The organism is Hymenobacter sp. M1-2, assembly GCF_057808495.1.
This window is the reverse complement of sequence record NZ_JBTYZO010000011.1, coordinates 1-115,343: the sequence shown is the minus strand read 5'-3', so window position 1 is coordinate 115,343 and position 115,343 is coordinate 1. Positions and strand designations below refer to the sequence as shown.

Below are 115,343 nucleotides of genomic sequence, written 5' to 3'. Positions count from 1 at the left end.
TCCGGATCGTTCATGAGGGTGAGGAAAACTTATCAGCAGCTGAGATACAACCACTGCTTTTGGCACCCATGTTGGGCACGCTAAAGGTCCGCCGCCCTGAGCATTTCAGCAAACAAAAAGAAAGCCTGACTGCCGCAGTGGCAATCAGGCTTTCTCAGCAAGTAGGTGTGGGCAATAAGCCGTATGGCTTAGAAAGGATCAGCTTTTACTTTCGTTTTCTTTTTCTTATCGCTCGCCTTGATTTTCACATCGGCATTAGCTGGAGCTAGATCAGCGCTCGACTGCGTTTCTACCGTGGTAGTAGTGGTAGCAGGAGCGGTAGTCGTGGTCGTTGCGGGCGATGTGGTAGTAGCGGGAGCCGGCGTAATAGCAGGCTGCGTGGTAGTGGTGCTCTGTTGCGGCGTAGTCGTCGTGGTAGTCGTATTGGTGGTTTGCGCGTTAGCAGCAGAGATGCCGGCTACGAGTACAGCGGCGAGAACAAATAGCTTTTTCATGAGCTGGGGTTAAGGTGAATACTAAAAGCTCGACTAATTAGCCTGCTTTCGAGTAGCCTCTAACGAAGCCATTCGGATAAAGTTGAGTTTTGCCCGAATTATGCACCTTATTTCAATAACTCATGCAACACCGTTTGCATGGAAAACACCCGATTACCAGCCTCTTGCACCACCAAAGAATTTGGCGAATCCAGCACCGCATCCGACACTTCCACATTGCGCCGCACGGGCAGGCAGTGCAGAAACTTGGCGTCGTTGGTCAGAGCCATGTGCTCAGGCGCGAGCATCCAGGTAGGGTCGTTTTGCAGCACTTGGCCGTAGCTGTGGTAGCTGCTCCAGTTCTTGGCCTGCACGAAGTCGGCACCTTCTAGCGCTTTACGCTGGTCATATTCGATACGGGCGCCTTTGGTGAATTTCTCGTCCAGTTCGTAGCTCGCGGGGTGCGTAATCACGAAGTCCACCCAGTCGATTTCGGAAAACCAATCGGCAAAGGAGTTGGGCACGCACTGTGGCAGAGGGCGCACGTGCGGGGCCCAGGTGAGCACCACTTTCACGCGCTGCTTCTGCTTGTGTTCGGCCACCGTGATAAGATCGGCAAATGACTGTAACGGGTGCAGCGTGGCGCTTTCCAGGCTGATAACGGGCACGGTAGCGTATTGCAGAATCTTGTTGAACACCACTTCCTCATAGTCCTCTGCCTTGTCCTTCAGCGTGGGAAAGGTGCGCACGCCCAGCACGTCGCAGTATTCACTCATCACGGCAATAGCTTCCTTAATGTGCTCCTGCGTCGAGCCGTCCATCACGGCGCCATCGGCCATTTCCAGCGTCCACGAATCGGCTCCGGCATTCAGCACCCACACCTGCGCGCCCAGGTTGTACGCCGCTTTAATGGAGCTAAGGCGCGTGCGCAGACTAGGGTTGAAGAAAATCAGCCCGATGGTTTTGTTCTTGCCGAGGTGCTGGTAGCCGAAGGGGTTCTGCTTGATCTCTAATGCCTTGCTCAGCAGGGCTTGGTAGTCGGGAACGTCGGCGAATGAGGTGAATTTCTTCATGGTGAAAAATCAGGCCGTAGGAACGGCACGGTAGAAACAAGAAACTGAACTTCTCGGCCAGCGCCCAACGTAGTAAAAAGCAACTCGGTATATTTGAATGACACCCAGTTTAGGTTACTTCTGCTATGACTTTCGCTGACCTTGATAATGTAGTGGTGCTGCATGGCCCGCTAACCCGGCTCACGGACGACGAGTTTTTCGACGTCTGCCAGCACAACCCTACCCTGCGCCTGGAGCGAAACGCCGACCACGAAATCATTTTTATGCCCCCTGCCGGAGCCGAGTCCAGCCGCAAGTCCGGCGAAGTATACGTACAGCTTTGGCTGTGGAACCGCCAGCATCAGCTTGGCTACGTGTTCGAGTCATCGGCGGGCTTCACGCTACCCGACGGCTCCATCCGCTCCCCCGACGCATCGTGGGTAGCCAAAACCGCTTATGAGGCCCTGACCGAAGCCCAACGGCTACGCTTCCCGCCGGTGTGTCCCACGCTCGTAGTCGAAGTTCGCTCTCCTTCTGATGGCCTCGGCCCGTTGCGCCGCAAAATGGAAATTTACCTAGAAAATGGCGTAGAAATCGGCTTTCTGCTCGACCCCGGCAACGAAACCGCCACCATTTACCGCCGTGACCAGCAGCCGGAGGAAATCAACGGCTTCGACCAGACGCTGAGCGCCGAGCCGGCCTTACCAGGTTTTGTCCTGGATTTGCGGCCGTTACGATAGGGCTGAAAACTCTTTCACTCAACAAGCCACTTTTTGAAGCCCCCAGTGCGCCAACACCGAGGGCTTCGCCGTTGTAAGAAGACAACGGTACGGGAAGGTTCATCTTTCAGAAGTTTGGATAGTCAACTCTATACCATCATATAACGGAAACAGATGATATCCGCAATGCTCAGTGAAAACGCCGACCTCACGAAACTCCGGGGCTTTGATGACAAACGCGTACCTGAATTCAACCTGTGAGTCATCTTCAAAATGAATCTTCACAGTTTCTTGCAACGGAAAGTCTTCCAGGCTCAGCGTATCATCATTGCCTCTTCCTTTTGAAATCAAGTACTGCTTTATTTTAAGCTTCCACCTTTCCGGCAGATCCTGGTTTCGCATATCCTTGATGTTGTGAATTGACTGACCTTTTCACTCGACGGGCAACGATGTACCAAGTTGAGCCTGCGCGCTACATGGCCTTGTATTCCTTCCAGCTCTTGATGCTCAAATCCTCCAGCTTCAGCGTGCAGAAGGCTTGGATGAAGGCTTTAGCCAGGCGGGCGTTGGTGATGAGCGGGATGTTGAAGTCTACTGCCGTGCGGCGGATTTTGTAATCGTTGTCCAGCTCGCCCTTGGTCAGGTTCTTGGGGATGTTGATGACCAGGTCGATTTTCCGCTCGCGCAGGTAGGTCAGGGCGTTGGGCTCCTGGAGCTCGTCGGGCCAGTAGACGAGGGCGCTGGGCACGTTGTGTTCGGCGAAGAAGCTGTGCGTGCCGTGCGTGGCGTAGAGGGTGTAGCCCTTCTGCACCAGCAGCCGCGCGGAGTCCAGCAGGGCCACTTTGGAGGTAAGTGGGCCGCTGGAAATCAGCACCGAGCGCTCCGGAATGCGGTAGCCCACCGACAGCAGCGCCTTCAGCAGCGCTTCCTCGGCCGTGTCGCCCAGGCAGCCCACTTCGCCGGTGCTCGTCATGTCGACGCGCAGCACCGGGTCGGCGCCTTGCAGGCGAGTGAAGGAGAACTGCGAAGCTTTCACGCCCACGAAGGGCAGGTCGTAGACCAGCTCGCTCGCGTCGCGCTCCACGGGGCGGCCCAGCAGCACCTTGGTGGCCTTCTTAATCAGGTTGTGGCCCGATACCTTGCTCACGAACGGGAAGCTGCGCGAGGCGCGCAGGTTGCACTCGATGACGCGGATTTCGCGGTTTTTCTCCAAGAATTGGATGTTGAACGGCCCGCTAATCTGGAAACGGCGGGCAATCTTCTCGGCAATGACCTTGAGCTTGCGCACCGTGCCCACGTACACGCGCTGCGGCGGGTAGTACATCGTCGCATCACCCGAGTGCACGCCGGCAAACTCCACGTGCTCCGAAATGGCGTACGACACGATTTCGCCCCGGTCGGCCACGGCGTCCAGCTCGATTTCCTTGGCATCCTGGATGAACTCCGACACCACCACCGGGTACTCGGCGCTGACGTCGACGGCCAGCTTCAGGTACTCCTGCAGTTCCTGCACGTTGGACACCACGTTCATCGCCGCGCCCGACAGCACGTACGAGGGGCGAATCAGCACCGGGAAGCCGACTTCCTTCACGAAGTCGTAGATGGCCTCCATGGTGGTCAGCTCGCTCCAGCGCGGTTGGGCAATGCCCAGCTCGTCCATGATGCTGCTGAACTTGTGGCGGTTTTCGGCCTCGTCGATGCGCGAGGCGGCGGTGCCCAGGATGGGCGCGCCGGCCTGCTCCAGGCGGGTGGCGATGTTGTTCGGAATCTGCCCGCCGGTGCTTAGAATCACGCCGTTGGGCTGCTCGAAGTCCAGGATGTCCATGACCCGCTCGTACGACAGCTCCTCGAAGTAGAGCCGGTCCGAGACGTCGTAGTCGGTGGAGACGGTTTCGGGGTTGTAGTTGATGATGATGGACTTGTAGCCTTCCTCGTTCACCGTCTGGGCCGCATTCACGCCGCACCAGTCAAACTCCACCGACGAGCCGATGCGGTACACGCCCGAGCCCAGCACCACCACCGACTTGTCGGTTTCGGGCTCCAGGTCGTTTTCGGTGCCGTGGTAGGTGAGGTAGAGGTAGTTGGTCTGGGCCGGGAACTCGGCCGCCAGCGTGTCGATTTGCTTGATGACGGGCAACACGCCCAGGGCCTTGCGGCGGGCGCGCACCAGCATTTCGTTGGCCTTCACCTCGGCCTGGCCCAGCAAGTGCACGGCCAGCTGCTGGTCCGAAAAGCCCGATTTTTTGGCTTGGCGCAGCAGGTCGGTTTCCAGCGCATCAAGGCCGCCTTGCTTCCGCTTTCCGCCGAGCTGCCGGCCCAGCAGGAAGATGCCGTAGAGGCGCTGCAAAAACCACCGGTCGATGCGCGTCAGCTCGTAGACGCGGTCCACGTCGTAGCCGGCTTCGAAGGCCTCGTTGATGGCGAAGATGCGCTCCTCGTTCGGCTCGCTCAGCAGCGTGTCGAGGCTGGCGTTGTCGAGCAGCGGCTCGGGTTTGTTGGCCACGAAGCCACGCCGGCCGGTGTCGAGCATGCGCAGGCCCTTTTGAATGGCTTCCTCGAAGGTTTTGCCGATGGCCATGACCTCGCCCACGCTCTTCATGGCCGAGCCAATTTGGCGCTGCACGCCCGCAAACTTGCCCAAATCCCAGCGCGGCAGCTTCACCACCAAGTAGTCCAGTGCCGGCTCGAAGAAGGCCGAAGTGGTCTGCGTGACGCTGTTTTTCAGCTCGGCCAGCGAGTAGCCCAAACTCAGCTTAGCGGCCACGAAGGCCAGCGGGTAGCCCGTGGCCTTGGAAGCCAGCGCCGAGGAGCGCGACAGGCGCGCGTTCACCTCAATCACACGATACTCCTCCGAGAACGGGTCGAGGGCGTACTGAATGTTGCACTCGCCCACGATGCCCAGGTGGCGGATGGTCTTGATGCCAATGCTGCGCAGCTTGTGGTACTCGCGGTTGCTCAGGGTCTGCGACGGGGCCACCACGATGCTCTCCCCGGTGTGGATGCCGATGGGGTCGAAGTTTTCCATGTTGCAGACGGTGATGCAGTTGTCGAACTGGTCGCGCACCACTTCGTACTCCACTTCCTTCCAGCCCTTCAGCGACTCTTCCACCAGAATTTGGTCGGAGGTGGAGAAGGCTTTCTGGGCCAGGGCGCGCAGCTCGTCCAGGTTGTTGGCGAAGCCGCTGCCCAGACCGCCCAGCGCAAAGGCAGCGCGCACGATGATGGGGAAGCCAATCCGCTCTCCGGCCGCCAGCGCGTCCGCGATGCTGGTCACGGCTTCGCTGCGGGCCGTGAGCACGCCAATCTGCAGGAGCTTGTCCTTGAAGATGTCGCGGTCCTCGGTGTCGATGATGCTCTGCACGGGCGTGCCGAGCACGCGCACGTTGTACTTCTCGAACACGCCGGCGCGGTACAGGGCCACGGCGCAGTTCAGGGCCGTCTGGCCGCCGAAGGCCACCAGAATGCCGTCGGGCTGCTCCTTCTTAATGACCTCCTCCACGAAGTAGGGCGTCACGGGCAGGAAGTACACGTCGTCGGCAATGTCGTCCGACGTTTGCACGGTGGCAATGTTGGGGTTGATGAGGACGGTGCGAATGCCTTCCTCCTTCAGCGCCTTCAGCGCCTGCGAACCGGAGTAATCGAACTCGCCGGCCTCGCCAATTTTAAGGGCGCCGGAACCGAGGATGAGGACTTTGTTGGGTTTGTTCATTCGTGTGGGCCCCTCCCCCGGCCCCTCCCCAAAAGGTGAGAGGTGCCAGACGATTTATGGGATTGTTTCTTACAGGTATGGAGAGGAACAACAGCAAACAGTGCTGCCGCATTTTCAAACTTTCAAGGTCAAATCTTATCCTGTAAACCAGGTGGCTCGTGCAACTCTAGTTCCCAGTCTTGGTAGGGAGGTTCGACCTCAAAAGTTGGGTCGCAGTAAGAACGGATGTACTCAGTTGCGCGCCTCTGTGCATACTGTGCATTCAACACTTTTCCATTCTCATCTATTTCGATGACATTGGCGAAGATGGCGTAAACCTGTTCTATCGCGCTGGGCTCTTCTCCATACAGTTCGAGGTAGTTTATTCCTTCGAGCATATAGTGAGAGCCACTTGCCATGAAATAAGCAAAGGTTCTTAGAGCACCACTAAACGAGTTGCTGAGTTTCATACTTGGTAGCTATTCAAATCGAAACTTCAACTGGCAAACAATGCCAAACTCACGAGCTTGATAGACAAGGTGAGCAGCTTTGCTAACATCCTCTTCAGCTACTGAAATCATGTAGCTTTCTTCATTGTAGACAAATGAATCAATTTGGTCTCCGGACTCATCTAGTTTAGTCTGCAACAAGTCTTTGTATAGCTTTACAAGATTTAGCCGAAAAAGAGCTGCTTTTGGTTGGTTTTCAACCAGCGTAACGAACGGCATAACGTTCTGGGAAGCTGATTTTTTTACGAGTGCTGTGCCTTATACTCCGCCACCGCCGTCAAAAACTCATCAAACAGGTACTCGGTATCCTCCGGGCCGCCAGCAGCTTCCGGGTGGAATTGCGTGGAGAAAAACGGTTTGGTCTTATGTCTGATGCCTTCGCAGGTGCCGTCGTTCAGGTTCTCGAACAGCATGGTCCACTCGGTGGGCAGCGTGGTGGTGTCCAGCGCGAAGCCGTGGTTTTGGCTCGTGATGTAGCAACGCTTAGTACCCGAAAGCAGCACGGGCTGGTTGTGGCTGCGGTGGCCGTATTTCAGCTTGAACGTGTCGCCGCCCGCAGCCAGGCCCATGAGTTGGTTGCCGAGGCAGATGCCAAAAATGGGCTTGTCCTGCTGCAGGGCGGTTTGGAGGTGGCTGATAGTGGCCTCGCACGTCTTAGGGTCGCCGGGGCCGTTGCTTAGGAACAAGCCGTCGTAGTCGAGCGTGTTGAAGTCGTAGTCCCAGGGCACGCGAATCAGCTCCACGTCGCGCTCCAGGAAGCAGCGGATGATGTTGGTTTTGGTGCCGCAGTCTACGAGTACGATTTTGTGTTGGCCGGTGCCGTAGTGCTGCACGCCGGGCTGGCTCACCTGCGCCACCAAGTTGTCTTGGTTGGGGTCGTGGAGCGGAACGTCTTTTTCCGCCACAATTTTGCCCAGCATGGCACCTTTCTCGCGCAGCTTCTTGGTAAGCAGCCGGGTATCGACGCCAAAGATGCCGGGAATATTGTACTCGGCCAGCCAGTCGCCGAGGCTCTTGGCGGCGTTCCAGTGGCTGTGTTCCTCGGAGTAATAATTGACTACGAGGCCGGCAATGTGAATCTTATCCGACTCGAAAATCTTCGAAATGGACTCGTACAGTTCCTCGCCCGGTACCCCGTAGTTGCCCACCATGGGGTAGGTGAGCACCAGAATCTGGCCCGCAAACGAGGGGTCAGTGAGGTTTTCGGGGTAGCCGGTCATGGCCGTGCTGAACACCACTTCGCCCGCCACAGAAGTGTAGGCGCCGAAGGAGGTGCCTTCGATTTCAGTACCGTCTTCGAGGATTAGTTTTACTTGCTTCATTGTCGTTCTGTCGTGAGCCTCACCCTCTAGTCCCTCTCTCGTAGAGTGGATCACTAGGTGTAGATCTTAGATTTTTCGAAAGCCAAAGCTATGACTAGAAGCTAGCTTTTTAAAGCTAGCTCTCCCTCTCTTTTGGATAGGGGGCTAGGGGGTGAGGTCTGATACAAAGCTTGCAAAAACTGGTCAACTTCAGCCTTGGTGATGTTGAGGGGCGGCAGCAGGCGTAGCACAGTGGGGTCGGAGGCATTGCCCACGAAAATGTGGTGCTCCGCGAGCAGCTTGTCGCGCACGTCTTTAATGGCGAAATCGTACTTGATGCCAACCATCAGACCCCGGCCTCGAATTTCTGCCGCGCCAGCATGAGCTTTTAGTTCTGCGCGCAGATAGTCGCCGAGTTGGCGGGCATTTTCCAGCAAGTTTTCCTGCTCAATGACTTCCAGCACTGCCAAGGCAGCGGCGCAGGCCAAGTGGTTGCCGCCGAACGTGGTACCTAGCAAACCGTACGAAGCTTTCAGCTCGGGCGCAATCAAGATGCCGCCAATGGGAAAGCCGTTGCCCATGCCTTTTGCCACCGAAATAATGTCGGGGCGAATGCCGGCGTGCTGGTGTGCGAAAAACTTACCACTGCGGCCGTAGCCGCTCTGCACTTCGTCGGCAATGAGCAGCACCTCATGCTGTTTGCACAGCGCGGCCAAGCCTTGCAGGAATTCATCGGAGGGCATGATGATGCCGCCCACGCCTTGAATTGGCTCAATGATAACCGCGCAGGTTGGCTGCTCCCGCATCACGCACTCCACTGCCGCTAAGTCATATTCCACGAAGGAAATAGCGTGGCTGGCGTTGAAAGGGGCCACAATTTTGGGGTTGTCGGTAGCGGCTACGGCGCCCGACGTACGGCCATGAAACGCGCCTTTGAAAGCAATGACGTGGCTTTTGCCGGTATGAAACGAGGCCAGCTTCAGTGCATTTTCGTTGGCTTCGGCGCCGGAGTTGCACAGAAACAGCGAGAAATCGGCGTAGCCAGAAACCTCACCGAGCTTGTGCGCCAGCTGCGCCTGAATCGGAATCTGCACTGAGTTGGAGTAGAAGCCAATGTTTTGCAACTGCTCCGTGAGGCGCCGCACGTAGTGCGGGTGGCTGTGGCCGATGGAAATTACGGCGTGGCCGCCGTAGAAATCGAGGTACTCCTGCCCCGCTTCATCCCACAGCGTCGCCCCAAGGGCTTTCACCGGCGTGATATCGACAAGCGGGTAAACGTTGAAAAGCTCCATGTTGTAGAAGTGAGAGCTGAGAAATTAGAAGTGAGATGGACTGAGTTGCCAGATAGGTCAGGTGTCCTGCGTAGTCCAGGCTTTCAACCCTCGGGTCTCCACGCACCTAGGCCATTACAAAAGCACCGATTTGAGGTGAAGTCCTGTCGTCTCCGGCAGACCGAAAAGCAAGTTCATGTTCTGCACGGCCTGGCCCGAAGCGCCTTTCACCAGATTATCAATGACGGACGTGACCAGCAAGTGCTTGCCCTGCTTCTGCACGTGCAGCAGGCATTTGTTGGTATTCACGACTTGCTTCAGATGCAATTCCCGGTCCGCTACCGTCACAAAAGGCGCGTCGGTGTAGTAGGTGCGGAATAGCGCTTGTGCTTCTTCGGCTGTCAATTCGCTTTGAGTGTACACGCTGGCGAAAATACCGCGTGAGAAATTGCCTCGATACGGAATAAAGTGAATGTCTATTGCCAGCTGGTGCTGTAGCTGCGCCAGGCTCTCCCCTATTTCGCCGAGGTGCTGGTGCGTGAACGGCTTGTAGATGGAGACGTTATTGGTGCGCCACGAGAAATGCGTAGTGTCCGACAAACTTTGCCCCGCTCCCGTCGAGCCCGTAATGGCCGATACGTGCACGTCATCCGTCAGCTTGCCCGCTTGCGCCAGTGGCAGCAAGGCCAGCTGGATAGCCGTAGCAAAGCACCCCGGATTAGCAATACTTTGCGCCTGCTGAATACGGCTCTTGTTGAGTTCTGGCAGGCCATACACGAACTCGCGGCCTCCGAACTCGGCGTCTGCTTCTAGACGGAAGTCGTTGCTTAGGTCGATGACGTGCGTGGTATCCGGCAAGGAATTTTTCTCTAGAAATGCCCGCGAATTGCCGTGTCCAAGACACAGAAACACCACATCCTCATCACCGGCTAGCTCCGATGCAAACACCAAGTCCGTCTCCCCCACCAAGTCATCGTGTACGCTACTCACGGCATTACCCGCATTCGACGAGCTGACGATGACATCGAACTCAGCATACGGATGGTGCAGCAAAATGCGAACCAGCTCCCCGGCCGTGTAACCGGCACCGCCCACAATGCCAACCTTAATTTTCATCGTTGAAGGAAGAGTGAATGCGGAGCTGATTGCTGAAGATTTTGATAAAGCCTTTCGCGTCGCGCGAGTCCCAGGCGTCGTTTTCCTCACCGTATGTAGCTACTTTGGAGCGCATCATGTCGTATTTCGACTCGATGCCTTGCAGCTCAAACTGGTAGGGCTTCAGCGTGACGAACACCGTGCCCGACACGCGCTGCTGCGACGACGTCAGGAAGGCTTCCATGTCGCGCATCACCGGGTCGAGATATTGCGCTTCGTGCAGCAGCGTGCCGTACCAGTTGGCGATGTAGTCTTTGTGCAGCAGCTGCCAGCGCGAGGATGTATGCTTCTCCAACAAATGGTGCGCTTTCAGCAGAATGAGCGGGGCCGGGGCCTCAAATCCCACGCGGCCTTTAATGCCCAAAATAGTGTCGCCGACGTGCGTGTCGCGGCCGATGGCGTACTGGCCGGCTAGCTCATTCAGGGCCTGAATCAGCTGCACGGGCGGCAGGGTTTCGCCGTTCAGCGCCATCGGCTCGCCCTGTTCAAAAGTGATGCTGATATTGGTTGGCTCAGTGGCGCTAAGCGGCGTAGGATACGCCGTTTCGGGCAGGGCTTGGTGCGAAGTCAGCGTTTCCACGCCGCCCACGCTGGTGCCCCAGATGCCCTTATTGATGGAGTATTTGGCCTTTTCCCAGCTCATCTCGAAGCCGTTGGCTTGCAAATACTCAATTTCCGCCTGGCGCGAGAGTTTCTGGTCGCGGATGGGCGTGATGATTTCGGTGTTCGGCGCGATAACCGAGAAAGCCACATCGAAGCGCACTTGGTCGTTGCCAGCGCCGGTGCTGCCGTGCGCGATGTAGTCGGCCTTATGCTCGCGGGCGTACTCAGCCAGCGCCAACGACTGAAACATCCGTTCCGCACTCACGCTCAGCGGGTAAGTGTCGTTCTTGAGAATGTTCCCGAAGATCAGGTAGCGCAGGCAATCCTGGTAAAACCGCTCGGTCACGTCGATGACTTCGTGCTTGGTCGAGCCCAACTCATAAGCGCGCTGCTCGATGGCTTGCAGCTCTTGCTCAGAAAAACCGCCCGAATTGACGATGACCGTGTGCACTTCCAAGCCCAGCGCGCGAGTCAGGTACACGACGCAATACGACGTATCCAAGCCGCCGCTGTAGGCTAAAACTACCTTTTTCATGTAAGGAAAATGGACGGGAAAAGTAAGGGATGAGACAAGAAAGAATAAGCACCCAGGCCGGCACTACGGCGCGGCCAGCGCCTTACTTCCGCTCACTCAGAATTTCGATGGTTTCTTGCGCCTGCTGGCTGAATTGGTCGTTGAGTTTATCGTAGACCATGCCCGTGCAGAGGCACATTTTGCGCTGGTTTTCCTGCAAAATGGGGTAGTTCTTGCAGGCCGCGCAGCCCTTCCAGAAATCGTCGGATTGCGTAAGTTCAGGGAAGGTCACGGGCCGGTAGCCTAGCTCGTTGTTGATTTTCATCACGGCCGCGCTGGTCGTGATACCGAAAATCTTGGCCGCCGGATACTTCGTGCGCGACAACTCAAACACGCGGTGCTTGATGGCCCGGCCCAAACCCTCCTTGCGCAGCTCGGTGTTCACAATAAGCCCCGAATTGACGACAAACTTGTTGTCTTCAAACGTCTCGATGTAGCAAAAGCCGGCCAACTGCTCGTCGATGAAAGCAATGATGGCATCGCCGCGCTCCATCTTCTTGATCAGATAGTTAGGGTCGCGCTTAGCAATGCCAACGCCCCGCTGACGGGCCGATTCGGCGTACCAATGGCACAGGGTTTCCACGTACTGCGCATCGGCAGTAGTGGCTACTCGTAAAAACATGGCTAGGAAAGTTAGCTGCCGGCTACCACGGCAACGGACGCTGAAAACAACACAACTCGGGCCAGAGAAGCGGCTTTTCCAAACAGCGAGGCACGACCAGCAGGCCAGCGGCCACCGTCAAATCCGGAAAAGCAAGGAGGAACAGCCCAATTAGGCCAGGATAGCGGGGCACTACAGCCAAGCCGCTACGAAGCGTACGCAGGTTCTACACTCGGGTTTGTCAGTTGTTCGTTAACTTTCTCTTATCTGTTAGCCCGCTCTGAGAGCGGGCACCGCCGGTTTCACCTTTGAAAACGCAGACGGAATATTGCAAGCCAGCTTAAGCTGGCATGGTTCGCACGACCATGTTGGGTCGAGGCAACAGCGCAATAGAAGAGAGACGAATCATGACGGGCACCAGTACTGCGAAGCAGTGGAGGTTGGTTACGCGGTTTAAATGAGCTAAGCCGCTAAATCGTTGCAAAACTAGATGTTTTTTTTCGGAAACTTTGTCCGCTCGGCAGTAAAAAATATTGCCGCCAGTATGGCTGCCCGTGCTGAGGCTGAAGTCCGCGGCAGCTAATTATTGCGGTTTTGGCGTCGCTGATGCCGTTTTCTCCTCTCCTGTTTCCGATGAGTGAATCCCTAAAAATATTCAAGATTGGCGGTGGTGTCCTTGATGATGAGCAGCAGCTTCGGCATTTTCTCGCGGAGCTGGCGCGGGTACCGGGCCGCAAAGTATTGGTGCACGGCGGCGGCAAGGGAGCCAGTCAGCTGCTCGCGGATTTAGGCATTGCACCCCGGATGATACAGGGCCGCCGCATCACCGACGCGGCCACGCTGGACGTGGTAACCATGTTCTACGCCGGCAAAACCAACAAGCAGCTCGTGGCGCTGCTCCAGCAAAACGGCGTGAATGCACTAGGTTTATCGGGCGCTGATGGCAACGTGATTCGGGCCGTGAAGCGGCCCGTGCGGGAAATAGACTACGGTTTCGTGGGTGACTTGCAGACCGACAGCGTGAATGCAGACCTACTGTACACGCTGCTCGAAGCCGGCCTCACGCCCGTGTGCTGTGCCATCACCCACGACGGCCAGGGCCAGCTTCTCAACACCAACGCCGACACCATTGCCAGTGCCCTAGCCCGCGCCTTAGCGACGCGCTACGCGGTGGAGCTGCATTTTTGCTTCGAGAAGGATGGCGTACTGGCCGATGTGCAAGACGAAACCTCGGTCATTACTCGCATCACGCCGGAGCTGTATCAGCAGCTGAAAGCTGAAGGAATAATTGCGGCCGGGATGCTGCCCAAGCTCGATAATGCCTTTGCCGCGCTGGAAGCCGGCGTAGAGCGCGTAGTGATTGAAAACGCTCTGAAAATCAATGAGCCGATAAAAACGATTCTATGCAGGTCCTAGAAGAGAAGCTGACCATGTTAGCTATTCACTTGCTGAAGCAGCTTATTCAGACCCCTTCCTATTCAGGGGAAGAGTCCAAAACAGCTATGCTCATCAAGCATTTCCTGCGCCAGCACGGCGCCGACGTACACCGCGACGCCAACAACGTGTGGGCCATATCCAAGCACTTCGACCCGGTCAAACCTACCATCCTGCTCAACTCCCACCACGACACCGTCAAGCCTGGCAGCACTTGGACCTACGACCCGTTCGGGGCCGTGTTGGAAGGTGATAAGCTGATTGGTTTGGGCAGCAACGATGCGGGGGCTTCGGCCGTGAGTTTGCTAGCCACGTTTCTGTACTTTCACGAGCAACAAAACCTACCCTACAACCTAATCTGCGCCATCACGGCTGAAGAAGAAATTTCGGGAGCCAATGGTATTCGGCGCTTATTGCCGCTCCTGCCCAAAATTGACTTAGGCATTGTGGGCGAGCCGACGCAGATGGACCTGGCTATTGCCGAAAAAGGCCTCGTGGTGCTCGATTGCGTGGCGCACGGCCGCACCGGCCACGCCGCCCGCGACGAAGGCGAAAACGCGCTCTACAAAGCAATGGCCGACATTCAGTGGTTTCAGCACTACCGTTTTCCGCTGGTTTCAGACTTGCTGGGGCCAGTAAAGATGACGGTGACGCAAGTGCAAGCTGGCTCCCAACACAACGTGGTACCGGACCGTTGCACGTTCGTAGTAGACGTGCGCACCAACGAGCTGTACTCTAATGCCGAAGTAGTAGAACTGGTGCGCCAGCACGTAACATCCGAAGTAACTCCGCGCTCCACGCACCTCAACTCTTCGCGCATCGCGCCGGAACACCCACTGGTGCAGCGCGGCGTGGCGTTGGGACGCCGCACCTTTGGCTCCGCCACCCTCTCCGATCAAGCCATGATGCCCTTTCCCACCGTGAAGGTCGGCCCTGGCAATTCGGCCCGCTCGCACACGCCCGACGAGTACATTTTGCTCAGTGAAATCCGCGCGGGTGTTCGGGGGCATGTGGCGCTATTGAATGGGCTGAAATTGTAGCGGGGTGCAAGCGGTAACAGTCTTGTAGCTTTCGATCTGCTACCGCCTGCGCCGCTTTCTAGGCTTCCGCCAGTTCTGCAATTTGAATCTTGTGCATCTGCATTAAGGCGCCCATTTTGCGCTGGGCACGAGCCGGCTCGGGGCTGTGCAGCAGCTCGCCCATGTTGGCCGGCACAATCTGCCACGATACGCCAAATGGGTCTTTCAGCCAGCCGCACTGGCCAGGCTGGCCGCCATTGGCCGTAAGCTGCTCCCACAACGAATCGATTTCGGCTTGATCGGTGCAGCTGACAACCAGCGAAATGCCATCCGAAAAGGAGAAGTGCGGTCCGCCATTCATGGCCACGTACGTTTGACCGGCCAACTCGAATTTCACCGTCAGCACACTGCCCAGCGCTGGGGAGCCTTCGGCGTAACGCATCACGTTGGTGATTCTGGAATCTTTGAAGATGCTGGTGTACAACTTAACCGCTTCTTCGGCTTGATCGTTGAAGGTCAGAAAGGTGGTGATCTTTTGCATGTTGTGAAAAAGTTAAGTGGGTTGGAAACATGACAAAAGTATAAGCTAGCCCGCCCCCAGGAGGCCGATAAAAGCGACAAAAAAGGAGGCCGATTGCAACAGTTTCACCGCCGATAAGAGGAAGGTTAGCCATCGAAATTTGCTTGGAATTCGGGCTCGCTTTTCAGTTAGAATGCGACCGAGAATTAACTGCTTTTTGCTCATTTAAAACGTGCATTTCACCCGCGCTTACTACAGCCTGCCGATGATAGGAACGGACGAGAACAATTCCTTATTTCGGGGGCGTTAAACAACAGCAGCGGAGCTTTTGCTGGGTGGCAGGCGTGGTACAACTCAGGCGGTGCCTACCTTTGCGGCCATGAAGATTTGGGACAAAGGCATTGCCGTCAATAAGAAGATTGAGCAGTTTACCGTGGGGCGCGACCGGGAGTTGGATATATACCTTGCGCGCTTCGACGTGCAGGCTTCGCAGGCCCAGGCTAACATGCTGGCGAAGGCAGGACTGCTTTCCGAAGCCGAAAACAAACAGCTGCAACAGGGCCTCACGGAACTGGCCGCGCAGCTGGAGGCGGGCACATTCGTCATCGACGAAAGTTTTGAGGATGTGCACTCCAAAATCGAATACTACCTAACCGAGAAGTTCGGCGACGCGGGCAAGAAAATCCACACTGCCCGCTCCCGCAACGACCAAGTGCTGACCGCCATTCAGTTGTTTCTGAAGGACTATACCAAACGCGCTGCCGCTCGCACGTTGGAGCTGGTAGAGGTGCTGCTGCAAAAAGCCGAGGCTCACCACGCCGACCTCATGCCGGGCTACACGCACTTTCAGGCGGCTATGCCCAGCTCTTTCGGACTCTGGTTTTCAGCCTACGCCGAGCATCTACTACTGGATCTAGCCTTGTTCGAAGCTGCGCACACTGTAGCCGATCAAAACCCGCTCGGCTCCGGCGCCGGCTTCGGCAGCTCCTTCCCCATCGACCGGCTCCAAACCACTCAGGAACTCGGGTTTGGCAGCCTAGCCGTGAGCAGCGTGGGCGCGCAGATGCTGCGCGGCAAAACCGAGAAAACAGTTGGCTTCGCTGTGGCTGGCATGGCCGCTACGCTGGCGAAAATGGCTTATGACCTGGTACTCTACAACTCGCAGGACCTGGCTTTCGTGGAGCTGCCGGCTGCTTTCACTACGGGCTCCAGCATCATGCCCCACAAGAAAAACCCCGACGTATTTGAGCTGATCCGGGCGCGCTGCAACGCCTTGCAGGCCCTGCCCAACACGCTCGCCCTGGCTACCAGCAACCTGCCCAGCGGCTACCACCGCGACTTCCAGATTCTAAAGGAGCTACTCTTCGAGCCACTGACTCAGTTCCTCGACATCCTCGACATCGTACTCTTCGCCCTCCCGCAGCTCCGCATCAAACCCGACTTGCTGAACCAGGCCAAATACGACGCCGTGTTTTCGGTCGAAAACATCAACCAGCTCATCCAAAGCGGCACGCCCTTCCGCGAAGCTTACAAGCAAGTGGGCCGCGCCGTAGACGACGGCAGCTACCAACCCCACCGCGAGTTCCAGACGACGCACTTAGGCAGCGTGCACAATCTGGGCCTGGAAGAAATTCGGGCGAAAGTGGCGCGGTTCAAAGCTGGAAGCCGATTAGTGCAGAATTAGCAGGATCCTGTTCTCAATTAAACTAACGTTTGCTATCGAGGTGGACAAAAAGCTTTAGTAGAATTAATAGTGGCGCAACCGCTGCAAGCGCCAGTGCCACCAACCGAAGAATTCCTAGCGCCTGGGAAAGCATCGTTTGTTGATTAGTTATGTTTTCAAACACGTAGATGGTACAAATCATGTAAGCAGCGTAACCAGCTACTGCCAGTATGAATAATTTAGTGAAGGATGGAAGCCATTTCATAGAAGAGATATTCAAAATGTAGGAGTACAATTATTGAATTGCAATGGTATACAAAAAGCCCCGGTACCACAATGGTACCGGGGCTTTCTATTTCAAGGTGCAGACTAAAGCTTACACGCCTCTCTACAAGTGAATCACCTCGCCGTAAGCAGCAGCAGCGGCCTCCATGACGGCTTCGCTCATGGTGGGGTGCGGGTGCACCGACTTGATGATTTCGTGGCCGGTGGTTTCGAGCTTGCGGGCTACTACCACTTCGGCAATCATTTCGGTTACGTTGGAGCCGATCATGTGGGCACCGAGCCACTCGCCGTATTTTTTGTCGAAGATGACTTTCACGAAGCCGTCTTTCACGCCGCCAGCCGAGGCTTTGCCCGAAGCGGTGAACGGAAATTTACCTACCAGAATGTCGTAGCCTTGCTTTTTGGCTTCCTCTTCGGTGAGGCCCACCGAGGCAATTTCCGGCGTGGCGTAGGTGCAGCCGGGAATGTTCTGGTAGTTGAGCGGCTCCGGGTGATGGCCGGCTATTTTCTCCACGCAAATAATGCCTTCGGCTGAAGCTACGTGGGCCAGCGCCGGGCCGGGCACAATATCGCCGATGGCGTAGATGCCGGGCACGTTGGTCTGGTAGAAGTCATCGACCACCACGCGGCCTTTCTCAACCTTGATACCCAGCTCTTCGATACCGATGTTTTCGAGGTTGGTTTGCACGCCTACGGCGCTCAGCACCACGTCGCACTCCATTTGCTGCTCGCCCTTGGCGGTTTTGATGGTCACGTTGCAGCCGGCGCCGCTGGTGTCGACGCTGGTTACTTCGGCGCTGGTCAGCACGTTGATGCCCATCTTCTTGAAGGATTTCTCCATCTGCCGCGAGATATCCTCGTCTTCCACGGGCACGATGCGCGGCAGGTATTCCACCACCGTTACTTCGGAGCCCATGGCGCGGTAGAAGTAGGCAAACTCCACCCCGATGGCGCCGGAACCTACCACGACGAGGCGTTTGGGCAGCTGCTCCAGGCTCATGGCCTTGCGGTACTCAATGATTTTTTTGCCGTCGATGGGCAGGTTGGGCAGTTGGCGGGCGCGGGCGCCGGTTGCCAATATGATGGACTTGGCTTCTACGGTTTCCTTGGAGCCATCGGCCTTGGTTACTTCCACCTTGCCGGGCGCCAGCAGCTTGCCGGTGCCTTCTACGACATCAATCTTATTTTTCTTGAACAGGAAATTGATGCCCTTGCTCATGCCATCGGCCACGCCGCGGCTGCGCTTAATTACGGCATCAAAATCGTACCCTACGCCATCAGCTTTGAGGCCGTAATCAGCGGCGTGGTTGAGGTATTCGAACACCTGGGCGCTTTTGAGCAGGGCTTTAGTCGGGATGCAGCCCCAGTTGAGGCAAATGCCACCGAGCGATTCCCGCTCGATAACGCCGACTTTCAGACCAAGCTGCGAAGCCCGAATGGCGGCCACGTAGCCGCCGGGGCCGCTGCCGACAACGACCAGGTCGTATTGCAATGCCATGTTGTTGTACTTGAGAGTGAGGGAAACCGCGCCGGGCGCGAACCCCAAGAACGGGGCCCGGCAAAGATAGGCAGGCCGCGCAACTCCCCAACGGCCGAAGGCGTGAGGCACAGTAGCGCGAAGCTCCAGCTTCGCGCATCGTTGAACGACAAGCGTTGCTTCGGCGTAGTTCCGGTCGTTCAACTTCAGCAACGATGCGCGAAGCTGGAGCTTCGCGCTACTGTGCCTACCTGCCGCCATATTGGATACTCGCTCCGCTCGTGCGCGGAACGAATTTCCGCGCTACTTACTTGCCTAGCAGCAATTTCAGGTAGAAGCTGGGGCGGCGCAACCGTTCACGCATATCCAGGTCCAGAAACATCATCGACAGCGTCTCGGCCAGCGTGGGGTTGTTGGCGGCGCGGTTGGCAATGAAGTTGAACAGAGCTGGGTAGTTGAGCAGCCGCTGCATGGCCCGGCTCAGGCGCAGCTCCTGCCCCAACCGGTTGTACACGGCGCCATCATAGCCGCGCAGGAAGGCGGGCGAGAAATCCTGGGCCGCCAGCGCCCGGCCCGCCCAGTCGGCCGCGTGCCGCCCCGACACCATGGCGTGGCTGATGCCTTCGCCGCTGAACGGGTCGATGAGGGAGGCGGCGTCGCCGAGCAGCAAATAGTTTTCGCCAGACAAGGAACGGCGCTTGGAGCCCAGCGGCAGCCCGAAACCGCGCACCGGTCCCAGCCGCTCAGCCTCGGCAAACCGGTCTTTTAGGGCGGGGTGCGTTTGCAGCATATCGGCGAGCCGCTCGCGCAGGTTCACTTTCTTCTTCGATACGGCTTCCGTGAGCATGCCCACGCCCACGTTGGCCTCGCCGTTGGGCAAGGGAAACACCCACAAATAGCCCGGTAGGAAATCCTTGATGAAGTGCAGCTCGATGAAATTGTCGGGGTGTAAACCCTGCACGCCGCGGTAGTACGCCCGCAGGCCCGCGCAGTGGTGCGCCGGTTCCAGGGCGTGCCCCCCAATCTGCCGCGCAAACCCCGACTGCGCCCCATTGGCCACGAGCAGCAGCCGCGCCCGCGCCACGGGCGTGCCGTCAGCGGCTTTGAGCAGCCAGCGGCCGTCGGGCTGCCGTTCGTGCTGCGCCACGTCAATGCCCTCTCGAAAGTCGATTTCGGGGCGGCGGCGCACTTCTTCGATGAGAAAGTTGTCGAAGGCCAGGCGCTTGCTGATGTGGCCGGCGGCGCGGTCGGTGGACGGGTTGTAGCCGGGCTTGAAGGGCACGGCCAGCTTGCGGCCGTTGGGAGCGTAGAAATCGATTCCCCAGCTAGGAATCTGTTCGGCCAAGGCTTCCAGCCGGGCCGGCAGGGCCGCGTCAATCCGCTTTAATTCAGCCAGTACTTTGCCACTGAGGGCATCGCCGCACACTTTGTCGCGCGGGAACGTGGCACGGTCGAGCAGCAGGCAATGCTGGCCGGCGTTGGCGAGGTGCAACGCCGCCGTAGCGCCGCCCGGCCCCGCCCCCAGAATGCAGATATCGGTGTGTATCATTTGAGCCGCAAGCTACGAGCTACAAGCCGCAAGCTGCCAGCCATCAGCCGCAGACCGTCAGTCATCACCCGCAACTGAACAGCCATCACCCGCAAGCAAACAGTCATCACCCGCAACCATACAATCATCACCCGCAGGCAGACAGACATCACCCGCAAGCAGACAGACATCACCCGCAAGCAAACAGACATCACCCGCAAGCAAACAGTTATCGCCCGCAAGCAAACAATCATCACCCGCAGGCCGTCAGTCATTAGCCGCAAGCTTTCACTGGCCAGAACTTACGGTTTGCAGCTAACCGTTATGCTTGTAGCTTGCGGCTCAAAGCTCAAAGCTCACAGCTCTCATCCCACCTATGACCAAACTGCTCGACGGAAAAGTAGCCCTCATCACGGGCGCCTCCAAAGGAATCGGCCGCGCCATCGCGGTGCATTTTGCCCAGCTGGGCGCTCAGGTGGCCTTCACCTACCTCTCCAGCGTAGAAAAAGGCCAGCAACTCGAAGAAGAACTAGCCGCTTACGGCACCAAAGTTAAAGGCTTCCGCTCCGACGCCTCCGTGTACATCGACGCTGAAAAGCTGGTGGAAGACGTAGTGGCCGAGTTTGGCAAGCTCGACATCCTCATCAACAACGCTGGCATTACGCAGGATGGGTTGCTGATGCGCATGAGCGAGCAGCAGTGGGACCAGGTGCTGGCCGTGAACCTGAAATCGGTGTTCAACCTCACCAAAGCCGCCACCAAACCCATGATGCGCGCCAAAGCCGGCAGCATCATCAACATGACCTCCGTGGTTGGCATCAAGGGCAACGCGGGGCAGAGCAATTACGCGGCTTCCAAATCGGGCATCATCGGTTTCACGAAGTCGGTGGCGCTGGAGCTGGGCTCACGCAATATTCGCTGCAACGCCATTGCCCCCGGCTTCATCGAAACCGAAATGACCGGCGAGCTGGACCAGAAAGTGGTAGACGAGTGGCGCAAAGCTATTCCGTTGCGTCGCGGCGGCTCACCCGAGGATGTAGCCAAAGCCACCGCCTTCCTTGCCTCCGACGACAGCAGCTACATCACCGGCCAAGTGCTGCAAGTGGATGGCGGCATGCTGACTTAGGTCCAGCCGCTCCGCTGTAGAGTGAATAGATATTCTTGACAAAGCAGAACTGGTTTTAGAGCCGGTTTTGCTTTGTCAAGTTTATTATTTAGCTAAGTCTGGGCTCAAATACTAAAACCACCTGCTTACAATCATATATTTACCACATATTATTCCTTCCACCTTTGCTCTTCCTTCTCACCTTTTTTTCTCATGACAAAACTATACACCCGATTATGCCACAGCCTAGTAGCACTGACGCTACTTGTTGCTACTTGGCACACCCCGGCCGCGGCTCAGCAGTCGCAGCCCCGCCACTGGAACCCCACGGATACGGACCCTGGTTACCAGATTCGAAAGGACGCTTATGCCCAGCAATTGGCACCGACACGTCCGGTAACGCGTCGAGCGCCTGGTCGGACTCCGCTGGCTCGGCCCGCATGCTTCGAACCCTTTGATACCACTGGGACAGGAGCATGGTCACAAGTTCCTATTCAGGACGACAACTCCATAGGGCCAATAGCGCTCAACTTTGACTTTTCATTGTTTGGAACTGTATATAGACAGGTTTATATCAATACAAATGGCAACATCACCTTCGGCGCACCGCTAGAGGATTACAGCCCCGAAGGCTTTCCTATCACAACGCCTATGATTGCCGCCTTCTGGGCTGATGTGGACACGCGCGGAACGGGACTCTCAATTCCTGGTAACCAAGAAAGTGGAAGCATCTGGTATAAAGTATTTCCCGACCGGCTGGTGGTGGTGTGGAACCGAGTGGGGTATTATAATAAGAAAGTTGATTTGAAAAATACTTTTCAGCTTGTTATAAAGGCCAACACGGCTCCTGGCTTCACTGGCAACGATGTGCTGATTTCCTACGACGACATGCAGTGGGGCACCGGTGATCCAGCTTCCGGCGCACCTGGCGGCTCAGGTGGGTTTGGGGGACCAGCAGCTACAGTAGGTGCCAACCGTGGCGGTACGACAGGAGACTATATTCAGACGGGTCGCTTCAATCTCAACAGTGACCAAGCCCCCAACAATCCTACCGTTGGTACTCCTGGCGGTGTTGATTGGCTGGATGGGAAATGCTTAGGCTATCAGGTAGGCATCAGGGATAATACTCCCCCTGCCGTGGCAGGTTTACCATCTGGCAATACCATTACTCTCAACCAAGGGGAAACGCGCACTATACCGCTGCAGTTTTCCGGACCGGAAGTAACCCAGACCGTTAACGTCACCACCAACCTCAACGGCCTCTGCAACGCTACCGCTCCCATTACTGGCAACAACGGTTCAAACCCTAACTTGACGTTTTCGGTCACCGGCGCCCCCTGCAATGCGGGCACTAATACCGTCACCTTTACCGCCGTTGACAACTTCTCTACTCCCGCAACTTCAGTCTTTACACTAACGGTTATTGTGAATCCGCCCGCCGCTGGTAATGGGCAGTGGACGGGAGCCGTGAGCACCGTATATACCAATCCGGCCAACTGGAGCACCAACGTCGTGCCTATTGCAACAGACAACGTGGTTATTCCGGCTGGGGTGCCCAACTTCCCGGTGCTGAGCACAACGGCGGCAGCTAACAATTTCACCGTGGCCAGCGGCGCTTCCATGACCGTAGCCCCGGGCGGCGCGCTTAGCCTTAACGGCAACCTGGTCAATAATGGCACCGTCAGCGGCGCGGGCACCGTGCTCACCACGGGCACTGCCGCCCAAAGCTTCGGCGGCAGCAATGGCAGCAGCATCGGCAACCTGACGGTGGGTGCCGCGGGCTTGCAACTCAACAGCCCCCTAGCAGTAGCGCAACTTCTCTCGCTCGACGGCAACCTGGGGTCCAACGGCAACCTGACCCTGCGCTCCGACGCGAGTGGCACGGCTATGGTCGTCAACAACGGCTCGGCCATCGTGACGGGTAATGCTACGGTGCAGCGCTACATCGATGGGAGCCTGAACGGCGGCCTGGGCTACCGCCACTTTGCCGCGCCAGTGAGCAACACCACGTTGGCGGATCTGGCTGCGGCGGGCTTCTCGCCCGTGGTTAATTCGGCGTACAACACGGCGGCCAACCCTAGCCCCAGCTCGGTTACTCCCTTCCCCAACATCTACTTTTACAACCAGAGCCTCGTGACGACTACCGGTAACGGCGCGGTAGCGGACTTCGACAAAGGCTGGGTGTCGCCGGCCAGCACCGGCGAAGCCATGACGCCCGGCCAGGGCTACACTGTCAACCTCACCGGCGGCCAGACCCTGGACTTCGTGGGCACGCTCGGCAACGGCGCCGTGTCGGCAACTGGTCTGGGGCGTAGCGGCCAAGCCCAGGCGGGCTGGCACCTGCTCGGCAACCCTTATCCGGCCCCCATCAACTGGACGCAAGCCGTGAGCGGCGCTACCGGCCTCGACAACGCCGTGTACGTGTTTAAGTCGAGCGGACAATACAGCGGCGCGTATGCCAGCTTCGTCAATGGCGCGGGCGTTAACGGGGGCACGAGCACCATTGCGGTGGCGCAGGGCTTCTTCGTGCGCACTACCACTGCTGGCACCACGGGCAGCCTCAACCTGAGCAATGCCGCCCGTCTCACCACGTACACGAATGCTCCGCTCCAGCGCACGACTGAGCTACGGCCGCAGCTGCTGCTGGAGTTGCAAGCCGCCAACGGTGCCGCCGAGCAGACGGCCATCTACTTCCAGCAAGGAGCCACGGCCGCCTTCGACCCGGCCTTCGATGCTTTCCGCCTCGGCAATGGCAGCCCGGTGCAGCTCGGTGCCCTAGCCGGCTCTGATGAGCTGTCTATCAATGGCTTGCCGGCGCTCGGGGCCACCACCGTGACCGTACCCCTCGTGGTGCGCGTGGCGCAGGCCGGCACCTACACCTTGCGCGCCGCCGAGCTGCTCAACCTTCCCACCGGCTGGACGGCCACCCTCCGCGACGCCCTCACCGGCGCTACCGTTGATTTGCAGCGTCAGCCGACGTATAGCTGCACTCTTGAGCCCTCGCAGGCACCCAACCGGTTCTCGGTACAACTCAGCCAGAACCGTGCGCTGGCTAATGCTTCGGCGCAGCTGAGCGCGCAGGTAAGCGTGTACCCGAACCCGGCAAGCCAGCAAGCGTGGCTGAGCCTGCCGCAGCTTAAGCAATCTGCCGAGGTGCTCGTACTGAATGCGCTGGGCCAACAGGTGCAGCGCCAGCAGATTCCAGCCGGCCGCAGCTCCGTGGCCGCGTTGCCCTTAGCTGGCTTGGCCAAAGGCGTCTACACGGTGCGCATCAGCCTGGCTGAAGGCGTCGTTACCAAACGCCTCGTGGTGGAATAAGCTCTTTTTCCTTCACTTTAAAAAGCCGCAGGTTCCGTTGGAATCTGTGGCTTTTTTGTTTGGTAGGACTGATGTAGTGCTATCTTACTGGCTCACAAAATTCCGTCATCTGGTTTCTCATATTTCATTCGCATGCATCGTCGAATCCTGCTGTTTCTATTGCCTCTTTTACTGTTGGCGTTTCTAGCGTATCCGCGCTTGAAGCGGCGCTTTGTTCGATATCAACAGGCGCGGGTAGCAGGTACTGCGGTTGCCGCTATAGCGCCGAGGCTACACGAGGGCGACCTTATCTTCCAGACTTCACAATCGGCGCAGAGCCGGGCCATTCAGTTGGCTACGAAGTCGCGGTACAGCCACTGCGGGATTCTGTTCCGGCGCGGCCAGGAGTGGCGGGTATTTGAGGCGGTACAGCCAGTGAGCGAAACTTCCCTGGTGGCCTGGGCCGCGCGAGGGAAAGATGGGCAGTTTGTGGTAAAGCGCCTGCGAGATGCGGAGACGGTGCTTACGGCAGCGGCGTTGCAGCGCCTGCGGGAGGCCGGTGCGCAATATGGGGGCAAGAATTATGACCTGTATTTCGGCTGGTCGGATGAGCGTATTTATTGCTCTGAGCTGCTTTGGAAGATGTACCGGCACGCGACGGGGCGCGAAATTGGGCAGTTGCAGACCTTGCGAGAGTTTGACCTGAGCCTCCCCGCCGTGCAGGCCAAGCTTAAGGAGCGCTACGGCAACCGTATCCCGTTGGACGAGAAGGTTATTTCACCAGCAAGGATGTTCGAAAGCGAGGAGTTGGTGACAGTGCGGTAATGATGGTGGAAAGGTTTCTGCCTGTAGCGCGAAGCTCCCGCTTTAGTTTCATGAGGCACTATTTCACAAACGCCCGCCGCTGCTTGAGTCGGGCGTATGGCTTGGCCTAGCTGTTATCGGCGAGCAATAACGCCGCCTCTTCTATTTCAAGCGGCCAACTTCCTAACTTCGCCCCCAACCTGCTCCTGCTTGGTGGCGGGCTTAGCGGAAGCAACTTCCCCGCTTACTTCTGAGTTCTTAGTGCTCCATTCTTAGTCTCTCCTTTGATTTCTGTCGCTGCTTCTCCCTGGTTGATTCTGCTGTGCCTGGTGGCGGGTGCGGGCTACGCGGCCCTGCTGTACTCAGCCAAAGCACCGTGGGGCCGGGGCCTAAATTACGGGTTGGCCGCCCTGCGCTTTCTGGTAGTCAGCCTGTTGTGCTTTCTACTCCTCTCTCCTTTCGTCAAAACCACCAGTACTACCACCGAAAAGCCCACTGTGGTACTGGCCGTTGATAACTCGCAGTCGGTGGGGCTGTTTACGCCTGCCTCGGTGCTGAGCCAGGCTACGACGGGGCTTCAACAGTTGGCGGCTACGTTGCGCGGCCGGGGCTTTACGGTGGAAACCCGCTCCCTTGGAGCCGCATCGGTCCGGCCGGATTCCGTGCGCTTCACGGCTGCGGGCACCGACCTCGACGGTCTGCTCACGGGCATCCGCGAAACTTACGACGGGCGCAATCTGGCCGGGGTAGTGCTGCTTTCCGACGGCATCGTGAACCAGGGCCAGTCGCCGACTTACTCCGAGTTCAACTTCCCGATTTACAGCGTGGCCGTGGGCGATACGCTGCCCAAGAAAGACCTGAGCCTGCCCGCGCTCAATTACAACCGCGTCGCGTTCAGTGGCAACCGCTTCCCGATAGAGGCCGATATCAGCTACGACGGTTTCGGGGGCGGCACGGCGGTAGTGCAGCTGCGCGAGCAGGGCCGCGTGCTGCAAACCCAGCGCGTACTGCTGCCCACGGGCCGGCGCCGCACCAAAGCCACGTTCACGGTGGTGGCGCCAGCGCCCGGCAAGCGCCGCTACGAAGTAGTGATTGAGCGACAGGCCGGCGAATTCACGGAACTCAACAACAGCAAGTTCGCCTACATCGACATCGTGAAGGGCAAGCTGCGCGTGCTGCTGGCCGGGGCCGCGCCTCACCCCGATCTAAAGGCACTGCGGGCCGCCATCCAGCAAAACGACAACTTCGACCTCGTCACCTACCTGCCCGGTATCAGCCCACTGAAAGCCGGCCAGGATTTCGACGTGGCCATTCTGCACCAGCTGCCGGCTCGCAATGGTGAAGGTACCGACGTGTTATCTCAAGTGCGCAGCCGCCGCATTCCAGCCTTGTACATCCTCGGCGCCCAGTCCGATTTCAACGCCTACAACGCCCTCGGCACCGGCCTCACCGTGACGCCACGCGGTGGGCAAACCGACGAGGTGACGCCGGTACTCAACCCTAGCTTTTCGCGGTTTTCCTTCGAGGAAGATGCGCTGCGCCGCTTTGCCGCCTACCCGCCCGCGCCCGTCCCGTTTGGCGACTTGCGCCTCGGCGGCGGGGCCGAAGCAGCCTTGTTTCAGCAAGTAGGCCGACTCAAAACGCAGAAGCCGCTGCTCGTATTCGGCGGCACACCACAACAGCGGCAAGCCACCCTGCTCACGGACGGCAGCTGGCAGTGGCGCCTGCAAGAAGCCGTGGAGCACGACGACCGGCCCGAAGCCTACGACCGGATGGTGAACCGCACCTTGCAGCTCCTCACCCAAAATGCCAACAAGAAGCGCCTCGACGTGTACCCCACGCAAGACGCCTTCAGCACCCAGGACGATGTAACCTTCGCCGCCGAAACCTATAACGCCATCTTCGAGCGTATCTACGGCCAGCAAATCACGCTCACGCTCACGGACGAGCAGCAGAAAACGCGCACTTTTACCTACACCAATTCTGAAGACGGCGCCTCGCTGCACCTTGGCGCGCTGCCCGGTGGCCTCTACCGCTACGCCGCCCGCGCCACCCTCAGCGGGCAGCCGCAACAGGACCGCGGCGAAGTGCTGGTGCTGGAACAGCAGCTCGAAGCTTTGCAGTCCCGCGCCGACCACAACCTGCTTTACCAGCTGGCTCGCCGCAGTGGCTCGCGGCTTTACTACCCGGCCCAGCTTCAGCAGCTTGCCCAGGATATTCTGAAGGCCGATTACAAGCCGGTAATTTACTCGCAGGAAGACCTGAAGGACCTCATCAACCTCAAGTGGTTGTTCTTCCTGATTCTAGCTCTCGTGACGGTGGAATGGGCCACGCGAAAGTATTCCGGCGGAGTATAAACATACGTGGCATGGGCTTCAGCCCGTAGCCCACCTGGCTGCCACATCAGCAACAGCAAGGGCTACGGGCTGAAGCCCATGCCACAGATTTCGTGTCGACGTGCGGTTAGCGCTAGAACAGTTCCGGAATTGGTGTTGAATTACTCCCAGCTTTTCCGCTACGTAGCCCTGGGCTTCAGCCCGGGGACGTTGGGCCGCTGTAGCGCGGAATGGATTGCCGCGCTACAGCGGCCATTCGCTACGGCACCAGTATAATCTTGCCGCGGGTGTGGCCAGCTTCGAGCTGCTGATGAGCCTGCCAAGCCTCAGTCAATGGCAGTACGGCGGCAATTTCGGCTTGCAGTTTTCCTTGGGCTGCTAGCTCCGTGAGATGCGCCAGATGCTCCGGCACGGCCCGCACTAGAATGCTAGCCGCTTTGATTTCGGGATGCGCGGCAATCAGCTCCGGCGTGACACCTCCCACGATGCTGACCAATGCCCCACCCGGCCGCAGCACCGCCACGGAGCGGCGCGCTACATCGGCGCCTAAGGGCTCGAGTACCACGTCTACATCTTGCGCCACTTCCTCGAATGCTTGCTGCGTGTAATCGATGAATTGCGCGGCGCCGAGGCCGCGCACGAATTCTTCATTGCGAGCCGAGCCCGTACCAATGACGTGCGCGCCGGCATGGCTGGCGAGTTGCACGGCCAGATGGCCCACACCGCCCGCCGCTGCGTGGATGAGCACGGTTTGGCCGGCTTGCAGATCAGCAAATTCAAATAGGGCTTGGTAAGCCGTGAGGGCTGCTAGCGGCAGGGCAGCGGCTTGCTCATGGCTGAGGTGGGCGGGCTTAGGCGCCAGTTCAGAAGCGGGAGCCAACACGTGCGAGGCATACGCATTACCTGGCGTCGGAAAATTCACCATTCCGAATACCTCCGTGCCGGGAGTCAGGCTTACGTCTTCGCCAGTGGCAACCACCGTACCCGATACATCCCACCCCAAAGTGAAGGGCAGGCTTTGAATACGTCCGGCTACGCCTTTGCCCGCACGGGTTTTGAAATCGACGGGGTTGGTGCCAATGGCCCGGATGGCGACTAGCACTTGGCCGGGGCCGGGCTGCGGCAGGGGCAACTGGGTGAATTGAAAGGCTTCGGCGCCGCCGTATTGCGTGATGTGCAGGGCATGCAGGAACTGGCTCATGCGTAAGAGTTGCTTGGGTTGAAGTTGAAAACGGTGCAAAGCAACACAGTACCAGCATACACGTCAAGTACGCACAGTTTTGGTATGTAGTATCAAAATAGGTACCTTTGGCACCGTATGAAAAAGCACGAAACCGTGATGTGTGCCACTGGCTGCACCGTAGACGCCGCTTTGGCCGTAATTGGCGGCCGCTGGAAAGGCGTTATTCTGTATCATTTATTGAGTGGGCATCGACGCTTTAATGAGCTGCGCCGCTTGCTGCCAGGCGTTACGCAGCGCATGCTCACGCTACAGTTGCGGGAGCTGGAAAACAGCGGCCTGCTGGCACGCAAGGTCTACGCTGAGGTGCCGCCCAAAGTGGAATACTCGCTCACGCCGCTCGGCCGCGAGCTAGAGCCGGTGCTGCTGGGCCTTAAAGCCTGGGGCCAAACTTACACCGAAGCCTACGCCACCACCCAAAGCGCAGCCTAAACAGATACCGCGTCTGAGCCGCGACGCTTGCACGGCAAGGCTCGCAACCGTTCAATGCCCGCCGCGGCGCCGCGCGTCGTGTTTTTACTCCGGGCTATTTTGGCCCCAACTTTCTCTATGCGCTACATTCTGCTCAACAAGCCCTACGAAGTCCTTACCCAATTCACCGACGAAGCGGGCCGCAAAACGCTCAAGGATTTCGTGGCCGTGCCCAACATCTACCCCGTCGGACGGCTCGATTATGACTCCGAAGGCCTCGTGCTCCTCACCGACGACAAGCAACTGCAGCACCGCCTCTCGGAGCCACGCTTCAAGGTGCCGAAAACGTACTGGGTGCAGGTGGAAGGCGTACCTACCAAAGAAGCCCTGGAGCAGCTGCGGCGCGGCGTGGACCTGAAAACCGGCTTCTCCTCCCCCGCCGACGTGGAGCTGCTCCCCGGCCCGCCGACCCTTTGGGAACGAAGCAAGCCGGTGCGTTTTCGCGCCAACATCCCCACTAGCTGGGTACAAATCCGGATTTCGCAGGGCATGAACCGGCAAGTGCGCAAGATGACGGCCGCTGTAGGCTTTCCTACTCTACGCTTGGTACGCGTGAGCATCGCCGACATGCAAGTAGGCCAACTCCAACCCGGCCAGTGGCGCGAGCTGACCAACGAAGAAGTGCAAGCGTTGCGCGAAGACATGGCCGCTCAAACGGCCGCAGCGGGTACGTTCAAGCCCGCCAGCAAAATATCGGAATACTGGCCCGGCGGCGTACGACCTAGCACTGGCAAAGATGCCGGCAAAGCCACCGGCAAAACGGGTACCGGCCCTACATCAGCCACCAAAAGCCGCGGCAAATCAGCTGGCAAACCCAGCCGCCCTGGCACTTCCGCCAAGACGAAAGGTAAACCCACAAACATCCGAGGCCAAGCCGGCCGCAAGTAGTTTCTAGTGCCAAGCGAAGACTAAGACTATAAGCTAGATATTAGCTCCCCTCCTTTTTTAAGGAGGGGTGGCCGCAGGCCGGGGTGGTAAAGCCGTTGCTGAGGTTGTTTACCAGAACGCACGCAGAGCATTCCGCGCATCAAGCGGCGACGAAGCATCTGGCTAGAGTGGTAATCAATTAGTATTGCAGCTTCGGCACGCGAGATGCTTCGGCTGCGCCTCTGCATGACGGGCAACGAGTATCAACCACCCCTGGCCTCTCCTTTCCAAGGAGGGGAACTAGCTTTCTGATCTTCTCTTAGCTAACTCATGCCACATGCCACTCTCATTCAAACGGCTGCTACTAGCATTACTCCTGCTATTCGTGGCAATGAATGTAGTAGCGGCTTTCCACGCCTGGCGCTTCACGCACTTCACCACTGAGGCGGGCCGCCACACCGGCAACCCCGAACAACTCACGGCGCCGCAGAAACTGTGGGTCCTGCTGACCGGCATCAAGAATCCCAAGCCGCGCAACACCGCCACACCGGACTTTCCCTACGCCACGCTGCACTTGCCCAGCCCCAATGGCCGGCTCGAAGCCTGGTACGGTGCCGTGCCGCACCCGCGCGGCACGGTGGCGCTGTTTCACGGCTACACCAGCAGCAAAAGCAAGCTCCTGACCGAAGCAACGTATTTCCGCCGCCTCGGCTACGCGGTGCTGCTCACCGATTTTGCTGGCAACGGTGGCTCCGCAGGCAGCGTGTGCACCGTGGGCCACCACGAAGCCGCCGATGTGGCCGCCGTAACGCGCTGGCTGCAACGGCGGCCTGGCGCAGTTATCCTCTACGCCAATTCGATGGGCGCCGTGGCTACGCTGCGGGCTGAAGCGGAACTAGGCGTGCGGCCCACGGCCAACATCCTCGAATGTCCCTACGGCAGCATGCTCCAAACGGCCCAGAGCCGCTTCCGCTCCATGCACGTGCCGCCCTTCCCGATAGCCAACCTGCTCGTATTCTGGGGCGGCGTGGCCAACGACTTCTCAGCTTTCGACCTTGACGCCACCCAGTACGCCACCCAAGTTCACACGCCGACGCTCCTACTCTGGGGCGCCGCCGACGCCCGCGTAACGCGCCCGGAAACCGACGCCATTTTCGCTAACCTAGCTGGCCCCAAGCAGCGTCAGGATTTCCCCAACTCCGGCCACGAACCCTACTGGCGCAAACACAAAAAGCTGTGGGAGAAGACTGTAGCAGGGTTTCTGGCAGCCAGACAGTAGCACCAAAACGCAGCAGCAAGCCAACATCCACGTGGTCATCGTGACTCGCCAGAACACTGCGGGACACTGCGCTACCCTCTGCGAAACACTGCGAGAAATCCCTGCCTGCCCAGCTGGCAGAAAATCCCGCGCCCCATTCTCCCGTAGAAGTCAGTCCGTCGCACAGAGAACCGTCGGCACTCCTCAAAATGACAATCTGTCACGAGAAAAGACCTTTTCGGTGGCTGGTACGCGTCTTGTAATCCCCCGGTGCGAGCAATTCGCAACAACCTGACACCTCAACTCCTAACGATACTCCTTCAGCAATGGGAAAAATAATTGGTATTGACCTCGGTACCACCAACTCGTGCGTAGCCGTAATGGAAGGCAACGAGCCGGTGGTGATTCCGAACAGCGAAGGCCGTCGGACGACTCCGTCCATCGTGGCTTTTCTCGACAACGGTAAAGGCGAGCGCAAAGTCGGTGATCCGGCCAAACGTCAAGCCATTACCAACCCCAAGAATACGCTCCAATCGATTAAGCGCTTCATGGGTCGCGGCTTCGGCGAAGTGACCGAAGAAGCCAAGCACATATCCTACGAGCTGGTTCGTGGCTCCAACAATACGGTGGCCGTGCAAATCGGCGACCGGCAGTATACGCCGCAGGAGATTTCGGCCATGGTGCTGCAAAAGATGAAGCAGACCGCCGAAGACTACCTCGGCCAGCCCGTGACGGAAGCCGTTATCACGGTGCCCGCTTACTTCAACGACGCCCAGCGCCAGGCTACCAAAGAAGCCGGTGCTATTGCCGGCCTCGACGTGAAGCGCATCATCAACGAGCCCACGGCGGCCGCGTTGGCCTACGGTCTCGATAAAAAGCATAAAGACCAGAAGATTGCCGTGTATGACCTAGGCGGCGGTACTTTCGATATCTCCATCCTCGAACTCGGTGATGGCGTGTTCGAAGTACTGAGCACCAACGGCGACACCCACCTCGGTGGTGACGACTTCGACCAGGTGATCATCAACTTCCTGGCCGACCAGTTCAGCAGCGAAAACGAAGGTCTTGACCTACGTAAAGACGCCATGGCTCTCCAGCGCCTGAAAGAGGCCGCCGAGAAAGCCAAAGTGGAGCTGTCCTCGTCGACGGAAACCGAAATCAACCTGCCCTACATCACCGCTACGGCTTCGGGTCCGAAGCACTTGGTGGTGAAGCTGAGTCGCGCCAAGTTCGAGCAGCTCGCCGATAGCCTCGTGCGCCGCTCGATGGACCCGTGCCGCCAGGCCCTGAAAGATGCTGGCTTGTCTACTTCCGACATCGATGAGGTCATCCTCGTGGGTGGCTCGACGCGCATTCCGCGCATCCAGGAAGAAGTGGAGAAGTTCTTCGGCAAGAAGCCTTCCAAGGGCGTGAACCCCGACGAAGTGGTAGCCGTGGGCGCCGCCATCCAGGGTGGGGTACTGACCGGCGAAGTGAAGGATGTGCTCCTGCTCGACGTGACGCCCCTTTCGCTCGGTATAGAGACAATGGGTGGCGTGATGACCAAGCTCATCGAGTCGAACACGACCATCCCGACCAAGAAGTCCGAGACCTTCTCGACGGCTTCCGACAACCAGCCTTCGGTGGAGATTCACGTACTGCAAGGCGAGCGTCCGCTGGCTTCGCAGAACCGTACCATCGGCCGCTTCCACCTCGACGCCATTCCGCCAGCGCCGCGCGGCGTACCGCAAATCGAAGTAACCTTCGACATCGACGCCAACGGTATCCTGCACGTGTCGGCTAAGGACAAAGGCACTGGCAAGGAGCAGAAAATCCGCATCGAAGCCAGCAGCGGCCTCACCGACGCCGACATTGAGCGGATGCGCAACGAAGCCGCCGCCAACGCCGACGCTGACAAAGCCGAGAAGGAGCGCATTGAGAAAGTCAACCAGGCTGATTCGATGATCTTCCAGACCGAGAAGCAGCTGAAAGAGTACGGCGACAAGCTGAGCGCCGGCAACAAGACGGCCGTAGAAGACGCCCTTGCCGACCTCAAGAAGGCCCACGAGAGCAAGGACCTCGGCCAGATTGACACCGCCATGACGGCCATCAACGCTGCTTGGCAGGCCGCTTCGCAGGAAATGTACGCCGCCACGCAAGGCGGGGCCGATGGCCAGCCCGGCGCCGACGGTGGCAACCCCTTCGGTGGGGCCCAGCCCGGCGGCAACGGCCAGCAAGGCGCCGCGCACGACAACGTGACCGACGTAGACTACGAAGAAGTAGGCAAGTAGTACTTGCTGCCTGCTAGCTGAAACAAAAAGGCCCAGAGCGCAATGCTCCGGGCCTTTTTGCTTGATAAAAAGTCAGCGAAAATCACCAATGTCTGCGTCCTCCAGATACGTTTTCTTCAGGACCAGACGCGTAACCTTCGTGGGTTTTCGAGCTGATGCATTTACCCGTTAGGTAGTTGGTACTTTCAGCAACGGCGTTGCCTGTAGGTCGGTGTGTGGTCAGGCGGAAGAGGTGATTGGCTGCTTTCCGGGTTCGTTTGGCAACATATGACGCTCCGTTAATGCCTCAGTCTGTGTACACCCGGGCCTACAATTGCAAGCCTGTGAAAACCACATTTTGCGGTGAGTAACACGCATCGAAACGTGGAATACGTATTTCCCCCCCCCAGTATTTTCCGGCAAAATACCGTTTAATTCACTTTAAATACTGTTAGTAATACGTTGTTTGCCTTTAGGCATCCTCAGACCTTTGGCCTACAAACAATTCGCATTTCAGCATATGAACCAGCAAACCACGCTGCTAAGTACCGAGCAATCGCGCCAGCGCGTCGTTAGGCTCGTTCTGAATCTTACTAAGAATACGCCGCTGACTCCGAAAGACGATGAACTGCTACTGCTCAACCAGTTCGTTCGGGGAGAGCTGACACTCGACGAGGTACTTACCCGCCTTGAGGCTCACAGCCAAGAATAGCCCAACTAAGCTAGTTGCTGGTTAACTCTTGGCGTGCTTGCCTCACTCACAAACTACGCTCCGCGCACTTTACGGTAATTGCAGCAGCCAGGCTTCGGCCTCCTTTTCTTCATCGAAGAGCCGGTACACCAAAGCCGACTCACGAGCCTCGTTCATGATCAGGTTCATGGCGAGGCGGGCAAATACATCGTGGGCAATGAGGACCGCGCCGTATATAGTCGCGTTTGGCATGGTGGGCTGACGCAGCCAATTCTCCTTGATCCAAATGCGCTCTTCTTCCGTGAAAGCCGTCATTATGCGCTGGTCGCCAAGCACCTTGTGCCAGCCTCGCCGCAGGAGCAATTGGCTGGCGTGCGTGAGGAAGGCTTGTAGCTCATTCATTTTGCGCTTTCCGGCCTTGTACTGCACCACAGCATAGCCGCCAGGATGCTCCAGCAAGCGGCCAACCGGATTTTCGAAGTATACCGGCAGGTGCCGTTGCATGGAGCGCGGTGTCATGAAAGCCAAGAATGGACGGTGGACCGTCGAGCGAGAGTTGTATCGAGAAGCAGCAAACCGAGCTCCCGATGCGAATTGCGGCAGCAATAATAACACGGCTACCCTTAGAAAAGATAGTGCCTTGGAAGCGGACTCCTAAAAAGTTGAAAAGCAGCATGGGGAGCTAAACAGTCGTGGCGAGAAGTTTTCTAGCTAGCGGGCCGCCCGGGCTTTATAACAAGCGCAACGCTAGGCTTCACCAAGCACAACAGCTACCTCGCTCGACAATAACAACTTGACTATCAAACCGTAAAGCAAGGCCAATCCTTCACTTTTGAAGTTTACTTTTCCACCGAAACACCTTGTTGTCATGGATACTTCTTACCGCACCGAAATACACCGCGAGGCCTATTATCCGCCGGCTGCCACCACGGCGCTGCCCGCCGTGCGGCGCATCTCCTGGGGCGCCGTATTCGCGGGCGCCGTGTTGTCCCTTGTTATTCAGCTAGCCTTGAGCCTGCTGGGCTTGGGCATTGGCCTGGGCACCATCGACCCGCTGCAAGAGCAGAACCCTTTCTCCGGTGTGGGGATTGGAGCTGCCATCTGGTGGATTGTTAGCATGCTGATTTCCTTATACCTCGGCGGCTCCGTGGCGGGCCGCTTGGCTGGCATGCCCCGCCGCACCGACGGGCTGCTGCACGGGTTGTTGACTTGGGGCCTGGTTACACTGCTTTCATTTTATTTACTGAGCGCGGCGCTAGGCCGCATCATTGGGGGCGTAACGGGCGTAGCCGGTCAGGCACTGTCAGGTGCGGGCAAAGGTATAGCCGCCGTGGCTCCTGAAGCGGCCGATGCCGTGAAAAGCGAGCTACAAGAACGTGGCATCGACCTCAGCGACTTGAAGCGTGAAGCCGCTACCTTGCTCCGCCAGACCGGCAAGCCGGAGCTGCAGCCCGAAAACCTGGAAAACCAGGTCCAAGGCGCGGCCCAGACTGCCAAAACAGAAGCTGGTCAGGCCGCCGCAAATCCCCAAGCCGCCGATGCCAACTTCGACGATGTAATAAACAAGCTCTTTAGCCGGGGCGAACAGACTCTAGATGCCGCCGACCGCGACGCTGCCGTGAACGTGGTGATGCAGCGTACGGGCAAGAGCCGCGCCGAAGCCGAGCAAATCGTTGCGAACTGGCAGCAAACCTACGAGCAGGCCCGCGTGAAGTGGCAGCAAACCAAGCAGCAGGTCAGTGCCCAGGCCCGCCAGTCGGGCGATGCAGCAGCTGAAGGTTTGTCGAAAGCGGCTCTGCTGGCTGCGTTGGGCTTGGGCCTAGGCGCTGCCGCTGCCGCCATCGGCGGCCGGCGCGCCGCTCCTCACGACACAGTCGTAGCTGGAACCGTAGCTGGCTAAGTGGCCGCTGCTACCGTTGCCGTTTTATCAGAAGGCCTCGCGTTGCGCGAGGCTTTCTTTTTTGCTTAAAGTATGCGCAAAAGATCAGAAGAACGTCGTGCAGAGCCATGTGGCGCAGCATGATTAGGTCAACCGATGCTTAATTTTGCCGGATGAAATTCCTCATCATCGGGGCCGGTATTGGCGGACTAGCTGCGGCGCACGCACTGCTGCGCTTGGGCCACGAAGTGCGGGTGTACGAAGCCGCGCCGGAACTGCGCGAAGTGGGAGCTGGCGTAGTGCTCGGCGCCAATGCCATGCGTGCTTTGCACCAGTTGGATCTGCACGATGCCGTGCACCCGCGGGGCACGCCCGTTACGCTGCTGCACCTGCGCGACCAACGGGGCCGACTCCTGCAAACGGCCGATACATCGGCTTTCACCACCCAGCTAGGCTTCGACAACCTGGGCGTGCACCGGGCCGCGCTGCAACAGGCGTTGCTGGAGCAGTTGCCAGCCGGCACCGTGCGGCTAGCTTGTGCTTTTGAGCGGTTCGAGGATGGCCCCGCGGGTATCATAACTCATTTCGCGAATGGCACTACAGTTAGCGCCGATGCCTTGCTTGGGGCCGACGGACTACGTTCCAGAGTGCGGCTTCAACTACTGCCGCAGGCGCTACCGCGCTACGCGGGTTACACTTGTTGGCGGGCCGTAGTAGATGCCGGCCCACTGGCGCTGCCGGCCGGGGAAAGCTGCGAAACCTGGGGCCTAGCGGGCCACCGCTTCGGCTACGTGCCGGTGGGCGGCGGCCGGGTGTACTGGTTTGCCTGCCTAAACAGTCCTGAGCCGCAAAACCCACGGTTCCGAGCCTACCGCGTGGCCGACCTACGCCGCGAATTCGCCGGTTTTCACGCGCCTATTCCCGAGTTGCTAGCTCTGACTTCCGACGACCAGCTGCTCTGGAACGACATCCTGGACCTGAAGCCGTTGCGACAGTTGGCTTACGGCCGCGTGCTGCTGCTCGGCGACGCCGGCCACGCCACCACCCCCAACATGGGCCAGGGCGCCGGCATGGCCGTGGAAGATGCCGCCGTGCTGGCGCAGTGCCTACCTACGGAACCAAACGTAACGGCCGCGTTCCAGCGGTTCAGCCAACGCCGGCTGCCCCGCACCACGCGCATTGTGCAAACTTCCTGGCAGCTAGGCCGCGTGGGGCAGTTCGAAAATCCGCTCCTGACAAAGCTTCGGGACGCGGCTATGCGCTTGCTGCCGGCCGCCGTGAGCCGGCAGCAGATGGCGTGGCTGTACGAGGCACTGTAGCGCGGAAATCCGTTCCGCGCACGAGCAAAGCGAGTATCCGATACCGCGCCAGTTGAGCAGAGTAGCGCGAAGCTCCGGCTTCGCGTATCGTTGCTGACGCTGAACGACTCGCGCAAGGCTGCAACGGCGTCGTTCAACGATGCGCGAAGCCGGAGCTTCGCGCTACGCCCCTCTCGCGTAGGAACTCGCTGTGCTCGTCCCGGAACGGATTTTCGCGCTACGTGGCCAGCTCTTTCTTGCGGGCGGGCTGGGTGGCTTCCAGCTTTTCTTCCTCCTCCTCTTCCTCGAAGCCTTCTTGGATTTTCTCACTAGCCTCGGCGTGGTCTTCGGCGTCGGCTTCTTCGGCGTTTTGCTCTTGCTCGGTTTTGTCCTGCGGCTCGTAGCTGAGCTTAATGTAGATGGGGAAATGGTCGGAGCCGACGTAGGGCAGGCGTTCCATGTCGTCTACTTTAAAATCGGAGGAAACGAACACGTGGTCGAGGGGCCAGCGTAGGAGCGAGTAGTCGGCGTGGAAGGTGGGCAGCAGGCCCCGGCCCACGCGGGGGTCGAGGAGGCTGCTGATGCGGCGAAACAGCTCCGAAGTGTGCGACCAGGCCACGTCGTTCATGTCGCCAAACACGATGGTAGGTTCCTGCTGCTGCTCTATTTCCCGGCCTACCAGCAGCAGCTCGGCGTCGCGGCGGGTGCTGGTTTTGGACTCGGCGGGCGCGGGCGGCTTGGGGTGCAAACCATAGAGACGCACCCAGGTGCGGCCGTCGCGGAGCTGAATCCGGGTGTGCAGCGAAGGCACATCGTCGTCCATCAGATACTTTATCTGGCAGCCATCGAGGGGCAGGCGCGAGAAGAACAACAGGCCATAGGTGTTGTCGAGCGGCTCGTAGCAGGTGTGCGGATGGGTGGCTTCCAGGGGCTTGAGCTGCTCCTGCCACCACTGGTCCGTCTCGACGGCCATAATCACGTCCGAGTCGGCTTCTTGTAGCACTTTCAGCGCTTCTTCACTTTGCTTGTTGAATTGCAGCACGTTCATCACGGTGAGACTCAGGTGCTGCTCCCCGGTTTTTATAGTACTATCGCCGACCTGCTTGCGGGCCAAGCGTGTGTAGGGCATGATGCGGAACCACTGATATAGCACTACCACCACCGCCGCCACCAACACGCCCCGGCCCCAGTAGCCAGGCAACACGTGCCAGCCCAGCAGTAGTCCGCCGCCAATGGCCAGCAACGCCACGGCCACAATCTGCAAACGCGGAAAGTCGAACACCCGTATCCACCAGGCAGTGGCGCGCAGCAGCGGCAGCAGCGTGGCAATGAGCGTTATTAGAGCCAGCAACAGCACCAGGCCGTGCAACAAGATCAGCCAAATAGGGAGAGAGGCAAAGTCGGGCACGGGCGAAGAGCTGAGAGGCGGGAAGAGGACTAGCAGAGCAGGTCGTACGTCCAAGGAGCCGCACGACAAAAACAGGATAAGCTTGGTTGCAATTGGCTTCTACGGCCTAGTGCGGCGGCGGTTGAGCTGCGAACATAGCATTTTTGCAACTTGCGCTTCGGAAAGGCTCGTACCTTTGCCCGCCGCCCACGCTTGCCTCATGGAGATACTACTTGCCACGTTTACCACGCTCTTTTCGGTCGTGAATCCTTTTGGGGCCATGCCCGTGTTCCTGACGCTCACGGAGGAAGATTCGCCAACGCAGCGAGCGGGCATAGCACTACGGGCGTGCATCTACATGATGGGCGTGCTCACGGTATCATTTTTCGCGGGGCAGTACGTGCTCAACTTCTTCGGTATCAATATTCACCATTTGCGCATCGCGGGCGGCATCCTGCTCATGCGCTCCGCCTTCGACCTACTCACGCCCGGCGGCAACCGCGCCAAGGTATCGGAAGCCACCCTGGAAGAAAGCCGCCACAAGGACGACATCAGCTTCACGCCGCTGGCCATGCCCATGCTGTCTGGCCCCGGCTCCATGGCCGTGTGCATTGGCCTCTTCACCCAGAAGCTAAGCTACACGAACATGGGCCTCATCTGCGTGGGCTTCGCATTGGTGGCGCTGGCGGCCTACCTCATTTTGATGTCTTCGTTGCGGCTCACGCGGTTTCTGGGGCGCCCCGGCATGGCCGCCTTAGCGCGCATCATGGGCTTTATCACGCTGGCCATCGGCGTGAATTTCATGGCTACGGCCATCAAGGCGCTGTTTCCCGGCCTGACTTCTTGAATGAAGAATTGCCATGCGTGCCGTTGCAATGAACAATTATCAATGAGTAATGAGCAATTGATAGCACGTCCCGGTCTGCCCGCTTTTTTCGCGGGCTGACCGGTCGAAGGGCGCGCCGTTCAGTCAATGAACAATTAATAATGAGCAATTGTGGTAACTGACCGGACGAAACACCATCAGCTCGCGGCGACCGGTCAGCTCGCTGAAAAAGCGAGCAGACCGGAGCGGCATCCATGAACAATCGGCAATGAACAGTTGCCGGGGTATGCCTTCATTCCTCATTCTTAGAGCAGATTCGGAAACCGTGTACAGCTTTGGCTAGCGTTTTACCCCCCCCAGCCCCTCCCCTCCGGGAGAGGGGTGCGTTCTGGCATCTGGCACCCCTCTCCCGGAGGGGAGGGGCTGGGGGTGGGGTAGACCTACACTGACTCCGAATCTGCGCTAATTCCTCATTCTTCATTTATTCTAGGCCTACCTTTGCCGCAGTTATGCTGAAGAACGACCTCCTCCTCCGGGCCGCCCGTGGCGAAGAAACTGAGCGCACGCCCGTGTGGCTCATGCGCCAGGCCGGCCGCATCCTACCCGAATACCGCGCCCTCCGCGCCCGCCTCAGCGGCTTCAAGGAGCTGGTAGAAACCCCCGATTTAGCCGCCGAAGTCACCATTCAGCCCATCGACGCGCTGGACGTGGACGCGGCCATCATTTTCTCCGACATCCTGGTGGTGCCCGAAGCCATGGGTCTCACCTACGAGATGGTAGAAGCCCGCGGCCCGCTGTTCCCCGAAACCATCAAAACCGCGCACGACGTGGCCCGGATGCGTGTCGCCGACCCGGAAGAACACCTCGGCTACGTGCTCGAAGCCATCCGCGTGACTAAGCGCGCCCTCAACGGGCGCGTGCCGCTTATTGGCTTCGCCGGCGCGCCCTGGACCATTCTGGCGTACATGGTGGAAGGCCACGGCTCCAAGACCTTCAGCAAGGCGCGCCGCCTGCTCTACGCCGAGCCGGAGCTGGCCCACGAGCTGCTGCGCAAAATCACGGCTACCACCATTGCCTACCTGAAGGCGCAAGTGCAGGCCGGCGCCAACCTCGTGCAGGTGTTCGACTCCTGGGCTGGAATTTTGCCGCCCGCGCACTACGCCGAGTTCAGCACGCGCTACATCGCCGAAATCTGCCAAGCCATTCCGGAAGTGCCCGTGACGGTGTTTGCCAAGGGCGCGTTCTGGGCCGTCGAAGACTTCGCCCAGCTCCCCTGTCGCACCATCGGCCTCGACTGGAACCAGGATGCCCGCACCGTCCGCGCCCTCGTCGGCGACAAAACCCTGCAAGGCAACCTCGACCCCTGCGCTCTTTACGGCACGCCCGAGCAGGTGCACGCCGCTACCATCGCCATGCTGGAGCAGTTCGGCCCGCACCGCCACATCGCCAACCTCGGCCACGGCGTCTACCCCGACACCAACCCGAGCAACGTAAAGGTCTTCGTGGAAACGGTGAAGGAGCACAGCGCCCGCAACAGGCAGTAGCTTGGGGCGCCTAGTTTAAGCTAGTAGCAGGAGGCCCTCACGCTTTTCCGCACGCATCAGCGGGTTGATTTTTAGAGCTAGCTTCACTCTGCTTGAGGAGGGGCTAGCTCTCTTGCTCTCCTCCGCAACCTGAGTCGGCCGCATGAGCGTCAGGTCCATAATCGGCGGGAGGATATAATTGTATTATACCGTACCCTCGCCAAATAAACGGCTTTTTCAGGCTACCAGAGGCGTTTTTAGTAGCGTAAGCAGCCTTTGCGAACCCGTCACCGGCCTTTGCGTCACCGCCAGGGGCATTTGCGGAGCTGACAGTTAGATTTTGTGAAGCGACACTAGGATTTTGCGGAGCAGCAAGAGCTTCTGCTCGACCGTAAGATGTCTTTGCGAGACCGTAAGTTGGCTTTGCTCGACTGCAAGATGTCTTTGCTTGACTGCAAGTAGGATTTGTTCTGGGTACAGAAGCCTTTGCGAAGCCGTTAGTTCGCGTTGCAGTAAACCTAACATTTAACTACAATCGTGCAGCAACGATATAGCAGCAGTTGCGTCGCGCCGTTCAACTACCTAGCCCCATCGGAGGGCACCTAACGATTAGTGTCGCCCCGATGGGGCTTTATTTCTTCAGGGCCGGCTACTTCTACCGATATGTCGCCGCTCTGCGGCTATTCGTGCTTACGCCTTATACGTGTCATCCGTTGGAATCTCCTTCACTCCTTCTCCCCTTCACCTCCAGAGTATTTCAACAACCAAGGTACGTGTGGGTCTTCTGGCCCGCTGGAAAGCCGGGCGGCCCTAGAATATGCTAGTAGAGCAGCCCATCAGCATATTTGCTATATCCTCCTAAGCACTAAGCATCAACAACGAGACACTAGGCCCCAATAACTAAGCACTAAGCACCAACAACTAAGCACTAAGCACTAAGCCCACTTCTTCGGCTTCGGCCAGCAGCTTTTGCTTCTCAATCGGTACTACGCCTACTTGTTCGCACACCAGGCCACCGCCGAGGTTGGCCAGCGCCGCCGTAACGGGAGCGGGCAAGCCTAGTGCCACGCACAGCGCCGCAATGCTGATTACCGTGTCGCCGGCGCCCGACACGTCGGAGATGGTGCGCAGGTGAGCGGGAATGTAGGTTTTGGTAAGGCTGCCATTTTCCACGAATACCCCGCGCTCCGAAAGCGTCACGAGCACGATTTCGGGAGTCAGCAAGCGGCGCAACTGGGCTACGGCGGCTTCAAACTGCGGCTGGTCGGCAGCGGTATCGCCAAATTCCAGTTTGAGCCCTTCGCGCAGCTCTTTCAGATTGGGTTTGAAGAGCGTGCTGTGCCGGTAAGCCAGAAAGTTCTTCTTCTTGGGGTCGACGACGGTGGGAATGTTGCGCTGCCGGGCCAGTCCAATAAAGTGCTGAATGCTGGCCTCGTTGAGTACGCCCTTGTCGTAGTCTTCGAAAATAACCACGTCGGCCCGATCCAGCAGCTGCTCGAAGCGGGCAATGAGGCCGGCGGTTTCCTTCTCATTCAAATCGGTTTCCACCTCCGAGTCGATGCGCAATAGCTGCTGGCCGTGCGCCAGCACGCGCTGCTTCACGGTAGTAGGCCGGTACGCGGAGCGCACGATGCCATCGGCGGTGAGGCCACCGGCGCGCAGCAGGTCCAGCAGCTGGTCGCCGCCTTGGTCCTCCCCGATTACAGCGCACAGCAGCGGCGTAGCACCCAGGGCCTGCACGTTGAGGGCCACGTTGGCGGCCCCACCGAGGCGCTGCTCGGTGCGGCTCACATTTACGATGGGTACCGGCGCTTCGGGTGAGAGGCGCGTGGCCTTGCCCCACACGTAAGCGTCCATCATCACGTCGCCCACGATAAGCACGGTGAGGCGGTTGAAAGCGGCAAATAACTCGGGCAATGAAGCAGGCGGTACGGCAGCAGTGGGCATTATGGCGGGTTCAGGGGAAGAAGCGGCAAATGTAGGAACTCCACCGCGCCCGAAAAACGCACTACCGAGCTTGGCTCAACGCGCAAACAAAACGAGTATCCAATATTGCGCCATGCAGGCCACAGTACCGGATACTCGTTTCGTTTACGTGCCGCCGCCAGAGCTTTGCCCTACACCAATTTGACTAAGCTGTTTTTGATGCGAATAAAAGCTTCGCGCAGCTTTTCATCGGCGGCGGCGGTACTGAAACGGATGCAGCTGGGCGCGCCAAATGCACTGCCATCCACGGCGGCCACGTGGGCATCGTTGAGCAGGAACAGCGCCAGGTCCGAGGCATTTTCGATGGTGTGGCCGTCGGGCGTGGTTTTGCCGAAGTAGCCACTCACATCAGGGAAAATGTAGAAGGCGCCGCTGGGTTTGGGCGTGCGGAAACCGGGAATATCTTGGCACAACTCCAGCACCAAGTCGCGGCGCCGACGGTAGGCTGCCACCATTTCGTCGGCGGAGCTGCGGCCACCTTGCAGCGCCGCCAGCGCCGCGCGCTGGGCAATGGAGCAGGTGCCCGACGTAACCTGACTCTGCATCTTTTCGCAGGCGGCGGCAATTTCCTGGTTGGCGGCCAGGTAGCCCACGCGCCAGCCCGTCATGGCGTAGCCTTTCGAGAAGCCGTTCACCGTAATCACCCGGTCTTTGATGGCCTCGAACTGCGCCAGGCTCACGTGCTCCCCCACGAAGTTGATGTACTCGTAAATCTCATCGGCCAGCACGTGAATTTGCGGGTGGCGGGTCACTACGTCGGCAATGGCGGCCAGTTCTTCCCGGGAAAATACCGCCCCCGTCGGGTTGCACGGCGACGAGTACATGATGAGCTTGGTGCGCGGCGTAATGGCGGCTTCCAGCTCGGCGGCCGTGGCTTTGAAGTCGTTTTCGAGCGTGCCGATCAGCGCGATGGTGCGGCCCTCGGCGAGTTTCACCATCTCCTCGTAGCTCACCCAGTAGGGCGCCAGCACAATCACCTCGTCGCCGGGGTTGATGAGGCTCAGCACGGCGTTGGCCAGGGCTTGTTTGGCGCCGGTGCTCACCACAATGTTTTCGGGCTTGTAATCCAGTTGGTTGTCGCGCTTGAGCTTGTCGCAAATAGCCCGGCGCAATTCAGGATAGCCGGGCACGGGCGTATAGAACGTGAAGCCTTCGTCAAGGGCTTTCTTGGCGGCGTCCTTGATGTATTGCGGCGTTTGAAAGTCCGGCTCCCCAAAGCTCAAACTGATAACATCGACGCCGCGCGCGCTCATCTCGCGCGCCTTTTTAGCCATAGCAATAGTCTGCGACTCCTGCATGGCATGGATACGGTCGGACAGAACGGAAGTAGTGAGCGTGAGGGCGTCGGACATGGATGATTGTCGTGGGTTGGGAGAGCAGTAAAAGTACGCTATGTGCCGCTAAAATCTGCGGCCCGGATGAGCGCACTGAGTGGCCGGTTTTGCGTGGCTGATGCTCCCGCGTGGGAACTCGCGCTACACGCGGAGTAGCGCGAAGCTCCGGCTTCGCGCATCGTTGCTGAGGTTGAACGACTGGAACCGCGTCGTAACAACGCCATCGTTCAACGATGCGCGAAGCTGGAGCTTCGCGCTACGGCCCAACCGTGTAGGAACTCGCCTGCGGCTCGTGTGCGGAACGGATTTCCGCGCTACTATCTAGATTACTCCCTACCAAGCCAGCGGAAACGGTGCAGCAGTATGCGCAGGTCGGTACCGGGTTCGTAGTCTTTGGCGTAGAGCAGCTCCAAGCGGCGGCGCGTGGCTTCGGTAAGAGGCGTGGTTGCCTGGGCCACATCGGCCGGCGAGAGAATGGCGCGGGCCAAATGCTGCGGCGCGGCGGCATAGCGCAGGCCGACCCAGGTGCGGGAGCCGCCCAGCACGCGCAGGCAGTTACGCAGCAAGCCACCTTTGTGCTGTTGCAGCCAGACCAAGAGCGGCGCGCTCAGCAACAAGCCCAAGCTGGTCAGAATATCGAGCAGGCGTTTGTTGCGCACCTGCTCGGGCCGAAATAGATTCAGGGTGATGTCGAGCGTGTAATAGTCGCCGGGCGAGTCTTTGGAGGAGCTGCCAATAATGTACTCGCTGTCCTGGGGCAGAATCTTGTAGGCTACGGGCGGCTCCGGGGGCAAGCTCACCATAAGACTGATAATCTGGCTCGCCGACAAATCCCGGCCGCAAAAAATCAACTCATCCAACGCGTAAATGCGGATAATTTCTTCGAGCTGCCGCACCTCGCCCAGCAAGTCGTCGGCGGTGGCCGTGAGCAGCGGCTCGGCCAGCACGGCGGTGGCGGGGCCTTTTTCCGTGGGCCACGCCGCGGCCCGGCCCGCGGCAGTGGTTCGGCCCTGCGGCGTAGTTTCCGGCTCCGGCGTGATGTAGCCGATAATGCGGGCCTGCACGGCGGCCAGTTCCAGCAAGTGGCGCACGCGCTGGCTCTCCCCGGCCGAGCCCACGATGGCCACGTTCTTCTGCCGCCGTTCCGAAAGGCGCAGGTCGCGGTAGCGCAAGAAGTGCGTCAGTAGCCGCCGCCCTACCAGCGCCATCACGGCCCACACGCCGCCCAGCACGATGAGGGCCTTGGAGAAGCGCCAGGCATCGAAGAAGTTGCTAATGGCCGAAATCAGCACCGTGCCCAGGAAAATGCCGCGCACAATACGGGCGGTTCTGGTGGGTTGGTCGTAAGCCCCACTCAGGTATGCGGAGCTCAGCCACACTGCAATGTATATCGGCACCGCCACCAGCATAAACTGCGGCGGGTACTCAGTGCGCACGAATTTGTGGTTGTGCTCCCAATAGGTTTTGAGGAAGTACATGCCGCCGTAAATCAGGCCGGCATCGAGTAGCACCGGCGCGGCCTGCCGGAGCAGGCGCTCGGCCACCGCAGTTCCGGCCCGCAGCCAGATAGCCGCGTTGATGAGCAACGAAAAAGTACCGGCCCGCCCCGGTGCGAAGTGCTTCTGCGCGAAAATCACCATGGCTCGGTAGAACACGAACACATAGTTAACGCTCGTGCGCTTGGTGCTTTCGCCTTTGTAATGGATGATGCGGGTGGCGGGCAGGTAGTAGTTTTTCCAGCCGCCCTGCGTGATGCGGTACGAGAGGTCGATGTCCTCGCCGTACATGAAGTAGTCTTCGTCGAGCAGACCTACTTGGTCGAGCGTGGCTTTGCGCATGAGCATAAACGCGCCGCTCAGCACCTCAATTTCGTGGGTTTGGTCTTTGTCGAGGAAGCCAAGGTGGTAGCGCCCGAATTTGCGCGACTTCGGAAAGAGCTTCGCCAGCCCGAAAATCTTGTAAAACGCCACCCACGGCGTAGGCAACCCGCGCTTGCTCTCGGGCAGAAACTTGCCCTGACCATCAAGCATCTTCACGCCCAGCCCGCCGGCGTTGGGGTGCTCGTCCATGAACTCGCAACAGATGCGGAAGGTGTCTTCCTCCACCACCGTGTCGGGGTTGAGCAGCAGCTGGTATTCGCCCGTAGCGAGGCGCAGGGCTTGGTTGTTGGCTTTGGAGAAACCAGGATTGTCCTTGTTTTCGATGAGAATGACTTCCGGAAACCGGGCCTTCACCATAGCCACCGAGCCGTCCACGGAGTTGTTGTCAATCACGAATACCTCCAGCGGCTGCCCCAGCTTCTCCCCCGCCCGCCGTACCGACAGCAGCGCCTGCTCCAGGAAGTAGCACACGTTGTAGTTGACGATAACGACGGAAAGCTTCACGGAAACGACGCGGGCGGGTGGATACAAAGCCGAAAGGTAACAATGATTACCCTCATGCCCTAGCTTGGAGCCGCGCCAGCCACTGGAAAGGGGCCGCCTCTTTCGGTAGCTCTGCCACTCTGGCCGATGAGCTGGCTCGGCGGGTTATTTGCCGGGTAATGGGCCGGCAATTTCGCCGCATTTAGCTAACTACCAATGGACTTATATTCTCAAATCGTCATTTCGGCCGTGGAAGCCGCCAAGCATTCCGTTGTAAAGATTGACGTCCGCAAAAAGAACAAGCAGCAGAAACTGGCCCCGGCTGGTTCCGGCTCCGGTTTTCTGTTTTCCACCGATGGTTACGTGTTCACCAACTCGCACGTGGTGCACGGCGCCGAAGACATTCGCCTCACGTTTGCCGATGGTACCGAGTACCCGGCTACACTGGTAGGCGAAGACCCGGACTCCGACCTAGCACTGCTCCACACGCCGGCCACGGGCCACCCCGCCGCCCGCCTCGGCAACTCCGCCGACCTACAAATCGGCCAGCTTGTCATTGCCATCGGCAACCCCTACGGTTTCCAGCACACCGTAACCAGCGGCGTGGTCAGCGCGTTGGGCCGCACGTTGCGCACGGAAACCGGCCGCCTCATCGACAACATTGTGCAGACGGATGCCGCCCTGAATCCTGGCAACAGCGGTGGTCCGCTCATCAACGCTGATGGGCAGGTGGTGGGCGTCAATACGGCGACTATCCGCGGGGCGCAGGGCTTGTGCTTCGCCATCGGCGTCAATACGGCCACGGCTATTCTGCCCGCTTTGCTGAGCGAAGGCCGGGTGCGCCGCGGCTACTTAGGCGTTAGCACCCAGCAGGTGGACCTGCACCCGCGCGTAGTCAACTTTCATCAGCTTGCTGCCCGCCAAGCCCTGTTTGTGGTGAGCGTGGAAGCCAATTCGCCCGCCGAAGCCGCCGGCCTGCGCGCGGGTGATTTTGTGGTGGCTTTTGCCGACCAACCCGTGGCTAGCTCCGATGACTTATTCCGGCTGCTCACGTGGGAGAAAATCGGGGCCTTCCAATACCTAACTGTGTTGCGGGGTCAGCAGAAGCTGGAGTTGCGCATCACGCCCATAGACAGCAGCGCGGGCCGGGTACTGGCTCGTCCGGTAGCGGCGTAGCAGCCGGTTGGAAAAGCAAAAAAGGCCACTCGTTCGGGTGGCCTTTTTTGTTACGACGGATGAGCAAGCGTAAGGCATCAACACTGGCTCTGGCGTGCTCAATCAAGGCTTTTTGGCATCAGCTCCGGTTTTCGCGCACCACTTCCAGAAACCCTTGCACCAGCGGCGCAATCGGGCCGGCCGGGTAGCAGGCGGCAATGTGCGTGTAGCCCACCGGCACCGACAGCGGCACGTACACCACTTGGCCTAGGCGCAGAATATCAAACGAAGCGGGAACTACCGATACGCCCAAACCTGCTTCTACTAGAGCCACGATGGTGGTCCACTCCAAGGCCTCCTGCACCACGCGCGGCGAGAAGCCAGCCGCCGCAAATAGTTGCTGCACCTGCCCGTAGAGGGAAGGCGCTACGTGCGGCGGAAACAGCACGAATGGCTCGGCATTAAGCTCCGTCAGGGATAGTGCGGCTTGGCCAGCCAGCGGATGCTCCCCCGGCAGCACGGCCACAAAGGCTTCGCGCACTACTTCCTCCGATGCCAGCCAAGGCAGGCGCGGGGGCTCACGCAGGAAGCCTACGCTGATGCTCCCGTTGCGCAATTCCTCCACCTGCGCTGCCGTCGACAGTTCCCGCAGGCGCAGTTCCACGTTGGGAAAGCGCGTACGATACGCGTGAATAACCTGCCGCACCGAAGTGAACAGCGTGGACGCCGCAAAGCCCACCGTGAGCAGCCCCGTGCGCCCCTGCCCCACCAGCCGCACCACTTCCGACAGCGTGCGGCTTTGCGCCAGTAGGCGTTGCGCTTCGGGCAGCAGCGCGTGGCCGGCGGCCGTGAGCTGCACGCGCCGGCTGGTGCGCTCAAACAGCTGGCACCCGAGCAATCCTTCCAAGCGCCGAATCTGCTGGCTGAGCGGGGGCTGTTCAATACCAAGTTGTTCGGCAGCCCGGCCAAAATGCAGGTGCTGGGCTACCGTTACGAAGTACCAGAGAAGCCGCAGCTCTAATTCGGGCCGGATGCTATTCATATGCAGTTTGTATCAATTCATGCTAAAAATACACTTGATGAATGAATAACGATGCTCTACTATTGCACTCACCAAAGCGAATTATAGGCACTAGCTGCCTGTAGCAGGTCTATTTGCTTGCCCATCGCCGCTCTACTCCTCAGTTTTTCCCTTGTTCCTCTCTCATCTCACCCTTCCGCACGTCCAGAAATACGAAAAATTTCGTATTTCTGGACGCGTGTCGAGCTGGCTTCCTCTACTCCTCTTACTCCGCAAAGACTCGCTACTCATGCCTCGACCTTCCATTCACTGGGTCTGTTTTCTACTCGGAATTGCTCAGCTCAGCGTAAGTAGCCAATGTGCGGTAGCACAAACGTCGCCGGCTCCGGTGACTCAGTCGGCGGCTACGCGGGGAAACGGGCGGCTTACGGGCTCCATTTTGAACGCCAGCACCAACCAGCCGGTGGAATTTGCCAATGTTGGGCTCCTGCAAGCGGGCAAGCTGATAAGTGGCGGCGCCTGCGACGAAAAGGGCCGGTTCGTTCTCGGCAACATTGCGCTGGGCACCTATCAGCTTAGCGTCAGCTTCGTGGGCTATGAAACGAAGGTGGTGGATGGGGTGCTGGTTTCGGCGGAAGCAACCACCGTGAATCTGCCGCCGGTACTGCTGGCCCCAACCGCGCAGAAACTAGGCGAAGTGCGGGTGATAGGTGAGCGGGAGCTGGTGGAAACCAAGGTGGACCGCATCGTCTACAACGCGGAGAAAGACTTGACCAACAGCGGAGGCACCGCCGTGGATGTGCTGCAAAAAACGCCGTTGCTGAGCGTGGATATTAATGGTACGCCGCAGCTCCGGGGTTCTTCCAACCTGCTGGTGCTCATCAACGGCAAGCCTTCTACGCTGCTGGCCAACAACATTGCCGAAGCACTTCGTCAGATTCCGTCTGATCAAATCAAGAGCGTGGAGGTATATACTTCCCCGCCAGCCAAGTACGATGCCGAGGGCTCGGCGGGCGTCGTTAATATCGTGCTTAAGGCCGAGCGGTTGCAGGGCGTGAACGGGTCGGCGCGGTCCTCGGCCAGCACGCGAGGCGGGGTGCTGGGCGGCAACGTGACGCGCCGCCGTGGCGCCCTGGGCTTGAGCACGGATCTGGGCAGCAACTGGTTTTACAACGTGGCTCGCGGCCAAACCACCCGCACGGATTTTCGGCCCGACGGCGCCCAGAGCACCCTTGACCAGGCCGGCGACTTCACCAATCTTGGTGGTGGCGCCTACGGGCAGGTGGGGCTGGAATACGAGGCCTCGCCCAAAGACGTGCTGAGCCTGAGTGCGCGGGCCAGCGGCGACCAGAACACCCGGGACCAAGAACAGGCAACCACTTTTCGCACCCCAGAGCTAGACGACATCTACCACCGCGACATCGTGACGAAAACTCGCAGTCAGAACCTCAACGTCAATTTTGGCTACACCAAGACGCTGCCCAAGCCCGGGCAGGAGCTGAGCGTGCTGGCCTTGTACGCCGTGCGTCGGGGCCGCGAAGCCTACGACCTGAGCCAGCAGCGGCCCGAACGGGCGCTGGACTACGCCGAAACCAGCTTCAACAACAACCGCAACCGCGAAGCCACGCTGCAACTCGATTATGTGCACCCGCTGGACAGTACGCACACCTTGGAAACCGGCCTGAAATCCATCCTGCGCCGGGCCGGCAGCGACTACCTCATCCGCGCCGACAGCCTCGATGGGCGCGGGTTCGTAACCGTGCCCTCGCGCTCCAACGAGTTTCGCTACGACCAGGACGTGTACGCGGGCTATGCCACCTACGGCTTTGGGCTGGGCCGTAAGCTGACTTTCAAGCTCGGGGGCCGCACCGAATACACACGCATCAACGGCGACTTTGTGACGGACAACGTGACCTTACGCCGCGACTACCTCAACGTGGTACCCAATCTGCTGGCGGCCTGGGACGCGGGCCAGGGCCGGAAGCTGCGCCTGAGTTACACGCGCCGCATTGCCCGGCCTAGCATCGGCTACCTCAATCCCTATATAAATACCAGCGACCGGCGCAATTTGGCTTCGGGCAACCCGCGCGTGAATGCCGAGCTGACGGATGCGTACGAGCTGGGCTACAACACCTTCCTCAACAAGAGCACCATCAATCTGTCGGCTTATTGGCGGCAGACCAACAACTCCATCGAGAATATCTCGCGGCTCGTCCCCAGCAACGAAGTCCTACCCACCGACGACACCACCCGCGTGCTCTACACCACTATTCAGAACCTGGCCCGCAGTGCCGCGTACGGGGGCAGCGTGTTTGGCTCGACCAAGCTCACGCCGAAATGGAGCGTGAACGGGACCGTAGATCTGTACTATCTGCGGGTGAGCAGTCCGGCGCTGGGTCTGCAAAACGGGGGCCTGCGCTACCTCATCAACCTGAACTCGGCCTGGCAATTTGCTAACGGCTGGAGCGCGCAGTTCGTGGGTAATTTCAACGGGCGGGGCGTGGAGCTGCAAGGTCGCTCGCCGGGTTACCGGCAGTACCAGCTGGGCGGACGCAAGGAGCTATTCGACAAAAAAGGCACCCTGACCGTGACGGTGGTAAACCCGTTTCAGCGCCAGCTCGTGTTTCGCGACAACCTACGCACGACGCGCTTCGAATACGCCAACTATTCCTACTTCCTCAATCGCACTGTGCGCGTCACCTTCACCTATCGTTTCGGCAAGGTGGATACCCGCCCCTCCCGGCCGCAACGCAGCATCCAGAACGATGACCAGAAGCAGTAACGGAGCCGTTGTGCAGATAAACAACTGAGGAGTCGTTTAACTTCTCTGGCCGAAGGTTGAGCAGAAGAGTTAGGAGCTTCGTAGAAGCCGTAGAGTAGATTATGACCCTAGTTTCAAATCCCGTTACGCCATGAACATCTTCCATGACACGCTGCTACGCTACGGCTTTCTTCCCCAGCGCGAAGGCTTCTACACCCGCACCGCTAACACCCCGCCCGGCGGCACGCTCTTCTGCCTCGTCAATGAAGATGACCGGCCGCGCAAGCTGCTACTCTGGCAAGCTCAACGGGTGCTTCTACGCGGCGACGTAGTAACGCTTGCGGCTCTAGAGCAGGTGCTGCAACGGGTGCTCGGTAAACTGCCTGCTTGATAGCAAGAGGTACCTGAGAAGACTAAGAGCGTGTTTGGGAGTTGGGTAGAGAAAAAAGAAACGAGCTAGTAAGTTGCGGCGGGAGTTTCTAGGTTCCGGTCCGCTTTTATGGTTGAGTGCACTCAACCACTTATTGACTCGCAGTAGTAAGTTACTGCCCCACTGCTGCCCCTGCAACGCAAGCGCCGCCTGTGTTTGCGCCAAGTTCTTGACGCTCTGCGCTACGTGTGCCGCACCGGCTGCGAGTGGCGCAGCCTGCCGGTCTGCTTTTTGCCTTGGTCGGCGGTGTACTACTATTTCGCTCGCTGGCAAACCAGCGGCCTGCTGCAAGGGCTCAACGAGGCGCGCAACCACGCCGACCGTCTGGCGCGTGGTCGGCTGGCAGCGGGGCCTCGACGCGCATAAGCGCGTAAACGGACGCAAACGCCAAGTGCTTTGCGACACCGGCGGGCGCATTTGGCGCGTACACGTCCACGCGGCCAACGACCACGATGGTCGTGCGGCGGCCCCGCTGCTGCCACCGCTCACGCGTTTGCGCCCAGCTTGGGCTAGCCGGCCAGCTACGCCCGGTCCTGACAGACAAGGTCTATTGCGGGCAATTTGAGCAACAGGTACAAGCCTTAGGCTCGCAGCATCGCGTGGCCAGCTGGCCGCCTGGCGCCACGCGCGAGTTCGTACCGATGGCCCAACGCTGGGTCGTGGAACGCACTTTCGGTTGGCTTAAGTGTGTTCGACGGCTGGCCGTTGATTATGGTAAGCAAAGACGGCCATACCATGTGTCATCCTAGCAGCGGAGTCTATCACTCTTTTGTCGAACGTACGAGTCCCGTGGGAGAGTCACTACCCGGTTGGCATCCATGGTCCGCTGGCCAAATAGCAGCCGGTAGCCAAAGCTGCTGTCGGCCAGCGCGCTCACGCCGCCATGGCCACCAAATTCGGCCGCGAGATTGAAGATGCGGGTGTTGGAAATAAGTCGAATTTCTAAACCCACGAAAAGGCTAAGGTTTGATAATCATACTTTCTGGTTTGATTCCCTTTACCAATGCCTCCTAACTCAGTCGGAACTTTGTCGTGGTAAAAAACAGACGCCCCCGTTGCCGTGACGGTAGCCAGATCTTTTTGCTGGCCCCAGGGACCTGATTTTTTTCGCCCATCCACGTCGACTCTGTTTAAATGGTCGAATCAAGTTCTTTCCCGCCTTTCTTATGAAATCCGAATCGAAAGTTGCTTTGGTTACCGGTGCCTCGTCGGGCATTGGGGAAGCTACCGCCCGGCAGTTGTTGCAAGCCGGCTATGTGGTGTACGGCGCGGCCCGCCGCCTCGACCGCATGGCCGCGTTGGGCCAAGCCGGGGTGCGTCTACTGGCCCTCGACTTAACCCAAGATGAATCGATGGTGGCCGCCCTTGACGCCATCCGGCAGGCCGAAGGCCGCCTTGACGTGCTAGTGAACAACGCGGGTTACGGCTCCTTCGGCGCGTTGGAAGACGTGCCGCTGGCCGAGGCGCGTTACCAGTTCGAGGTAAATGTATTCGGGCTGGCCCGGCTGACGCAGCTCGTGCTGCCGCTGATGCGGGCGCAGCACGCGGGGCGCATCATTAACGTGTCTTCCGTTGGCGGGCGCCTCGGCGAACCGCACGGCGCCTGGTACCACGCGACCAAGTTTGCGGTCGAGGGCCTCAGCGACTCGTTGCGCATGGAGCTGAAGCAGTTCGGCATCGACGTAGTGGTGATTCAGCCAGGCGCTATTAAGACGGAATGGACCCAAATAGCCCGGGAAAACTTGCTCAAGGTGTCGGGCCACACGGCCTACGCCGGCTCGGCCCAGCGCCACGCCCAAGCGCTGGGCAACGCCGACGCCCGCGCCGCAGAACCGGGGGTGGTTGCCAGCACTATCGTACAAGCCGCTACCGCCCCGCGGCCGCGCACCCGGTACGCCACGGGCGGCGGCGCCCAAATGGTGCTGCTGGTGCGCCGGCTGCTCTCTGACCGTCAGTTTGATAGGCTGCTGCTCAGCCAGTTAACCTAGCAACCAGAAAACGGAGGTAACGCCAAGATTGAAATTTCGGCAGAATACCCGCTGCCGTGCCGCGTTAGCGGTCATTAATCGAAATTCAAGGTGGCGAGCACCTGTCTGGAACAGGGATAGCTGCGCCGCCACTTTCACCATCACCTAACCAAGCGGCGCTGACCAGTCAGACCGCTATAACCAACAACTTATTATGAGCGACAAACGTGTCGCCCTCGTCACGGGGGCCAACCAAGGCATCGGCCTACAAATCGCAAAGGAACTAGTGGCGAATGGCTACACCGTGCTGGTGGGGTCGCGCAGCCTGGAGAAGGGAGAAGCAGCGGCCCAGCCCCTCGGCCCCGACGCCCACGCGCTGCAACTCGACGTCACGGCGCAGGCTTCCATTGCCGCCGCCGCCGAACGCATCCGCCAGGAGTTTGGCCGGCTCGATTTGCTGGTCAACAACGCGGCCATCGCCAGTACCAAGCCGGCAGGTACATCTTTAGAGGAATCCATCGAGGCAAATCGGGCGAGCGTGGCCTCATTGGAAGACGTACGCGCCGTATTTGAAACGAACGTGTTCGGCGTCATCGCCGTCACCCAGGCGATGCTGCCCTTGCTGCGGGAAGCGCCGGCCGCGCGCATTGTCAACGTGTCGAGCGGCATGGGTTCGCTCACGTTGAATGCGGACCCGGCCTTTCCCTACCGCCATGGTTTCGGCGTCGGGTACTCCGCCTCGAAAACAGCCCTCAACGCCGTGACGCTGGCCTTTGCCATTGAGCTTGAGCCGACCAACATCAAGGTCAACGCCGTGAGTCCCGGCTTCACCGCGACGGCACTCAACAACTTTGCCGGCACCGACACAATCGAGCAGGGGTCGCGGGCTCCTATCCGCGTCGCGCTGGACGAGAACGGCCCCACCGGCACCTTCTCGGGCCCGGATGGTCCGTTCCCGTGGTAGGCATCGGGGCTGGCGCTTATCTGGGGTGAGAGCATTCCTCCTTGCAACGGATTTAGGCACTAAGGGAAAGAGGGTGCGAGGCTTGGCCCCGCACCCTCTTTCCGTTGCGGCGCGTAATTCACTTTACTGGGCAGTATCCTCCGTCAAAATGTGCCTACCCCTCACTTAAGCCGTTTTTTCATTGTTGCTTACTTTCCATTCTCTACTCTTTTTCGTTTATGTCATCTTCCTCCATCTCCGCTCCAACCATCCTGCTGACCGGCGCTACCGGCAACGTCGGCGGTGAGGTAGCCAAGCAACTCGCCGCGCAGGGCGTGGCCTTTCGCGCCCTGGTGCGTAACCCAGAAGATAAGCCGGCTCAGGCTTTGCGGGCGCTGCCGGGCGCCGAGGTCGTAGCCGGCGACTTCAACGAGGCAGCCAGCCTAACCAAGGCACTAGCTGGCATCGAGCGGACATTTCTGCTCACCAACTCCACGGCCCAAGCGGAGGCCCAGCAGTTAAGCTTTGTGGCAGCGGCGCAGTCGGCCGGCGTGCGCCACCTCGTTAAACTGTCGCAGTGGGCCGCCGACGCCCATTCGGCGGTGCGGTTTCTGCGTTACCACGCGGCCGTGGAGCAGGCTATCCGGGCCACGGGCTTAACCTACACCTTCCTGCGGCCCAATCTGTTTATGCAGGGGCTGCTGGCTTTCCGAGAGGCCATCAAAACGCAGGGTAAAATCTTTGCCCCCATCGGGGAAGCCCGCATCAGTGCCGTGGACGTGCGCGATATTGCGGCCGCGGCCGTGGCGGCGCTTACTGAACCAGGCCATGAAAACAAAACCTACAACCTCACCGGCCCCGCGGCGTTGACGCACGCCGAGATGGCCGCTGGGTTGGCCGGCGCCCTGGGTCACCCGGTCATGTTCGTGGACGTGCCCCCGGCCGACCTGCGGCAGTACCTGCTGCAAGCCGGCATGGACCCCTGGCAGGTTGAAGGGCTTCTGGAAGACTACGCTCACTACCACCGCGGCGAAGCCTCCGAAGTGGCCTCTGGCGTACAGCACGCAACCGGCCTGCCGCCCCGCGATTTTGCCACGTTTGTCCGCGACTATGCCAACGCTTTCCGCTAAGGTTGAGGACGGAATTTTACTCGCCTTAGAGCTTACCACCCGCAGCAATTATGACGCCTGACGCAGTAAGTTGAACGACTCGGCCACCAGCAGGTTCCAACTAATGGCGAACACGGCGAAGTGGGGTGGCATGACGCACGCCTCGAGGCGGTCTTGCAGCCCCAGCAGGAGCACCTGGCAAGGGTTCGTGGTTGAGAAACAAAAAACACGTCAATGCGCCCATCGAGCACGAGGAGCGATAGTCGGGGTTTTAGGAATGCTCCACCAGGAGCCGGTAGGCAACCCACCCGCGGAACGTGAAGCCGGCGTAGAACAGGCTGACGTCAGTAAAGCCGACTTCCCGCAGCAGGGCCTCGTCCTGTTCTGGGGAAAGCACGGGCAGGCGGGCTCCAACGGCGGCACTTCCCCGCTCGGCCTGCGCCGGGTCGATGCCCGAGGACACGGAAAAGGCTGCGTAGCGCGCGAGCCATTACTCCCGCTCCCCCGCGTGCTGCGAGAAGCTGTGGTGAGCCACCACCAAGGGGGCCCCCGGTCGCAAGCGCCGCAGAATTTGCTGCAACGTGCGGCGGCGCTCTTCCATAGGTAAGAAGTGCAGGGTCAGCAAACAGGTGGCGGCATCGTAGGGCCCTTCCGGCGCGGTGTCCACGTACCCCTCGTGCAAGCGAACCCGGGGCAGTAGCGGCCCGAGCGTGGCTTCGGCCAGTTGCAGCATCTGGGCCGAGGGGTCCACGCCATCGAAGTGCCAGCCGGGCTGGAAGTCGGCGAACGATTTCACTTCTAACCCGCCGGCTCCTACCACGAGCACCCGCCCGGCCGGCGGGGTGCGTTCGGCGAGCAGGAGCGCACTCATGCGGTGCAAGTCGGCAAATCCAGGGATGATGCGGGGAGGGCCTTCGGCGTAGCGGGCGACGGCCTGCGGGTCGGAAAAAGGCAGCATGGTAAAGCAGGTAAAGGGGTTGGTAGAGAAAAAGGTAGTGACCACCCCGCAGCGGCACTGTCGGGTAGCAAGTAGCTAGTCTGCCGACCAAGCAGTTGAGGTGGAATGTTGCGGCAGCGGGCAGGCCGCAACAGGCGAATCTCCAGCCCCAGTTGGTAAGGCAAAGTACCAAGCTCTTCTGTCAGTTCTGCCTAAATCAAGTTCAGTTCGTCGGTTTCAAACAACCGGGAGCCGGGCGCCACGTAAGACGCCACGACCGTCCGAAGTGCAATTCGGCTAGCGTTAGCTGAAAATCCACCACGTACAGCCAGGGTCTGGCAATGGACTGGACGTCCTTACCTGAGTATTGGTTTAATACAGGTTTCCGTTTTTGGGTTGTACCGGCGCTGGCAATTCAGTTTCCCCTAGGTTTTGACGCAAATTAATTTCAATGGTGCGCGCCAACGCCGACATGGGTGTGTCGTTCGGCGTGTTGTCAAACGGATTTTCTATGTGATTACCCACGTATTCGAGGGCAGCAAATACGAAGCCGATGACGAGCGAAAACACCCCGGCCAGCCACCCCGGCCCAGCGCCGAAATGCGCGCCCATGCCGATGGGGAGCAGAAACAGAAATGCGCGCACGGCCCAGCAAGTGTACACGGTATATTGACGCGGAAACACGGTGTTTTTAATGCGCTCACAGCCGCCCTGCACATCGTATAGCTGCGCCAACTGGCCATCTAGCTGCATGTGCCGAAACCCATCAAGATAGCCCTGCGCATGAAGCTGCTGCAGGGCCAGCTGCTGCTGCATCAGTAGAGCATTAGGCACGTTCTGCTGGCCGCGCAGGCTCACGAAATCGGCTTCTGACAAGAAAGGTTGCAGGCTCTCCCAGGGCTCCTGCTGACGCAGGTGGTGCTTGAGAGCGTACACAAACGCCAGGTGGCGGTAGATGATTTGCTGCTGCAAACGGCTTAGCTCTTTCGGGTCGCCGGAATTCAACTCCGAAGTGGCCAGGGTCAACACCCGGGCGGCTAGGTTGCGGCTGTTGTTCACCAGCCGGCCCCAGAGCTGCCGGGCTTCCCACCACCGGTCGTAAGCGTTGTTATTTTTGAAGCCTAGCAGGATGGACAAGGCCGTGCCCAGAATGGCCAGCGGCACGGTGATGTTCACCTCTTCGGGTCCCACCCCGTAGTAAAGCGACAGCGCGGCCACGCCGCCGGCGACGAGAAAGCACATGTTCGGCCACGTGTGCCAGAGAATCAGGCGGGCATCTAATTTTTTGCTGACTATCATAACGAAGCGAGGGATGCGGCGGCGAGTAACCAGTGGCTAAGCGTCAGTGGCCCTGTCGAGTTAGGTTATCGTTGCCGAACAGGGCAAAGACGGCTCCCCAAGCCGGCCGGATAGGCGGGGAACCGGCGTAGTGCTCGGGGTGGTGGAGTGTACTGGTGGTGTTTTCGGTTGGTGGCATGAGCCGGGCCGCCAGGATTTATGAAATAGGTGGCGACTGCTACAAAGGTCTCTTATCTACTACGAGAACGACCAATACAATTCAAACCAAAAAGTATGATTATCAATCCTGGCATGCAAAGCACAAACAGATGTCTTTCTGATGAAATTAATCGTTGGACATCAAAAACAAATTCTTTTATCTCATCTTTAAGGTATCAGAAACGCCTAGCCAAAGAAGAAACTAAGAAAATAAATCTGGCCGATGGTTGGCGTTCGGGCTACAGTTCCGCCGGAGTCAAGCTAGGCTTACCCTTCGTGGAATGCCCATCCGCTACTAATTTTCCTTGACTCCTGCCTGCCGCTTATGCGGGTACGGGCTGCGGCGCACCGTTAGATTAAAGTTTGATTCTATTAACTTTCTGCATGAAAACAAACCTGCCAGCTGCGCCCCTCGAAATATACACGGCAGACTTGCCCTCGAAAGGATTCAAGGTTTATGAGATAGAGGGCTCCGCAAGCCCCGGGCCCGTACAAGGCCGTCGGGATTACTATAAGATAGCGCTGGTAACCGGGGAGTTAACCATTCACTCGGGGGAGCAAACCATCGAGGCCAGGGGCCCTTTCTTGTTTTTGGCCAATCCGCACGTACCCCATTCGGTGGTGGACCACTCGGCGGACGGAAAACGCTTTGCCTGTTTGTTTACCGAAGCCTTCATTGCGGGCCGGCAACGGACCGAATTGCTGCACGGTTCGCCCTTGTTTCGCGTCGACGCCATGCCCGTCATTCCCTTGACCAGCGAACAGGCCGGGTTCATGACGGGCCTGTTTCAGCAAATGCTGGCCGTGTACGGCGGGGATTACGCCCATAAAAATGAGCTGCTCAAAGCCTGCTTAGAACTCATCTTGCACGAGGCCCTGATCATTCAGCCAACTGCCGACGAAGGCAAGCCAAAAAATGCAGCCACGCGCCTCACCCACCTGTTTTTAGAATTATTGGAGCAACAATTTCCTATCGAAAGCACCGCCAAGCCGCTCCAGACCCGCACGGCCCAGGACTTTGCCGCGGGCCTTGCGGTGCACGTCAACTACCTGAACCGGGCGGTGAAGGAAGTGACCGGCAAGCCGACGAGTGTCCACATCGCCGAGCGCATTGCCGCCGAAGCCAAGGCCCTCCTACAACACACCGACTGGAGCGTGGCCGACATCGCCTATGGTCTGGGGTTCGACTACCCCACCTACTTCAATAACTTTTTCAAGCGGGTGACCGGCCGGATTCCGAAAGCCTTCCGAACCCACAAGGTTTGATAGTTGCACTTTTTGGTTTGATTCTCTTTACCGGTGCCCTTTAGTTAAGCGGGAACTTTGTCCTATCAAAAAGCGGACGAAAACGGCTACGATAGCCGGTCGGGGTTCCGCCTTTTCAATGACAAGTACCATGAAAACCGCCTTAATTACCGGCGCCAACAAAAGCATTGGCTTCGAAACCGCCCGCCAGCTCCTGCACCAGGGCTTCCACGTGTTCATCGGCAGCCGCAGCCTGGAAAACGGCCAGCAGGCCGTCGAAAAGCTGAAGGCCGAAGGGCTGACCGAGGCCGAAGCCGTACAGCTGGACGTTACCAGCGCTGAGTCGGTGCAGGCCGCCCGCGCCATCATTGGCCAGAAAACCGATGTACTGGACGTGCTCATTAACAACGCCGGCGTCAACGGCGGCATGCCGCAAACGGCTACCGGGGTCGCCATCTCCACGTTCGAAACCGTGTACGCCACCAACGTATTTGGGGTGGTACGCGTCACGCAAGCCTTCCTCGACTTGCTGCACATGTCCGAGCAGCCCCGCATCGTGAACGTCAGCTCGGGCATGGGCTCGCTCACTCTGCACACCGACCCCACCTGGAAGTACTACCCCAACAAGGGTGCCGTGTATCACACGTCCAAAGCGGCCTTGAATATGTACACCATCATCTTGGCTTACGAGCTGCGCGACACCAAGGTGAAGGTCAACGCTGTGGACCCCGGCTTTACGGCCACGGATTTCAACAATCACCGCGGCACCGGCACCGTGGAAGAAGCAGGAGCCCGGCTGGTGAAGTATGCCCTGATTGGCGAGGACGGCCCAACCGGCAAATTCTTTAGTGAGGAAAATAACCCCGAAACCGGCGAGATTCCCTGGTAAGCGGACCGTACCCAACCAAGCATGGCGTGTAATGCGAAGCGACAGCAGCCAGCTCATCAGTAGCTGGCTGCCAGCCGCGCGAGGACTAGCGTTTTGATGCGTATCACGTGAGCCCCGGTTCTACGTGCTTGTTCGGCTCCGCCGACGACAACGTGAGCGTAGGCCTAGGCTATGTTATCAATAAGACGGACATAAACAAAACGCCCGTGCTGTACTACGGCGGCCAGAAGCGCATTAGCCGGGATTGGTCGTTGGTTGCGGAGAACTTCGTGCTCATCCACGACGAGCCCGGTCTGCTGGGGTTGTTTGGCGTACGGCATGGAGCACGCCGCTTCAACCTCAGCCTGGGCGGAGCGTACGCCCTGCCCTTCCATGGCTCCGAGGAGGCCTTTGTGTTGGCGCCGGTTTATGTAGACGTTGCGTATCGCTTTGGCAAAGGCAGCCGGTAAGCCCGGCCCCGCTTCGGGCCGGCTGCCCACAGCCGATACCACGCCAACCGAGGTGACAGCAGGCACCCTTCAGCACCTTCTCTAGCAAGAGAATAGAATTACTGTTTATCAGTTAGCCCTGTTTTCTTTCCACTTGATAGGCGACGTTACCAGCGACCCTGCGGTCATCGTCTGCTCCAGTGCTCCTTGCTGCTACGGGGATACCAAGACGGTAAAGGTATACAACCGCCCGTGACTTTGTCCAGCTTGGCTACCTTCAGGTAGTGCAGAATAGTAAGCGAATAGCTCACTGTGGAGGGGCTTACCCTATCCGGTAGTGGCTACACCGATAGGAGGAGTTGAGAACCAAGTTTTGTAATCTATACAACTGGTAGTCCGCTGGTTGCTACGCTTCGAGGGACCTAATTCTGTACTTCTGGGGTGAGGTTCCTACACAGGTCCCGTGCACAGCCAGAATTATCATATAGCTTGGATACGAAGTAAAACAAAAAAGCCTCAAATCATACGATTTGAGGCTTTTTGAGGACGTTTGATATTCAAACTGTGGAGCTGCAGGGATTCGAACCCTGGTCCAGACAAGGAAGCCGTCAAGCTTTCTACGTGCGTATCTATGCTTGGATTTTCGTGAGAGCCCAGGCGCACATCAGGCCCTTGGTCTCCCCTTAGATGCAGTTGGTTTTCGCGCCGAAGTCACACCTCTTTCGACACTATCTTCTACTTACGACGCCCCGAACTCACCCGTGTAAAAGAAGACGGATGCGGGACGATGACATTACTTAGTACCTAGACTAAGCAGCCATGGCGTAGCTATACTCGCCGGTTGTTGTTTGGACGGCTTTTTGGCGGGAGATTCATCCAACTCCCGGCACGCTTACTTGCGACCTGCACAAGCTGTCAATTCCGGTCAGCCCCAGTTTAGAAAGAACGATGCCCGCTCCGAAGAGCGGGGTGCGAATGTACGCACATCGGGGAGAAAACGTTGTTTTCGGCCCAAAATGTTCCAGGGTTTTCTTTTTCACTTGAGCTAACAGTATGTCTTCTGAAAACTCCTTCAAATAAAGTCTTGAAAGTCTATTATCGCATAATAGTAAATTATTGATAGTGATTTACATACAACAAAAATATTAGAAATATGGCTTTGTATACAATGTCTGATTTAAAGCAGTTTCGGCTTGAAGGTGGGCAGCCGTGCGCCTAGTTTTGATTCAAGATAACAGCACTACTCCGCGGCAGGATGGTACGCTTCCTAGGCAGAAAAATCTGTCTAACCAGATAGCAAACCACTGCGGATTTGCTGCTCAGCTTGAGTCTTGCTGTTGAAGGACTCAATTCAACCCTTCTCACCTATAATCCTTCACCTGCTACTCATGGCTTCCATCTACGAATTGAAACCGCGCTTTCAGCAGCTGCTACGGCCGCTAACCGTGGCGCTTTATCGTGCGGGCATCACGGCTAATGGCGTGACAGTGGTGGCTTTGCTGGCATCAATCGGGTACGGGGGATGGTTGTTGTTGGCTCCCGGCAGCCGCTGGGCCTGGGGGTTGCTGCCCGCGTTTTTGCTGAGTCGGATGGCGCTCAACGCTATTGATGGCATGCTGGCCCGCGAGTACGGACAGCAAAGCAAGCTCGGCGCGGTGCTCAACGAAGGCAGCGATGTGGTGGCCGATGCGGCCCTGTACGCACCGTTTGCGCTGCTGCCGGGAGTGCACGCCGGGCTTGTGCTGCTGGTGGTGTTCATGGCCGGGCTTAGTGAGTTCATTGGAGTGGTGGGCCAGGTGATAGGCGGCGGGCGGCGCTACGATGGGCCGTGTGGCAAGAGCGACCGAGCGGTGGCTTTTGGGGCGGTGGCGCTGGTGTTGGGCCTGGGCCTGCGGGTGGAGCCTTACCTGGACTACGTGTTTGGAGCCTTGGCCCTGCTGCTGCTGCTTACCGTGTGGAATCGCGCCCGGCAGGCGCTCCGCGTTGCTTCTACCTTAACTGCTTAATTCCGTGCTCAGTCTCCTCTCCTACGCTTTCGGCGGCATTGCTACGCTGCTCGTAACGGCCTCCGTGACCACCGCTACCCTTATGCGGGTGCACCCGACGCACAACTACGTGGAGCTGAAGCTTCGCATTCAGACCTGGTGGTGGCTGGCGGCCATTTTGTTTCTGGCCCTGAGTTTCAACCGGACGGTGGGCGTGGTGGTGCTGGCCCTGGTGAGCTTTATGGCCTTCAAGGAGTTCATTTCCCTGATTCCGACACGACCCATCGACAACGCGGTGCTGCTGCTGGCTTACCTGGCCATTCCGGTGCAATATCTGTGGGTGAATATGGCGTGGTACGGTATGTTTATCATCTTCATCCCGGTGTACGTGTTCTTGCTTTTGCCGCTGCGCATGGTTATTGCCGGCGAAACCAAGGGCTTCCTGCGGGCAGTTGGTACGCTGCACTGGGGCTTAATGACAACGGTGTTCAGCATCAGCCACATGGCTTACTTACTGGCACTGCCAGCCCGGGCCGGGGCGCATGGCGAAGTGCGAGGTGAAATGCTCGTCTTCTTCCTGCTCGTGCTTACGCAAATCAACGACGTGGCGCAGTTCCTGTGGGGCAAGATGCTGGGACAGCACAAAGTAGCGCCCAAGGTGAGCCCCAATAAAACTGTGGAGGGCTTGCTAGGCGGCGTGGCCACCACTACTCTGCTGGCCTGGTTGCTCGGACCCTGGTTTACGCCCCTGAGTCCGCTGTACTCGGCGCTGGCCGGGCTGCTCATCAGTCTGTTCGGCTTCACCGGCGACGTGGTGATATCGGCCATCAAGCGCGACATCGGCGTGAAAGACTCCGGCAACATGCTACCCGGCCACGGCGGCATCCTCGACCGGCTCGACTCGCTCACCTACACGGCCCCCCTCTTCTTCCACTACCTCTACTACCTCTGTTATTAGAGGTGAGAGCTGAGTCCTGAGACTTGGGGACATGAAAGTCTGAAAATCCATAGTCCAAGCGTGGCCATCCTATGTAGCAGTTCTGGTCTAGAACTCACTCTGCTTAGGTGAACAGCTTATTACTAGTGTCTTACATCTCATGTCTCAAAGTCTCATCTCCCAGAGTCTCGCTTCCCAGAGCCTTGCCTCCCACGGTCTTATGTCCAGGATCTTCCTTCTACTCAAGGCTTCGTTGCGGCTGCTGTTTATGGTGGGCGTGGCGTATCCGGTGGTGCTGCTGTGGCTGGGCATTCATGTGCGGCACCGGGAGCGGCTGCCGTGGAAAGGGCCGGCCATTATTGCGGCCAACCACAACAGTCACCTCGATATTCTGACGCTACTCTCGCTGTTTCCGCTGCTCAGCATTCCGGGTATTCAGCCGGCTGCCGCTGCCGATTATTTCTTCAAAACGTGGTGGCTGAAGTGGTTTGCCCTGCACGTTATTGGCATCATTCCGGTGGTGCGGGGCTGTGCCCGCCACGGCGCCCAAGACCCGCTCACGGATTGCTACCGCGCCTTGGAAGACGGCAAGGTGCTGGTCATTTTCCCGGAAGGTACCCGCGGCCAGCCCGAGCAAATGGCCGAGCTGAAAGCCGGTATCTGGCACTTAGCGAAACGCTTTCCGCACGTGCCGGTGGTACCGGTATACATGCACGGTTTGGGCAAATCCATGCCCAAAGGCACGCTGATTCCGGTGCCGTTCTATGTGCAGGTGGCCGTAGGGAATGCCTTGCATTGGGCGGAAGACAAAGCTGCCTTCATGAACTCCCTCCGCGAACAGCTCAACAAACTCAAGCACAAAGTGCACATCCCGGCTGAGGACAAAGAATAGCCTCCCTCGCCCGCTCCGCCGAGCCAACAGCCTTACTCCCGCGCTTTTCATCACCGCCTTTACCGACGCCCTTCGGCCGTTCGGCTTCCCTCTTACACCTTTTTAACACCTTTCTCATGGTCGCTACTGCCCCCGTTGCCCGCACTATACCCGCTCCCCGCATTTGCGCCGAGCAGTACTTTTCTTCCTTCGATGCCACTTCGCTGTTCTACCGGCATTGGTCGGCCACGGAAGCCACGGCCGAGAAAAAAGCGGTGGTATTATTCCACCGCGGCCACGAGCACGGCGGGCGCATGGCGCACCTGGTAGACGAGCTGGCCCTGCCCGACTACGATTTCTTTGCCTGGGACGCCCGGGGCCTAGGCCGCTCACCCGGCGAACGGGGCTACGCCGATAATTTCGGTACGTTGGTGAAAGACGTGGACGCCTTCGTGCGGCACATTGCGGCGCAGCACGGTATTGCCACGGAAAATGTCGTGGTCATTGGGCAGAGCTTTGGGGCCGTGACGCTGGCCACGTGGGTGCACGACTATGCGCCCCGTCTGCGCGGCATGGTACTGGCTTCGCCGGCGTTTAAAATCAACCTGATTGTGCCCGGGGCCCGGCAAGGGCTGGCGCTGCTGCACGCAGTGCGGGGCAATTTCTTCGTCAATTCTTACGTGAAAGCCACGCAGCTCACGCACGACGAGGCCCGCATTGCTTCTTACAACAACGACCCACTCATCACGCGGCCTATTTCGGTGAATATCTTGCTGCAAGTGAACGAGGCCGCCGACCGTGTCATTACCGACGCCGCCGCCATTCATGTGCCCACGCAACTGCTCGTTTCCGGCGACGACCAAGTGGTGTACCAGGAGCCGCAGCAGCAATTTTTCGACCGCCTCAGCAGTCCCGTGAAGGAGTTGCACGTGCTCGAAGGCTTCTACCACGACACGCTCGGCGAGCGGGATCGGGCCAAGGCTGTAATGCTAGCTCGCGACTTTATCACGCGCGTATTCGCCACGCCGGCGGCCCGCCCCAACGTCCTCGAAGCCGACCAGCGCGGCTATACCAAAGCGGAGTTCGACCAGCTAAGCGCGGCCCCGAAATCAGCTTTGGCGCGCGGGTACTGGGCCATGAGCCGGTTCTGGATTAAGGTCGGCGGCAAGTTGTCGGCGGGCATCAAGAACAGCTTGGCCACTGGCTTCGACTCCGGCAGCGCCCTCGATTACGTGTATCGCAACCGCAAGCAGGGCCTCACGCCGGTGGGCAAGCTCGTAGATGGCATTTACCTGAACAGCATTGGCTGGCGTGGCATTCGGGTGCGCAAAATCCACCTGGAGAGGCTTATTGGGCAGGCTATCGACTTGTTGCGGACTTCGGGCCAGCCGGTGCGCATCGTGGACATTGCGGCGGGCCACGGGCGTTACATTCTGGAGGCCCTGGCGGAGCGGCCGGCCCAGGTGGAAAGCATCTTGCTGCGCGACTACAGCCCCGCCAATGTAGAGGCCGGCCGCCGTTTGATTGCGGAAAAAGGTATGGTTGACTTTGCCCAGTTCGAGCAGGGCAACGCCTTCGACCAAGCTTCCCTAGCCAGCTTACAGCCACGCCCCACGCTGGCGGTGGTATCGGGCTTGTACGAGCTATTTGCGGATAACAAGCTCATTGAGGCGTCTTTGGCGGGGCTGGCGAAGGCGGTGGCGCCGGGCGGCTACTTGCTCTACACCAACCAACCCTGGCACCCGCAGCTCGAAATGATTGCCCGTTCCCTGACCAGCCACCGCGAAGGCAATGCCTGGGTGATGCGCCGCCGCGTGCAGGCCGAAATGGATGAGCTGGTGGCCCAGGCTGGCTTCGAGAAACTGGATCAGCTGAGCGACCAATGGGGAATTTTCAGCGTGTCGCTGGCCCGGCGCAAATAGCGTTTTATATACTTTCCAGTTGATTGTCTGCGCCTTATCACTTGAGTATCTAACTGAAAAATAATTTTTGATTGGATACTCAACACTTCCTCCGCGCAGGGCCTGTGCTGACCGGAATCATCGTCAGGCGGCCGCTGCTGAGTTTCGCGCCTCTGTAACAAACTGTTTCATCCTTTTGCCCGCCAACTACTATGTCGTTTCTCGATATCAACCAACCAGTCACGAACCCGGAGCTAGCCGCCGCCCTCGACGCCCTGGCCCGTACCGACACTCCTGACACGCGTCAGCAAGTAGCGCTGCAACTCGGCCAAGCTACTTATTTGGTGGCCATCATAGATGATGCGCTACGCACCACGCCGGGTACAGCGCCGGGACAAGTGACCCTGCAAGCCGGCTCCCGCTTCGGCGCCTTGCTCTGCGAGGACGGGCAGGGCGGACACGAGTTGCCCATTTTCACCGACTGGGACGCTATTCGAAGTTGGACGGCGAGGCCAGTATCGGGCCTTGTACTGCCCGCCGCGGAGGCTTGGCAGTTTGCGCTGGCGGGCACCTATTCGGGGGTCGTCATCAATCCGGCCAACCAGGGTATACTGCTTTCGCGCGAGGTGCTGGAGCGAATGGCTAAGGCATGAGCTGCTTCGGCATCAGATGAGAGTCTAGCAAATTCTTTGGCTTTTATAAACCCTGAACCTTCCGTAATTACTATGTCGGCAACCCTCATTTCTGCACCGCCCGAACCGCGTCCCTGGCTACGGGCAGCGCTTTGGCTGGCATTTCTAGGGCCATTTTTCTTTGCATCCTACGGCTTCTCCAACTGGTGGACTGGGCAGCTAGCACACGTGGATTCCGTGGTATTTGCGTGGGAGAAGCACATTCCGTTCTGGGACTGGACCATCCTGCCGTACATGTCGCTGGACGCGTTTTATGCGGGGTCGTTGTTTCTGTGCGCCACGCGGGCCGAGCTAGACACGCACGCCAAACGGCTGTTTGGGGCCAGCTTGATTTCGGTGGTTGGGTTTCTGCTGTTTCCGCTGCAATTCAGCTTCGTGCGGCCGGCCACTACTGGCTTCAATGGGGCCTTGTTTGACGTGCTGATGGGTTTCGACAAGCCGTATAACCAAGCGCCTTCGCTGCACATTAGTCTGGTGCTGTTGGTGTGGCTGGTGTTTGCGCGCCACCTGCGCGGCGTGGCGCGGTGGGTGATGCACACTTGGTTTTCCCTGATTGCGCTGTCGGTTTTCACCACGTACCAGCACCATTTCGTTGATGGCGTAGCTGGGGCGGCCGTGGGGGTATTCTGCGTTTATCTGTTCCCCGATGCTCCGCTGATGTGGCGCCGCAAAGCTGGCTCGGCTGACGGTCTGCTTCGGCGCAAAATGGCGGGTGCTTATGGGCTGGGCGCGCTGCTGTGCTTTGGTCTGGCGGCGGTGTTGGGCGGGTGGGCTTGGCTGCTACTGTGGCCGGGCGCGGCGCTGCTGCTGGTTGGGCTGGCGTACGCGGGGCTAGGAACGAGCGTTTTTCAGAAGCACGATGGGCAACTGAGCTGGGCCGTGCGGATGCTGCTGGCGCCCTATCAAATCGGGGCTTGGTGGTCGTCAAGGTGGTTTACGCGGGGTGGCGCACCAAGCGTGATGGTAGCACCCGGCATCTGGCTGGGCCGTGCCCCCAGCCGTTGCGACTGGCGCCACCACCGGCCCGACGCGGTGCTGGAGGTAACGGCCGAATTTAGCCTCCATGTCGCGGCCCGAGCCTTGCCGCATCGCAGCGTACCGATGCTCGATTTGGTGGCGCCTTCGGTGGAACAGCTGGCGCAAGCTGTGGCGGCGCTCAACGAGTTGGAACCGTACGGGCCGGTGCTCGTGCATTGCGCTCTGGGGTACTCGCGAAGTGCCGTAACGGTGGCGGCCTGGCTGCTGCACCACGGCATGGCGGCCACTCCCGATGCAGCTATCGCGCAACTACGCGCGGTGCGTCCACAAGTGCTTTTCTCGGCCGCGCACCGGGCCGCACTAGCCGGGTACCAGCAGGCGTATCGGCCCGCAGAATCTCCTTTATTAGCTGCTGTAGTATGAACTCGGAGCAGACTACTGCGTTGCGCGTGTTGCTAGGTTTTTTGAAGGCCGGCGGGGCATTGGATGCTGGCTCGTCGGCATTGCTGCTTGGCACGTTTATACTGGCTTGGGGCCCACCTGCACCCGTCCTGATGGCTGGCCTTGTACTCGCGCTGGTGGCGGGGCTATGGGAGAAATACCTGGCGTGGCGCGTGGCGCTGGACGTGGAGTTTTTCACCTTGCTCTACGAACAACCAGAACAAGCAGAAGCCTTCGACACGGCTTTAACTGAGTTTCTCAACCGCAAGACGGTTCCAGCGCCGCGCACCATGTCCAGCCGTTGGTCCGGCGCGCGACGATTGGTACGGCTGCAAGCTATAGCAGTGGCTTTGCAAGCTGGATTGGTGCTGTTGGTGCTGGCTAACCAACTTTGGTAACGTGGGCTTTTGGTTTTTCAGAAACCGTTTCGACATACCAGCAGGTTATATCTTACCATAAAGCATCAATAGCCCAGGGTTTAAACCCTGGGCTACGGAGCGGCATTTCTTACTTTGCTACAGGCGCACTAACTCTACGCGGCGGTTTTTGGCTTTGCCTTCCTCGGTGTCGTTGTCGGCTAGGGGTTTGCTTTGGCCATAGCCCACGGCTTTGAGGCGGGTGTCGGGAATGGTTTGGGCGGTAAGGGCGGCTACCACGGCCCGGGCGCGGGCGTCGGAGAGTTCTTGGTTGTGCGTTGGGGAGCCGGCGTTATCGGTGTGGCCTTCCACGGCCAGGCGCAACTCGGGGTTGGTTTTGAGCAGCTTCGCCACCTCGTCTACCACCGGCCCCGACTCGGGCTTGATGCTGGCTTTGTCGGTGTCGAAGTTGATGTAGAGCGCCACGTGGCCCTTGGCGTCCAGCTCTTTTTTAAGCTGGGCGGCGGGCAGCACGGTCGCCTGCATGGGCAGGGATTTTTTCTCGACCACCGTCAGCCAATAATTCTGGGCAGTTGCTCCCCAGACGCGGTAGGGCTCCACCCAGATTTCCCGGTCGGGCAGGCGCACCATGTACACGCCCATTGTTTCGACGGCCACATCGTAGTTGCCCCGGTGACGGCCATCCTCGAACTTGAGACCCAGGTCTTTCATTCGCTGCCCTTTGCCTTCGTACACCGTCACCCCGCCCATGCCTTTCACCAGCGTCTCGTAGGTTTTCTGCACCTGAAAAAACGAGGCGCCATTGCCGAGCGCCTGCACCGTATAGAGGCGACCCTCCACGGGAATGAGCTTGACTCCATCGAAGAACTCGTACCGGTCGAAAGCCACATCTTTGAGGTACACGTTGGACGATTTACCGGGCGAGTTTTCGAGCGTCATCTTTTGGTAACCGTCGAGCAGGCTCACGAATGGAAAGGCACCCACCGCCACCGTCGAGACGGGCACGGCGCTTGGGTCGAAGCCGGCCGACTCGGCGGTGGCTTGCGTGACGGACTCTGCGGCGGCGGTCGGCGGCTGGGGCTGCGCGGCAGCCAGCGTTGAAGTGGCGGGCGTGGTTGTGGAAGCAGCCTGGTCGGTTTTTTTCTCTGAGGAACAGGCGGCCAGTAACAAAGCGGCAGCCAGAAAGACGGTAGCGGTGGATTTCATGAGAGCAGAAAACGAATGGTGAACGAGCAGTTACTTCTTGGCTTTCGCCGACGCGGCAGGTACCAGCAACGCGGCCCGCTGCCTGTTGGCCAGGTCAGTTTATTGATAAGGCCATTTCGTGACGATGGTAGCCGCCACCGGATGAATCTCACGGCCCAGCGCCACGGCCAGTTCCGCGTCGGAAGCAAACTCCTTCGGGTCTTGGTGCTTCAGCAGGAAAGTGTAGAATTTACCCACGACATCGGGGCCGCCTTCCGCCACGATGCGGCTGGCAAAAACGCCCACCTGGTTCTGGAACCAGGCATAGTTGGTAGGGTCGGCCAGCACGTTGTTGTGCTCGATTTGCTCCAGGGTGCGGTGCCGCAGCTGGCTGGCATCGACCTGGCCAATAACCAGTCCCACGTTGTTAGCCACGGGTAGGCTGGCACGGTCCTGCTCCTCCGTAAACGCCATCAGGCAAACGGTGGCAAACAATTCGCCTAGCCAGTTACGAGCTTGGCCGGTGGCCTGGTCGCGGTGAAAGGCGTGGCCCAGCTCGTGGATGGCCACCTGCCGCAGGTGAAGCGTGAAGTCCAGCTCGCCGGTGGCGGTGCGGTAGGGTTTCAGCAGCTTGGCATTTTCGGGCTTGGCGAAGATGGCCGCGAAGGGAGGAGCCGTCATAGCTTGGTTGGCAGCCACGTTGATGCCCGCCTGCACCACCAAATTGCCGGTGCGGTTGTGGGGCATGCCGGGCACGGGAATGTAGCTGTGCTCCTTCCACTGCTCCGCCGACACTACCATCAGCCCAATGCCCGGTTGCGTTTTGGTTTTTTTAGCCAGGAATTCGCGAGCTTTCTTGGTCTTTTCGGCTATGGCCTTGGCATCGGCTTCGTAGCCGGGGCTGTAGCGCACCTGAAACGGATAGCCGGGCAGGCGGCTCAGGCCGGCGTACTTGCTGGTATCTACCTGCCCTTGGATGGCAAACACCTTGTACCTAGGACCAGGCGGCACGTTGCCATTGGTAGGCTGGGCGGGCTGGCCCAAGGCGACAAAAGAACTCGGCAACAAGAGAAATAGTAGCTTTTTCATGACTGGGCAGCAGTGAATTCATTGAGTGGCTCCGGTGCACGCGCGTCAGTGGGACTCAGCTTTTCAAGGGCAGCTCTTTCGACTGCACTAGAGTCATCTGCCAGCGGCCATCACGCTTCACCCACACCGTCATCATTTGCAAACTGGGAGTGAGGGCCTTATTGGCTTTGTCTTTGCCCCCGAACTTCATCGTGGCCACCGTCACCACAGTGGTACCATAGTCGGACAACTCTACGGGGCCGGCCAAGGCCGTCGTGGAAAAAGGAAAGGCCCGGGAGCCGATGAAAGCCAGTTCTTTCTTCCGATTGGTTGGGCCATCGGGAGTGTAATGGCGGTATTCGGTGGCGTAATGAGGAGCCAGCACCAGGGTGTCGCGCTTTTCAATGCCCGCGGCTATTTTTTGCAGCAGCGCGGTGAATTCCGCTACCGTGCGGTGCTTCTCGTCGGCAGTAATTGTTTGGCCTACCGCCGACGAGGATAACGACGAGGATAACAAGAAGGCAACACAAACGAAAGTGAAAAAAGTCTTCATGAGCTTGGAGTTGAAAGTGGGAGAATACTTGACTGAAAGTTGATTTGGGGCGGACGCGACCCTGCCCGGCGGAGCGTGCAGGCGGCTATGTTGCCGCCGCTCATCTGCGGCTAAGGCACATCGGCCTTGCGCGTCACCGAGAACTTGCCATTGGCCAGGGCCACCGGCACGTCAGTATCGACGTTGTAGAACGTGCCGGAAAAGGTGCCCTCTATGCGGCCATTCACGGCATCGAACTTGGTGACGATGGTAGAGCCCGACGCCTGGGGCCCGCCTGGATGGAAGTGCAGGTAGGACCGCTGCTGGCCGTTGTGCCACACGCGCACCTGGCCCGAGTTGCGGGCCGCCAACACGGTGCTGGCCCAGGAATAAGTGCCCGTGGTTTTGCCTTCTATCCAGCTGCTCCAGTAGTTGCGGCCGGGGTTACTTAGGGTGTAAGTGCCCGCGGCCAGTAGCGTAGCCGCGCCGTTCACGCCGCTTTCGGGCACGGGAGCTTCGGCCAAGGTCACGTTTTCGGTGAAGGTCTGGTTGTTGAATCCGTCGCCGTTGAGCGTGTAGCTGACAGTACCGCTCAGCGGCGCGCCGTCTTTGTCGTCGTCATCATCGTTGCAGGAGGACAGCAGCAGAGCCGGGGCCAGCAGGCTAAGAAGCAAGGCGTTTTTCAGTGGATATTTCATAGCAAACGAAGTGTGGAGTGGAGTCAAGGCCGACGTGGAGCATGGTCTTGGGCGAGGCGTCGTCATCATCGTGGCAGGCGGCAAACCAGCCGCCGCGGCAGGAATATCTTAGAAGCTGTTGTTTGAGTTACTAAAGGCGGTCATGCTTGATCTGGCGTCCGCTTGTCGAAGCATGACCGGCCTAAATGAATTTTCAGCTAAGTCAAACAGGAGCTTCTTAGGGGCTAGCCGGGATCGTAGATTACGAGATTGAAAGACCTAGTCCGTCGGGTGAAAACAAGAGTAGGATTTCCCGAAACAGTACCCCCCGTAAGGCCCAGCATCTGCACATTTATACTTCCTTCATTTAGGCTCACCAACGGCATGAATCCTTCGTATGCGTCAAGGGGCTGCACCATAATTATGAGCCGACCAAGTGCGGCGCTGGTAGAGTAGTTAGCGACTTGGACTGTATAAATAGGGTTGTTTCCCGCGTTATTCTCATACCTAAGCTGCGCCGTAATATTCCCCGACGAATGCTGAACCGTGCCATTAGAGGCAATCTTGCCATATGCCACGGCCACCATGTTGTGCGTTCCGGTGGCCGGGGTGCGCACGGCTGTAGTTCGTGTCACGCCGTCTACATCAAGCAGCACGCCGGCGGCCGGGGAATTGGTGCCAATGCCAACCTGGCCGCCGTTATCGTTGAGGAGTACATCACTGTTGGCTTTGCCGCCGCGGATGTAGGTGTCTTCGGCGTCGCCATTGTTGAAGAAGGAGCCGCGGGTAGTGCCTTGGAGCTGCATCCGGCCTTCAAAAGCCGCATTCCCAATTACCTGAAGCCGGTGAACGGGTTCGGTGGTGCCGATGCCCACGTTGACGGCATCAGCGTTGGTGCCGCCCAGCACCAGGCTGTTGCTGCCGCCAACTTTGGCGTTGTAGCCGATGGCCGTGGCGTTGCGCAGATTAGGGCGGTTGGCGGCGGGTCCGGCGCCATAGCCCAGGGCCGTGTTGTAGTTGCCGGTGGTGTTCGTGCGGCCGGCGTTGGTGCCGAAGAAGCTGTTGTTGTTGCCGCTGCTGGTATTGCCGCCGGCGTTCCGTCCCACAAAGGAATTGGCATCGCCGAGGGTATTTGCCAAGCCCGCTTGTAAGCCCAGGAAAGTATTGCCGGTTCCTGTGGTAGTACCGGAGCCCGCTTCGTGGCCAGCGAAAGTGTTGCCGGTTCCTGTGCTCAGCACGCCCCCGGTTCCCTCTCCCACCAAAGTATTATCCGCTTTGCGGCGCAAAAAACTTGCCCCGCCCATACGAAGCGCATAAGCGCCCAAATCAAGATTTTGAGTAGCGGTGTGGTTGCCCAGGTTGTCGCTGCCGCTTTTGCCGCTGAGTAGGCGAAAACCGGTGCCGTCGTACACGGCGGAGGCAATTTGCTCCGGTTGTAGCTCGTCGCCGCTCAGCAGTTGGCCCGTATCGGTGGCGAGCTGCTGGCCCCCAAGGCCGTTCACGTCCAGAAACGCAGGGCCGGAGTTGCGGGCTGGTACTTTGAAATACACCACCATGCCCGGCTGCAAGCTCTGCGGCGCAGGCACCAGCGTCACGCGGTAGGTGTTGCCGGCTTGCGTGGCGGCGTGGTCATACACCAACGTGTTGCGTTGCAGCGCTTGCACGCTCACGGCATCGGAAGCGTCAGTGGGCAGGCCCAGGCCGGTTACGCGCCGGGCGTCGCGGGTGGTGCCAGTGAGTTGCAGCGGCTTGTCGAGCAGCACTTGGGCGGCGGCTGGGTGTACGCTTCTGAGCGTCAGTCCCAATGCAAGCAGCAGCGTCGGCATCTCAACGCAGCCGAGCAGCAAGACGGAAATTCGGAGCTTCATAGCAATGCAACAGACTGAAAGCGTGAACAATCGAACTGTTGCAAAGGAAGCCTACCGTATTCCGAGAGGCATTTCCAAGCGTTGCAAATACTTATGAAACTGTTGCACTAGGTTTTACAGGTGTTGCAAAAGCTTACAAGCATGTTGCACGAAGCGCATTTCGTGTGTTTGGTGGCTTATGCTTGTTTTCGTGGAGCGCATAAGCGAATTCCCTAGTGCAGCCCGACTCACTTCTCACGTCACTTCGGCTATACGCTGAGCTACTTGCGCAAATGGTAGATGGCGGTGGGCTAGAAACACAGCGCAGGCTTGGCTACACTACAATCTTCGGTTTAGCTCGCGTCTATCAAAACAGTTATGGCAGAACTCAACTGCATCAACAGCATGGTCTGGGCAGAAGCAGCCGGAAGAGCGGCAATCTTCAAGCACTAATGTTCGTCACTTACGAGCCCGCAGTTTCTTTATCATTTCTAACGCGTTGGTATTGGCCGAGTCCAGCGCGAATGACTTCTGGTAGTTCTGAATGGCTAAGGCCTGCTGCCCATCCGCCGCCAAGGCCTCGGCGTAGCTGTCGAAGACGTTGGAGGAGGTGGGGTACAGCAGAGTGCTCAGCTTGAATATGGACAGCGCCGGCTTGATTTGCTTGCTGCGGAGCAGCTTATAGCCCAAGGATACCAGCTCGGTTTCGGAATAATCGTAGGTTTCTGATTTCTGCCGAATCAAGGAGTCCAGCTGCGCCTTGGCATTGGCTAATCCTTTAGCCTTTAAGTTCTTTTCGAACCAAGCCGAGACCGGCAGACGGGCCGCTCGCTTGACGGCTTGGCTCAGTAGCTGATCTAGCTCTGGTTTGGCGAAATAGCGCCCTTTCAAGAACACACCGGCTATTTTTCGGGTGCTGCCAATGTCGGTCAGTGGGTTGGCATCGAGCAGTGATAAGCTGGCGTACCGGCCGGGGCCTACGGTGCCGTAATCGGCTTCTTTCTGCAGATAAACAGCAGGGTTTATCGTTGCGGTTTTCAGTGCCTGCGCGGGTGTGAGGCCGCCTTCCACCATCAGTTGCAGTTCGTCGTGCAGGCTGAAGCCGGGAAAGCAAAACGGATTGGGGTAATCGGTGCCGGCCAAGAGTTTAACGCCGGCCCGTTGCATATCGCCGAGCAGACTTTTTTGCAGCGCAAATACCTGTTTGCTGGCCGCGTAGTAGTCGGCGGTGTAGGTACTGGCGAAGGGGTCCGTAGCGGGGTCCCATCCTGCTTGCAGATACATCGGCACGTATTTCAGTCGCTGATCCTGCCGGAAGCTGGCCTGATCCAGATGCGAAAACGACCTCAGAACCGCTAGCGTCGGGCAAAGCCAAGTGTTGCTGGGCGCGAGCACCCGCAGCAGCGAATCGAACTTAGGGCGGCTGAACGAGTCCTTCAGCTGCCGCTGCCCCTTGGCACTCCAGTAGCTTTTCATGGACTTCGAGTCCGGCGTTTTGCTGGCGCACGCCTCTAGCAGGCCGTACAAGTGCTCGGTGCTCCGCTGCCCGGCCGCAATGGCCTCGTACAAACTCACGCTCTGCGGCACATGCCCCGCGAAAGGAATGCGCTGCTTGCGGGCCTCCGCGGCCACGGCGAGGTACGCGTCGTGCGGCAGCCCGCTGTACACTTTGATAAAGTCGACGCCCTCCGCCACCTGCCGCCGCACCACCCTGCGGGCCGTGGCCGTATCGCCGACGGCATCCGAACCGGGCCAGTAGGGCTTGGGCCCGTCCAGGATACTTCCTGACGTCACAATTTCGGGCCCTACTAGTTCACCGGCGGCTATTTTGCGGCGAATCTCTTTGACCTGGGCAGGTTTGCCGGCCATTTCCCGCACGCCTACTACGCCGTTGGCTAGCAGCAAGGGCGTGGCGTCTTTCTGATTCCAGTAGAAGTGCGCGTGCATGTCCCATAGGCCGGGAATCACGTATTTGCCCGCGCCGTCTACTCGTTGGGCGCGGCCGTTGGCCGCTGGCGCGGCGGCACTAACCCACACGATTCGCTGGCCTTTGATTCCCACGTACTGATGGGCCAGGACTTTCTCACCCGCCACGTCCACCACGTTCACATCGGCAACGCACAGGTCGTAATCGGCTAGCGGCTGGGCGTTCTGGGCAGGTTTTTGGGAGCATGACGGCAGCAGCCCGAACAACAGCGGCCAAAGGACGAGCAGCGGGAACGAAGTCAGCTTCATAACGGTAACTCGGGGTTGCTTCACAAGAAGATGCACCTGCGCCGGCACAATTAGTATCACTTAAGCCATTCCAGCAAAAAGGCGTAGGTATCGGCTTGCTTGGCGTTGGTCTGCTGGCGTGAGGCTCCCGCGCCGTGGCCGGCGCTGTAATCGACGCGCAGGAGCACAGGCTTGCCGCTAGTAGTGGCGGCTTGCAGGCCCGCCGCCATCTTGGCCGACTGCCAAGCATCCACCCGCCGGTCGTTGGTGCCGGTGGTCAACAGCACCGCTGGGTAGCGGGTATTGGGCCTGATGTGGTGAAAGGCGCTCATCTGCCGCAGGCCCCGGAAGCCCGCCGAGTCGGCGGTGGTGCCAAACTCCTGCATGTTGGGTACGCCGTTGGGCGTGGTTTCGAACCGTAGCGCATCGAGTACGCCCACGTTGATCACAACGGCCCCGAACAGATCGGGGCGCTCGGTCAGGGCCCGGCCCATCAGAATGCCGCCTCCGCTGGTGCCCTCCCCGGCCAAGCGCTGCGGAGTGGTGTATTTCTCCTTGATCAAGTACTCGGCACAGGCAATAAAATCCTTCCAGGTGTTGGGCTTGGTGAGTTTCTGCCCGGCCAGATGCCACTCCCGGCCGTTTTCGCCCCCGCCCCGCACGTGCGCCACGGCGTACACGCCCCCACGCTCAAACCACGCCAGGGTCCGCGGGTTGAAGCTCGGGTACCAAATGTCGCCGTACGCGCCGTAGCCGGTCAGCAGCGTTGGATTTTGGCCGTTGAGCACCAGCCCGCGCTTGTACACAATGGACAGCGGCACCTGCGTCCCGTCGTGGCTGGTCACGAGCACCTCCCGCGATTCGAGGCCAGCCGCGGCTTCCAGCGGATGCTTGGGGAAGAGGCCCGTGTCGGCGAATTGCTTGGTGGCGGGGTCGTAGCGGTAAACCAGCCCGTTGCCGGTCCAGGCAGTGGAGAGGATAAGTGCTCCGGGCAGCAAGTGGTTGGTACCGGCCACGAAACACGCCGGCGCATTGGGGGCCGCAATGCGCTCGGGTGCCGCCTTGCCCTGCCAGGCCACCCGCCAGGTTTCGTCGAGGCCACTGCGGATCTGCGACACGTAAAGCCCATCAGCGGCGGGGCTCATGCCGTCAATGAGGGCCGGGCCCGGCGCTATTACTATTTGTGCGGTGGCCAGATTGGGAATTTTCAAGCTGGTGCGTACGATCTTGAACCGGGGCGCCGCTTTGGAAGTCAGCAAGTACAGGTCGTCTTCGTGCACCACAAAATTGCGCACTTCGTCGGCGGGGCCGCAGATTTTCACCCACGGGGTACTGGGCTGGTCCACGGTGGCAAGGGGCGCGCGGTAGAGCGAGATTTGCTCGGAGTCGCCGTGCTTGATCATCGCAAGGGCAAACGGCGAAGGCGTGTGCGTGAGCGTCAGCACCATGGGCGTATCGGCCGCGTCGAGGGCCACGCGCGACGACGCCCCAGCCTGGAGCGCGAGTTTGTCGCGGGCCGGATCGGTGCCGAGCACGTGCAGAAACACCTGCTTGTTTTTTTGCAGATCGGTAGCGGGCGCGCCGGGCGGCAACGGCCGCATGCGGGTGTAGAAAAACGACTTGCCGTCGGGGCGCCATTCCGGGCGGGCATACTCCCAATCCATGCGGTCGATGGTTTCCGCCAGGTCCTTGCGCGTGGTCACGTCCAGGATGCGGAGCGTGGGTTTTTCCGAGCCGTTGGCCGCCACGGCGTAGGCCAGGCGGGTGTTGTCGGGCGAGGGCACGAAGTAGCTGATGCTGTACCGCTCGGTAGCCGTGTTCAACCGGTCGGGGTCAACAAGCAACGTCTCGGCCCCGCGCAGCCCCTGTCGTTGGTACAGCTTGGGCGTCTGCGCCCCGGGCGGCGTTTTCAGATACAGATACAGCTCGCCGGGCAACAGCTGAGCGGCGCGGGCCGGAGCCGGCGCGGCGGCGTCCAACTCATTCAACCGCGCTAGTAGTGCAGCCCGAAGGGGCAGTTTGGCCAGGGCGCTATCGGCGTAGGCGGCTTGCGCTTTCAGGTACTTGTCGAACTCTGGGCCGGGTTGCTCCATCCAGCGGTACGGGTCCACCACGGTGGTGCCGAAGTACCGGTCGGTGACGTTGCGCACCGTGGCTACGGGCGGCCGGCCGGGTTGGGGCAGCAGTTGCACCAGCAGCAAGATTCCAAGGCAAGCAGGTTTCAGTAAATGCATGGGCTGATGAAAGGAGGGCAGTTGCGAATATGTGGCAACGAACTCAGCCACAGGAACGCACTAAGCGGCGGCTCGTCGTGGCGGATGGTATACACTTCTTCTTCCGATGGAGGACAGGCGGCACGCCAACGCGAGAGGCAACATCTGGTTAATATACTGGCTGACAAAACCGTGAGCGGCATACTGAAAAGTCTGGCAGTAGCGACCTAACACCTGCCAGCGGCCGGACCAGCGCGCCTCGCCAACGGCCCAGCCAAACCAAGCATGGCTTCAGGGGGCGTACACAACGAAATTGAACCCGAGCCAACTGGGAAAAGCAATGGTTGGGGTTCCGGCACCGCCTACCACCTGGCTTTCTACCACTTCCACCGTGCGGATATTGATCCGGCCGGGAGTGCTCGATCCTAAGCGCATGGCGTAGCCTCCCTTCTCGCTTCGGCCGCCAATAGTAACCAGAACCACCAGCTCATCGGTATCGAGGCCGCTTAAATTGCTTGAAGTAAGGTTGATGAAATACGTATTTTCTCTGGGCGCCAGACCAGTTCTTCCCACGGTGAAATTGTTGGATGAATTGCGCACCGAGATACTGTTGTCGAAATCTCGCCACTCGATGGTGCCATAGGCTACCGGTATCATGTTGGCGGGGCCGGTGCTGGGAGTGGTAACGGCCGCAGTCCGCACCGCCCCACCCGTTACGCTTAGGGCCGGGCCGCTGCCGCTCTGCACAATCTCGACGGCCGGTACGGTGCTGGCCGAATTGGTCTGGGTGAAGTAGCCGGCGCGGCCAGTGGTACCGCTGGCCGTGCCCAGCACGCCCACGCCCAGGTTGCCAGTGGCTTTGCCCTGCACGCCGTTGCCCCCGGTGGCGACGCCGCGCACGCCGTCGCCTTCGGTGGTGGTGCCCAGCACGCCGGTGCCTGAGGTTTCGTGGAAGCCCCGTACGGCCGCGTTGTCGCCGATGCCGTTGCTGGTGCCGTACACGCCCGTGCCGAAGGCGCTGCTGCCGTACACGCCTTGCCCCGAGCCGGCGTGCGAGCCGCGCACCCCGGCGCCGTTGACGGTGGTACTCTGGTTGATACCGCGCATGCCCGCCGAGCCAGCTTCGGCGCCGGTGATGACGCCGCGCACGCCGGTGCCGCTGGTGCTGCTGCCCACCACACCATTGCCGTCGGTACTGGTGCCCAGTACGCCGGTGGTGGCGCCGCTGCCCTCGCCCCGCACCCCAGCCACGTTGCCCAGCGTGGCGCTGCTGCTGCCATACACGCCCGAACCGCTAGTGCTGCTGCCCACCACGCCGTTGCCGCTCCCCTGGCCGAACACGCCTACCCCGCTGCTGCCCGAGGCCACCCCACGCACGGCGAAGCCCGTGGTCGTTAGTCCCAGCACACCAATGGCCTGCGAGCCGTTGGCCTCACCCACCACACCAGCCACGTTCGCCACCGTACCCAGGCTTTGGCTGGTGCTGCCATAAATGCCGCTACCCGCCCCGGTATTGCTCACCCTAAAAGCTGTCTCGCTGCTGCTGGCCGTGCCCGAGTAGGGCAAGGTCAGGCTCCCACCTCCTCCACCTGTAGCAGCAGTGGTTTGCTTGGTGCCGTCGGGGAAGACGAGGCCGGTGGTGCCGGCCGTGCCCGTAATTTTAACGTTGCCGCCCACTTCCAACCGCTCACTCGGAGCCACGGTGGCCCCCAACCCAATCCCTACGTTGCCGGTGTAGCCACCGCTGCGGGTGCTGCTGCCGTTGAAGCGGAAGTCCTTGGCCTGGAACTGCAACAGGTCGTCGCCGTCGGTTTCGCCCACGCTCACAAAGTCGCCGTCGCCGAACTTGAGCAGCCGGTCGTTGGCGGCCGAAGTCCACTGAGACAACCCCAGGCGCAGGCCCCCGCCGTCTACGCGTAACCGGTCTGCCCCAGCGCTGGAGGCCGGCGCCGTGCCCAGGCCCGCGTTGCCAGCCGCGTTCAACCCCAGGCCCACGGTGCCGGGCGAGGCAGCGGTGCCGCCTACCAGCAGCTTGTCGGTCAGGTTCAGGTTCTGGGTGGCCGTGTGGTTGCCCAGGTTGTCGGCTCCGCCTCCGCCCGTCGGCTCGATGAAGACCCAGCCGCCCGCCCCGGCGTAGTACCAGAAGCCAGTTTGCGCGCCGCCGCTGGGCGTGCCGTCGGTCTGGTACACCATCAGGCCCTGCGGCGGACTGGCAATAGCCGTGCGCTGGGCGGCCGTCAGGCGCGGAATGAGCAAGCCTTTGTCGGCGGCCTGGATGTCGAGGGCCGCTTTGGTGTTGGGCGTAGGAGTGCCCACTCCTACCTGGGCAATGGCAGCTGGTGTGGCAAGCAAGCCGGCCAGTAGCAAACCCAGCCAGCAAGTAAAAGAATGAGCCATAGATCAACGAAAAAGAAATGGTAAGGCAGACACCCGCGGCGAGTTTTCTTGGGTAGTAGGTACTGGTTACTAGGTAGTTAGCAATAAGACAGCAAGACGCTGTTGGTCCTTTCACCACCAACTACTTACTACCTAGTACTTGCATTTTCCCGACAGGCAGCGCACTCCACGCAGGAAGCGGCAACGAAGCTTCGTACTAGAGGGGGTAGAATCATTCATTATCCTAGCGCAAGGCTTCGGCTTCCCCCTCTGCCAACCGGGTTTTTGAGGCAAACGGCTCCTTGGCTATTCATCCAGGCGGAGCCTCAACAACGAACGGCCGCCACCAGATAGCAACGGCTTACGCTACAGCTTCACTAGTTCTACGCGGCGGTTTTTGGCTTTGCCGGGTTCCGTGGCATTGTCGGCCAGGGGTTTGGTTTGGCCGAAGCCCGCGGCTTGCAGGCGGGCAGCATCAATACCCTGGGCCGTGAGGTTGGCTACCACGGTGCGGGCGCGGGCCTCCGACAGTTCCTGGTTGTGCTGGGGCGTGCCGGCGTTGTCGGTGTGGCCCTGCACGGCCAGCTTGAGGTCGGGATTTTGGGCCAGCAGACTGATGATTTGCGCGATGGTGGCCTGGGCGTCGGGCTTGAGCGTGGCCTGGTCGGTATCGAAGTTGAGGTAGAGGGCCACGTGGCCGGTGGCGTCGAGGGCTTTTTTCATTTCGGCGGCGGGCAGCACGGAAGCTTCCATAGGCAGCGCCTTCTTCTCCACTACGGTAAGCCAGTAGTTTTCGGGGTCGCTGCCGTAGGTTTTGTAAGCTTCCACCCAGATTTCCTTGTCGGGCATCCGAACCATATACACGCCCGATTTTTCGTAGGGCATCATATTGTAGCGGCCGCGGTGGCGCGGCTCTTCGTACTTGAGCTTCAGGTCTGTCATTTTCTCCCCCGAACCCTCGAACACCGTCACGCCGCCAAGATCATGAATCAACTTCTCGTAGGTTTTCTGGACTTGGAAAAACGAGGCGGTTTTGCCCATGGCACTGACGGTGCGCAGGCGGCCCTCCACAGGAATAATTTTCACGCCATCAAAAAATTCGTACTGGTCAAAATTGGCGTCCTTGTTATACTCACGAGCGGAGTTACCAGGTGCCGTTTTCTCGTCCATTTTCACGTAGCCATCCAGCAAGCTGAAATAAGGAAACGCGCCTATCTTCGGGCTAACTACCGGAACAGTGCTGGGGTCGAAACCGGTGGGCGCGGCGGGCTCAGCGGCAGGAGCAGCAGCGGGCTTTTCGGCGGGTGGCGTCGCGGCCACTGGGGTAGCCGCTACGGCGGGTGGCGCGGTGGCGGCGGCAGCTTCCTCGGGTTTTTTATCGGTCGAACAAGCGGTGGCGAGAAGCAGCGCGCCGAAAGCAGCGGCGCGCGAGAACGGGGAAAAGAGCATGACGAAAAAGGTTGGGAGAAGTAGTTTCAGGGTGGAGTAAGCTTTATTTCACCACGGCAGCCTGGGGCTGAAACGCCGGCACTCCCGTTTGCCAGAGCCCAAAGGCCATGAGGTCGGCAATGCTTTCAAACTGTTTGAGGCGGGAGTCGCCCATGCCGTGGCCGGCCTCGTAGTCGGTGAAGAAGAGCACGGGCTTGGAGCCGGCATTGCTGGCTTGCAGGCGGGCGGCAAACTTGGCCGGCTGCCAGGCAATCACGCGCGGGTCGTTGAAGCCGGCCGTCACGAGCGTGGCGGGATACTTCGTGCCGGGCTTCAGGTGCAAGTAGGCGTCCATTTCGATGAGGGCCTTGGCTTCGTCTTCTTTGGCCATCGTGCCGAACTCGGGCACGTTCACGGGGCCGTTGGGCGAGTTTTCCATGCGCACGGCGTTCAGGCAGCCCACTTCCGGCATGGCCACGGCAAACAGGTCGGGCCGCTCAGTCATCGCCCGCCCAATGAGGATGCCGCCCGCGCTGCCGCCGTTGATGGCGATTTTACCGGGGGCAGTGTAATTGTTTTTGGTCAGGTATTCGGCGCAGGCAATCAGGTCTTTCCACGTATTAGGCTTAGTCGTTTTCTGGCCGGCTTTGTGCCAGTCCTCGCCCAGCTCGCCCCCGCCGCGTACGTGTGGGCAGGCCAGAATGCCGCCCTGCTGGGTCCAGAGCAGGAAGGGCGGCATAAAGGTGGGCTCCATGCTGCGCGAATACGCCCCGTAGCCCACCATAAGTGTAGGCGCCGAACCGTCGCGCTTCAAGCCTTTCTTGTACACGATGGACAGCGGCACCAGTACCCCATCGTGCGAAGGCACCATGATTTCCTCCACTACCAAGTCGGCAAACTCCGGGTACTGCGCCTCCGACGAGAGCGGCTCAGGCGTGAACTGCCGGCTGGCGGGGGTATAGCGGTAGCGTTTGCGGTCGGCGGTCCAGCCGCCCATGGTGGCCCACAAGTCCGAGGATTGCGCGTTTTTGCTGGCCAGCTCGATGCGGCCGGCAGCTTGCGGCAGCTTCAGTTCCTGCACGGTTTTCGAGTTGCGCGGCACGAAATAGAGCTTGGCTTCTACGCCGTTTTTCATGCGCACGAAATACACGCCATCCTTGGTGGTTTTGAGTTGCTCGTCGTTGATGGATTCGTCGGCGCTTTCGGGCACCAGCACTTCGGCGGCGGCTACGCTGGGCTTGGCGGCGGGCATGCGCATCAGCTTCTGGCGCGGCGTGTTTTTCGACGTGACGAAGTAGATGTACTGCTCGTCCGTCACGAAGCTGGTCACTTCATCGGCGGGCTGAAACAGCGGCTGCCAGGGCACGTTGGGCTTGGTGAGGGCGGCGGCCGGGGCGTAGTACCCGTGCAGGTAGCGGTCTACGGAATACAGAAAACCGTAGGCCAGCTTGGTGTCGCGGTCGATGCCGGCGTAGGGATAGTCGCTGGGCTTGATGCCGAGCTTGGGGTAGAGTTGGCTGGAAAACACCGGCTGGTCCTGGGCGACGGGCGTACCCACGCGGTGCAAACGGCACTGCGTGTTTTGGCGGGCGGCCATGTCTTTCAGGTCGCCGTTGTTGTAGGGCAGGTAAGCCAGCGTTTGGTTGTCGGGCAGCCACTCGCCACCGCCGCGCGTGAGTTGGAGCTGGTCGGGGTAGAGCTTCTTGGTTTTCACGTCCATGAAGAGCGTGCGGCCTAGCTCGGCGCCTTTCTCGGTCAGCCCAAACGACACCTTGGAGCCGTCGTTGGTAACGGAAAAGCCATTGATGTTGAAAACCTTGCCTTTCTCGTAGTTCTCGGGGTCGAAGAGCAGCACTTCCTCGCCTTTGTAGCCATTGCGGTAGTAAAGCTTGGGCTGCTGGTCCTGCGGCCGGGACTTGAAGTAGAAGTAGCGGTCGTTATCGGCCACGCGCAGGTCGTTCACCCGCGCGGCTTTGCGCTGGTCGAACGCCAGCATCTTGTCGATTAGGCCCTGCCGCCCTGAAATGGCATCCAGGGTTTTACGGGCGTACTCGCTCTGCGCCTTCATCCAGGCCGCTACGGCCGGGTCTTGCAGGTTTTCCAGGTTGCGGTACGGGTCGTCCACCTTCACCCCAAAATAGGTATCGGTGGCGGGCACGGAGGGCGCGGCGGACGGAGTAGTTTGCGCCAAAGCAGTCGTGCAGACCGACAAGCCCAGCAGAAGCAAAACCATTTTCATAGGACAAAGCATGAAAGGGTGAAAGAAGGCAACCTGAAAAAACCAAAGTCAAGCAAGCCAAATTACCATCATTGTGCAACCACATGATAATGTGACCAGACGGCCGCCAGGCGGCCGCAACGGCAAAGGCATCTAGCTCTGAGCCACTTCCTTGACCAACATGACCAGCGTAGTGATGGTGAGGATGGTGAACATGAGTTTAAGGAGGAAAGCAGCAGTTTTCATGGCGTAGTTAGTAGTGCTTGGGGCTTGGGGCGTAGTACTTGGTAGTTGGTGCGTAGTGGGTCATTTCATATCAGGGAGCAATGGTTTTGTGGCACCCACTACCCTAATCCTTCATCCCTACTACCTTAATCCTCAATCCCCTACCACCAGCGGCAGCGTGCCTTTGGTGCCATCGGGGGCTTGGTAGCGCAGCCAGTAGGCGCCGCGGGGCAGGTCGGTGGCAAGCAGCAGCTGGCGGGTCTGGCGGGTGGGCCAGCTCAGCTGGCGCACCAGGCGGCCATCGGCGGCGTAGAGGGCCAGGCGCAGGCCTTCCGGCAGTTGGCCGGTGGCTTCCAAAGTCAGCACCGCCTGCGGCGACACTGGGTTGGGAAACGCCGACAAAGTGAACAGCGCCCCGCCATCGAGGCCCGACACCACGCGCACGGGCGAGAAAGATTCCGTGCCGTCCTCGTCGAGCTGGCGCAGGCGGTAGTAGCTCAGCCCCCGGAAATCGTTGGGGTCCTGGTAGGTGTACTCCGAGGTGGCGCTGGTAGTGCCGCGCCCGGCCACGAAGCCCACGCGCCGGAAGGTGGTTTGGCCTTCATCCTGCCGCTGCACCTCGAAGCCCGCGTTGTCTTTTTCGGAAGCCGTGGCCCAGCTCAGCCGCACCCGCGGCTGGCCGGCCGGCCGCTGCGCCTCAAACCGCACCAGCTCCACGGGCAGCGGGGCTTGCTGGTCGAGCACCACGTAGGGGCCCGCCGTGGTGAGGCCCGCCACAGTGCGCGTGTACGGTCCCGTACCCGTAGCTGGCCCAAACGCTTCGGCAGCAACATACGCGGTGCCATTCCACCGCCCCAGCGCCGACTGCGCCCGGTTGAAGCCACTTAGCTCGTTGGCAGCGGCCCATTCCACGTTCATCGTGAAGGGCGTGGCATCGGGCGGAGTCAGCTCCCAGTGCAGGCCCACCGCATCGGCGGCCAGCGGTGCGCCGGTGCTACCAGCGCTAAGGAAGCCAGCAGCTACGCGCAACTCATACAGATCGGGCGAGCCGGGCGCGCGGGTGAGCGTAACCGGGGTGTAGGCCGTAGCACTGGCGCCCACCGGAAACAGCTTGGCCGTGGGCCCTACCATCTGCTGCAACATTCCCACCCCGTCGGTGATGACGAAGCGGCCGGTAGCGGCATCAACGCCCGTAATGCTGCCGCCCACCGTGGAAGTGAGCGTATGCGCGCCCAGGCGCAGGGCACCACCCGTAAGCTGGAGCTGCCGCACCCGGAGTGGGGCCGTGAGCACGGCGCCTTGCGGGTTCAGAATTTCCAGCGCCGGCAGCACCGTCGAGACGCTTACCTCCTGCGCCGTGCCGCTGCCCGCCAGCTTCAACAGGCCCGTGCCACCGCTGAGCGTGCCGGTGCTCGTGAAGTCGCCGGTGAGCTGCACGGTGCCCTGGTTGTCGATGGTGCCGGCGTTCTGCACGTCGCCGGTTACGGCCACCGTGGCGCCGCTGCCCACCGTGAGCGAGCTGCCCGCCGGAATAGTGAGCTGCGCCTGAGCGGCGAGGGGCAGCAGGGCCAGCAGCAACGCCACGTGGCGGAAAAGATGTATGCGTAGCGTTTTCAAGGTCTGTCAAGTTTTAAAGTGGAAAGCTGACCCGGCCACTATCAGCCAGCGCGAGCTGGCTACCCTCGTCCGGCAGCTGTAAGCGCAGGTCACCGATTGGTCGTCAGTTGGTTTTCTTTTTCGCCGCGGCGATCGGTGCGGCCGGAGCTTGGTAGCCGATACCCCGCTCGGCGGGCTGGCCGAACAGCTCCGGGTGCAGGTATTTGCCTTGGTTTTCTGGCTCTTTTCGCTCGGCGTTTGGGATGCGGTGAGCCTCAGCCCAGGCATCCTGCCGGATGCCTGTTACCTGCCAGCTTACCCGCCCACCCGGCTGCCCGGCAATGCGGAACGTGTTGCTTCTAACTTCGGCCAGCACGTAAGGCGTGAAAGGCGCCCCAATGGGCGTGAGTTGGTAGCGAAAATCGCGGTTGAGGGCCTCGAAGTAGTCGGGCAACTGTATGGTGGCTTCGCCGCGGGCATCGAGCACCGCGTTGCCATTGTAGACGTTCAGCATGTCGGGGCTTTCCACGAAGCTGTGGTAGAGGTACTGCCCGGCCGGGTCGAGCGGGTGGTCGATCTTGAACGAGCCGCCCGGTTTAGACAAAGACCCGGTTACGGCCAGTCGCCCGCTAACCTGCCAGTCGTCAAGCAGCAGGCCACTGATGGCCGGCTCCCCGTTTCGAATGGCCGTACCTACGATAAATCCTTTCTGTAACAGATTGTCGCGATTCAGGCAGGCAATAGTTACGGAACCCCGAGGTCCGCCGCCGAGCGAACTCCGGCTAGCCGTAATTGTAGCCGACTGTCGGTCTGCCCCCGGCCGCCGAAAGCCTATTGAACCCGTCTCGTTATCATTTCCCGAAGCAGTTAATTGCAGCGTCTCGCCCTGGGCATTGCTTTGCAATTCCAGCGCGCTGGCCTCGCTGGCGGCATTGTTCAAATTGAAGTAGGCCGTAATGCCTTGGCCGCTATTCTGCACTTCCAGCGCGTTGGCTGGGCTATTTGGGTTGGCTTGGTTGAGCAGCGCCGCGCGGCCCTCGCTACTGTTCTGCACTTCCAACACATTGGCGGTGCTGGTGCTAAAGCCTTTGATAAAATACCCCGCTCGGCCAGTGCCGGAAGCCTCGCCCACCACGGCGTTGCCGGCGCCCGCTGCTTGCCCGTATACCCCGCTAAAGGCGGTGCCTGTGGCAACCCCTATCACGGCCGTCCCGTTGCTGCCCGTAGCTTCCCCGCGCACGCCATATCCGCCGGCGGTTTGCCCCAGCACCCCTGTACCGCCGCTGCCCGAAGCCAAGCCCCGGACGCCCGTGCCGCTGCCGGTTGTCTGACCTAGTACTCCCGTGCCGCCACCGGTGCTGCCCGCCGAGCCCAGCACGCCAATGCCCGTGTTGCTGCTGCTATACCCTTCAATTCCAGCTACGCTGGCGGGGCTGCCGCCGGCCGCTTCGGTGCGCCCGTACATGCCGCTGCCACTGGTCGAGACACCCCGCACGCCGTAGCCGGCCGTGCCCACGCCCTCCACCCCAAAGCCATTGCTGGCCGACGCCACCCCGCGCACGCCCCAGCCGTTTTGCGTGAGGCCGAGCACGCCCGTAGCGCTGTTGCCGGTGCTAGTGTTGGTGCCCACCACGGCCGCGTTGGTTGCCGAGTTGTTGCTGGCCGAGCCGAACACGGCCGCCGTGCTGCCCGAGCTTGCTTGTACGCCGTAGTTGCTGGTGCTGCTGGCCAGTACGCCCGCGCCGGTTGTGCTGCTGCCCCGCACCCCGGTGCCCCCCGCCGACTCGCCTAGCACGCCGTGGCCGGCGCCGGTGGCGCGGCCCCGCACGCCGGCCACGGCGGCGCCGCCGTCGGTGAAACCAACGACGCCGCTTTCTTGGGTGCTACGGGCATACACGCCGTAGTCGGCGTCGCTCAGGCCCACCACGGCGGCGTCCTCGATGTTGGGCACGCTACTGCCCTTCACGCCCACCACGCCCTGGCCCGGCCCCGTGCCGTTGACGCGGCCCACAACGCCCTGCCCGCTGGCCGATACCCCGCGCAAACCGCTGCCGCCGCCCGAATTCGTGATTTGAAACACGCTGCCGATGGCGCTGGCCGTGCCGGCGTAGGGCAACGTTAGGGAACCGCCCCCGCCGGGCGTGGGGTCAATTAGTACCCAGCCGCCGGTGCCGGCATAGTACCAAAAGCCGGTTTGCGCCCCGCCGCTGGCTGTGCCGTCGGTCTGGTACACCATCAGGCCTTGCGGCGGACTAACAATGGCCGTGCGCTGGGCTTCCGTCAGGCGCGGAATGAGCAAGCCTTTGTCGGCGGCCTGAATGTCGAGGGCGGCCTTGGCATTGGGCGTGGTGGTGCCCACCCCCATCTGGGCACGCGCGGCACCAGACAGCAACAGAAGTGGTATTGAGAGTCGAAGTAGTCGGTTCATAGCGGAAAGGGAGTAAGGAGTGGATCAAGTGGTAGGCGCGCTTAGGGTCGGTACAGTAGAAAGGAAAACTCACAAGGAGTCCCCTGAGGAAAGAAAACTAGTTCACCGGCATTGATAGTAACTACCGAATAAAAGTCGCCACCGAAGGCATGAGGGGTAGCCAGCACCGGATAGTTGCTGAGAAATGCGGCGCTCAGACCCGAAGCGGCGTTGAACCTTATGGTGTAGTAATTATTGTTGACCGAACACGTGAAGTTGCCCGAGCCTGATTTGATGGTGCCGTCAGCATTGATGCGCCCGTAGGCTACGGGCAGCATGTTGGCCGCGCCGGTTTTAGGTGTTTGCACCTCGCCCGTGCCCGTGATGCGCAGCAGCTCCGTGCCGTCGCCGTTTTTGCCGCCCGCGTAGAACACGTGCCGGGCGCTGGCGTCGATGACGTGGTAATTGAGCTGAAAGCCACTCACCCCCAGGCCGTAGTGGTTGCCGGCGTCGCCACCGTCGTAGAGCGTGATTTTCGATTCCGTAACGGTGGGCGTGATGCTCAGGCGCGAGTGGGGCGAGGCCGTGCCCAGGCCCACGCCCGAGCCGCCCGTCACGACCAGCGCCGCGGCGGCGCCGTTTTGGCTGATGCCCACGGCGGCGCTGGTGCTGGTGTTGGCCTGGGCCAGAATGGCCGTAGCGTTGTTGCTCCCGATGGCGCGCACGGCGGTGCCGCCGTTGGCGCTGGCCCGCGCATCCACCCCCACCCCGCTTGTGCCGCTGGCCTCGCCAAACACCGCCCGGCCGTTGGTGCCAAAGGCCAACCCGCGTACGCCCTGGCCGGTTTCGGTGCGGCCCATTACGCCAGTGCCGGCGGCGTTGGTATTGTCGCCGACGACGCCGGCATCGAGGGTATTGCTGGAGTTGCTCACGCCGCGCACGCCGATGGCGGACTCGGAGTCGCCTTCCACGCCAGGGCCTGAGTCGGATACGCCCCGCACGCCCGCTTTGGAGCTGGAACCGCCATAGACTCCAATGCCGGAGCCGGACTGTCCGCTCACCCCGTAGGAAGAGTTACTCAGCCCACCTAAAGCAGTGCCGCTGGTAGCTTTACCCAGCACGGCAATGCCCGCCGTGCTGATACCCAGCACGCCCACGGCCTGGTCGCTCCCGGTGTTGTTGTTGCGGCCCACCACGCCGGCCTTGGAGTCGTCGGCTACGTTGGTGCTGCCGATGATGCCAATTCCATTTAGGCTGATGCCGCGTATGCCTACGCCAGCACTACTGTTGGCCTGGATGGCGCTGTTGAGGGCATCGGTGTTGGTATTGGAAATCGTGAATAGGCCCGTGTTCACGCTGCCCGAGCCGGTGTAAGGCAGCGTGAGGCTGCCGCCCCCGCCGCCCGTGGCAGCCGTGGTTTGCTTGGTGCCGTCGGCGAAAATAAGTCCCGTGGTAGCGGCCGGGCCGGTGAGTTTGACGTTGCCGCTCACTTCCAGCCGTTCGCTAGGAGCCACGGTGGCCCCTAGCCCAATGCCTACGTTGCCGGCGTACCCGCCCCCGCCGGTGGTGCTGCCATTGAAGCGGAACTCCTTGGCCCGGAATTGCAGCAGGTCGTCGCCGTCGGTTTCGCCAATGCTCACGTACTCCTCGTCGCCGAACTTGAGGAGTCGGTCGTTGCTGGCCGCCGCCCAGGCGGCGCGGCCGACGCGCAGGTTGCCGCCATCGACGTGCAGGCGCTCAGTCGGCGCCAGCGCACCCAGCCCAATGCCTACCTGCCCGGCGCCCGTTACCCGCACCCCTTCCGTGCCGGGCGTAGCCGCCGTGCCGCCCACCAGCAGCTTATCGGTGAGGTTGAGATTTTGCGTGGCCGTGTGATTGCCCAGGTTGTCGCCGGGGCCGGCCGCACCGGTGTTGAGCTTGGTCCACTGAGGAGTGGTGCTGTTGCCGGCGTTGTAATAAAAGCCCTGCCCGCCCAGTAGCGCCGCGTTGGTATTGAACACCAACAACCCGAAAGCTGGAGTGGCCACAGCGCTGGCGTCAGTCAGGCTGGACAGGTTCACTTGGTTGATGAGCAAACCTAAGTTGGGCGCGCGCAGGTGCAGCGCCGCCGACGGGTTGGGCGTGGCGGTGCCAATGCCCACCGACTGGCCGTATGCCCCAGCCGAAGTCAGCAACAACAGCGCGCTCACGCAACGCGGGAGAAGAAATACCTTATTCATCGTGCAAGGTGATTAGGGCCTCTGGCGCCGGCGTGTCGCCGAGCTGGCCGGGCGCGGCGGTGCGGTTGTGGCTGGTAGCTGCCGCCGGCTGGTAGTCGATGCCCTGGCTTTCGGGCAGACCGAAGGCCGCTGGATGCAGGTACTTGCCACGGTTTTCAGGTTCTTTGGTTTGCTCAGTGGGGATGCGGTTTTCGTTGGCGAATTTGTCTTGCCGAATTCCGGTCACCTGCCAGCTTACCTCGGCGCCGGGTTGGCCGGCAATCCGAAATTTATTGCCGGTCACTTTTTGCTTGACAAACGGCGTAAAGGCCGCTCCAATGGGTGTAAGCTGGTAGCGGAAGTCGCGGTTGAGCGTTTCAAACCAATCGGGCAGCTGCACCGTAGCCTCGCCCTGGGCGTCAAGCGTCACATTGCCGTTGTAGACATTCATCATATCCGGGCTTTCCACGAAGGAGTGATAGAGGTATTTGTTGGCTGGGTCGAGTGGATGGTCGATTTTGAACGAGCCGGCACCTTTGGCCAACGTTCCAGTGACTTGCCAGGCGCCTCCCACTAATCGGTTCACGCCAGTGGGGCGAGAAAGCATCAGGATGCGCTGCATGGGGACGCCGTCGGCCGCCGCCACCTCTATAACCATCAAGTTGTTATCGGGCGAGGTGCTGCTGCTGATGCGCCCCATCAAGTCGCCGCCCTGCTGAAAATCGATGCTGCCGCCGTTGTTGAAGGTTGGACTGGTATCGAGGACGAGGTTGGTACCCTGGCCGGCGTTATAGATGCGCGCAACGGGCCTATTGAGGCTTTTACCCAGTACGTGCAGACCATAAGTATCCTGCCGCTCGGTGGTTACTTTGAGGGCGGTGCCACCGCCTGCATTCTCTATTTCCACGGCGTTTTCCGAGCTGCTAGCATTGTTTTGGTTGAACTGCCCGGCTTGGCCGAAACCGGTACTGACCACTCCTTTCACCGCCGTGGCCGTGCCGGTAGCCACGCCTAATACCGCGGAGCCAAAATTTCCCGAGGCCGTACCGCGTACCCCGTTACCGGTAAGCCCTCCCGCTTCCCCGCTCACCCCGGTCCCGTTGTCGGCAATTCCCAGCACGCCGGTGCCGATGCTGTTGGTGGTGGTGCCCTTCACCCCCGCCACGCCGCTACTAACGGGAGCGTTGGTGGTGCCATACACGCCCGAGCCGGTTTGGCTACCCCCAATCACACCGTAGGAGTCAGTAGCCGAGCCGCTCACGCCAAAGCCGCCACTGCCCGAGGCAATGCCCCGTACTCCGTAGCCGCCGGCCGTCAGGCCGATGACGCCGCTACCCGTGCTGCTGCCGCTTTTATCCTGGCCGAGCACGCCGGCCGCGTTGCCGCTGGCCCCGCTCGTAATCACGCCTTCCACCCCAATGCCGTTGGGCGCGGCGGCCTGCTTCACGCCCCGGATGGCCGCCTGGCCGGAGGTAGCCGTGTTCACGGCGCGCAAAGCGGGCCGGTCGCCGGTCGTGCTGATGTGCACGGCTGTCGAGTCGTTGGTGGGGGGAGTGTTGGTGAATTCGGCCACCCGGCCTCGCTCGTTGGAACGACTCTTGATTCCCCTCACCGCCACGCCCGTGGTGCTGCTGCCGGATAGTCCCGTGCCGCTGACGGAGCTGCCGGCCACGCCCACGCCATCGGGGGCGGCACCGAATACGCCGGTGCCACCCAGAGCGGTACCCTGTACGCCAATGCCCGAGATGCCGGCGATACTCGTGTTTCGCCCTACCACGGCCGCTACATCGTCGTTGGTGGCGGTGCCGCTCAGCGCGTTTCCGTCCTCGGCGGTGTTGGTGACGGCAAAGGCGGGGCCGAGGATGCTGGCCGTGCCGGCGTAGGGCAGCGTGAGGCTGCCGCCGCCGGGCGTAGGGTTGAGAAACACCCACTGGGCGGGTGCGCCGGCGTAGTACCAAAAGCCGGTTTGCGCCCCGCCGCTAGGCGTGCCGTCCGTCTGGTACACCATCAGGCCCTGCGGCGGACTGGCAATGGCCGTGCGCTGGGCGGCCGTCAGGCGCGGAATAAGCAAGCCCTTGTCGGCGGCCTGGATGTCGAGGGCCGCTTTGGCATTGGGCGTCGGCGTGCCTACTCCTACCTGGGCGCGGGTGGCAGCCGAAATCAGTAGCAACAGAAGCAGCAACAGGAATTGAAGCAGGCGGTTCATAGCGAAGGAGGCAAGTAGGCGTGGAGAATGGCACCCGAGCCATGGCAGGCTCTGGGTGCTTCTCCGTTAGAAGGTTAGTGCGAGATGCGCGGTACCACCGGCGCTAGGGCTTGCTCCCGGCTGTAGCGGCAGCTGGGGCTGGGCTAGCGGGCAGCTTCTGGGCCAGCAGCCACTGCCAGAAAGCGGGGTCAGGGTACACCCGGTCGGCAATGAAATGGCCTTCTTTGGGATACTCTGTATACTGGGCCGGATGGCCGGCCGCTTTCAGCGCCGCTGCCATCTGGCGAGACTCGGTTACGGGGACGTCCTGGGTATCTTGCGCCCCGTGGAATATCCAGACGGGCGTACTGCCCAGGGCTTTGGCGGTACTGGCGTAGTCGTAAAGCGGCTGGCTCTTGTAGGCCGTGAGCATGGGCGAGGCAAACCCCTTGTCGAACCAGTCCGGCACCCGCACCCCACCCGCCAGCGGCGCTACGGCCGCGAACCTGCCAGGATACTTGGCAGCCAGATACCACGAGCCGTAGCCGCCCAGGGAGTGGCCCGTGAGATAGAGCCGGGTGGGGTCGGCCTTGAATTCGGCCACCGTCTGGTCGAGGGCCTTCAGAGCCTGCTCGGCGCCTTCGCCAAACCATAGCTCAGGCATGGGCTCCTGCGGAAACACGGCCAGAAACTGCGTGAGAGCCGGCAGCTTGTTGTCGTAGAGCTGGATCACGCTACCCAGGCCTGAAAGCTGCTGCTCGTTGTCTTGGCCCCAGGCGCCCATGCCGTGTAAATAGAGTACCACCGGGTAGCTCTTGCCGGGCTTATAGTTGTAGGGCACGTACACCCGGTAGCCGTACGTCCTGGCGCCCACCGTCACGGTGCGTTTCAGAAAGCCAGTTTCGGGGCGGGCGGCGGGCTTGTTTTGCGCCTGGCTCAGAGGCCCCAGCAGCAGCAATAGTATCAGCAGAAGAGCAGAACGATTCATGACGGAGTTGGGCTTGGTGGATGAGGTGGAAAGCAACTGCCACGGCCGCACGGGGCTAGCCACACGGCCGTGGCTACTGAGCTTAGCGGAACTTCGTGATGCTAAAGCTGCCGTTGGTGACGGTTTGGGTGCCGCTGCCATTGCCATTGGGCGTGGCCCCGCCCGTGAACGAGAACGTGCCGCTGATTTTCTGAGCGGCTTTGTTGTATTCGGTCACCGTGACGGTACCGTTGCTGGCGTTAGGACCGTAGAGAGTACTGTAGGTGGCGCCCTGGGGAGTGGTGCCGTTCAGGGTGATGGAACCGACGGAGTAGTCGTCGACCGCCGAGGCTTTGCGCAGGTCGTACATGCCCGCGCCTTTCGCGTTGATGCCCAGAAGCGGTATCGACAAGGCGTTGTTGCGGTCTTTGGATGCCGCGACGATGAAGAGTTTGTCGCCTGGGTCTACGATGGCGCCCGCCGAGAAAGTGTCGGTGTAGGTGATGCCGTTATGTGTCCAGGTTACGGTGCCGTCGCCGGGAGTACTGCTGTTGTCATCGTCATCGCCGCCGCAGGCCGTGAGGGTCAGCAAGCCGCCGCAGAGCAGGGGCAGAAAGTAGCGCGAGAGGTTACGGAATGCTTTCATAGAAGAAGTAGGAAGAAGAGGGTTGGGAAACGGAGAAAGGAAAAATGGCTTGAACAGGCCAGTAGGTGCCGGCGCCCGGCACCAGCACCTTCATAAGACCACAGCAAGAATCTACTGCACCAGCAGCGCCCGGCGCAGCAGCGTTTCGCTGGTTTGTACCTCGGCCATGTAGCGGCCGGGGGCTAGCGTGGCGGGCAGCGTCAGCACGGCCGAGGCGGGTACGGCTTGCTGGTGCGCCAGGCGGCCGGTTACGTCGAGCAGGCGCAATGTGGCCGTGCCGCGAGCGGCGGCAGGCAGCGTCAGGTGCAGCGTGCGGTCAGTGGCCACGGGGTTGGGCCAGGCTTCCAGGGGCGTAGCGGCCCGCGCCGCGTTGGTAGCCAGAACAGCACCGCCAAGCCGGGTTACGAAGGCGGAAGCCTGGCCCACGTTGGCCAGAATTGGCAACGAGCCGAAAGAGGCGGACCCAGTGTAGCTGCCCGTAAGGTGCAGGATGCCCGTTTCGTCGATGGCCATACCAAGCGCCCGTTCGCTGCCGCTGCCCTTCGACTGAGCCACCCACGAAGCATTGCCGGTAGCGGGCAGCTTCACCACGAACACGTCGATGCCTACAGACATCACACTCGTCAGCGACCAGGTGACGGTACCAGTAAAATAGCCGCTCACGTAGATGCTGCCCTCCGCGTCGCGGGCGACGCCCGTGGCCCGGCCGAATCCCATGCTGCCGCCGCTGCCGCGGGCTCGGGTTACGTTGCCAGCCGAGGCATAGCGGGCCGTCATTGGGGCTGGGCTGGTACCGGTGTTGATGATGGTGTCGAAGTTGCCAACCACTACGGTTCCCTGGAATTCACCGGCGGTGACCACGCCATCGGCGTTGGCGGCAATGGCATAGTTGGCGTAGGAAGCGGCCCCGGTAGCTCCTTCCGATTTGGCCCACTCCGGGTCTAGGATCTGGTTGTACTTAATCACGTAACCGTCGCGCTCCTGGCAGCGGCGCGTAAGGGTGGAGCTGCCCGCTACGGGCATCGTGGCTCCCTCAAAATATCCGGTGACATATAGCGTAGTCCCAACGGTGGCAATGCCGCCCAGCGACTCTCTACCCGTGCCGCCTTCGCGCCCCATGCGCACATAAGCGCCGGTCGTGGCATTAAATTTCACTAGTATCTGGTCGAAGCCTCCGGCACTAACAAGCGTGCTGTTGGTGCCGGTCACAGTAGCCGTGCCTTGGAAGACGCCGCCTAGCCACACAAACCCTTGGGTATCGAGCGCCACGGCAGCGTCCGTGTCGTTGGCACCGCCCCCGGCGCGCACGCCCCACTGCGGCTGGCCCTGCGCGTTGAGTTTAGCCAGCAGCAGATCAAAGGTACCGCTGGCGGTTAAGGTGCTACTGCCCACCGTGATGCTCGTAGTGAAAGTGCCCGCCACAAACACGTTGCCGGTAGCATCGACGGCAATGCTATTAGCCGCGTCGTTGCCATTGCCCCCTAGTCGGGTGGCCCACAGCACAGCTCCAACCGGACTATACTTCACCACGAAAATGTCCGACGTGCCAGTAATATCGGCATTGTTGAGGGCGACGCTGCCAATGGTAATTCCGGCGGAGCTGAACTGGCCGGCCACGTAGGTGTTACCGGCCGCATCGGCGGCAATGGCGTTTCCGGCTTCAAGTCCAGGACCACTGATTCGGCTGAACCGGGTCCAGGCGGGAGTCTGGGCCTGAACGGCGGAAGAGGTAAGGTCAAATAGACTGGCCGCGCAGAGAAAAGAGTAAAGGAGCTTCATAGTTAGAGCTGTGAAAGAGAAGTGGGTGAGATGGAAGGGTGGCAGGCTACGCACGTGCCCTAGCAGGCTTAGCGTGAAGCTTACCTTTATGATTTGGGCCGTTACTTCTGAAAAAACACGGTCGTTCTTGGGCCTTCGGAGCAGCAAGTCAAGCACCATAAGGCTTACTCGCGGCGTTTGAAGCCGGAAGCCACTTGCAGACGGCCCCCGGCTGCTACCAGCCCCGCTGCTACCTCGGCACCAGGTTGGTGCGCACTTGCAGGCTGGTGATTTGGTTGGCGTTGATGGTAGGCGTGTTAGGCGGGAAAGTGAAGCCCCCCGCCGACAGGATAATGAGGGTGATGAGCCCATTGGGTACACCCGGCACGGGTTGGCCGTTGAGAGCGGCCTGCACCTGGGCCTGCGTGAAGCTGTACCCCGCCGAGAAGCTGGTCGGCGAGAGCGTGAAAATCTGCTGCGTTTGGGTCTGGCCGCCGAGCGTCAGGACAATCTGGCTGTCGTTGTTGGTCAACGACCAAGTGCCGTTCGTGACGGCGCCGCCGGCCTCGGTAACGACGAGTTTACCGTCGCTGTTGAATTTGTAAGAGTCGGCATTGGCTGCGGGCGTGTTTTGCGTGCCCTCAACGCCATTCACGACCAGCGAGGAGCTGCTTTCCCGCCACGTTACGGCCGTGAGCTGCGCGGTTTTGGAGGGTGCTTTGTCATCGTCGTCATCTTTGTCGCAGCTAACTGCGAAGAAGAGCAGGCCGGGCAGAAGGAGGAAGCGGAGAAATTTCATCGTAGTAAAAAGAGGGTGAAAAATGAGAAGTAAGCGAAGTGGGAGAAGGAGCCAGGACGTTAAGGCGCCAGCGTTATGCCATAGGCGATGCTATCAGTTGAGCCATCGGCAAGTGGGGTTGCAATGCCGTTCTTCCAGACTTTAGCCACACTCTTGCCCGCCGCATTCACTTCGAATCCAGCTGCGTACACGTCGGCACCTACCACCGCTACTGAGTAGACCCTCGCGGTGTAAGAGCCATCGGTTAGAACGATGGGCGTACCGTTTTTCCAAATTTTGGCCACGTACTTACCCGCCGCATTTTGCTCGTCGCCGCCCACGTACACGTCGGTCCCCACTACCGCGATACTATTGGCATCGGCGTCCTTTATGCCATCGGTAAGTGGAAACGCGGTGCCGTTTTTCCAGTACTTGGCCACGAAGCCGTTGCCCATGCCCCGCTCGTAGCCTGCCGCGTACACATCGTTGCTCACTACGGCCAGGGTCGTTAGGAAGGCGTTTTTTGAACCGTCACTGAGCAGTACCGCCGTACCATTTTTCCAGTATTTTGCCACCGCTATGTTGGTGGCATTCTGCTCGTACCCACCCACGTACACATCGTTGCCTGCCACGGCCAAGGAGAGGGCGGCAGCAGTTTTCAGGCCGTTGGAAAGGGCGACAGCCGCGCCGTTTTTCCAGTACTTCGCCACGTAGCCATTGCTACTCACTTGTTCGGTGCCCGCCGCGTACACGTCGCTGCCTGCCACGACCAAGGAACTTAACGAAGCGCCTTTCGAGCCGTCACTGAGCAGTACGGGCGCGCCGTTTTTCCAATATTTAGCGACGCTCACGCCACCAGTATTCATTTCCGAGCCGCTCACATACACGTCGGAGCCAGCCACGGCTATCCCACTGGCAAGGGCGGGACGTGAGCCATCGGTGAGCAAAGCAACGGCGCCATTTTTCCAAACTTTAGCCACATACTTGCCAGCCGCATTTTTCTCTATGCCGGAAACATATACATTGGAAGGCACTGGCGTGGCCGGGGTAGTATCGTCATCGTCTTTGCCGCAGCTGGCCGCTACGAAGAGCAGCAGGCCCGGCAGTAACAGGCGGGAAAATCTCATGATAAAGGAAGAAGTGGGAAGGTGGAAAAGGAAAATCCAGAGAGGTAAAGCGTTGTGATTCAAGGGCTGTTGATGCTCCATAAAGCCGCAGTGGCTTTGTTACCGCCGGAGCCGTTAGCGGGCTTTCAAGTGAGACTTGGCCGGCCTGCACGGCTTGGAGCTGCCGTGGCGTTCCGCCCAAGCACAGGAAGCATCAGAACAGGAGCACCCCCACCACGTCGAACGTGCCGCTGGTGACCTGCTTCGTGACGCCGGTGCTCGTGCCATTCGGCTGCGTGCCCATGGCCGTGAAGGTGAAGGTGCCTTGCAGGCGCTTGGCCGCCGCATCCCAGCTCGTCACCGTGGCCTGGCCTACCACGCTGTTGCCGGGCATATACTGGGTGTAGAAGAAAGGCCCGGCCGAGCCGTTTTCCGAGTAGGAGGCCTGACTGCTATTGGCTACCGCGTTAGCGTCGGCCTTGAACTGGTAGGTGCCCGCGCCATTGAACTTGACGAGCACCAGCGTGATATTGGCGTTGCTGGTGTTGGAGCGCAACACCATACGGGCCGGCGCATCAGCGGGGTCAGTGCTGGTTACGCGGGTGCAATTCACCTCGTTTGGGCCCGTAGCGGCGAAGGCAATAGTGCCCACCGTGGCCTTAATCTGGCTGGCCGCCGCCGCGGAGCCGCCGGGGTTGCTTGGCGTAGGATTGTCTTCGTCTTTCTTGCCGCAGCCAGCTAGCAGCAGAACACAAGAGGCGGTTAAAAGAACAAGTCGTTTCATGAGAACAGTGGTGTTGAAAAGGGCAGAGAACTTCTAGGCTGTATTCTTAGTGAATCAATCAATTGGCCACTGCTCCCGTGCTTCGAAAAGCAGCCAGGGAGCATGCCACAAAGGAATGGCGGCGAGGTGCTGAGGACGTTCGCAGAGGTTGCAAAGGCTTTCACGCAGGTAACATATGGTGAAAAACCACTAGTTTTTTGACTGAAAAAAAGAAGACCAGGCTTATTCTGTCTTGTTTCGGGTGGTTTGGCTTCCAGACAATGCAGCAAATCTATTGGAAGCCAAGCCGGGGAAAATGAGTAATATTACCTATATCATATCCTGGTTCGGCCCCGCTCAACCCTGGGCTTTTCTCTTTCTTTCAGTCCGTCTTCACCCTACCATGCGTCTAGGATTTAAAGCCGCCGCCCAGCTTGCCGGAGCGCTCGAAGTATTGCACGCCGATGTCGACCCTATTACCTTGTTCGGGCGGATGTCGCAGGCCACCGTTATGGCCATCAGCGCCGAAACCAGCTGCTTCGATGGCTTCAACCCCAGCGGGGGTCTCGGGCACCTGGGCTCCTATCCGCACGACACCTGGGCCGCTGCCGACTTTCCCATCTTGCAGACCTACCTGACGGAGCACCCGCTGTTTGCCGAAATTGTAGGTCGGCGCCGAGTGGAGCCGCTGCGCACCAGCGACTTTTGCCGCATGGAGCACTTCTTTCGCACCACGCTCTACAACCAGTTTTACCGGCCGTATTCGCTTACCCATCAACTCATCGTGGGAATGGCCGTGCCTGAGTATGGCTGGATTACCTGCGCCCTCAACCGCTCCCGCCGCGACTTCAGCAACGAGGAGCGAGACGTATTTGGCTTGCTCCGGCCGCATTTCGCGCTGGCTGTGCGCAATGCCCGCACCGTAGCGCAGCTGCGGCAGCCTCCCGCCGCGGCTCCGTTGGCAGCTACCGGCTTGGCGCGCATCAACCTGGCGGGCGGGCTGCTCTCGACCGACGCCGTGGCTGAGCGGCTGCTGCGGGTGCATTTCGGCGTGTCTTCGTTCGCAACGCGCTTGCTGCCTAGCCCGCTGCTCTGGTGGCTGCACCAGGCCCGCGCCACTCCCTACAGTATCCCCACCGACTTCACGCACCGCTCTGAGCACACTGAGCTGAACGTGCGCTTGGTGCCCGTCGCCGAAGCGGGCGAGTCCTTGCTGGTGCTGGAGGAGCGTAGCGTTTCCTCGGCCGCGGCCTTGCGCCGGCTGGGCCTCACGGCCCGCGAGGCCGAGGTGTTGTTTCAGCTCACGCTGGGCCTCTCCGACAAAGCCATCAGCCAAGCCTGCGGTATCGGCCTGCGCACCACGCAAAACCACCTCCAGAATATCTACGCCAAGCTCGGCGTCGATAACCGCACCGCCGCCGTATTGCGCGCCGTGGCCGGTAGCTGAACAAGCTACTCCGCCAGTCGCCGGGCTGGTATTCTCGGCCCAGTGGCGTTCAACCAACCCGGCCGTAACGAGTTGGCGGCTGAGCTGGTACGGGCCGCGCTGGCCCGTGCCAGCCGGAGCCACCAAGGCCGCAACCGGCCAAGTGCTTGCTTGGTTGGTTGGCCAGCCGGGGACTAGCGGCGCCGCCGGTGCGACAGTGGAAGAGAAGCAGCTTGAGACCATGCCCAAATCTGCTTCTTTCTTAAATACTGTTTATTCTAGCCTGGGTGAACAACAGATAAAATTGGTAAACGACAACCAGCCGGGTATACCAACGCCTATTCCCCTTTTACGAGGTGCTTACACCACTACCGTCAAGACGCTGCCAATATCGGCGCCCGCCTCGGCGCGCAACGTGCCGCCAAGCCGGCGTACAAATTCCTGCGTGAGCCGCAGGCCCAGACCCTGGGCCGGGTCTGCCGATGCGTAAGACGAGTTAGACTGTAGTTGAGTCAGGTACTCGGCGCTAATACCGGGGCCGGTGTCGTGCACGCGCAGGGTTACGGCGGCGCCCGGCCCGGCCTCGGCATCGAGGCGCACCCGCCCGCCGGGCGGGGTAAACTTCACCGCGTTTTGCAGCAGGTTGCGCAAGATGACGCGCAGGAAATTGGGGTCGGTGTGGCGGTGCAGGTTGGGCGGGCAGTTCACTTCCAGAGCGAGGCGCTTTTGCTGGGCCAGCGGTACGTAAAGGGCGTGCAGCTCCGCCAGCAGCGCGGGCAGCGCCACATCCTGGCCCACCAAATCGAGCCGGTCCAGCTGGTTTTTCGACCACACCAGCAGCTCGTCCATCGTGGCCAGCAAGTCGCGCGAGGTTTGGCGCAGCTGTACGGCCTGGGCGCGGCGGGCTTCTTCGTCGAGCAGGTCGGGCGCGTCAAACATCAGCTCCAGCATCTGAAACAGGCTGCTCACCGGCGCCCGCAGGTCGTGGCTGATGATGGAGAAAAGCTGGGCCTTGGTTTGGTTGGCTTCGGCCAGGCGCACGTTTTGACGAGCCAGCAAAGCCGCCGTGCGCTGGCGCTGGCGCAGCAAAAACCCGATGAACACCAGCACCAACAGCAGAACGCCTACCCCGGCCAACGCCAGGTAGGTGGTTTGGCGCTGCCGGGCGGCCTCGGCGGCCCGGCGCCGGGTTTCGCTCTCCAACAGCCGAATCTGGCGCTGCTTGTCCTTATTCTGGTAGCGGGCTTCCATGGCGGCCATGGCCCGCTGCCCCTCGCCGATGTGGGCCGAATCGAGCAGGGCGGCCGAGTAGCTGCGCAGGCGGTAGGCCTCGTCGTAGTGGCCGGTGCCAGCCTCCGCTTCCGCCAGCAGCCGCGTTATGGCCTCGTACCGGTCTTTGTTCTGCACCTTCTTGGCCAGGTCGTAGGACTGGCGCAGGTAGCGGCGGGCGGCAGCGTAGTTGTGGGCTCGCAGCTCCATATCACCCACAAAAAAGTAGAGGATGGACCGGCCGTCGAGGTCTTCGGTACGGTTGGCGAAGGCGAGGGCCTGCCGGCCGTGCTGCCGGGCCAGCACAAGGTGCCCCTGCTGGGCCAGCAGCGGCGCCAGCTCGGCGTGCAGGTAGGCGGTGGCACTAGGATCGGCAGCCGGGCCGAGCAGACTCAGACTTGCTTCGTAGTGCAGGCGCGCCGAGTCTATCCGGCCGGCTTCGGTATATACCTTCGCTATCAGGGAGTGTAGCTGCGGCAGGGTGCTGCGCATGGTGGGCATGCGTTGCGCCAGGCTCAAGCCTTCGAGCTTGTAGCGGAGCGCCTCCCGGCTGTGGCCTTCCAGGTAAAACACCTCCCCAACGTTGGAAAGCACGATGCTCATACCCGCCGTGTCCCGCGTTTGGCGCTCGTAAGCCAGCTGCGCCAGGTAATGAGTCATGCTGCGGGCATAGTCGCCCTCGTCCTGGTAATAGCCGGCCAACACGTTGTCGAGGCGCGAGCGGGCGTCCGTGAGGGGGCGAGTGCGCGGGTAGAGCGCCCGCAGCCGGCCCAGCACGTTCCGCACCGAATCGGGCTTGGCTTGGCTGTTGTAGGTGATGATGAGGTAGTTGCCGGTATTAATGACTTGCACCAGATCCCGCGCCCGCCGGCTGGCGCGCCAGCTGAGTTGCAGCAGGGCGGCGGCGCTGTCGAGGCGGGCGAGGTTGTAGTGGGTACGGCCGGCGTAGTAGGCGTGGCGGGCCAGCAGCGTGTCGTTGTGGGCGAGCTGAGCCAGACGGTAGGCCCGGCGGTAGAGCGGCAGCGCCGCCTCGTCGTATTCCCGTAGGGTGGCGCGTTTTTGGGCCTCCTGGTCGGCCGCCCGCGCCTGGGCCATTAGCTGAGCAGACTGAGCCGCAACTGGCGTAACAAGTCCACTCCCGCCTACCAGTAGCAACCCGCACACGAGGCACCAAGTGTTCCGCAACGCATACATCATAGAGCTTGAAGAGCAAAGAGTGAAGAGCGGCCAAGCCACCCGCGGGAAGCCCCAGACACACTTGTAAAGATGCGTCGTCGCCCGCACATATCAACCTTCAACCATATTATTATATAGCAGCCTGGGTTTGTCGGCCCAAGAGAATCAGCGAAGAGACGGTTTTGTCAAACAACCGCAATCGTCCTCAGACCCCAGAGCGAGTTTGAGGTTGCGGTAGGGGCCGTAGCGCGAAGCTCCAGCTTCGCGTATCGTTGCTGACATTGAACGACTGGAACCGCGCCAACGCTTGTCGTTCAACGATGCGCGAAGCTGGAGCTTCGCGCTACAGCTTACGCAGCCAGTACCCCAGCTCTAGTATGGCACGCAGGCTACTGAGGTGCCCGTCCGAGGGTGTTTTGCCTTGGTCAAAGGGTGTTTTCGATTAGTCGAATAGTGTTTTCAATTGGTCGAAGGGTGTTTTCGATTAGTCGAATGGTGTTTTCGATTGCTCGAATAGTGTTTCGGATTAGTCAAGGGGTGTTTTCGATTAGTCGAATGGTGTTTCGGATCAGTCAAGGGGTGTTTTCGGTTGGTCGAATGGTGTTTTGCCTCGGACAAGAGGTGTTTTCGAGCAGTCGAATGGTGTTTCGCCCTGCTCGAATGGTGTTTCCAGGTTGGCTTGAAGGCTACCGGGTTGCTCCTGTTACCGCAAGCTCGCATTAGCCTTAGCGTAGGGCCTGTACTATAGTAGGGCCGCCGCCACTTGTGGGCGGTAGGTGCGCCCCACGGGCAGCTCCAGCCCGTCTACCACCAACGACGCTCCCGCCAGCTGGCTTACTTTGGACACGGCCACGGCATAGGTGCGGTGGATGCGCAGGAAACGGGCGGGCGGCAGCTGCTCGCACAAGTTCCGCAGATTGGCCAGCGTGAGGTAGCGGCGCTGGGTGGTATGGATGCGGGTGTAGTTGTCGAGGGCCTCCAAATACACGATGTCCTCCACGGGCACCCGGCTCGTACGATGCCCCTCCCGGATGCTGATAAACTCCGCTCCTACGTGCATCTCATACAGCGCCGCCTTGTGGCGCAGCAGCTGGTGGTCGAGCAGGCGGGCGGCCACGCGGGCAAACCGCTCGTCGGTGAGCGGCTTCACGATGTAATCGAAGGCGGCGGCCTCAAAGCTTTCCAGCGCGTAGTCGAGGTGCGACGTGATAAATACCGTCAGCGGGGGCTCGGGGAGGCTTTTGAAGTACGCCAAGCCGTTGGTCTGGCCCAGCCCGATGTCGAGAAACAGCACGTCGGGCAACGATTCCAAGGCTTCGGTGAAAGCGGCTACGCTCTCAAAATGCCCCACGCACCGCAGCCCGGGATACTGGCGCAACGCCTTCACCACGGTGAGCCGCGAGAGCAGCTCATCGTCGAGTACGGCACAGGTAAGAGGCGGTGGCAACGGAGCCGCCCCGGGTAGCGAAGTTGCGGACATAGATTGCGAAGTTAGCACTTACGCGGGTTACGCATATATACTACGAACAACCATCTCACCCAGTTGAATGGCTCTTCTTGGTCTACCAAAGACGAAAGCAGGCCGTGGGCTGTGCCCCATCGAAACCAGAAGACATCCTAGCCAACAAGCCGCGGGGTCGCGCCCGTGTTTTTCGTGATTACGCCCCGGCCGATTGTCCGGCGGCTTTGTTTGGAAGGGTGGTAAATGCCTTCCAAACCCCGGCTTTTCAAGGTACCTTTGTGACTAGTCGTATGGAAAATTTCGTCGTTTCGGCCCGCAAGTACCGCCCGGCCACGTTCAGGAGCGTGGTGGGGCAGCAGCACGTTACTACCACGCTGCAAAACGCCATTGGCTCGCAGCACCTGGCCCAGGCCTTCCTGTTTTGCGGCCCGCGCGGCGTGGGCAAAACCACCTGTGCCCGGATTCTGGCCAAAACCATCAACTGCGAATTCATGGAAGAGCACGTGCGCAAGGGCCGCGCCGTGTCGGAGCTGGTGCAGCAGCAGCCGGGCATCGTGCCCGAAGCGCTGCTCAAGGCCCCGGACCCCGACAATACGCCCTTCGAGCTGGAAGCCTGCGGCAAATGTTCCTCGTGCCGGGCGTTCCAGGAAAATGCCTCTTTCAACGTGCACGAGCTGGACGCGGCGTCCAACAACTCGGTGGAGGACATCCGCAGCCTCGTGGAGCAGGTGCGCTATGCCCCGCAGCAAGGCCGCTTCAAGGTGTACATCATCGACGAAGTGCACATGCTCTCGAATGCGGCTTTCAACGCCTTTCTGAAGACGCTGGAAGAGCCGCCGAGCTACGCCATCTTCATCCTGGCCACCACTGAGCGGCACAAGATTATTCCCACCATTCTGTCGCGGTGCCAGATCTTCGACTTCAACCGGATTCGGGTCGATGATATCCGGGAGCATCTGCGCTACGTAGCCACCCAGGAGCACATCAAAGCCGAGGACGACGCCTTGCACCTGCTGGCCCAGAAAGCTGATGGCGGTCTGCGCGACGCCCTGTCGATGTTCGACCAGATGGTGACTTTCTCCGGCCACGACCTGACCTATAAGGACGTGGTGCAGAACCTGCACATCCTCGACTACGAGTATTATTTCCGCCTCGTGGACGCGCTGCTGGCCGAAAACCTGTCGGCTACGCTGCTGCTGCTCGATGAGGTAATGCAGAACGGTTTCGACCTGCACAACTTCGTGGTGGGCGCCGCCGAGCATATGCGCGGCCTACTCGTGAGCAAAGACCCCGTAACGGTGCAGCTGCTGGAAGTGTCCGACAACATTCGGGCGCGCTACGTGCAGCAGGCTCAGGCCGCGCCGCTGGCCTTCCTGCTCTCGGCTCTGAACCTGGTGAGCCAGTGCGACCGGGAATTCAAGCAGGCCAAAAACCAGCGTCTGCACGTGGAGCTGATGCTCATGAAGCTGGCCTACCTCAACGGCGCCGTGCAGTTTGCCCGCGACCTGAGCGCCGCCCCCGCCGCTTCGCCTTCCAACGGCGAGGCGAAAAAAAAAAGTAGTGTAGCCCCCAGTACTCCCGCTACCTCCCCCACTCCTGCTGCCAACGGCCTGCTCATCACCAACGGCACCGCCGAAACCCCAGCCCCCTACAACCCAACCAATACCAACGGCACCACCAACGAAAAACAAAAAACCAACTACGAAAAACCAATCCACGCCCCTGCCGACCCGGAGCCGGTGGTGCCCGTAGAAAGCGGCGTAGAGGAGCTGCACGCCACGCCCAGCATCGAGGATGAGGCCGCCACGCAAGTGCCCCTCACTAATAAGCTGCGCGATACCGTGCCGCACGTGGAAATTGGCAAGCCCAGCGTAGGCGGGCACGAGCCAGGCCAGCTGCCGCTCACGGCCGCCCCGCTCCCACCGCGCCCCGGCGTGCCCCTGCCTACCACCAAGCCGCTGGGCCTCAACGGCAAGCTGCCCGGCCTGGGCTCCCTCAACGCCCTGAAGACGCAGCTGGCCGAGCAAGCCGCCGCCAATAAAGCCGCCGTGGAGGTGGAACCCACTGGCCCGGTTACCGGCCTGCCGCCCATCAACGACGAGGTGCTGCAACGAGTGTGGGCCGAACTTAAGGAGGAGCGCAAAGCTACCAGCATGAGCGAGTACAGTGTGCTGAACCGCCCCGTGCAAGCCAACGAGCAGCACCTCATTCTGCTCCGCGTCGACAACCCGGTGCAGGAAGACCAGTTCAACGAGTTCCGGGCCGATTTCCTGGGCGAGCTGCGCCGCCGTACGGGCTACCCCCGCCTCAACGTGCAGGTGGAAGTAGCCGAGCGCCAGGACACCGGCCGCAAGCTCTACACCTCTTCCGACAAGATGGAGTACCTCATGGAAAAGTACCCCATGCTCACGGCCATGAAGCAGCGCCTAGGTTTGGATGCCGACTGATCACGGATGAGCACGGATTTTAGCGGATTTCACGGATTTTGTGGACGATTGAGCCAAACGGCAAACGGCTGGTCTTAGGACCAGCCGTTTGGTTTTTGACGTGTTAGACATAGACAGGATTCGCGCCGTCCACAAAATCCGTGAAATCCGCTAAAATCCGTGCTAATCCGTGATCATCTGGGATCCGTTCTATACGCATTTTTCCGCACTTCGCGGGCGGCGGGACATAGCGGCGCTTTTTATTCCCAGGGGGGCCGCCTATCTTTGGCTCCTTATTTCTCCCTGCTCCGCATCCCGCGCCGGTCCTTTTGCTGTGAAAAAACCCTTTCTGCTACTTATTCCGGCCCTGGCCGCACTCAGCCTTACGCAGTGCCAGACCAGCAAACCGGCCGCTTCGGCCACCACCCCGGCCCCAAGTACCGCCGCTAGCGCCGCCCCTCAGCAGAAGGAATACAAGTACCAAACCGTAGAAGGCGACCCGCTCAAAGCCCGCATCTACACCCTCGACAACGGCCTGACGGTTTACCTCTCCGACTACGACGACGCGCCGCGCATCCAAACCTACCTGGCCGTGCGCGCCGGCTCCAAGAACGACCCAAGCACCGCCACTGGCCTCGCCCATTACCTGGAGCACATGGTGTTCAAGGGCACATCCAAGCTCGGCACCCAGAACTGGGGAGCCGAAAAGGCGGAGCTGGCCAAGATTGAGGCGCTGTACGAAGTGTACCGCGGCCAGCGCAACGACCCCGCCGCCCGCAAGCGCACCTACCACCAAATCGACTCCATTTCCAGCGTGGCGGCCAAGTACGCCGTGGCCAACGAGTACGACAAGGTAATGGGCGCCATCGGGGCCAAGGGCTCCAACGCCTACACCTCCGTGGAGCAGACGGTGTACCAGGAAGATATTCCGAGCAACCAGCTCGAAAAGTGGGCCGCCATCCAGAGCGAGCGGCTAGGTGAACTGGTACCGCGCCTCTTTCATACCGAGCTGGAAGCCGTGTACGAGGAGAAAAACCGAGGCCTCGACAACGACTTCAACAAGGAGTACGAAGCCCTCAACCGCAGCCTCTACCAGAAGCACCCCTACGGCACCCAGACCACCATCGGGACCATCGAGCACCTGCAAAATCCGTCTATTACGGAGATTAAGCGGTATTTCGAGAAGTACTACGTGCCCAACAACGTGGCCCTCTGCCTCTCCGGCGACCTGGACTACGACCAAACCATCCGCGTCATCGACCAGTACTTTGGCAAGCTGCCCAGCAAGCCGGTACCGGCCTTCACCCCGCCCCAGGAAGCGCCCCTTACCGCGCCGCTCGTGACGGAAATCGTGGGTCCCGATGCTGAGAACGTGATGCTGGGTTTCCGCTTTCCCGGTACTACTTCGCGGGAGGCGCTGGTACTGCGCATGGTCGATAAAATCCTGAGCAACGGCCAGGCCGGCCTCATCGACTTGAACCTGAACCAGCAGCAGAAAGTGTTGCAGGCCGCTTCGTTCACCGACATCAACAACGACTACTCGGCGCACATTCTCTATGCCACGCCCCGCCAGGGCCAGAAGCTGGAGCAAGTGCGCGACCTGCTGCTCGGGCAGCTCGACAAGGTGAAGAAGGGCGACTTTCCCGACTGGCTCATTCCGGCCATCATCAACAACGAGCAGCTGCAACGTACCAAGAGCTACGAAAACAACGAGGCCCGCGCCGGCGCCTTCGTGGCGGCTTTCGTGGCCCGCGAAGACTGGAAGGACTACCTCAAGCAGTTCAACGACTTCGCCACCATCACCAAGGAAGAGGTGATGCGCGTGGCCGGCCAGTACTACGGCACCAACTACGCGGCCATCTACAAGCGCACCGGCAAAGACCCCAACGCGGTGAAGGTGGTGAAGCCGGCCATTACGCCGGTGCCCGTGAACCGCGACGTGGCTTCCGACTTCTACAAGCAAGTCACCAGCCTCAGCAGCCCGGAATTGCAGCCGGTATTCGTCGATTATAAGAAGGATATTCAGGAGGTGAAGCTGACCTCGGGCGTGCCGGTGTACTACACCCGCAACACCGAAAACAACCTCTTCAACCTGTTCTACGTGCTCGACCTGGGCACCAACAACGACCCCAAGCTCGGCCTGGCTGCCGACTATCTACAATACCTCGGCACCGACAAGTACACCGCCGAGCAGTTGCAACAGGAGTTCTACAAGCTCGGCTGCTCGTTCGCGGTGCAGAGCGGGCAAGACCGCACCACCGTCAGCCTCTCCGGCCTCGACAGCAACTTCGAGCCGGCGTTGCAGTTGTTTGAAAGCCTGCTGGCCGCGCCCAAGCCCGATGCCGCCGCCCTCAAGAACATGGTGGCCGGCGTGCTGAAGTCGCGGCAGGATGCTAAGCTCAATAAGCAGGTGATTCTGAGCCAGGCCATGGTCAACTTCGCCAAGTACGGCCCCAAGAACCCCTTCACCACGCAGCTGAGCGAGAAAGAGCTGAAGGCCTTGAAGCCGGAGCAGCTCACGGCCCTCATCAAGAAAATTCCCACCTACCAGCACCGGGTGCTGTATTACGGGCCGCGCGGGGTAATTGAAGATGAGCTTCCCGCAAAAGAGAAGGACCCAATGACGGGCAAGGAAACTAACGTAGTTAAGCAGCCCATTACGCGCAGTGGACCTAAAGACGGCATAATTACCGTTCTGAATCAACTCCACCGCAGCCCCGTCAAGCTCATTCCTGTCCCGGCGGCCAAGGATTTCGCCGAGCAACCCATCAACGCGCGCAAGGTCTATTGGGTGGATTATAACATGGTGCAGGCTGAAATCCTGTTCCTCTCCAAAGGCCCGGTCTACGACAAGTCCATTGTCCCGACCACCAGCCTCTACAACGAGTATTTCGGCGGCAGCATGGGCAGCATTGTGTTTCAGGAGTTGCGCGAGTCCAAGGCGCTGGCTTACTCCGCTTCTTCGCGCTTCGCCAATGCCGACAAGGCCGGCCGCAGCAGCTACAACCTCAGCTACATCGGTACGCAGAGCGACAAGCTGCCCGAGGCCATGGCCGGCATGAATGCCCTGCTCAACGACATGCCCGTGGCCGAAGCCAACCTGCAAATCGCCAAGAACGCCATCCGCAACAGCATCGCCACGGAGCGCATCACCAAGGCCGACATTCTCATCAGCTACGAGCGCGCCCGCCGCCTCGGCCTCGACTACGACCTGCGCCGCGACGTGTACGAGCAAACGCCCAACATGAGCTTCCAGGACCTCCAGAAATTCCAGCAGGCCCGCGTGAAAGGCCAAAACCAAACCATCCTAGTAATAGGCTCCAAAGACCGTCTCAACTTCAAGGAGCTAGCCAAGTACGGCCAGGTCCAGCAACTCACGCTGAAAGAGATTTTCGGCTATTGATACCTCACCCCCAACGATTGGCCTCACCCCCTAGCCCCCTCTCCTACAGAGAGGGGGGACTAGCTCTAAAAAAGTAGAGCTAGAAACTAAAACTAGAGCCCCTCTCCCCTTGGAGAGGGATTGGGGTGAGGCCCCAGGCGTGAGGTTCTCTCCACACAACACTCTAAAAACTTACAGCTCCAAAGTACCTTCAACAATGGCAGAACAGAAAATCACCATCAAAAACGGCAAGCTTAACGTGCCCGACCAACCCATCATTCCTTTCATTGAGGGCGACGGCACGGGTCCGGATATCTGGGCTGCTTCCGTGCGCGTATTCGATGCGGCCGTAGAGAAAGCCTATGGCGGCTCGCGTAAGCTGATGTGGAGAGAAGTATTGGCCGGGGAAAAAGCCTTCAAGCAGACCGGCAACTGGCTGCCCAACGAAACCCTCGATGCCTTCCGCGACCTCCTCGTCGGCATCAAAGGCCCCCTCACCACGCCCGTGGGCGGTGGTATCCGTAGCCTCAACGTGGCCCTGCGTCAGGAACTGGACCTCTACGCCTGCGTGCGTCCCGTGCGCTGGTTCGACGGCGTACCCTCGCCCGTGAAGCACCCCGAGCTGACCGACATGGTCATCTTCCGCGAAAACACCGAGGACATCTACGCCGGCATCGAGTACATGAACGGTACGCCGCAGGCCCAGAAGATGCTGGAATTCCTGCAAGACGAGATGGGCGTGAAGAAAATCCGCTTCCCCGAGTCGTCGTCGTTCGGCATTAAGCCGGTGTCGAAGGAAGGCACCGAGCGCCTGGTGCGCGCGGCCATCCTCTACGCCATCGAGCACAAGAAGCCTTCCGTGACCATCGTGCACAAGGGCAACATCATGAAGTTCACCGAGGGCGCCTTCAAAACCTGGGGCTACGAGCTGGCCGAAAAGGAATTCGGCGACAAGGTGTATACCTGGGCTCAGTACGATAAGGTGCTGGCCAAGCAGGGCCAGGAAGTGGCCGACGCGCAGCAGAAAGCGGCCCTCGACAGCGGCAAAATCCTGGTGAAGGACAGCATTGCCGATGCCTTCCTGCAACAGATTCTGCTCCGCCCCGCCGAGTACTCGGTGGTAGCCACCCTCAACCTCAACGGCGACTATATCTCCGACGCCTTGGCCGCCATTGTGGGCGGTATCGGCATCGCGCCGGGTGCCAACATCAACTACGTAACCGGCCACGCCATCTTCGAAGCCACCCACGGCACCGCGCCCAAGTACGCCGGCCTCGACAAAGTGAACCCCGGTTCCGTGATTCTCTCCGGTGCCCTCATGCTGGAGCACCTGGGCTGGCAGGAAGCCGCCGACCTCATCTACAAAGGCCTCGAAACCGCCATCAGCAACAAGCGCGTCACCTACGACTTTGAGCGCCAGATGGAAGGCGCCACCCTGCTGAAATGCAGCGAGTTCGGCGACGAGATTATCCAGGATATGTAGTAGCTTGGCAGTAGCCAGTCACTTCACGAAAACCCCGCGTTGGCTTCGGCTGGCGCGGGGTTTTTAAGTATTTTGAGATATGAGGGAGTTTTTACTTAGGAACAAAATCTACTTTGAAGTATTCTCATTGCTAGTAATAGGAATAGGCGGTAGTATAATCACATATTTTCAATACAAAGTCGCTAGGCAAGAATTATTTATTCACCAAAAAGAAAATATGCCTCTCATAAATCTTGAATTTGAAAAAATAATTAATGAAACGAATAATCATTTTGAGTCCGAATCATTAGGCATATATAATGAAGGAGGAAAAATAAGAAATGCTTCATATCAATGCGAAATGTATTTAAACGTCGTATATAAGTATAGTGATAGCGACCAAAATATTGACACAATTAGACTAGAAGATTATTTTGACCCATATACTGATAACCCTAAACCTCTCGATTCGTCGCCTAATAAAATAGCTGAGTTTTATGGCTATAATAATTTCAAAAGACTGAATGATTTTCTTTCCAACTCCTACGCGAAGGATAACGTTTTAAGCTCCAGACGAGAAGCAGTAATCTGGCTAGACTACACAGATATAATCAACGGAACACACAGTGATTGTTACATAATCGATAGCAAAGGAAATTATAGACTTATGGATGGAAATTTTGCCAAAAAAATATATAAAAAGGTTAAACACGTGAAAATCTCTGAACTTAATATAGAAGACTCGCTAGAAAATATCAACTAGTTCCTCAATATGGTCAGCCTTCAAACTACCATCTATGTTTGATTACTTTTCCATCTATGAAGTATTACAGCAAGTGTGCTCTGGAGGACTCGGTGTGGGGCGTTGGACTTCAGTATCTTGAATATGATGCCTCCTCAGGGGAACTGCTCCGTCAAGTCAACGACTATGGCAACATCCTGTTCTACAGTCGCCCAGATTCCGCTGTTCCCAGAGAAGAAGGGACCTGCCATCTATCAGAATCCGTATTGCACTTGGAGATGGAATACGAAGAGGACCGGGTATTTCCAAGTGTGTTCGAAGCGAAGTGGGCCAAAGCCACTGCTTTCTACGACAGCCGCCTCGACGTTAAAAAGCAAGCTGCTACGCAGTACGAGTTAACGCCCCAAGATGTAGAAGAACTTAAAGCAAAATTCCAGCTCATTCAGCAATAGCTTCCTCAAGCCCCAGCTGCGTCGACAGCCGGGGCTTCACTTTTTACAGGCTACTCCCTCACCTATTACCCAACAAAAACCCCACACCATCCGGCGTGGGGTTTTGCTTTTCAATCGCGCTAGCTGACCTTAGGCGGATAGGGTGGCGCGGTGGTTGGTTACTTCCGTGATGGCTAGTTCCAGCTCGGGCACCTGTACCTCCACTTGGCGCAGGTCCACGGCCATTCACCCATCCGGGCCAACTTCCGTATCTTCCCACCATGCAAACCCGCCAGCAACTCGAAGCCACACTCCGCGACTTGAAGCCACTAGTAGCGGCGCAGTTTCACGTGTAGCGGCTAGGATACTCCGGCTCCTTCGCCACCGGCCAGCCGGGCCTACGGCAAGCCCCGGAGGGGCGGCATATCGGTAGTAAAACACTGGCAATGAACAACCGAGCCCCATCGGGGCGAAACCAATCGTTGGACGGTTAGTGTCGCCCCGATGGGGCTTTAGTGGTTTTCTACCGGCTGGTTTCTACCGATATGCCGCCCCTCCGGGGCTCGCCGTAGGCCGCCCGGCGCAAGTCCTACTAGAATATATAGGGAGATACTTCACCATCGCACCTCGACAAGCTGGCACCGCCCAGGCATTTCGTCCACACCTATCATCTTTTTCGTGAGTTGCGTATGTTTGTGCATCCCTGGCAGATAGACGGTCTGCTAAGCACAAACGGCGGCCAAGGCCGAAGCCCTGACCGCCGCCATCCTACGGATGTCCGAGCAAGTGGCTCACCACTGCTCGGATTGCGCCTCCTAGAACTGCTTTCGTCAGTTCTAGCACGACGTGAAATCAATTGGCTTTGCCAACTGGTTTCTGTTTCGCACGTTTACCCATAACTGCTTGGTTGAGGGTGTGCTAACCACCCACTTCCTGAAGCCCCGGCAGAGCCACCTGCTGGGGCTTCGTCTTTTTACAGGCGACGCGTTGGCGGGGTGACTACCGTGCGAATGCGGTAAAAGTAACATCCCTTCTGCCAGAAGCCCCAACACCAAAACAGGGCACCCGCTTGCGTGGGTGCCCTGTTCTATTTCCAATACCGCCAAGCGGCTATTGCTCCGTCTGTTGCTCCTCGCGTTCGAGGCGCACGCGCTTTAGCAGCTTCTGCATGGTGTAATCTTCCAGCTTCGCCTTGTTTTCGCGGGCGTAGAGGGCTTTGCCGTCGGCGAAGAGGTCTGCCATTGGTTTGTAGAGGGCATTGAGCGTGGCCGTGCTGTCCTGGGTGAGGTCTTTTTGGGTGCTCAGTTGGCTGCCCTGGTCGGTGCGGTTCTGCACCAACGCGTCGTAGAGGTCCTGGAGCTGCTGCGTGTCGGTGGGCTGCTGGCCGCGCTGGGCCAGGGCGGCGCTGTTGGCCGCTATGTGTTGCAGCAGCGTTTTGAGGGCGGCTTCGAGGGCCGTGTCATCGTCGTTGTTGCGGGCTTGGCGGGCCTGCTCAATGCCGAACCGCTTGGCCGGCACCGTGAGCGGCGTGGCCCGGCGCACGCGGGCCGCCAGGAAATCGAGCTGCTTCGGGAGCTGCTGGTAAATAGCGGCTATGCGCTCCGTAAAGAGCATCCGCTTGCCAATCTGCGTGGCCGTCGCCTCCAAGGCATTGGCCGCGGCCAGCCGCTGTTCGAAGTCGGTTAGGAAGGCGGCGGTGTAGTCTTCGGGCAAGAGCTGCTGGAAGTCGGCCTGGTCGCGCACGTAGCTGGCACGCAGCAACCGGGCCAGTGGCACTAGGTTGTACGGACAATTAGCGCAGCCACAACAAGGCCGCAACGAAATGGACCA

At 59.8% G+C, this 115,343-nt stretch carries 92 protein-coding genes and 1 other RNA gene (1 of these 93 running past the window's edge); 42 read left to right on the top strand and 51 right to left on the bottom strand.

Going from position 1 to position 115,343, the window contains the following annotated elements:
* From ACYSMN_RS12385 to ACYSMN_RS12375, 3 genes are all read right to left on the bottom strand, one after another.
* Positions 1-14: the 5' portion of a sce7726 family protein gene (locus tag ACYSMN_RS12385; RefSeq protein WP_488924198.1), read on the bottom strand. Its footprint begins 625 nt before the window's first position; the window shows 14 of its 639 coding nt (coding positions 1-14); it begins with the start codon at positions 12-14; its stop codon lies off the left edge, out of view.
* 174 nt (positions 15-188) lie between these two features.
* A complete protein-coding gene (locus ACYSMN_RS12380) occupies positions 189-494 on the bottom strand; it encodes a hypothetical protein (RefSeq protein ID WP_488924197.1) in 306 nt (101 codons plus the stop codon).
* Positions 495-601: 107 nt separating this feature from the next.
* Positions 602-1,546, bottom strand: a complete 945-nt coding sequence (locus ACYSMN_RS12375; protein ID WP_488924196.1) for an N-acetylornithine carbamoyltransferase — start codon at positions 1,544-1,546, stop codon at positions 602-604.
* A 125-nt stretch (positions 1,547-1,671) separates the two neighbouring features.
* Here ACYSMN_RS12375 and ACYSMN_RS12370 point away from each other — a divergent pair, with 125 nt between their 5' ends.
* A complete protein-coding gene (locus tag ACYSMN_RS12370) occupies positions 1,672-2,265 on the top strand; it encodes a Uma2 family endonuclease (RefSeq protein WP_488924195.1) in 594 nt (197 codons plus the stop codon).
* 99 nt (positions 2,266-2,364) lie between these two features.
* Here the strand turns inward: ACYSMN_RS12370 and ACYSMN_RS12365 are convergent, their stop codons facing one another.
* The 9 genes from ACYSMN_RS12365 to ACYSMN_RS12325 all read right to left on the bottom strand — a co-directional run bounded on the left by ACYSMN_RS12365 (position 2,365) and on the right by ACYSMN_RS12325 (position 11,967).
* Positions 2,365-2,646, bottom strand: a complete 282-nt coding sequence (locus ACYSMN_RS12365; protein WP_488924194.1) for a hypothetical protein — start codon at positions 2,644-2,646, stop codon at positions 2,365-2,367.
* A 70-nt stretch (positions 2,647-2,716) separates the two neighbouring features.
* Entirely contained in the window at positions 2,717-5,953 is a 3,237-nt protein-coding gene (gene carB, locus ACYSMN_RS12360; protein WP_488924193.1) for a carbamoyl-phosphate synthase (glutamine-hydrolyzing) large subunit, read from the bottom strand.
* Between the two features lie 128 nt (positions 5,954-6,081).
* On the bottom strand, positions 6,082-6,402 hold the full coding sequence (locus ACYSMN_RS12355) for a DUF7677 family protein (protein ID WP_488924192.1): 321 nt from the start codon (positions 6,400-6,402) through the stop codon (positions 6,082-6,084).
* A gap of 9 nt (positions 6,403-6,411) precedes the next feature.
* Positions 6,412-6,660: a hypothetical protein gene (locus ACYSMN_RS12350; protein WP_488924191.1), complete on the bottom strand. Its 249-nt coding sequence runs from the start codon at positions 6,658-6,660 to the stop codon at positions 6,412-6,414.
* A gap of 23 nt (positions 6,661-6,683) precedes the next feature.
* Positions 6,684-7,763, bottom strand: a complete 1,080-nt coding sequence (carA, locus tag ACYSMN_RS12345; RefSeq protein ID WP_488924190.1) for a glutamine-hydrolyzing carbamoyl-phosphate synthase small subunit — start codon at positions 7,761-7,763, stop codon at positions 6,684-6,686.
* Positions 7,764-7,864: 101 nt separating this feature from the next.
* The gene (locus ACYSMN_RS12340) at positions 7,865-9,034 is read right to left on the bottom strand and encodes an aspartate aminotransferase family protein (protein WP_488924189.1); all 1,170 of its coding nucleotides are present in this window, start codon (positions 9,032-9,034) and stop codon (positions 7,865-7,867) included.
* 114 nt (positions 9,035-9,148) lie between these two features.
* Positions 9,149-10,129 (bottom strand): N-acetyl-gamma-glutamyl-phosphate reductase, encoded by a 981-nt coding sequence (argC, locus tag ACYSMN_RS12335; RefSeq protein WP_488924188.1) that lies wholly within the window; start codon positions 10,127-10,129, stop codon positions 9,149-9,151.
* Positions 10,119-11,306: an argininosuccinate synthase gene (argG, locus tag ACYSMN_RS12330; protein WP_488924187.1), complete on the bottom strand. Its 1,188-nt coding sequence runs from the start codon at positions 11,304-11,306 to the stop codon at positions 10,119-10,121. The genes argC and argG overlap by 11 nt, the downstream gene beginning before the upstream one ends.
* 82 nt (positions 11,307-11,388) lie before the next feature.
* A complete protein-coding gene (locus ACYSMN_RS12325) occupies positions 11,389-11,967 on the bottom strand; it encodes a GNAT family N-acetyltransferase (RefSeq protein ID WP_488924186.1) in 579 nt (192 codons plus the stop codon).
* A gap of 612 nt (positions 11,968-12,579) precedes the next feature.
* Here ACYSMN_RS12325 and argB point away from each other — a divergent pair.
* Positions 12,580-13,362, top strand: a complete 783-nt coding sequence (gene argB, locus ACYSMN_RS12320) for an acetylglutamate kinase (RefSeq protein ID WP_488924185.1) — start codon at positions 12,580-12,582, stop codon at positions 13,360-13,362.
* On the top strand, positions 13,350-14,420 hold the full coding sequence (locus tag ACYSMN_RS12315) for a M20 family metallo-hydrolase (RefSeq protein WP_488924184.1): 1,071 nt from the start codon (positions 13,350-13,352) through the stop codon (positions 14,418-14,420). Before argB ends, ACYSMN_RS12315 begins: the two co-directional genes overlap by 13 nt.
* A gap of 58 nt (positions 14,421-14,478) precedes the next feature.
* Here the strand turns inward: ACYSMN_RS12315 and ACYSMN_RS12310 are convergent, their stop codons facing one another.
* Complete coding sequence (locus ACYSMN_RS12310; RefSeq protein ID WP_488924183.1) at positions 14,479-14,940, bottom strand: VOC family protein; 462 nt, start codon at positions 14,938-14,940, stop codon at positions 14,479-14,481.
* Positions 14,941-15,298: 358 nt separating this feature from the next.
* Here ACYSMN_RS12310 and argH point away from each other — a divergent pair, with 358 nt between their 5' ends.
* The gene (gene argH, locus ACYSMN_RS12305; protein ID WP_488924182.1) at positions 15,299-16,603 is read left to right on the top strand and encodes an argininosuccinate lyase; all 1,305 of its coding nucleotides are present in this window, start codon (positions 15,299-15,301) and stop codon (positions 16,601-16,603) included.
* 367 nt (positions 16,604-16,970) lie between these two features.
* Here argH and lpdA read toward each other — a convergent pair whose 3' ends face one another.
* From lpdA to ACYSMN_RS12290, 3 genes are all read right to left on the bottom strand, one after another.
* Complete coding sequence (gene lpdA / locus ACYSMN_RS12300; protein ID WP_488924181.1) at positions 16,971-18,365, bottom strand: dihydrolipoyl dehydrogenase; 1,395 nt, start codon at positions 18,363-18,365, stop codon at positions 16,971-16,973.
* A 286-nt stretch (positions 18,366-18,651) separates the two neighbouring features.
* Positions 18,652-19,893, bottom strand: a complete 1,242-nt coding sequence (locus ACYSMN_RS12295) for an NAD(P)/FAD-dependent oxidoreductase (protein WP_488924180.1) — start codon at positions 19,891-19,893, stop codon at positions 18,652-18,654.
* A complete protein-coding gene (locus ACYSMN_RS12290; RefSeq protein ID WP_488924179.1) occupies positions 19,890-20,063 on the bottom strand; it encodes a hypothetical protein in 174 nt (57 codons plus the stop codon). Before ACYSMN_RS12290 ends, ACYSMN_RS12295 begins: the two co-directional genes overlap by 4 nt.
* A 185-nt stretch (positions 20,064-20,248) precedes the next feature.
* Between ACYSMN_RS12290 and fabG the strand changes: the two genes are divergently transcribed.
* The 4 genes from fabG (at position 20,249) to ACYSMN_RS12270 (ending at position 27,435) form a co-directional block, all read left to right on the top strand.
* Positions 20,249-20,998: a 3-oxoacyl-[acyl-carrier-protein] reductase gene (fabG, locus tag ACYSMN_RS12285; RefSeq protein WP_488924178.1), complete on the top strand. Its 750-nt coding sequence runs from the start codon at positions 20,249-20,251 to the stop codon at positions 20,996-20,998.
* A 192-nt stretch (positions 20,999-21,190) separates the two neighbouring features.
* Entirely contained in the window at positions 21,191-24,295 is a 3,105-nt protein-coding gene (locus ACYSMN_RS12280; RefSeq protein ID WP_488924177.1) for a DUF8693 domain-containing protein, read from the top strand.
* Between the two features lie 132 nt (positions 24,296-24,427).
* A complete protein-coding gene (locus ACYSMN_RS12275) occupies positions 24,428-25,099 on the top strand; it encodes a YiiX family permuted papain-like enzyme (protein ID WP_488924176.1) in 672 nt (223 codons plus the stop codon).
* A 263-nt stretch (positions 25,100-25,362) separates the two neighbouring features.
* A complete protein-coding gene (locus ACYSMN_RS12270; RefSeq protein ID WP_488924175.1) occupies positions 25,363-27,435 on the top strand; it encodes a VWA domain-containing protein in 2,073 nt (690 codons plus the stop codon).
* 238 nt (positions 27,436-27,673) lie between these two features.
* Here the strand turns inward: ACYSMN_RS12270 and ACYSMN_RS12265 are convergent, their stop codons facing one another.
* Positions 27,674-28,615 (bottom strand): NADP-dependent oxidoreductase, encoded by a 942-nt coding sequence (locus ACYSMN_RS12265; RefSeq protein ID WP_488924174.1) that lies wholly within the window; start codon positions 28,613-28,615, stop codon positions 27,674-27,676.
* 117 nt (positions 28,616-28,732) lie between these two features.
* On the opposite strand from ACYSMN_RS12265, the gene ACYSMN_RS12260 reads away from it, so the two are divergent.
* The 5 genes from ACYSMN_RS12260 to ACYSMN_RS12240 all read left to right on the top strand — a co-directional run bounded on the left by ACYSMN_RS12260 (position 28,733) and on the right by ACYSMN_RS12240 (position 34,211).
* Entirely contained in the window at positions 28,733-29,086 is a 354-nt protein-coding gene (locus ACYSMN_RS12260; RefSeq protein WP_488924173.1) for a winged helix-turn-helix transcriptional regulator, read from the top strand.
* Positions 29,087-29,203: 117 nt separating this feature from the next.
* The gene (locus tag ACYSMN_RS12255) at positions 29,204-30,013 is read left to right on the top strand and encodes a pseudouridine synthase (RefSeq protein ID WP_488924172.1); all 810 of its coding nucleotides are present in this window, start codon (positions 29,204-29,206) and stop codon (positions 30,011-30,013) included.
* A 316-nt stretch (positions 30,014-30,329) separates the two neighbouring features.
* Positions 30,330-31,271: an alpha/beta hydrolase gene (locus ACYSMN_RS12250; protein WP_488924171.1), complete on the top strand. Its 942-nt coding sequence runs from the start codon at positions 30,330-30,332 to the stop codon at positions 31,269-31,271.
* A gap of 305 nt (positions 31,272-31,576) precedes the next feature.
* Positions 31,577-33,520 (top strand): molecular chaperone DnaK, encoded by a 1,944-nt coding sequence (gene dnaK / locus ACYSMN_RS12245; RefSeq protein ID WP_488924170.1) that lies wholly within the window; start codon positions 31,577-31,579, stop codon positions 33,518-33,520.
* A gap of 499 nt (positions 33,521-34,019) precedes the next feature.
* Positions 34,020-34,211 (top strand): hypothetical protein, encoded by a 192-nt coding sequence (locus tag ACYSMN_RS12240; RefSeq protein ID WP_488924169.1) that lies wholly within the window; start codon positions 34,020-34,022, stop codon positions 34,209-34,211.
* Between the two features lie 69 nt (positions 34,212-34,280).
* Here ACYSMN_RS12240 and ACYSMN_RS12235 read toward each other — a convergent pair whose 3' ends face one another.
* A complete protein-coding gene (locus tag ACYSMN_RS12235) occupies positions 34,281-34,709 on the bottom strand; it encodes a hypothetical protein (RefSeq protein ID WP_488924168.1) in 429 nt (142 codons plus the stop codon).
* 349 nt (positions 34,710-35,058) lie between these two features.
* Here ACYSMN_RS12235 and ACYSMN_RS12230 point away from each other — a divergent pair, with 349 nt between their 5' ends.
* Both ACYSMN_RS12230 and ACYSMN_RS12225 read left to right on the top strand, forming a co-directional pair.
* Positions 35,059-36,090, top strand: a complete 1,032-nt coding sequence (locus tag ACYSMN_RS12230; protein ID WP_488924167.1) for a phage holin family protein — start codon at positions 35,059-35,061, stop codon at positions 36,088-36,090.
* A gap of 152 nt (positions 36,091-36,242) precedes the next feature.
* A complete protein-coding gene (locus ACYSMN_RS12225) occupies positions 36,243-37,388 on the top strand; it encodes an FAD-dependent monooxygenase (RefSeq protein WP_488924166.1) in 1,146 nt (381 codons plus the stop codon).
* Positions 37,389-37,605: 217 nt separating this feature from the next.
* Here ACYSMN_RS12225 and ACYSMN_RS12220 read toward each other — a convergent pair whose 3' ends face one another.
* Positions 37,606-38,775: an endonuclease/exonuclease/phosphatase family protein gene (locus ACYSMN_RS12220; RefSeq protein WP_488924165.1), complete on the bottom strand. Its 1,170-nt coding sequence runs from the start codon at positions 38,773-38,775 to the stop codon at positions 37,606-37,608.
* A gap of 199 nt (positions 38,776-38,974) precedes the next feature.
* On the opposite strand from ACYSMN_RS12220, the gene ACYSMN_RS12215 reads away from it, so the two are divergent.
* A complete protein-coding gene (locus ACYSMN_RS12215) occupies positions 38,975-39,601 on the top strand; it encodes a MarC family protein (protein WP_488924164.1) in 627 nt (208 codons plus the stop codon).
* 488 nt (positions 39,602-40,089) lie between these two features.
* Entirely contained in the window at positions 40,090-41,124 is a 1,035-nt protein-coding gene (gene hemE / locus ACYSMN_RS12210; protein WP_488924163.1) for a uroporphyrinogen decarboxylase, read from the top strand.
* 900 nt (positions 41,125-42,024) lie between these two features.
* Here the strand turns inward: hemE and ACYSMN_RS12205 are convergent.
* The 3 genes from ACYSMN_RS12205 to ACYSMN_RS12195 all read right to left on the bottom strand — a co-directional run bounded on the left by ACYSMN_RS12205 (position 42,025) and on the right by ACYSMN_RS12195 (position 46,834).
* Positions 42,025-43,050 carry a bifunctional heptose 7-phosphate kinase/heptose 1-phosphate adenyltransferase gene (locus ACYSMN_RS12205; RefSeq protein ID WP_488924162.1) on the bottom strand — a complete coding sequence of 342 codons (1,026 nt, stop codon included), beginning with the start codon at positions 43,048-43,050 and terminating at the stop codon, positions 42,025-42,027.
* A gap of 170 nt (positions 43,051-43,220) precedes the next feature.
* Positions 43,221-44,441 carry a pyridoxal phosphate-dependent aminotransferase gene (locus ACYSMN_RS12200; protein WP_488924161.1) on the bottom strand — a complete coding sequence of 407 codons (1,221 nt, stop codon included), beginning with the start codon at positions 44,439-44,441 and terminating at the stop codon, positions 43,221-43,223.
* A gap of 308 nt (positions 44,442-44,749) precedes the next feature.
* Entirely contained in the window at positions 44,750-46,834 is a 2,085-nt protein-coding gene (locus ACYSMN_RS12195; protein ID WP_488924160.1) for a glycosyltransferase family 2 protein, read from the bottom strand.
* Positions 46,835-47,002: 168 nt separating this feature from the next.
* Between ACYSMN_RS12195 and ACYSMN_RS12190 the strand changes: the two genes are divergently transcribed.
* Complete coding sequence (locus tag ACYSMN_RS12190; protein ID WP_488924159.1) at positions 47,003-47,962, top strand: S1C family serine protease; 960 nt, start codon at positions 47,003-47,005, stop codon at positions 47,960-47,962.
* 118 nt (positions 47,963-48,080) lie between these two features.
* Here the strand turns inward: ACYSMN_RS12190 and ACYSMN_RS12185 are convergent, their stop codons facing one another.
* Positions 48,081-48,983, bottom strand: coding sequence for a LysR family transcriptional regulator (locus ACYSMN_RS12185; RefSeq protein WP_488924158.1), 903 nt, complete (start codon positions 48,981-48,983; stop codon positions 48,081-48,083).
* 268 nt (positions 48,984-49,251) lie between these two features.
* Here ACYSMN_RS12185 and ACYSMN_RS12180 point away from each other — a divergent pair, with 268 nt between their 5' ends.
* From ACYSMN_RS12180 to ACYSMN_RS12145, 8 genes are all read left to right on the top strand, one after another.
* Positions 49,252-51,744, top strand: coding sequence for a TonB-dependent receptor (locus ACYSMN_RS12180; protein ID WP_488924157.1), 2,493 nt, complete (start codon positions 49,252-49,254; stop codon positions 51,742-51,744).
* Between the two features lie 130 nt (positions 51,745-51,874).
* On the top strand, positions 51,875-52,114 hold the full coding sequence (locus ACYSMN_RS12175) for a hypothetical protein (protein WP_488924156.1): 240 nt from the start codon (positions 51,875-51,877) through the stop codon (positions 52,112-52,114).
* A 162-nt stretch (positions 52,115-52,276) separates the two neighbouring features.
* Entirely contained in the window at positions 52,277-52,519 is a 243-nt protein-coding gene (locus ACYSMN_RS12170; RefSeq protein WP_488924260.1) for a transposase, read from the top strand.
* Positions 52,485-52,718 (top strand): transposase, encoded by a 234-nt coding sequence (locus ACYSMN_RS12165; protein ID WP_488924155.1) that lies wholly within the window; start codon positions 52,485-52,487, stop codon positions 52,716-52,718. The genes ACYSMN_RS12170 and ACYSMN_RS12165 overlap by 35 nt, the downstream gene beginning before the upstream one ends.
* A complete protein-coding gene (locus tag ACYSMN_RS12160) occupies positions 52,606-52,902 on the top strand; it encodes a transposase (protein WP_488924154.1) in 297 nt (98 codons plus the stop codon). The genes ACYSMN_RS12165 and ACYSMN_RS12160 overlap by 113 nt, the downstream gene beginning before the upstream one ends.
* A 417-nt stretch (positions 52,903-53,319) precedes the next feature.
* The gene (locus ACYSMN_RS12155) at positions 53,320-54,141 is read left to right on the top strand and encodes an oxidoreductase (protein ID WP_488924153.1); all 822 of its coding nucleotides are present in this window, start codon (positions 53,320-53,322) and stop codon (positions 54,139-54,141) included.
* 193 nt (positions 54,142-54,334) lie between these two features.
* Positions 54,335-55,084, top strand: coding sequence for an SDR family NAD(P)-dependent oxidoreductase (locus tag ACYSMN_RS12150; RefSeq protein ID WP_488924152.1), 750 nt, complete (start codon positions 54,335-54,337; stop codon positions 55,082-55,084).
* A 218-nt stretch (positions 55,085-55,302) separates the two neighbouring features.
* Positions 55,303-56,193 carry an SDR family oxidoreductase gene (locus tag ACYSMN_RS12145; RefSeq protein ID WP_488924151.1) on the top strand — a complete coding sequence of 297 codons (891 nt, stop codon included), beginning with the start codon at positions 55,303-55,305 and terminating at the stop codon, positions 56,191-56,193.
* Positions 56,194-56,443: 250 nt separating this feature from the next.
* Here ACYSMN_RS12145 and ACYSMN_RS12140 read toward each other — a convergent pair whose 3' ends face one another.
* The 4 genes from ACYSMN_RS12140 to ACYSMN_RS12125 form a co-directional block, all read right to left on the bottom strand.
* Positions 56,444-56,635, bottom strand: coding sequence for a hypothetical protein (locus ACYSMN_RS12140; protein ID WP_488924150.1), 192 nt, complete (start codon positions 56,633-56,635; stop codon positions 56,444-56,446).
* 27 nt (positions 56,636-56,662) lie between these two features.
* The gene (locus tag ACYSMN_RS12135) at positions 56,663-57,130 is read right to left on the bottom strand and encodes a class I SAM-dependent methyltransferase (RefSeq protein WP_488924149.1); all 468 of its coding nucleotides are present in this window, start codon (positions 57,128-57,130) and stop codon (positions 56,663-56,665) included.
* Between the two features lie 351 nt (positions 57,131-57,481).
* On the bottom strand, positions 57,482-58,408 hold the full coding sequence (locus ACYSMN_RS12130; RefSeq protein ID WP_488924148.1) for a bestrophin family protein: 927 nt from the start codon (positions 58,406-58,408) through the stop codon (positions 57,482-57,484).
* A gap of 43 nt (positions 58,409-58,451) precedes the next feature.
* Positions 58,452-58,586 (bottom strand): hypothetical protein, encoded by a 135-nt coding sequence (locus tag ACYSMN_RS12125; RefSeq protein WP_488924147.1) that lies wholly within the window; start codon positions 58,584-58,586, stop codon positions 58,452-58,454.
* Positions 58,587-58,990: 404 nt separating this feature from the next.
* Between ACYSMN_RS12125 and ACYSMN_RS12120 the strand changes: the two genes are divergently transcribed.
* The 3 genes from ACYSMN_RS12120 (at position 58,991) to ACYSMN_RS12110 (ending at position 61,189) form a co-directional block, all read left to right on the top strand.
* A complete protein-coding gene (locus ACYSMN_RS12120; RefSeq protein WP_488924146.1) occupies positions 58,991-59,872 on the top strand; it encodes a helix-turn-helix domain-containing protein in 882 nt (293 codons plus the stop codon).
* Positions 59,873-60,002: 130 nt separating this feature from the next.
* Positions 60,003-60,740 (top strand): SDR family oxidoreductase, encoded by a 738-nt coding sequence (locus ACYSMN_RS12115; protein ID WP_488924145.1) that lies wholly within the window; start codon positions 60,003-60,005, stop codon positions 60,738-60,740.
* Positions 60,741-60,847: 107 nt separating this feature from the next.
* Entirely contained in the window at positions 60,848-61,189 is a 342-nt protein-coding gene (locus ACYSMN_RS12110; protein ID WP_488924144.1) for a hypothetical protein, read from the top strand.
* Positions 61,190-61,730: 541 nt separating this feature from the next.
* Here the strand turns inward: ACYSMN_RS12110 and ssrA are convergent.
* Positions 61,731-62,101, bottom strand: a transfer-messenger RNA (tmRNA) gene (gene ssrA / locus ACYSMN_RS12105).
* Positions 62,102-62,556: 455 nt separating this feature from the next.
* Here ssrA and ACYSMN_RS12100 point away from each other — a divergent pair.
* The 7 genes from ACYSMN_RS12100 to ACYSMN_RS12070 all read left to right on the top strand — a co-directional run bounded on the left by ACYSMN_RS12100 (position 62,557) and on the right by ACYSMN_RS12070 (position 69,371).
* A complete protein-coding gene (locus ACYSMN_RS12100; RefSeq protein ID WP_488924143.1) occupies positions 62,557-63,174 on the top strand; it encodes a CDP-alcohol phosphatidyltransferase family protein in 618 nt (205 codons plus the stop codon).
* 4 nt (positions 63,175-63,178) lie between these two features.
* On the top strand, positions 63,179-64,111 hold the full coding sequence (locus ACYSMN_RS12095; protein ID WP_488924142.1) for a phosphatidate cytidylyltransferase: 933 nt from the start codon (positions 63,179-63,181) through the stop codon (positions 64,109-64,111).
* Positions 64,112-64,310: 199 nt separating this feature from the next.
* A complete protein-coding gene (locus tag ACYSMN_RS12090) occupies positions 64,311-64,982 on the top strand; it encodes a lysophospholipid acyltransferase family protein (RefSeq protein WP_488924141.1) in 672 nt (223 codons plus the stop codon).
* 116 nt (positions 64,983-65,098) lie between these two features.
* Positions 65,099-66,883: a bifunctional alpha/beta hydrolase/class I SAM-dependent methyltransferase gene (locus ACYSMN_RS12085; RefSeq protein ID WP_488924140.1), complete on the top strand. Its 1,785-nt coding sequence runs from the start codon at positions 65,099-65,101 to the stop codon at positions 66,881-66,883.
* Between the two features lie 191 nt (positions 66,884-67,074).
* Entirely contained in the window at positions 67,075-67,515 is a 441-nt protein-coding gene (locus ACYSMN_RS12080; RefSeq protein ID WP_488924139.1) for an SseB family protein, read from the top strand.
* A 72-nt stretch (positions 67,516-67,587) separates the two neighbouring features.
* Positions 67,588-68,955, top strand: a complete 1,368-nt coding sequence (locus ACYSMN_RS12075) for a phosphatase PAP2/dual specificity phosphatase family protein (protein WP_488924138.1) — start codon at positions 67,588-67,590, stop codon at positions 68,953-68,955.
* Positions 68,952-69,371 carry a hypothetical protein gene (locus tag ACYSMN_RS12070; RefSeq protein WP_488924137.1) on the top strand — a complete coding sequence of 140 codons (420 nt, stop codon included), beginning with the start codon at positions 68,952-68,954 and terminating at the stop codon, positions 69,369-69,371. The genes ACYSMN_RS12075 and ACYSMN_RS12070 overlap by 4 nt, the downstream gene beginning before the upstream one ends.
* 117 nt (positions 69,372-69,488) lie before the next feature.
* Here ACYSMN_RS12070 and ACYSMN_RS12065 read toward each other — a convergent pair whose 3' ends face one another.
* The 20 genes from ACYSMN_RS12065 to ACYSMN_RS11970 all read right to left on the bottom strand — a co-directional run bounded on the left by ACYSMN_RS12065 (position 69,489) and on the right by ACYSMN_RS11970 (position 99,758).
* On the bottom strand, positions 69,489-70,556 hold the full coding sequence (locus ACYSMN_RS12065; protein ID WP_488924136.1) for an OmpA family protein: 1,068 nt from the start codon (positions 70,554-70,556) through the stop codon (positions 69,489-69,491).
* A gap of 99 nt (positions 70,557-70,655) precedes the next feature.
* Positions 70,656-71,624: a hypothetical protein gene (locus tag ACYSMN_RS12060; RefSeq protein ID WP_488924135.1), complete on the bottom strand. Its 969-nt coding sequence runs from the start codon at positions 71,622-71,624 to the stop codon at positions 70,656-70,658.
* Positions 71,625-71,679: 55 nt separating this feature from the next.
* The gene (locus ACYSMN_RS12055; protein WP_488924134.1) at positions 71,680-72,156 is read right to left on the bottom strand and encodes a nuclear transport factor 2 family protein; all 477 of its coding nucleotides are present in this window, start codon (positions 72,154-72,156) and stop codon (positions 71,680-71,682) included.
* 110 nt (positions 72,157-72,266) lie between these two features.
* Positions 72,267-72,833 carry a hypothetical protein gene (locus ACYSMN_RS12050; protein WP_488924133.1) on the bottom strand — a complete coding sequence of 189 codons (567 nt, stop codon included), beginning with the start codon at positions 72,831-72,833 and terminating at the stop codon, positions 72,267-72,269.
* A 224-nt stretch (positions 72,834-73,057) separates the two neighbouring features.
* A complete protein-coding gene (locus ACYSMN_RS12045; protein ID WP_488924132.1) occupies positions 73,058-74,680 on the bottom strand; it encodes a hypothetical protein in 1,623 nt (540 codons plus the stop codon).
* Positions 74,681-75,118: 438 nt separating this feature from the next.
* On the bottom strand, positions 75,119-76,894 hold the full coding sequence (locus ACYSMN_RS12040) for an amidohydrolase family protein (protein WP_488924131.1): 1,776 nt from the start codon (positions 76,892-76,894) through the stop codon (positions 75,119-75,121).
* Positions 76,895-76,950: 56 nt separating this feature from the next.
* Positions 76,951-79,107 carry a prolyl oligopeptidase family serine peptidase gene (locus tag ACYSMN_RS12035; RefSeq protein WP_488924130.1) on the bottom strand — a complete coding sequence of 719 codons (2,157 nt, stop codon included), beginning with the start codon at positions 79,105-79,107 and terminating at the stop codon, positions 76,951-76,953.
* A 270-nt stretch (positions 79,108-79,377) separates the two neighbouring features.
* Positions 79,378-81,483: a beta strand repeat-containing protein gene (locus ACYSMN_RS12030; RefSeq protein WP_488924129.1), complete on the bottom strand. Its 2,106-nt coding sequence runs from the start codon at positions 81,481-81,483 to the stop codon at positions 79,378-79,380.
* A gap of 345 nt (positions 81,484-81,828) precedes the next feature.
* Entirely contained in the window at positions 81,829-82,911 is a 1,083-nt protein-coding gene (locus ACYSMN_RS12025) for an OmpA family protein (protein WP_488924128.1), read from the bottom strand.
* A gap of 43 nt (positions 82,912-82,954) precedes the next feature.
* Positions 82,955-85,129, bottom strand: coding sequence for a prolyl oligopeptidase family serine peptidase (locus ACYSMN_RS12020; protein ID WP_488924127.1), 2,175 nt, complete (start codon positions 85,127-85,129; stop codon positions 82,955-82,957).
* Positions 85,130-85,486: 357 nt separating this feature from the next.
* Positions 85,487-86,950, bottom strand: coding sequence for a fibronectin type III domain-containing protein (locus ACYSMN_RS12015; protein WP_488924126.1), 1,464 nt, complete (start codon positions 86,948-86,950; stop codon positions 85,487-85,489).
* A 103-nt stretch (positions 86,951-87,053) separates the two neighbouring features.
* On the bottom strand, positions 87,054-89,357 hold the full coding sequence (locus ACYSMN_RS12010) for an autotransporter outer membrane beta-barrel domain-containing protein (RefSeq protein ID WP_488924125.1): 2,304 nt from the start codon (positions 89,355-89,357) through the stop codon (positions 87,054-87,056).
* A 41-nt stretch (positions 89,358-89,398) separates the two neighbouring features.
* Complete coding sequence (locus tag ACYSMN_RS12005; RefSeq protein ID WP_488924124.1) at positions 89,399-91,555, bottom strand: hypothetical protein; 2,157 nt, start codon at positions 91,553-91,555, stop codon at positions 89,399-89,401.
* Positions 91,548-93,740: a beta strand repeat-containing protein gene (locus ACYSMN_RS12000; RefSeq protein ID WP_488924123.1), complete on the bottom strand. Its 2,193-nt coding sequence runs from the start codon at positions 93,738-93,740 to the stop codon at positions 91,548-91,550. The genes ACYSMN_RS12005 and ACYSMN_RS12000 overlap by 8 nt, the downstream gene beginning before the upstream one ends.
* 103 nt (positions 93,741-93,843) lie before the next feature.
* Complete coding sequence (locus ACYSMN_RS11995; RefSeq protein WP_488924122.1) at positions 93,844-94,707, bottom strand: carboxylesterase family protein; 864 nt, start codon at positions 94,705-94,707, stop codon at positions 93,844-93,846.
* 82 nt (positions 94,708-94,789) lie between these two features.
* Positions 94,790-95,332 (bottom strand): DUF6252 domain-containing protein, encoded by a 543-nt coding sequence (locus ACYSMN_RS11990; protein ID WP_488924121.1) that lies wholly within the window; start codon positions 95,330-95,332, stop codon positions 94,790-94,792.
* Between the two features lie 111 nt (positions 95,333-95,443).
* Positions 95,444-97,111 carry an SBBP repeat-containing protein gene (locus ACYSMN_RS11985; RefSeq protein ID WP_488924120.1) on the bottom strand — a complete coding sequence of 556 codons (1,668 nt, stop codon included), beginning with the start codon at positions 97,109-97,111 and terminating at the stop codon, positions 95,444-95,446.
* 229 nt (positions 97,112-97,340) lie between these two features.
* Positions 97,341-97,889 carry a lipocalin family protein gene (locus tag ACYSMN_RS11980; RefSeq protein ID WP_488924119.1) on the bottom strand — a complete coding sequence of 183 codons (549 nt, stop codon included), beginning with the start codon at positions 97,887-97,889 and terminating at the stop codon, positions 97,341-97,343.
* Positions 97,890-97,948: 59 nt separating this feature from the next.
* Positions 97,949-98,995: a hypothetical protein gene (locus ACYSMN_RS11975; protein WP_488924118.1), complete on the bottom strand. Its 1,047-nt coding sequence runs from the start codon at positions 98,993-98,995 to the stop codon at positions 97,949-97,951.
* Positions 98,996-99,188: 193 nt separating this feature from the next.
* Positions 99,189-99,758 (bottom strand): hypothetical protein, encoded by a 570-nt coding sequence (locus ACYSMN_RS11970; RefSeq protein ID WP_488924117.1) that lies wholly within the window; start codon positions 99,756-99,758, stop codon positions 99,189-99,191.
* Between the two features lie 382 nt (positions 99,759-100,140).
* Between ACYSMN_RS11970 and ACYSMN_RS11965 the strand changes: the two genes are divergently transcribed.
* Positions 100,141-101,184, top strand: coding sequence for a helix-turn-helix transcriptional regulator (locus tag ACYSMN_RS11965; RefSeq protein ID WP_488924116.1), 1,044 nt, complete (start codon positions 100,141-100,143; stop codon positions 101,182-101,184).
* A 339-nt stretch (positions 101,185-101,523) separates the two neighbouring features.
* Here ACYSMN_RS11965 and ACYSMN_RS11960 read toward each other — a convergent pair whose 3' ends face one another.
* The gene (locus ACYSMN_RS11960; protein WP_488924115.1) at positions 101,524-103,629 is read right to left on the bottom strand and encodes an ATP-binding protein; all 2,106 of its coding nucleotides are present in this window, start codon (positions 103,627-103,629) and stop codon (positions 101,524-101,526) included.
* A 721-nt stretch (positions 103,630-104,350) separates the two neighbouring features.
* A complete protein-coding gene (locus tag ACYSMN_RS11955; protein ID WP_488924114.1) occupies positions 104,351-105,088 on the bottom strand; it encodes a LytR/AlgR family response regulator transcription factor in 738 nt (245 codons plus the stop codon).
* A gap of 272 nt (positions 105,089-105,360) precedes the next feature.
* Between ACYSMN_RS11955 and dnaX the strand changes: the two genes are divergently transcribed.
* The 5 genes from dnaX to ACYSMN_RS11930 all read left to right on the top strand — a co-directional run bounded on the left by dnaX (position 105,361) and on the right by ACYSMN_RS11930 (position 113,534).
* Positions 105,361-107,517 (top strand): DNA polymerase III subunit gamma/tau, encoded by a 2,157-nt coding sequence (gene dnaX, locus ACYSMN_RS11950; protein ID WP_488924113.1) that lies wholly within the window; start codon positions 105,361-105,363, stop codon positions 107,515-107,517.
* A gap of 313 nt (positions 107,518-107,830) precedes the next feature.
* Positions 107,831-110,899: a M16 family metallopeptidase gene (locus tag ACYSMN_RS11945; RefSeq protein WP_488924112.1), complete on the top strand. Its 3,069-nt coding sequence runs from the start codon at positions 107,831-107,833 to the stop codon at positions 110,897-110,899.
* A 139-nt stretch (positions 110,900-111,038) separates the two neighbouring features.
* On the top strand, positions 111,039-112,361 hold the full coding sequence (gene icd, locus ACYSMN_RS11940; protein WP_488924111.1) for an NADP-dependent isocitrate dehydrogenase: 1,323 nt from the start codon (positions 111,039-111,041) through the stop codon (positions 112,359-112,361).
* Positions 112,362-112,440: 79 nt separating this feature from the next.
* The gene (locus tag ACYSMN_RS11935) at positions 112,441-113,103 is read left to right on the top strand and encodes a hypothetical protein (protein WP_488924110.1); all 663 of its coding nucleotides are present in this window, start codon (positions 112,441-112,443) and stop codon (positions 113,101-113,103) included.
* Positions 113,104-113,159: 56 nt separating this feature from the next.
* Positions 113,160-113,534, top strand: a complete 375-nt coding sequence (locus ACYSMN_RS11930; RefSeq protein ID WP_488924109.1) for a hypothetical protein — start codon at positions 113,160-113,162, stop codon at positions 113,532-113,534.
* Between the two features lie 1,089 nt (positions 113,535-114,623).
* Here ACYSMN_RS11930 and ACYSMN_RS11925 read toward each other — a convergent pair.
* The coding region (locus tag ACYSMN_RS11925) for a hypothetical protein (RefSeq protein WP_488924108.1) at positions 114,624-115,343 on the bottom strand (720 nt) is incomplete at its 5' end.

What these genes read in the sequence shown, in the direction of transcription:
- ACYSMN_RS12310 (WP_488924183.1), bottom strand. Translation starts at nt 14,940, where the DNA reads ATGCAAAAGATCACCACCTTTCTGACCTTCAACGATCAAGCCGAAGAA.
- ACYSMN_RS11955 (WP_488924114.1), bottom strand. Translation starts at nt 105,088, where the DNA reads ATGTCCGCAACTTCGCTACCCGGGGCGGCTCCGTTGCCACCGCCTCTT.
- ACYSMN_RS12355 (WP_488924192.1), bottom strand. Translation starts at nt 6,402, where the DNA reads ATGAAACTCAGCAACTCGTTTAGTGGTGCTCTAAGAACCTTTGCTTAT.
- ACYSMN_RS12185 (WP_488924158.1), bottom strand. Translation starts at nt 48,983, where the DNA reads ATGAATAGCATCCGGCCCGAATTAGAGCTGCGGCTTCTCTGGTACTTC.
- ACYSMN_RS12225 (WP_488924166.1), top strand. Translation starts at nt 36,243, where the DNA reads ATGAAATTCCTCATCATCGGGGCCGGTATTGGCGGACTAGCTGCGGCG.
- ACYSMN_RS12035 (WP_488924130.1), bottom strand. Translation starts at nt 79,107, where the DNA reads ATGCATTTACTGAAACCTGCTTGCCTTGGAATCTTGCTGCTGGTGCAA.
- ACYSMN_RS12090 (WP_488924141.1), top strand. Translation starts at nt 64,311, where the DNA reads ATGTCCAGGATCTTCCTTCTACTCAAGGCTTCGTTGCGGCTGCTGTTT.
- ACYSMN_RS12045 (WP_488924132.1), bottom strand. Translation starts at nt 74,680, where the DNA reads ATGAAGCTCCGAATTTCCGTCTTGCTGCTCGGCTGCGTTGAGATGCCG.
- ACYSMN_RS11935 (WP_488924110.1), top strand. Translation starts at nt 112,441, where the DNA reads ATGAGGGAGTTTTTACTTAGGAACAAAATCTACTTTGAAGTATTCTCA.
- ACYSMN_RS11970 (WP_488924117.1), bottom strand. Translation starts at nt 99,758, where the DNA reads ATGAAACGACTTGTTCTTTTAACCGCCTCTTGTGTTCTGCTGCTAGCT.
- carB (WP_488924193.1), bottom strand. Translation starts at nt 5,953, where the DNA reads ATGAACAAACCCAACAAAGTCCTCATCCTCGGTTCCGGCGCCCTTAAA.
- ACYSMN_RS11995 (WP_488924122.1), bottom strand. Translation starts at nt 94,707, where the DNA reads ATGAATCGTTCTGCTCTTCTGCTGATACTATTGCTGCTGCTGGGGCCT.
- ACYSMN_RS12250 (WP_488924171.1), top strand. Translation starts at nt 30,330, where the DNA reads ATGCCACTCTCATTCAAACGGCTGCTACTAGCATTACTCCTGCTATTC.
- ACYSMN_RS12135 (WP_488924149.1), bottom strand. Translation starts at nt 57,130, where the DNA reads ATGCTGCCTTTTTCCGACCCGCAGGCCGTCGCCCGCTACGCCGAAGGC.
- ACYSMN_RS11990 (WP_488924121.1), bottom strand. Translation starts at nt 95,332, where the DNA reads ATGAAAGCATTCCGTAACCTCTCGCGCTACTTTCTGCCCCTGCTCTGC.
- ACYSMN_RS11960 (WP_488924115.1), bottom strand. Translation starts at nt 103,629, where the DNA reads ATGATGTATGCGTTGCGGAACACTTGGTGCCTCGTGTGCGGGTTGCTA.
- ACYSMN_RS12120 (WP_488924146.1), top strand. Translation starts at nt 58,991, where the DNA reads ATGAAAACAAACCTGCCAGCTGCGCCCCTCGAAATATACACGGCAGAC.
- ACYSMN_RS12160 (WP_488924154.1), top strand. Translation starts at nt 52,606, where the DNA reads ATGGTCGTGCGGCGGCCCCGCTGCTGCCACCGCTCACGCGTTTGCGCC.
- ACYSMN_RS12155 (WP_488924153.1), top strand. Translation starts at nt 53,320, where the DNA reads ATGAAATCCGAATCGAAAGTTGCTTTGGTTACCGGTGCCTCGTCGGGC.
- ACYSMN_RS12315 (WP_488924184.1), top strand. Translation starts at nt 13,350, where the DNA reads ATGCAGGTCCTAGAAGAGAAGCTGACCATGTTAGCTATTCACTTGCTG.
- ACYSMN_RS12075 (WP_488924138.1), top strand. Translation starts at nt 67,588, where the DNA reads ATGTCGGCAACCCTCATTTCTGCACCGCCCGAACCGCGTCCCTGGCTA.
- ACYSMN_RS11930 (WP_488924109.1), top strand. Translation starts at nt 113,160, where the DNA reads ATGAAGTATTACAGCAAGTGTGCTCTGGAGGACTCGGTGTGGGGCGTT.
- argB (WP_488924185.1), top strand. Translation starts at nt 12,580, where the DNA reads ATGAGTGAATCCCTAAAAATATTCAAGATTGGCGGTGGTGTCCTTGAT.
- ACYSMN_RS12080 (WP_488924139.1), top strand. Translation starts at nt 67,075, where the DNA reads ATGTCGTTTCTCGATATCAACCAACCAGTCACGAACCCGGAGCTAGCC.
- ACYSMN_RS12365 (WP_488924194.1), bottom strand. Translation starts at nt 2,646, where the DNA reads ATGCGAAACCAGGATCTGCCGGAAAGGTGGAAGCTTAAAATAAAGCAG.
- lpdA (WP_488924181.1), bottom strand. Translation starts at nt 18,365, where the DNA reads ATGGCATTGCAATACGACCTGGTCGTTGTCGGCAGCGGCCCCGGCGGC.
- ACYSMN_RS12070 (WP_488924137.1), top strand. Translation starts at nt 68,952, where the DNA reads ATGAACTCGGAGCAGACTACTGCGTTGCGCGTGTTGCTAGGTTTTTTG.
- ACYSMN_RS12150 (WP_488924152.1), top strand. Translation starts at nt 54,335, where the DNA reads ATGAGCGACAAACGTGTCGCCCTCGTCACGGGGGCCAACCAAGGCATC.
- ACYSMN_RS12145 (WP_488924151.1), top strand. Translation starts at nt 55,303, where the DNA reads ATGTCATCTTCCTCCATCTCCGCTCCAACCATCCTGCTGACCGGCGCT.
- ACYSMN_RS12235 (WP_488924168.1), bottom strand. Translation starts at nt 34,709, where the DNA reads ATGACACCGCGCTCCATGCAACGGCACCTGCCGGTATACTTCGAAAAT.
- ACYSMN_RS12205 (WP_488924162.1), bottom strand. Translation starts at nt 43,050, where the DNA reads ATGCCCACTGCTGCCGTACCGCCTGCTTCATTGCCCGAGTTATTTGCC.
- ACYSMN_RS12380 (WP_488924197.1), bottom strand. Translation starts at nt 494, where the DNA reads ATGAAAAAGCTATTTGTTCTCGCCGCTGTACTCGTAGCCGGCATCTCT.
- dnaX (WP_488924113.1), top strand. Translation starts at nt 105,361, where the DNA reads ATGGAAAATTTCGTCGTTTCGGCCCGCAAGTACCGCCCGGCCACGTTC.
- hemE (WP_488924163.1), top strand. Translation starts at nt 40,090, where the DNA reads ATGCTGAAGAACGACCTCCTCCTCCGGGCCGCCCGTGGCGAAGAAACT.
- ACYSMN_RS12295 (WP_488924180.1), bottom strand. Translation starts at nt 19,893, where the DNA reads ATGATACACACCGATATCTGCATTCTGGGGGCGGGGCCGGGCGGCGCT.
- argG (WP_488924187.1), bottom strand. Translation starts at nt 11,306, where the DNA reads ATGAAAAAGGTAGTTTTAGCCTACAGCGGCGGCTTGGATACGTCGTAT.
- ACYSMN_RS12125 (WP_488924147.1), bottom strand. Translation starts at nt 58,586, where the DNA reads ATGCCACCAACCGAAAACACCACCAGTACACTCCACCACCCCGAGCAC.
- fabG (WP_488924178.1), top strand. Translation starts at nt 20,249, where the DNA reads ATGACCAAACTGCTCGACGGAAAAGTAGCCCTCATCACGGGCGCCTCC.
- ACYSMN_RS12030 (WP_488924129.1), bottom strand. Translation starts at nt 81,483, where the DNA reads ATGGCTCATTCTTTTACTTGCTGGCTGGGTTTGCTACTGGCCGGCTTG.
- ACYSMN_RS12290 (WP_488924179.1), bottom strand. Translation starts at nt 20,063, where the DNA reads ATGTCTGTCTGCTTGCGGGTGATGTCTGTCTGCCTGCGGGTGATGATT.
- ACYSMN_RS12175 (WP_488924156.1), top strand. Translation starts at nt 51,875, where the DNA reads ATGAACATCTTCCATGACACGCTGCTACGCTACGGCTTTCTTCCCCAG.
- ACYSMN_RS12265 (WP_488924174.1), bottom strand. Translation starts at nt 28,615, where the DNA reads ATGAGCCAGTTCCTGCATGCCCTGCACATCACGCAATACGGCGGCGCC.
- ACYSMN_RS12060 (WP_488924135.1), bottom strand. Translation starts at nt 71,624, where the DNA reads ATGAAAAAGCTACTATTTCTCTTGTTGCCGAGTTCTTTTGTCGCCTTG.
- dnaK (WP_488924170.1), top strand. Translation starts at nt 31,577, where the DNA reads ATGGGAAAAATAATTGGTATTGACCTCGGTACCACCAACTCGTGCGTA.
- ACYSMN_RS12000 (WP_488924123.1), bottom strand. Translation starts at nt 93,740, where the DNA reads ATGAACCGCCTGCTTCAATTCCTGTTGCTGCTTCTGTTGCTACTGATT.
- ACYSMN_RS12190 (WP_488924159.1), top strand. Translation starts at nt 47,003, where the DNA reads ATGGACTTATATTCTCAAATCGTCATTTCGGCCGTGGAAGCCGCCAAG.
- ACYSMN_RS12340 (WP_488924189.1), bottom strand. Translation starts at nt 9,034, where the DNA reads ATGGAGCTTTTCAACGTTTACCCGCTTGTCGATATCACGCCGGTGAAA.
- argC (WP_488924188.1), bottom strand. Translation starts at nt 10,129, where the DNA reads ATGAAAATTAAGGTTGGCATTGTGGGCGGTGCCGGTTACACGGCCGGG.
- ACYSMN_RS12020 (WP_488924127.1), bottom strand. Translation starts at nt 85,129, where the DNA reads ATGAAAATGGTTTTGCTTCTGCTGGGCTTGTCGGTCTGCACGACTGCT.
- argH (WP_488924182.1), top strand. Translation starts at nt 15,299, where the DNA reads ATGAAGATTTGGGACAAAGGCATTGCCGTCAATAAGAAGATTGAGCAG.
- ACYSMN_RS12130 (WP_488924148.1), bottom strand. Translation starts at nt 58,408, where the DNA reads ATGATAGTCAGCAAAAAATTAGATGCCCGCCTGATTCTCTGGCACACG.
- ACYSMN_RS12260 (WP_488924173.1), top strand. Translation starts at nt 28,733, where the DNA reads ATGAAAAAGCACGAAACCGTGATGTGTGCCACTGGCTGCACCGTAGAC.
- ACYSMN_RS11975 (WP_488924118.1), bottom strand. Translation starts at nt 98,995, where the DNA reads ATGAGATTTTCCCGCCTGTTACTGCCGGGCCTGCTGCTCTTCGTAGCG.
- ACYSMN_RS12325 (WP_488924186.1), bottom strand. Translation starts at nt 11,967, where the DNA reads ATGTTTTTACGAGTAGCCACTACTGCCGATGCGCAGTACGTGGAAACC.
- ACYSMN_RS12005 (WP_488924124.1), bottom strand. Translation starts at nt 91,555, where the DNA reads ATGAATAAGGTATTTCTTCTCCCGCGTTGCGTGAGCGCGCTGTTGTTG.
- ACYSMN_RS12085 (WP_488924140.1), top strand. Translation starts at nt 65,099, where the DNA reads ATGGTCGCTACTGCCCCCGTTGCCCGCACTATACCCGCTCCCCGCATT.
- ACYSMN_RS12230 (WP_488924167.1), top strand. Translation starts at nt 35,059, where the DNA reads ATGGATACTTCTTACCGCACCGAAATACACCGCGAGGCCTATTATCCG.
- ACYSMN_RS12280 (WP_488924177.1), top strand. Translation starts at nt 21,191, where the DNA reads ATGACAAAACTATACACCCGATTATGCCACAGCCTAGTAGCACTGACG.
- ACYSMN_RS12255 (WP_488924172.1), top strand. Translation starts at nt 29,204, where the DNA reads ATGCGCTACATTCTGCTCAACAAGCCCTACGAAGTCCTTACCCAATTC.
- ACYSMN_RS12200 (WP_488924161.1), bottom strand. Translation starts at nt 44,441, where the DNA reads ATGTCCGACGCCCTCACGCTCACTACTTCCGTTCTGTCCGACCGTATC.
- ACYSMN_RS12350 (WP_488924191.1), bottom strand. Translation starts at nt 6,660, where the DNA reads ATGCCGTTCGTTACGCTGGTTGAAAACCAACCAAAAGCAGCTCTTTTT.
- ACYSMN_RS12240 (WP_488924169.1), top strand. Translation starts at nt 34,020, where the DNA reads ATGAACCAGCAAACCACGCTGCTAAGTACCGAGCAATCGCGCCAGCGC.
- ACYSMN_RS12370 (WP_488924195.1), top strand. Translation starts at nt 1,672, where the DNA reads ATGACTTTCGCTGACCTTGATAATGTAGTGGTGCTGCATGGCCCGCTA.
- ACYSMN_RS12050 (WP_488924133.1), bottom strand. Translation starts at nt 72,833, where the DNA reads ATGAAATATCCACTGAAAAACGCCTTGCTTCTTAGCCTGCTGGCCCCG.
- ACYSMN_RS12180 (WP_488924157.1), top strand. Translation starts at nt 49,252, where the DNA reads ATGCCTCGACCTTCCATTCACTGGGTCTGTTTTCTACTCGGAATTGCT.
- ACYSMN_RS12115 (WP_488924145.1), top strand. Translation starts at nt 60,003, where the DNA reads ATGAAAACCGCCTTAATTACCGGCGCCAACAAAAGCATTGGCTTCGAA.
- ACYSMN_RS12025 (WP_488924128.1), bottom strand. Translation starts at nt 82,911, where the DNA reads ATGCTCTTTTCCCCGTTCTCGCGCGCCGCTGCTTTCGGCGCGCTGCTT.
- ACYSMN_RS11985 (WP_488924120.1), bottom strand. Translation starts at nt 97,111, where the DNA reads ATGAAGCTCCTTTACTCTTTTCTCTGCGCGGCCAGTCTATTTGACCTT.
- ACYSMN_RS12375 (WP_488924196.1), bottom strand. Translation starts at nt 1,546, where the DNA reads ATGAAGAAATTCACCTCATTCGCCGACGTTCCCGACTACCAAGCCCTG.
- ACYSMN_RS12010 (WP_488924125.1), bottom strand. Translation starts at nt 89,357, where the DNA reads ATGAACCGACTACTTCGACTCTCAATACCACTTCTGTTGCTGTCTGGT.
- ACYSMN_RS12040 (WP_488924131.1), bottom strand. Translation starts at nt 76,894, where the DNA reads ATGAAGCTGACTTCGTTCCCGCTGCTCGTCCTTTGGCCGCTGTTGTTC.
- ACYSMN_RS12100 (WP_488924143.1), top strand. Translation starts at nt 62,557, where the DNA reads ATGGCTTCCATCTACGAATTGAAACCGCGCTTTCAGCAGCTGCTACGG.
- ACYSMN_RS12065 (WP_488924136.1), bottom strand. Translation starts at nt 70,556, where the DNA reads ATGAAATCCACCGCTACCGTCTTTCTGGCTGCCGCTTTGTTACTGGCC.
- ACYSMN_RS12275 (WP_488924176.1), top strand. Translation starts at nt 24,428, where the DNA reads ATGCATCGTCGAATCCTGCTGTTTCTATTGCCTCTTTTACTGTTGGCG.
- ACYSMN_RS12215 (WP_488924164.1), top strand. Translation starts at nt 38,975, where the DNA reads ATGGAGATACTACTTGCCACGTTTACCACGCTCTTTTCGGTCGTGAAT.
- ACYSMN_RS11965 (WP_488924116.1), top strand. Translation starts at nt 100,141, where the DNA reads ATGCGTCTAGGATTTAAAGCCGCCGCCCAGCTTGCCGGAGCGCTCGAA.
- ACYSMN_RS12055 (WP_488924134.1), bottom strand. Translation starts at nt 72,156, where the DNA reads ATGAAGACTTTTTTCACTTTCGTTTGTGTTGCCTTCTTGTTATCCTCG.
- ACYSMN_RS11980 (WP_488924119.1), bottom strand. Translation starts at nt 97,889, where the DNA reads ATGAAATTTCTCCGCTTCCTCCTTCTGCCCGGCCTGCTCTTCTTCGCA.
- carA (WP_488924190.1), bottom strand. Translation starts at nt 7,763, where the DNA reads ATGAAGCAAGTAAAACTAATCCTCGAAGACGGTACTGAAATCGAAGGC.